92 protein-coding genes and 2 pseudogenes (2 of these 94 cut by a window edge) are annotated in these 115,343 nt (G+C 61.0%); 63 read left to right on the forward strand and 31 right to left on the reverse strand.

The window, feature by feature from the left end; all coding sequences use genetic code 11:
* Positions 1-2,254: the beginning of a BapA/Bap/LapF family large adhesin gene (locus ABEH28_RS14030; RefSeq protein WP_346630266.1), read on the reverse strand. It extends 11,156 nt beyond the left edge of the window; the window shows 2,254 of its 13,410 coding nt (coding positions 1-2,254); it begins with the start codon at positions 2,252-2,254; its stop codon lies beyond the left edge, outside the window.
* A gap of 774 nt (positions 2,255-3,028) precedes the next feature.
* Here ABEH28_RS14030 and ABEH28_RS14035 point away from each other — a divergent pair.
* Positions 3,029-3,220 (forward strand): annotated as a pseudogene (locus ABEH28_RS14035) (helix-turn-helix transcriptional regulator); the annotation flags it as partial.
* Between the two features lie 365 nt (positions 3,221-3,585).
* Here the strand turns inward: ABEH28_RS14035 and ABEH28_RS14040 are convergent.
* Positions 3,586-5,541 carry an EAL domain-containing protein gene (locus ABEH28_RS14040; protein WP_346630267.1) on the reverse strand — a complete coding sequence of 652 codons (1,956 nt, stop codon included), beginning with the start codon at positions 5,539-5,541 and terminating at the stop codon, positions 3,586-3,588.
* 287 nt (positions 5,542-5,828) lie between these two features.
* Here ABEH28_RS14040 and ABEH28_RS14045 point away from each other — a divergent pair, with 287 nt between their 5' ends.
* The 9 genes from ABEH28_RS14045 (at position 5,829) to ABEH28_RS14085 (ending at position 18,604) form a co-directional block, all read left to right on the forward strand.
* Positions 5,829-6,356 (forward strand): hypothetical protein, encoded by a 528-nt coding sequence (locus ABEH28_RS14045; RefSeq protein ID WP_346630268.1) that lies wholly within the window; start codon positions 5,829-5,831, stop codon positions 6,354-6,356.
* A gap of 249 nt (positions 6,357-6,605) precedes the next feature.
* Positions 6,606-6,917 (forward strand): hypothetical protein, encoded by a 312-nt coding sequence (locus ABEH28_RS14050; RefSeq protein ID WP_346630269.1) that lies wholly within the window; start codon positions 6,606-6,608, stop codon positions 6,915-6,917.
* Between the two features lie 475 nt (positions 6,918-7,392).
* Positions 7,393-8,235, forward strand: coding sequence for an OBAP family protein (locus ABEH28_RS14055; protein WP_346630270.1), 843 nt, complete (start codon positions 7,393-7,395; stop codon positions 8,233-8,235).
* A gap of 89 nt (positions 8,236-8,324) precedes the next feature.
* Positions 8,325-8,549, forward strand: a complete 225-nt coding sequence (locus tag ABEH28_RS14060) for a DUF6555 family protein (protein ID WP_282373075.1) — start codon at positions 8,325-8,327, stop codon at positions 8,547-8,549.
* A 190-nt stretch (positions 8,550-8,739) separates the two neighbouring features.
* On the forward strand, positions 8,740-10,089 hold the full coding sequence (locus tag ABEH28_RS14065) for an amino acid permease (RefSeq protein ID WP_346630271.1): 1,350 nt from the start codon (positions 8,740-8,742) through the stop codon (positions 10,087-10,089).
* A gap of 492 nt (positions 10,090-10,581) precedes the next feature.
* A complete protein-coding gene (locus ABEH28_RS14070) occupies positions 10,582-13,422 on the forward strand; it encodes a type VI secretion system tip protein VgrG (RefSeq protein ID WP_346630272.1) in 2,841 nt (946 codons plus the stop codon).
* The gene (locus ABEH28_RS14075; protein WP_346630274.1) at positions 13,419-17,543 is read left to right on the forward strand and encodes an RHS domain-containing protein; all 4,125 of its coding nucleotides are present in this window, start codon (positions 13,419-13,421) and stop codon (positions 17,541-17,543) included. The genes ABEH28_RS14070 and ABEH28_RS14075 overlap by 4 nt, the downstream gene beginning before the upstream one ends.
* A gap of 27 nt (positions 17,544-17,570) precedes the next feature.
* Positions 17,571-18,131, forward strand: coding sequence for an RHS repeat-associated core domain-containing protein (locus ABEH28_RS14080; protein ID WP_346630495.1), 561 nt, complete (start codon positions 17,571-17,573; stop codon positions 18,129-18,131).
* Positions 18,128-18,604: a hypothetical protein gene (locus ABEH28_RS14085; protein ID WP_346630275.1), complete on the forward strand. Its 477-nt coding sequence runs from the start codon at positions 18,128-18,130 to the stop codon at positions 18,602-18,604. The genes ABEH28_RS14080 and ABEH28_RS14085 overlap by 4 nt, the downstream gene beginning before the upstream one ends.
* A gap of 798 nt (positions 18,605-19,402) precedes the next feature.
* Here ABEH28_RS14085 and ABEH28_RS14090 read toward each other — a convergent pair.
* From ABEH28_RS14090 to ABEH28_RS14105, 4 genes are all read right to left on the reverse strand, one after another.
* Positions 19,403-20,533 (reverse strand): SMP-30/gluconolactonase/LRE family protein, encoded by a 1,131-nt coding sequence (locus ABEH28_RS14090; protein WP_346630276.1) that lies wholly within the window; start codon positions 20,531-20,533, stop codon positions 19,403-19,405.
* A gap of 527 nt (positions 20,534-21,060) precedes the next feature.
* Positions 21,061-22,287 carry a cytochrome c gene (locus ABEH28_RS14095; RefSeq protein ID WP_346630277.1) on the reverse strand — a complete coding sequence of 409 codons (1,227 nt, stop codon included), beginning with the start codon at positions 22,285-22,287 and terminating at the stop codon, positions 21,061-21,063.
* Positions 22,284-24,047 carry a GMC family oxidoreductase gene (locus ABEH28_RS14100; RefSeq protein ID WP_346630278.1) on the reverse strand — a complete coding sequence of 588 codons (1,764 nt, stop codon included), beginning with the start codon at positions 24,045-24,047 and terminating at the stop codon, positions 22,284-22,286. Before ABEH28_RS14100 ends, ABEH28_RS14095 begins: the two co-directional genes overlap by 4 nt.
* 6 nt (positions 24,048-24,053) lie before the next feature.
* Entirely contained in the window at positions 24,054-24,800 is a 747-nt protein-coding gene (locus tag ABEH28_RS14105; protein ID WP_282373519.1) for a gluconate 2-dehydrogenase subunit 3 family protein, read from the reverse strand.
* A 522-nt stretch (positions 24,801-25,322) separates the two neighbouring features.
* Here ABEH28_RS14105 and mrdA point away from each other — a divergent pair.
* The 13 genes and pseudogenes from mrdA (at position 25,323) to ABEH28_RS14170 (ending at position 43,642) form a co-directional block, all read left to right on the forward strand.
* Complete coding sequence (mrdA, locus tag ABEH28_RS14110) at positions 25,323-27,257, forward strand: penicillin-binding protein 2 (protein ID WP_346630279.1); 1,935 nt, start codon at positions 25,323-25,325, stop codon at positions 27,255-27,257.
* Positions 27,258-27,391: 134 nt separating this feature from the next.
* Complete coding sequence (poxB, locus tag ABEH28_RS14115) at positions 27,392-29,113, forward strand: ubiquinone-dependent pyruvate dehydrogenase (RefSeq protein ID WP_346630280.1); 1,722 nt, start codon at positions 27,392-27,394, stop codon at positions 29,111-29,113.
* A gap of 313 nt (positions 29,114-29,426) precedes the next feature.
* Complete coding sequence (locus ABEH28_RS14120; protein ID WP_346630281.1) at positions 29,427-30,707, forward strand: hypothetical protein; 1,281 nt, start codon at positions 29,427-29,429, stop codon at positions 30,705-30,707.
* Between the two features lie 685 nt (positions 30,708-31,392).
* Positions 31,393-34,056 (forward strand): hypothetical protein, encoded by a 2,664-nt coding sequence (locus tag ABEH28_RS14125; protein ID WP_346630282.1) that lies wholly within the window; start codon positions 31,393-31,395, stop codon positions 34,054-34,056.
* 317 nt (positions 34,057-34,373) lie between these two features.
* Positions 34,374-34,472: pseudogene (locus tag ABEH28_RS14130) on the forward strand (MurR/RpiR family transcriptional regulator); the annotation flags it as partial.
* A gap of 254 nt (positions 34,473-34,726) precedes the next feature.
* Complete coding sequence (locus ABEH28_RS14135) at positions 34,727-36,037, forward strand: hypothetical protein (protein ID WP_346630283.1); 1,311 nt, start codon at positions 34,727-34,729, stop codon at positions 36,035-36,037.
* A gap of 284 nt (positions 36,038-36,321) precedes the next feature.
* Entirely contained in the window at positions 36,322-37,173 is an 852-nt protein-coding gene (locus ABEH28_RS14140; protein WP_346630284.1) for a MurR/RpiR family transcriptional regulator, read from the forward strand.
* Positions 37,174-37,263: 90 nt separating this feature from the next.
* On the forward strand, positions 37,264-37,818 hold the full coding sequence (gene ddpX / locus ABEH28_RS14145; RefSeq protein WP_282370621.1) for a D-alanyl-D-alanine dipeptidase: 555 nt from the start codon (positions 37,264-37,266) through the stop codon (positions 37,816-37,818).
* Positions 37,819-38,027: 209 nt separating this feature from the next.
* The gene (locus ABEH28_RS14150; RefSeq protein WP_346630285.1) at positions 38,028-39,584 is read left to right on the forward strand and encodes an ABC transporter substrate-binding protein; all 1,557 of its coding nucleotides are present in this window, start codon (positions 38,028-38,030) and stop codon (positions 39,582-39,584) included.
* A 123-nt stretch (positions 39,585-39,707) separates the two neighbouring features.
* Complete coding sequence (locus tag ABEH28_RS14155) at positions 39,708-40,724, forward strand: ABC transporter permease (RefSeq protein WP_346628248.1); 1,017 nt, start codon at positions 39,708-39,710, stop codon at positions 40,722-40,724.
* A 1-nt stretch (position 40,725) separates the two neighbouring features.
* Positions 40,726-41,625 carry a D,D-dipeptide ABC transporter permease gene (ddpC, locus tag ABEH28_RS14160; protein ID WP_192172213.1) on the forward strand — a complete coding sequence of 300 codons (900 nt, stop codon included), beginning with the start codon at positions 40,726-40,728 and terminating at the stop codon, positions 41,623-41,625.
* A gap of 2 nt (positions 41,626-41,627) precedes the next feature.
* On the forward strand, positions 41,628-42,662 hold the full coding sequence (locus ABEH28_RS14165; protein WP_346630286.1) for an ABC transporter ATP-binding protein: 1,035 nt from the start codon (positions 41,628-41,630) through the stop codon (positions 42,660-42,662).
* Positions 42,659-43,642 carry an oligopeptide/dipeptide ABC transporter ATP-binding protein gene (locus ABEH28_RS14170; RefSeq protein ID WP_346630287.1) on the forward strand — a complete coding sequence of 328 codons (984 nt, stop codon included), beginning with the start codon at positions 42,659-42,661 and terminating at the stop codon, positions 43,640-43,642. The genes ABEH28_RS14165 and ABEH28_RS14170 overlap by 4 nt, the downstream gene beginning before the upstream one ends.
* A gap of 70 nt (positions 43,643-43,712) precedes the next feature.
* Here ABEH28_RS14170 and ABEH28_RS14175 read toward each other — a convergent pair whose 3' ends face one another.
* The 7 genes from ABEH28_RS14175 to urtA all read right to left on the reverse strand — a co-directional run bounded on the left by ABEH28_RS14175 (position 43,713) and on the right by urtA (position 50,423).
* Positions 43,713-44,060: a zinc ribbon domain-containing protein gene (locus tag ABEH28_RS14175; RefSeq protein ID WP_346630288.1), complete on the reverse strand. Its 348-nt coding sequence runs from the start codon at positions 44,058-44,060 to the stop codon at positions 43,713-43,715.
* 77 nt (positions 44,061-44,137) lie between these two features.
* Positions 44,138-45,367, reverse strand: a complete 1,230-nt coding sequence (gene fmdA, locus ABEH28_RS14180; RefSeq protein WP_346630289.1) for a formamidase — start codon at positions 45,365-45,367, stop codon at positions 44,138-44,140.
* Positions 45,368-45,425: 58 nt separating this feature from the next.
* Entirely contained in the window at positions 45,426-46,115 is a 690-nt protein-coding gene (urtE, locus tag ABEH28_RS14185; protein WP_346630290.1) for an urea ABC transporter ATP-binding subunit UrtE, read from the reverse strand.
* 10 nt (positions 46,116-46,125) lie between these two features.
* Complete coding sequence (gene urtD, locus ABEH28_RS14190; RefSeq protein ID WP_192172207.1) at positions 46,126-46,887, reverse strand: urea ABC transporter ATP-binding protein UrtD; 762 nt, start codon at positions 46,885-46,887, stop codon at positions 46,126-46,128.
* On the reverse strand, positions 46,884-48,065 hold the full coding sequence (gene urtC, locus ABEH28_RS14195) for an urea ABC transporter permease subunit UrtC (RefSeq protein ID WP_346630291.1): 1,182 nt from the start codon (positions 48,063-48,065) through the stop codon (positions 46,884-46,886). Before urtC ends, urtD begins: the two co-directional genes overlap by 4 nt.
* 23 nt (positions 48,066-48,088) lie before the next feature.
* Positions 48,089-49,006, reverse strand: a complete 918-nt coding sequence (gene urtB / locus ABEH28_RS14200) for an urea ABC transporter permease subunit UrtB (RefSeq protein WP_346630496.1) — start codon at positions 49,004-49,006, stop codon at positions 48,089-48,091.
* A 172-nt stretch (positions 49,007-49,178) separates the two neighbouring features.
* Positions 49,179-50,423 (reverse strand): urea ABC transporter substrate-binding protein, encoded by a 1,245-nt coding sequence (urtA, locus tag ABEH28_RS14205; protein ID WP_192172205.1) that lies wholly within the window; start codon positions 50,421-50,423, stop codon positions 49,179-49,181.
* Between the two features lie 261 nt (positions 50,424-50,684).
* On the opposite strand from urtA, the gene ABEH28_RS14210 reads away from it, so the two are divergent.
* The 18 genes from ABEH28_RS14210 (at position 50,685) to ABEH28_RS14295 (ending at position 72,435) form a co-directional block, all read left to right on the forward strand.
* Positions 50,685-54,086 (forward strand): ATP-binding protein, encoded by a 3,402-nt coding sequence (locus tag ABEH28_RS14210; RefSeq protein WP_346630292.1) that lies wholly within the window; start codon positions 50,685-50,687, stop codon positions 54,084-54,086.
* A complete protein-coding gene (locus ABEH28_RS14215; RefSeq protein ID WP_192172203.1) occupies positions 54,061-54,732 on the forward strand; it encodes a response regulator in 672 nt (223 codons plus the stop codon). Before ABEH28_RS14210 ends, ABEH28_RS14215 begins: the two co-directional genes overlap by 26 nt.
* A gap of 365 nt (positions 54,733-55,097) precedes the next feature.
* Positions 55,098-56,990 carry a methyl-accepting chemotaxis protein gene (locus ABEH28_RS14220; protein WP_346628257.1) on the forward strand — a complete coding sequence of 631 codons (1,893 nt, stop codon included), beginning with the start codon at positions 55,098-55,100 and terminating at the stop codon, positions 56,988-56,990.
* Between the two features lie 1,021 nt (positions 56,991-58,011).
* On the forward strand, positions 58,012-58,845 hold the full coding sequence (phnC, locus tag ABEH28_RS14225) for a phosphonate ABC transporter ATP-binding protein (RefSeq protein ID WP_346626126.1): 834 nt from the start codon (positions 58,012-58,014) through the stop codon (positions 58,843-58,845).
* 66 nt (positions 58,846-58,911) lie between these two features.
* The gene (phnD, locus tag ABEH28_RS14230) at positions 58,912-59,916 is read left to right on the forward strand and encodes a phosphonate ABC transporter substrate-binding protein (protein WP_346626125.1); all 1,005 of its coding nucleotides are present in this window, start codon (positions 58,912-58,914) and stop codon (positions 59,914-59,916) included.
* Between the two features lie 90 nt (positions 59,917-60,006).
* Entirely contained in the window at positions 60,007-60,795 is a 789-nt protein-coding gene (gene phnE / locus ABEH28_RS14235; protein WP_122535792.1) for a phosphonate ABC transporter, permease protein PhnE, read from the forward strand.
* A 39-nt stretch (positions 60,796-60,834) separates the two neighbouring features.
* Positions 60,835-61,554 (forward strand): phosphonate metabolism transcriptional regulator PhnF, encoded by a 720-nt coding sequence (phnF, locus tag ABEH28_RS14240; protein ID WP_346626124.1) that lies wholly within the window; start codon positions 60,835-60,837, stop codon positions 61,552-61,554.
* Positions 61,555-61,568: 14 nt separating this feature from the next.
* Entirely contained in the window at positions 61,569-62,051 is a 483-nt protein-coding gene (gene phnG / locus ABEH28_RS14245) for a phosphonate C-P lyase system protein PhnG (RefSeq protein WP_346626123.1), read from the forward strand.
* A gap of 26 nt (positions 62,052-62,077) precedes the next feature.
* Positions 62,078-62,695: a phosphonate C-P lyase system protein PhnH gene (gene phnH / locus ABEH28_RS14250; RefSeq protein WP_346630497.1), complete on the forward strand. Its 618-nt coding sequence runs from the start codon at positions 62,078-62,080 to the stop codon at positions 62,693-62,695.
* Positions 62,695-63,768, forward strand: coding sequence for a carbon-phosphorus lyase complex subunit PhnI (locus ABEH28_RS14255; RefSeq protein WP_346626122.1), 1,074 nt, complete (start codon positions 62,695-62,697; stop codon positions 63,766-63,768). Before phnH ends, ABEH28_RS14255 begins: the two co-directional genes overlap by 1 nt.
* On the forward strand, positions 63,765-64,658 hold the full coding sequence (locus tag ABEH28_RS14260) for an alpha-D-ribose 1-methylphosphonate 5-phosphate C-P-lyase PhnJ (RefSeq protein ID WP_346626121.1): 894 nt from the start codon (positions 63,765-63,767) through the stop codon (positions 64,656-64,658). Before ABEH28_RS14255 ends, ABEH28_RS14260 begins: the two co-directional genes overlap by 4 nt.
* Positions 64,655-65,485 carry a phosphonate C-P lyase system protein PhnK gene (phnK, locus tag ABEH28_RS14265; protein WP_133775369.1) on the forward strand — a complete coding sequence of 277 codons (831 nt, stop codon included), beginning with the start codon at positions 64,655-64,657 and terminating at the stop codon, positions 65,483-65,485. The genes ABEH28_RS14260 and phnK overlap by 4 nt, the downstream gene beginning before the upstream one ends.
* 22 nt (positions 65,486-65,507) lie before the next feature.
* On the forward strand, positions 65,508-66,257 hold the full coding sequence (gene phnL / locus ABEH28_RS14270; RefSeq protein ID WP_346630293.1) for a phosphonate C-P lyase system protein PhnL: 750 nt from the start codon (positions 65,508-65,510) through the stop codon (positions 66,255-66,257).
* The gene (locus ABEH28_RS14275; protein ID WP_346630294.1) at positions 66,251-67,414 is read left to right on the forward strand and encodes an alpha-D-ribose 1-methylphosphonate 5-triphosphate diphosphatase; all 1,164 of its coding nucleotides are present in this window, start codon (positions 66,251-66,253) and stop codon (positions 67,412-67,414) included. Before phnL ends, ABEH28_RS14275 begins: the two co-directional genes overlap by 7 nt.
* The gene (phnN, locus tag ABEH28_RS14280; RefSeq protein ID WP_346630295.1) at positions 67,414-67,980 is read left to right on the forward strand and encodes a phosphonate metabolism protein/1,5-bisphosphokinase (PRPP-forming) PhnN; all 567 of its coding nucleotides are present in this window, start codon (positions 67,414-67,416) and stop codon (positions 67,978-67,980) included. The genes ABEH28_RS14275 and phnN overlap by 1 nt, the downstream gene beginning before the upstream one ends.
* Entirely contained in the window at positions 67,971-68,720 is a 750-nt protein-coding gene (gene phnP / locus ABEH28_RS14285) for a phosphonate metabolism protein PhnP (protein WP_346630296.1), read from the forward strand. Before phnN ends, phnP begins: the two co-directional genes overlap by 10 nt.
* Positions 68,721-68,842: 122 nt before the next feature.
* Positions 68,843-70,849, forward strand: a complete 2,007-nt coding sequence (locus ABEH28_RS14290) for a methyl-accepting chemotaxis protein (RefSeq protein WP_282370671.1) — start codon at positions 68,843-68,845, stop codon at positions 70,847-70,849.
* 764 nt (positions 70,850-71,613) lie between these two features.
* Positions 71,614-72,435, forward strand: coding sequence for an alpha/beta hydrolase (locus ABEH28_RS14295; protein ID WP_346630297.1), 822 nt, complete (start codon positions 71,614-71,616; stop codon positions 72,433-72,435).
* A gap of 88 nt (positions 72,436-72,523) precedes the next feature.
* Here ABEH28_RS14295 and moaA read toward each other — a convergent pair whose 3' ends face one another.
* The 3 genes from moaA to ABEH28_RS14310 form a co-directional block, all read right to left on the reverse strand.
* Positions 72,524-73,522: a GTP 3',8-cyclase MoaA gene (moaA, locus tag ABEH28_RS14300; protein WP_192174649.1), complete on the reverse strand. Its 999-nt coding sequence runs from the start codon at positions 73,520-73,522 to the stop codon at positions 72,524-72,526.
* A 74-nt stretch (positions 73,523-73,596) separates the two neighbouring features.
* The gene (locus ABEH28_RS14305) at positions 73,597-74,424 is read right to left on the reverse strand and encodes a formate/nitrite transporter family protein (RefSeq protein WP_192174650.1); all 828 of its coding nucleotides are present in this window, start codon (positions 74,422-74,424) and stop codon (positions 73,597-73,599) included.
* Positions 74,425-74,743: 319 nt separating this feature from the next.
* Positions 74,744-76,093 (reverse strand): sodium:proton antiporter, encoded by a 1,350-nt coding sequence (locus ABEH28_RS14310; protein ID WP_346630298.1) that lies wholly within the window; start codon positions 76,091-76,093, stop codon positions 74,744-74,746.
* A 195-nt stretch (positions 76,094-76,288) separates the two neighbouring features.
* Between ABEH28_RS14310 and ABEH28_RS14315 the strand changes: the two genes are divergently transcribed.
* Both ABEH28_RS14315 and ABEH28_RS14320 read left to right on the forward strand, forming a co-directional pair.
* A complete protein-coding gene (locus tag ABEH28_RS14315; RefSeq protein WP_346630299.1) occupies positions 76,289-76,504 on the forward strand; it encodes a DUF6434 domain-containing protein in 216 nt (71 codons plus the stop codon).
* Between the two features lie 17 nt (positions 76,505-76,521).
* Positions 76,522-77,148 (forward strand): glutathione S-transferase, encoded by a 627-nt coding sequence (locus ABEH28_RS14320; protein ID WP_346630300.1) that lies wholly within the window; start codon positions 76,522-76,524, stop codon positions 77,146-77,148.
* A 22-nt stretch (positions 77,149-77,170) separates the two neighbouring features.
* Here the strand turns inward: ABEH28_RS14320 and ABEH28_RS14325 are convergent, their stop codons facing one another.
* Positions 77,171-77,989 carry an AraC family transcriptional regulator gene (locus tag ABEH28_RS14325; RefSeq protein ID WP_346630301.1) on the reverse strand — a complete coding sequence of 273 codons (819 nt, stop codon included), beginning with the start codon at positions 77,987-77,989 and terminating at the stop codon, positions 77,171-77,173.
* 97 nt (positions 77,990-78,086) lie between these two features.
* Between ABEH28_RS14325 and ABEH28_RS14330 the strand changes: the two genes are divergently transcribed.
* Positions 78,087-79,043 (forward strand): threonine dehydratase, encoded by a 957-nt coding sequence (locus ABEH28_RS14330; RefSeq protein WP_346630302.1) that lies wholly within the window; start codon positions 78,087-78,089, stop codon positions 79,041-79,043.
* A 34-nt stretch (positions 79,044-79,077) separates the two neighbouring features.
* On the opposite strand, the gene ABEH28_RS14335 is transcribed toward ABEH28_RS14330, so the two are convergent.
* The 3 genes from ABEH28_RS14335 to ABEH28_RS14345 form a co-directional block, all read right to left on the reverse strand.
* Positions 79,078-79,860 (reverse strand): YkgJ family cysteine cluster protein, encoded by a 783-nt coding sequence (locus ABEH28_RS14335; RefSeq protein ID WP_346630303.1) that lies wholly within the window; start codon positions 79,858-79,860, stop codon positions 79,078-79,080.
* Positions 79,861-80,031: 171 nt separating this feature from the next.
* Positions 80,032-80,805, reverse strand: a complete 774-nt coding sequence (locus ABEH28_RS14340; RefSeq protein ID WP_346626109.1) for an L-iditol 2-dehydrogenase — start codon at positions 80,803-80,805, stop codon at positions 80,032-80,034.
* A 55-nt stretch (positions 80,806-80,860) separates the two neighbouring features.
* Positions 80,861-82,174 carry a sugar ABC transporter substrate-binding protein gene (locus tag ABEH28_RS14345; RefSeq protein ID WP_346626108.1) on the reverse strand — a complete coding sequence of 438 codons (1,314 nt, stop codon included), beginning with the start codon at positions 82,172-82,174 and terminating at the stop codon, positions 80,861-80,863.
* Between the two features lie 291 nt (positions 82,175-82,465).
* Between ABEH28_RS14345 and ABEH28_RS14350 the strand changes: the two genes are divergently transcribed.
* The 3 genes from ABEH28_RS14350 (at position 82,466) to ABEH28_RS14360 (ending at position 85,643) form a co-directional block, all read left to right on the forward strand.
* Entirely contained in the window at positions 82,466-83,395 is a 930-nt protein-coding gene (locus ABEH28_RS14350; RefSeq protein ID WP_346626107.1) for an AraC family transcriptional regulator, read from the forward strand.
* 55 nt (positions 83,396-83,450) lie between these two features.
* Positions 83,451-84,362, forward strand: coding sequence for a LysR family transcriptional regulator (locus tag ABEH28_RS14355; protein WP_346630304.1), 912 nt, complete (start codon positions 83,451-83,453; stop codon positions 84,360-84,362).
* Between the two features lie 195 nt (positions 84,363-84,557).
* Complete coding sequence (locus ABEH28_RS14360; protein WP_346626105.1) at positions 84,558-85,643, forward strand: Gfo/Idh/MocA family oxidoreductase; 1,086 nt, start codon at positions 84,558-84,560, stop codon at positions 85,641-85,643.
* Positions 85,644-85,787: 144 nt separating this feature from the next.
* On the opposite strand, the gene ABEH28_RS14365 is transcribed toward ABEH28_RS14360, so the two are convergent.
* The 3 genes from ABEH28_RS14365 to ABEH28_RS14375 form a co-directional block, all read right to left on the reverse strand.
* Positions 85,788-86,009: a phosphate-starvation-inducible PsiE family protein gene (locus tag ABEH28_RS14365; protein ID WP_346626156.1), complete on the reverse strand. Its 222-nt coding sequence runs from the start codon at positions 86,007-86,009 to the stop codon at positions 85,788-85,790.
* Between the two features lie 340 nt (positions 86,010-86,349).
* A complete protein-coding gene (locus ABEH28_RS14370) occupies positions 86,350-86,511 on the reverse strand; it encodes a hypothetical protein (protein ID WP_346626104.1) in 162 nt (53 codons plus the stop codon).
* A 197-nt stretch (positions 86,512-86,708) separates the two neighbouring features.
* Positions 86,709-88,292 carry an EAL domain-containing protein gene (locus tag ABEH28_RS14375; RefSeq protein ID WP_346630305.1) on the reverse strand — a complete coding sequence of 528 codons (1,584 nt, stop codon included), beginning with the start codon at positions 88,290-88,292 and terminating at the stop codon, positions 86,709-86,711.
* Between the two features lie 276 nt (positions 88,293-88,568).
* Between ABEH28_RS14375 and ABEH28_RS14380 the strand changes: the two genes are divergently transcribed.
* Positions 88,569-89,114 (forward strand): glutathione peroxidase, encoded by a 546-nt coding sequence (locus tag ABEH28_RS14380; RefSeq protein ID WP_346630306.1) that lies wholly within the window; start codon positions 88,569-88,571, stop codon positions 89,112-89,114.
* A 3-nt stretch (positions 89,115-89,117) separates the two neighbouring features.
* On the forward strand, positions 89,118-89,762 hold the full coding sequence (locus ABEH28_RS14385) for a dTMP kinase (RefSeq protein ID WP_346630307.1): 645 nt from the start codon (positions 89,118-89,120) through the stop codon (positions 89,760-89,762).
* Positions 89,763-89,864: 102 nt separating this feature from the next.
* Here the strand turns inward: ABEH28_RS14385 and ABEH28_RS14390 are convergent, their stop codons facing one another.
* Entirely contained in the window at positions 89,865-91,151 is a 1,287-nt protein-coding gene (locus ABEH28_RS14390; RefSeq protein ID WP_346630498.1) for an OprD family porin, read from the reverse strand.
* Between the two features lie 492 nt (positions 91,152-91,643).
* On the opposite strand from ABEH28_RS14390, the gene accB reads away from it, so the two are divergent.
* The 11 genes from accB (at position 91,644) to ABEH28_RS14445 (ending at position 100,536) form a co-directional block, all read left to right on the forward strand.
* A complete protein-coding gene (gene accB, locus ABEH28_RS14395; protein WP_192174666.1) occupies positions 91,644-92,108 on the forward strand; it encodes an acetyl-CoA carboxylase biotin carboxyl carrier protein in 465 nt (154 codons plus the stop codon).
* 17 nt (positions 92,109-92,125) lie between these two features.
* On the forward strand, positions 92,126-93,481 hold the full coding sequence (gene accC / locus ABEH28_RS14400; RefSeq protein ID WP_346630308.1) for an acetyl-CoA carboxylase biotin carboxylase subunit: 1,356 nt from the start codon (positions 92,126-92,128) through the stop codon (positions 93,479-93,481).
* A gap of 5 nt (positions 93,482-93,486) precedes the next feature.
* A complete protein-coding gene (locus tag ABEH28_RS14405) occupies positions 93,487-93,897 on the forward strand; it encodes a hypothetical protein (RefSeq protein WP_346630309.1) in 411 nt (136 codons plus the stop codon).
* Between the two features lie 24 nt (positions 93,898-93,921).
* Complete coding sequence (locus tag ABEH28_RS14410) at positions 93,922-94,689, forward strand: 5-oxoprolinase subunit PxpA (protein WP_346626097.1); 768 nt, start codon at positions 93,922-93,924, stop codon at positions 94,687-94,689.
* A gap of 162 nt (positions 94,690-94,851) precedes the next feature.
* On the forward strand, positions 94,852-95,598 hold the full coding sequence (locus ABEH28_RS14415) for an SDR family oxidoreductase (protein ID WP_346630310.1): 747 nt from the start codon (positions 94,852-94,854) through the stop codon (positions 95,596-95,598).
* A 96-nt stretch (positions 95,599-95,694) separates the two neighbouring features.
* On the forward strand, positions 95,695-96,396 hold the full coding sequence (locus ABEH28_RS14420; RefSeq protein WP_346630311.1) for an amino acid ABC transporter permease: 702 nt from the start codon (positions 95,695-95,697) through the stop codon (positions 96,394-96,396).
* A gap of 6 nt (positions 96,397-96,402) precedes the next feature.
* Entirely contained in the window at positions 96,403-97,161 is a 759-nt protein-coding gene (locus ABEH28_RS14425) for an amino acid ABC transporter permease (RefSeq protein ID WP_346630312.1), read from the forward strand.
* Between the two features lie 14 nt (positions 97,162-97,175).
* A complete protein-coding gene (locus ABEH28_RS14430) occupies positions 97,176-97,904 on the forward strand; it encodes an amino acid ABC transporter ATP-binding protein (protein ID WP_192174729.1) in 729 nt (242 codons plus the stop codon).
* 90 nt (positions 97,905-97,994) lie between these two features.
* The gene (locus tag ABEH28_RS14435; protein WP_192174673.1) at positions 97,995-98,828 is read left to right on the forward strand and encodes an ABC transporter substrate-binding protein; all 834 of its coding nucleotides are present in this window, start codon (positions 97,995-97,997) and stop codon (positions 98,826-98,828) included.
* Positions 98,829-98,876: 48 nt separating this feature from the next.
* Positions 98,877-99,146, forward strand: a complete 270-nt coding sequence (locus ABEH28_RS14440) for a hypothetical protein (protein WP_192174674.1) — start codon at positions 98,877-98,879, stop codon at positions 99,144-99,146.
* A gap of 181 nt (positions 99,147-99,327) precedes the next feature.
* Positions 99,328-100,536 carry a pyridoxal phosphate-dependent aminotransferase gene (locus tag ABEH28_RS14445; RefSeq protein ID WP_346630313.1) on the forward strand — a complete coding sequence of 403 codons (1,209 nt, stop codon included), beginning with the start codon at positions 99,328-99,330 and terminating at the stop codon, positions 100,534-100,536.
* A gap of 72 nt (positions 100,537-100,608) precedes the next feature.
* On the opposite strand, the gene ABEH28_RS14450 is transcribed toward ABEH28_RS14445, so the two are convergent.
* From ABEH28_RS14450 to ABEH28_RS14460, 3 genes are read right to left on the reverse strand one after another with little or no spacing between them, the layout of a single operon-like run.
* On the reverse strand, positions 100,609-101,586 hold the full coding sequence (locus ABEH28_RS14450) for a biotin-dependent carboxyltransferase family protein (RefSeq protein WP_346630314.1): 978 nt from the start codon (positions 101,584-101,586) through the stop codon (positions 100,609-100,611).
* Positions 101,583-102,293, reverse strand: a complete 711-nt coding sequence (pxpB, locus tag ABEH28_RS14455; RefSeq protein ID WP_346630315.1) for a 5-oxoprolinase subunit PxpB — start codon at positions 102,291-102,293, stop codon at positions 101,583-101,585. The genes ABEH28_RS14450 and pxpB overlap by 4 nt, the downstream gene beginning before the upstream one ends.
* A gap of 43 nt (positions 102,294-102,336) precedes the next feature.
* The gene (locus tag ABEH28_RS14460) at positions 102,337-103,890 is read right to left on the reverse strand and encodes an MFS transporter (protein ID WP_346630316.1); all 1,554 of its coding nucleotides are present in this window, start codon (positions 103,888-103,890) and stop codon (positions 102,337-102,339) included.
* Positions 103,891-104,206: 316 nt separating this feature from the next.
* Between ABEH28_RS14460 and nac the strand changes: the two genes are divergently transcribed.
* Entirely contained in the window at positions 104,207-105,121 is a 915-nt protein-coding gene (gene nac / locus ABEH28_RS14465; RefSeq protein ID WP_192174731.1) for a nitrogen assimilation transcriptional regulator NAC, read from the forward strand.
* A 93-nt stretch (positions 105,122-105,214) separates the two neighbouring features.
* On the opposite strand, the gene ABEH28_RS14470 is transcribed toward nac, so the two are convergent.
* Positions 105,215-106,777 (reverse strand): sensor domain-containing diguanylate cyclase, encoded by a 1,563-nt coding sequence (locus tag ABEH28_RS14470; protein WP_346630317.1) that lies wholly within the window; start codon positions 106,775-106,777, stop codon positions 105,215-105,217.
* A 157-nt stretch (positions 106,778-106,934) separates the two neighbouring features.
* Complete coding sequence (locus tag ABEH28_RS14475; protein WP_192174678.1) at positions 106,935-108,074, reverse strand: glutathione-independent formaldehyde dehydrogenase; 1,140 nt, start codon at positions 108,072-108,074, stop codon at positions 106,935-106,937.
* Positions 108,075-108,321: 247 nt separating this feature from the next.
* Here ABEH28_RS14475 and ABEH28_RS14480 point away from each other — a divergent pair, with 247 nt between their 5' ends.
* Positions 108,322-109,116, forward strand: coding sequence for an SDR family oxidoreductase (locus ABEH28_RS14480; RefSeq protein WP_346630318.1), 795 nt, complete (start codon positions 108,322-108,324; stop codon positions 109,114-109,116).
* Between the two features lie 68 nt (positions 109,117-109,184).
* Here the strand turns inward: ABEH28_RS14480 and ABEH28_RS14485 are convergent, their stop codons facing one another.
* Together ABEH28_RS14485 and ABEH28_RS14490 are read right to left on the reverse strand one after the other, a co-directional pair.
* On the reverse strand, positions 109,185-111,659 hold the full coding sequence (locus ABEH28_RS14485; protein ID WP_346630319.1) for an EAL domain-containing protein: 2,475 nt from the start codon (positions 111,657-111,659) through the stop codon (positions 109,185-109,187).
* Between the two features lie 56 nt (positions 111,660-111,715).
* Entirely contained in the window at positions 111,716-113,203 is a 1,488-nt protein-coding gene (locus ABEH28_RS14490) for a SulP family inorganic anion transporter (protein WP_346630499.1), read from the reverse strand.
* A 552-nt stretch (positions 113,204-113,755) separates the two neighbouring features.
* On the opposite strand from ABEH28_RS14490, the gene ABEH28_RS14495 reads away from it, so the two are divergent.
* Positions 113,756-115,343, forward strand: the 5' portion of a protein-coding gene (locus tag ABEH28_RS14495) for a PAS domain-containing methyl-accepting chemotaxis protein (protein WP_346630320.1). The gene runs 179 nt beyond the window's last position; the window shows 1,588 of its 1,767 coding nt (coding positions 1-1,588); its start codon is at positions 113,756-113,758; the stop codon falls past the right edge of the window.

The following is a 115,343-nucleotide window of genomic DNA, read 5'->3' on the forward strand; positions in this document are numbered from 1 at the left end:
GGCCGGCGCGAGTGGCACCGATGACCGCACCCGACGCATTGCGCACAAGGACGCGAGAGCCCGCTTCGGCACGACCGGTGAGGATCAGGCCGTCAGCCGACAGGACGAAATCCGAGGGTGCCGCTGGCGGCGTGGTGTCCGGTGCTTGCAGTGGCACGTTAGGCGAGGTATTGCCGGCGGCGTCGGTGAGGGTGACCTGCAGCGACTGACCGGCAGTTTGCGGCGCGTTCAGGGTGATATTGAACAGCCCGTCGGTGCCCACAACGGCCGTCCCGAGGACGTTGCCGTTGGCATCGATGACGCTCGCGGTGCTGCCGGCTTCGCCACGGCCGCTGACGATCGCGCCGTTGCCACTGATGGCAATGCCGGTAGGTGCATCGGGCGGCGTGACATCCCCGCCGGGCGGAGTGACGTCGATGTCCGGCGCCTGGGCCTGAGCAGGTTGGGAGACATTGCCCGCGGCATCGATCGCATTGACGGTCAGCGACTGACCGTCGGTTTGAGGCGGAGTGAGGCCGAGGCTGAACGTGCCGTCTGCGCCGACCGTGCCGCTGCCCAGCAGGGTGCCATCGGCGGCACGCACCTGAATGGTCGCGCCCGCTTCGCCGGAGCCGTTGATGCGCGTGCCGTCCGCGCTGACCACGAGATTGCCCGGGGCGTTGGGCGCGGTGGTGTCGACCGGTGGAACGTCGATGTCCGGTGCGGTCGCTTGAGCCGGCGCCGAGACGTTACCGGCGGCGTCGGTCGCCGTCACAGTCAACGCCTGGCCGTCGGTTTGCGCCGGACTGAGGGTGAGGCTGAAGGTGCCGTCTGAGCCGACCGTGCCGCTGCCCAGCAGGGTGCCGTCGGCGGCGCGAACCTGAACGGTCGCGCCCGCTTCGCCGGAGCCGTTGATGCGCGTGCCGTCTGCGCTGACCACGAGATTGCCCGGCGCATTGGGCGCGGTGGTGTCGACCGGTGGAACGTCGATGTCCGGTGCGGTCGCTTGAGACGCCGCCGAGACGTTACCGGCGGCGTCGGTCGCCGTCACGGTCAACGCCTGGCCGTCGGTTTGCGCCGGACTGAGGGTGAGGCTGAAGGTGCCGTCTGCCGCTACAACGCCGCTGCCCAGCAGGGTGCCGTCGGCGGCACGCACCTGAACGGTCGCGCCCGCTTCGCCGGAACCGGTCAGCCGGGTGCCGTTGGCACTGACGGCGAGGTTGGCCGGCGCATCGGGCGGCGTGGTGTCGCCTGGCGGAGTGACATCGATGTCCGGTGCCAGCGCTTGAGCCGGCACGGAGATATTGCCGGCGGCGTCGGTGGCTGTCACGGTCAGCGACTGGCCGTCGGTTTGCGCCGGGCTCAGGGTGAGGCTGAAGGTGCCGTCAGCTGCGACGATGCCGCTGCCCAGCAGGGTGCCGTCGGCGGCGCGAACCTGAATGGTCGCACCCGCTTCGCCGGTGCCGGTCAGCACGCTGCCGGTGGGGTTGACCGCCAGATTGGCCGGAGCGCCGGGAGCCGTGGTATCTGGCCCAGGCTGATCACCGCCGGTGTCGGGCGTTGGCGCCTGGGTGGTCGGTGAAACGTTGCCTGCGGGGTCGGTGGCGCTGACCTCCAGTGGCTGGCCGCTGGTTTGCGGCGGGTTCAGGGTCACACTGAACGTCCCGTCCGGCGCCACGACACCGCTGCCGAGCAGGGCACCCGCGTTGTTGCGCACCTGAATGGTCGCGCCGGCTTCACTGGTGCCGGTCAGCAGAGTGCCGTCTGCACTGACGAGCAAGTTTCCCGGCGCCAGGGGCGCGGAGGTGTCAGCGGGAGCACCACCGCCGCCACCCCCACCACCGCCGCCGCCAACGCCAGCGGCGGCCGCACCGCCGGCGCCCAACAGGCCGAGCCCGGCAATCGCAAACGTAGGGGTCGAACCGCTTACTACGCCGGCGTCGGCGATGAGCTGGTCGAGGGAATCGACTTCGTCGAATGTGAAACCGTTGAAGGACTGGGTGTCGTACTGCGCCTGCCAAAGCGTGCCGTCTTCGCCCTGGAACACCATGTCGCTGTTGGGACCGTCGGGCGCGGTATTGAAAAAGTTGGCGACTTTGATGTGTTCGCCATTTTTCAAGTTCACCACTAGGTCTTGCCCATTGCGGGAGACCGAAGCAACTTGACTGGGAGGAACGGGCATTTGAACAACGGACGGTGAGTTGAGTGAAAGATCTCCCCAGGTGTTGGCAGTGAGTTCAGACGTTGCTTTGTTGGCTACAACAATATTATCCATGTGACAGTCCCTTTCTTCGCTTTTAGCACTACAACAACGCGGTTAATGGCGTGTCATACCAGCCGCCCCACTCATAGAGCCAGGCGCAACTTCTTTTCTTGTTTGGGTGAAAGCCGTTTTGCACAAATTTAGAGTGGATCCATCCGATTTCAATAGGAAATTGTTTGACGATCATCTTAGGATTACAAAAATATGGCCGCAAGCTGCTGTTTTAAAAGATCTTCTTACGTAAGTCTGACAGCGCTACCGATCGTCGGCCGATTTCGGGAAATGTTCTCAATTGGAGGTAAATGCTGGAGGCAGTGGCCTGTCGTTGACCTTGCGTAAAACATGTTTAAATCCAAGACCCATTCTTAAACAGTGCGCGAAGGCAGGTTTACCTCGTTTGAATGTTTATCGTATTCAAACGAATTAGTTATCTTTGGCGCACCTGCGCTAATGCACCCACATCGCGTGGGTCGCCAATAAACCCGTCGTCCGGTGCCATTTAAACCCTCTCAAGCGTTAAATGCGGCTGTTGGCGGGATAAACATCTACCCCATCTGCAACGTCCCCAGCGCTATTCATATGGACATAATCAAACTGGCTAAGTACCTCTTTGGCTCGTTGTAAAGGCTGTAAAACTGAAATACTTGTTCGCGAATGTTGCAAACACTGTAAAGTGGTGGGTCCCCACCGTACGAGGCTATTTCGCTAACCCAGGAAGCTCGCACTCCAGCCCCCCATTGCACCCACCGCTCCATCGTGTGGCGTGAATTCAGCAGGAGTTTGCTCATGGAAAAGCTTGGAACGCGTTTGAGAAAAGAACGCAAACGGCTTGGTCTGACGCAAATTGCGTTCGCCAGAATTGGCGGCGTCGAACCTAACGCCCAGGGTCACTACGAAAGTGGCCATCGATCACCCAAGGCCGATTATCTTCAGCGCGTCTGTGACGCTGGCGTTGACATGCATTACCTGTTTTCCGGCAACGCCCTGGCGGGCACTGCGGACAGACTGGATGCGGACGAGCAGCCGTCTGCGGGCAGGACGCTCCCCGGCAATCACCGAGAAGTAACCATTTCAAATCGCAATGCAGTCGGTATTCTGGGCACGCTTCACCAGACCCTCAACGACACGACGCAGGTCATCGCCGACGTTGCCACCTGTTTCAGCACGCGCCACCAGGACGCCCGCGAAGAGCAGTTCGCCGCCCAGGTCCGCGATTTTCAGGAAGACTCGCGACGCTTCATTGGCCTGGCCATGATGAAAGTCCAGCACAGCGTCTGATCGGCAACGTTCGTTGCCATCCTCTCAGCGGCGATAAGCGCCGCTGTTCTCTCCCCGGAACACCTTCACAGAACGACCGCCGCCGCAGGCGCGCTCGACGTTGAGCCGACCCACTCCAGGGTCTGCTCAAGGGGCATCGGCCGTGAGAACAGGTAACCCTGCACCAGCGTGCAGCCCAGGGTCCGCAACGCTTCCAGCTCTGCATCGGTTTCAACACCTTCGCTGACGCATTGCAACTCCATGTCCTGGCTCAGGGCCAGCAGTGATTTGACGATCTTGAAACTCGCAGCGTTCTGATGAATGTCGGTGATGAACGAGCGGTCGATCTTCAGCTTGGTCAGCGGCAGGGCGTGGAGCTGGCTCAGGCTTGAATATCCCGTGCCGAAGTCGTCCAGGGAAATACCGCAGCCCAGTTCACGAAACGCGTTGATCGCCCGTTGTGCCTGAACGAGGTCTTTGATGACGGCGGTTTCGGTGATTTCCAGGTCCAGCCGCGAGGCGTCGAAACCGCTCTGACGGATCACCTCAATCAACTGTTCAACTGCCTCCATCGACGAGCAATCGTGGGCCGACAGGTTGAAGGCGAGCCTGACATCCTCCGGCCACAACTGCGCCGCGTGCAGGGCTTTTTCAAGCAGCGGTGGTGTCAGGCGGTGGATCAGCCCAATCCGCTCGGCCACACCGATGAAGTGGCCCGGCGCGACGTTGCCCAGCTTCGGGCTCATCCACCGGGCCAGCGCTTCGAACGCCACCGTGCGCGAGGTTCGGATGTCGACGATCGGCTGGAACACCAGGGTGAATTCTTCAGCGACATTGGCCTGGCGCAGTCCCTGCTCGGTAAGCATGTCGCGCTTGAGGCGTTGATGCTGGCCGGGCGAGAACATGCACAGCTCGCCGGGTGTTTCGCGCTTGCTGGTGTAGAGCGCGTAGTCAGCGAACTCATAGGCCTCGGTCGAGGTGCTCGCCAGGTCCGGAAACACCACAAGGCCCATGGAGGCGCTGATGCTGACCTGAATGTCACCGATCACGAACGGCTGGCGCATGGTGCGACACAGCGACTGGCCTTGTTTGATCAGGTCGCTTTCATCACCGGCCCTGACGATGATCAGCCCGAACTCATCGCCGCCCAGGCGAGCCACATGCAGCTGCTCACTGGCAAACGCCCGCAGCCGCTGGCCGACCTGGCGCAACAGCTTGTCGCCCACGCCGTGGCCATAGGAGTCGTTGATCGGCTTGAAACCGTCCAGATCGATCATCCCCACCGCCAGTCGCGTGTCCTCGTGCCGGGCGTGGTTCAGTTCACGGTCGAGCAGGTTGAAAAACCTTCGCCTGTTGGGCAGGCCGGTGAGGCTGTCTTCGTTGGCCAGCCGTTCATTGTCATCACTGAGCTTTTCCGTGCGTATCTGCATGTTCACCAGCCGGGTGAACTCGCCGTAATGGTTCTGCAGCACCACGATCATCGCCAGCGAGACGAGAAAGACATTGGCCGCCATCGCGGTGTACGTGGCATTGCCGGCGCTGGCGAAAAACGCCACGAAGGCGATGTTGACCACCGCCGTTGTCATCATCGCTGCAGAAGGCAGGTGCATCAGACAGAAGATGCAGACGATCACCGTGATCGCCATGTAGAAGGCCACGTGGGACTTGGTGTACGTATCGCCGTAGGGAAACAGCAGCAGCGCCCAGATCGTGAAGCCGAACGCAATGACCACCGTCACCTGATTGGTGCGGGTCAGTTTCTTGAAGATCTGCTCGGTGGTCAGGGTCTGACTGCGGCTCTGCCACCAGAGGAACGCGCGTACGGTGCCTACCAGGGTCAGCAACAGCGGGATGTAGACGGTCAGCCACAGCGGAGCGATGCCGTAATGGGTGGCCGCGAGGGCGAGGGTGTTGATCAGCAGGATGACGTACATCATGGGCAACTGTCTGGACAGCGCAATGTATTGCGCTTCCATCAGTCGCGTGTTGTCTCGCTGGACGCAGATCAGCGTTTTCAGTCGATCAAAAGACGGGAATTTCATGACTAGGAACCCAACGCGCGCAAAAGAAAAAAACGGCGAACCCCACAACTTGCAGCGCTGCAGAACGTTATGACTGTTAGAGGATATCGGCGGCAGGGTTGGTTTCTATAGCCATTGCAGCGCTTGAGACGCCGAGCGCTCTGGCTCGCTGGCGTTGTGCAAAAAAATGACTTTTTTCAGCGTTGCCGTGCCCAACGGAAGATGCGCAACACACGGGCGCGTGGCGAAGCTGAAAGAACACCCGCCGTCGAGAAACTTCATGTACACCCTGGAAGGATGCAAAAGCGATGGTAATAGCCTGTTTGGGTTGGGGCTCATTGATATGGAAGCCGGACGCACTGCCGCTCGCCAGTGAGTGGTTTATGGACGGGCCGGCGTTACCGGTCGAATTTTCGCGGATAGGTGATGGCGGTGAGCTGGCCACGGCCATCTGCCTGAACGCGCCGCCATGCCGGGTGCTCTGGTCGGTCCTGGCGACCGATTCATTGGAGCAGGCGTGCAGTGCGCTGCGTGAACGTGAGCAGATCCCTGCAGAACGGGAGGACGGCATCGGCGTGTATCGGGTGGAAGCGTCTTCAACCGGGCCGCTGGCGCAGTGGGCCAGCGAGCGCCAGATCGATGCGCTGATCTGGACAGCGCTGCCGCCGCGCTTTCGTAGCGAGGGGCGCCTGCCAACGAGCGAGGACGCCCTGGCGTACCTGCGAAGCCTGACCGGCGAGAAGCTCGAACATGCCCGGGATTACATTCGCCAGGTACCGGCCCAGATCGACACCCCTTATCGTCGTGACATCCAGAAGCAGTTGGGCTGGAAGTGACAGGCCGGCCCATGCCATGCCGGTGCATACCCTGCAACGGTTGTAAGGACCAGCTTGTTTGGGTGGTTGCTACTGGACGTTCGCTATCAGATGAATGTTCAAGCGTACTGGCCCCCGTGAAACACGGTGAACTAACGAAGCGAGCGATGAACCCATCCCGTTGTTTTCGCGGGTGACCCGCGTCAATCGGGGGGCGTTTTGCCAGTGCAACTAGCGACGGCTATTTATCAATCCAATCAGGAGTTTTTAATGTTCAATCGTGGTGATGTCTATCAGGGCTGGGTGCAACTAACACTCACCGACGAGTCCTACAGCGAGGCGGCGGAAAATGGTTGTCAGCTGGAAGTTCGCGCCCGGGCCAATGGCGACTTCGTCGAAGTATTGGTCTGTGTTTATGCAGCGGACGGGGAAAGGGTGGTGGAGCATCTGTTCAGGCGGCCGGCGTCGGAATCGACCGTCGAGCAAGGGCTTGAGCGGGGTCGTGATCAGGCCGAGCGCATTGCCGTTGGAGAGCCTGTGGACTGGGCGGGCACTGAAGCGGTGAGGCGGGCGAGCGACTGACGTGCTCATGATCGCTGGCGAAGTTGCCCGGGTTTTTCGTTGACGGAAGTCATGATGGCTCCCCGATATCAACTAACGGATTGTGTCGACTGTCACTGACGGACAACTAATCCAGTGAGCCGCGCTGTTCGATGGTTAAGAGGCTTGGATAAGTGTCGGGTTAGCGGTGCGGGCTGTTATTTGACCTGAAGCGGCACCTATCCGAATGAATGATTCGAAGCCGCTGCCGGACTTAATACATCTCTTTGATTGATATAACGCGTCAACTAACAGTCTTAATTCGCCTCTGAGCCGCTCGTCCCGAAAGTTGACATTAGGGATGAACATACGGCTTCGGCACAGGGTCAACTTTTTACCGGCGCATTGTCTGCCCCGGTCTATTTGCATTTGATTGGATCAATGGGTTCCCCGCCCAGTTATAACGCGGCACGAAGCCGCCCTTGAAAGCCTGAGGCCTCAACTATGGAGACTTTCAATGCGGTTATCCCCTGAGAAGACGTTAGCCTGTTTCAGCCCGAGCCTGGCCTTATCGGTCACCTTGGCCTGTGGTGCATTGAGTGGGTGCGCGGGTGATGACACTCGATCCAGTGTGCCGACTCCCGGCAAGCCGACCAGCGCAACCCTCGGCGTGCTCGACGCGGGTGCCGCGACACTGCAGTCGCGTCCGCCCATCGAAGCGCTCAACGCGTATCTGGATGGCTTTCATTTTTATAACGGTCATCCTGACGTGCAGATGGAAGCTCATCACTATTGCTCGGTGCTGAGTGAAGAGTTCATTCAGTGCGTGATTTACGACGGCAATGTTCGGGATGCCAAGTTGATGGGCGTTGAATACATCATCAGCGCTCAACTCTTCGAGAAGCTGCCCGATGGCGAGAAGCGCTTCTGGCACAGCCATGCCCATGAGGTGAAGTCGGGGCAACTGGTGGCTCCTGGTATTCCTGCCACCGCCGAACACGCTTTGATGGCCAAACTTGCCAATACCTATGGCAAGACCTGGCACACCTGGCACACCGACCAGGACAAACAACTGCCATTGGGCGTGCCCCAACTGATGATGGGCTTCACGGCGGACGGCCAGGCGGACCCGGCCATGGTCGAGCAGCGCAACCGCCGCATGGGTATTGATACCCGGGAGAAACGCTCGGAACGCGCGGACATTCAGGCCCAGCCGGTGCTCAAGGGCGCCGACGCCTGGCAGCACGGCGATACGGTGCAGTTGGCAGACCCCGCCGGTCGCGGCCACATCATGCAACCCACCCAACCCTCGCTGCCGGGTACCAACAGTCGATCCGCCGGGCCACAAGCGGATCCCTAGTCTGTCGCTCAACCCGCCTGCGGTGAGTCAGTCGTCCACCCAAGATGGAAATCAAACAACGAAATCGACCCCTGCACGAGATCAAGACCATGCAACATACCCAACACTACCGCATCGAATACCTTTTCCATGGCAAGCCACGCTGGTTCTACGTGTGCGCCACGCAAATGGACAACGCTGAGGCGTGGCACTGGGCTGCGGTGGACGCCGGTGTGGCCGACATCCCCAAATACCGGAGCGACAGAGCCATCAAACTCTCCAAGCCCAAGGCCGAGCGATTGGGGATAGATGCGGTGACCTGGAAGCCGGCGTGAAGCAGTGAGAGGGGGGCGTTCATCAGTGCGCATTCCCGGCTAACGCCGGTCCTGCAACGGCACCGAATTCCCGTAGGACCGGCTTCAGCCGGGAAGCTTTTGGTCGGCTATGCCTCGGTTGGACCCGTTACCCTTAGATTCACACGTTTCAACCAAGCCCTGTTAGAGCCACCTGATTCGGAGCCAACCCATGACGACACCACTTGCTCAGCCAGGCCGAGCACTCAAACGCGCGGTCACAGGCCCGATGCTCCTGCTTTTTATCCTTGGAGACGTGCTCGGCGCCGGTGTCTACGCCCTGGCCGGGACCATTGCCGGTGAAGTGGGCGGGGCGATCTGGGTACCGCTGCTCATCGCCCTGTGCTTCGCGATGCTCACTGCGGGCTCCTACGCCGAACTGGTCACCAAATATCCCCACGCCGGCGCTTCTGCCGTGTTTGCCGGCAAGGCGTTCAAGTCGCCATTGATCTCGTTTCTGGTGGGCTTCTGCATGCTGGCAGCGGGGGTGACCAGCGCGGCGGGGCTGTCGTTGGCGTTCGCCGGCGACTACATGGCGCCCTTCATCGACCTGCCGCCTCACGTCGTGGCGCTGATCTTCCTGGTGGTCATCGCCTTGCTCAACGCGCGGGGCATCAAGGAATCGCTGTCCGCCAACCTGGTGATGACGGTCATTGAAGTCTCGGGCCTGCTGCTGGTGATTGTCGCCGCCGTGTGGTTTTTCCGCTCCGGCGATGGGGACCTGTCACGCGCCGTGCAATTCAAGGCGGGCGTCAACCCCGCGTTCGCCGTGCTCGGCGCTGCGTTGCTGGCGTTTTATTCGTTCGTGGGCTTCGAGACTTCCGCCAATCTGGCGGAGGAGGTGCGCAACGTGCGCACGGTCTATCCCCGCGCGTTGTTCGGTGCGCTGCTGATCGCCGGGGCCATCTACATGGGCGTCGGCATCGCCGCTGCCACCGTCATGCCTATCGAGCAACTGGTGCATTCCTCGGCACCGCTGCTGGAAGTGGTCAAGGCGTCGCATCTGGGCATTCCGCCACAGTTATTCGCTTTCATTGCGCTGGTGGCCGTGGCCAATGGCGCGCTGCTGACCATGATCATGTCCAGCCGTCTGGCGTATGGTATGTCGCGCCAAGGCCTGCTGCCCAACGCGCTGTCTAACGTACTGCCTGAGCGGCGGACGCCGTGGGTGGCCATTGTCGCAACGACAGTGGTCGCGATCATCTTGACCCTGACCGGCTCACTGGCAACATTGGCGGAGACGGTGGTCTTGCTGCTGTTGTTCGTGTTTCTCAGCACCAATCTCGCCGTGCTGGTCCTGCGCAAGGACACCGTCGAGGCTGACCACTTCCGCGTCCCGACGTGGGTGCCGGTGCTGGCGATTGTGTCGTGCCTGATCCTGCTGACTCAGCAAAGTGCCGAAACCTGGCTGCGTGCCGGGGCGCTGATGCTGGTGGGGGTGGCGCTGTATTTCCTTGCGCGAATGGGCGGGACGCGGCCTGCATTCAACACCCATCTGGCGGACGCCGACGCCGAGTACTGATCCGGCGCCATGGGGATCGGTGGCGCAACGCCGCCGATTCCTGCCGGACCTCTGAACACCCTGTCACACCCCTCACTTCCCCGTGACTCCCCATCGCCATCATGCGCAAAAAGTTGCGCAGTGACCGTCGCCAATTGCTGGCTTACCGACCTGCAGGGCACGTCGCTCGTGGGCTGCTGGGGAGTGCGCAAGAACTTGCCCAGGGGTGCGCAACTTCTTGCGCATATTTCCCGTGAATCCTGACCAGGCATCTCGCACAGCCCGCAAGAATCTCCTGCAAACCCTTGTGGCACAAGGGCTCCGCGCCCGCTGGCACGGCCCTTGATATCTCCGTCGTCCTCTGAATGCGCGATCAACCCCGATCAGTCGTGATTTTCAGACCGCGGAGAGCACTGCCGACGCCTGGCGGTTCGCTGTCCTTCCACGCACTTGCAGTCGTTGATCACCCCCTTTGCATCGACGTCTGCCGCAACAGCGCATAAGGAACAAGGGATGTTCGCACCGGCCAACCAAGCCCAATTCAGCCTGACCCTCGACGGGCAGGACACGTTGTTTCAAGTGCTGTCTTTCACCGGTCGGGAGCGCCTCAACCAACCCTACGAATTCGAGCTGGAGCTGGTCAGCGAAAAGCCCGCGCTCGATCAGGAAAATCTGCTGCACGCGCAGACGTTTCTGCAGCTGGCCGAGGACGGCACCGGGGTTCACGGGCTGGTTTACAGCATCGCCCAGGGTGATGCCGGCAAGCGCCTGACCCGCTATCGGATTTCCCTGCGACCGCAGCTGGCTTACCTGGCGCACCGGATCAATCAGCGGATTTTCCAGCAGATGACGGTGCAGCAGATCATCAGCCAGATCCTGGAAGAGCACGGCATTCTTTCCATCGATTACCGGTTCCAGCTTGGCGCGACCTACCCCGAGCGCGTCTACTGCGTGCAGTACGACGAGTCTGACCTGCACTTCATCCAGCGGCTGTGCGAAGAGGAGGGCATTCACTTTCATTTTCAGCACAGCGCCAAGGGTCATCTGCTGGTGTTCGGCGACGATCAGACGGTGTTCCCGAAGCTGGCGCCGGTGCTCTACCAGCAGGACACCGGACTGGTGGCCGACGCCCAGGTGATCAAGCGCTTCGGCCTGCGCATGAACACCCGCACCAGCCGCACCACGCGCCGCGATTACGACTTCACCAAACCGAAGTTCCAGCTGGAGAGCACAGCCAAAAGTGCGGCCGTTCCCGACCTCGAAGACTATGACTACCCCGGCCGCTTCGCCGATCGCGAACGTGGCCGCCATCTGGCCAATCGCGCCCTTGAGCGCCACCGCAGCGACTATCGGCTGGCCGAAGGCAGCAGCGATCAACCGCGGCTGGTCAGTGGCCATTTTCTCGCCCTGACCGGGCACGCCAACCCGCTGTGGAACGACCTGTGGCTGCTGACCGAGGTTTTCCACGAAGGCAAGCAGCCCCAGGTACTGGAAGAGGTCATCACCAGCGACGTCACTGACTTGAAAAGCGATTTCCATAAGGGCTATCGCAATCGTTTCAGCGCGACGCCGTGGGATGTCCACTACCGGCCACCGCTGGAACATCCGAAACCGAAGGTGCTGGGCACACAAAGTGCCGTGGTCACCGGGCCCGAAGGGGAGGAGATTTACTGCGATCAGCATGGCCGGGTGAAGGTGCAGTTCTTCTGGGACCGCGACGGCCAGCACAACGACAAGACCAGTTGCTGGATGCGCGTGGCCTCGAACTGGGCCAGCCAGAACTTCGGTGCGATCAACCTGCCGCGGGTTGGCATGGAAGTCCTGATCACCTTCCTCGAAGGCGATCCCGACCAACCCCTCATCACCGGTTGCCTGTACCACGGCGCCCATTTGCCGCCGTACAAACTGCCCGATTTCAAGACCGTGGCCACGGTCAAGAGCAAGGAATACAAGGGCGGCCGCGCCAACGAACTGCGCATCTACGACACCACCAGCGAGATCAGCATTGCCTTGCGCAGCGATCATGGCGCCAGTGCCATCAACCTCGGTTACCTGACCCATCCGCGCCCCGCCGGCGGCCAGCCCCGGGGCGAGGGTTTCGAGCTGCGCACCGACCGTCATGGCGCCGTGCGCGCCGCTGCAGGTTTGTTGATCACCACCGAGCCGCGTCCCAACGAGTCGAAGCACCATAAGGACTTGCCGGAAACCGCCGAACGCCTGGCCACTGCCGCCGATCAGCAGGACGGCTTCGCGCTGCAGGCCAAGGAATTGCAGGCTCAGGAGCCCGGCGATCAGGATGACGTCGCCAAAGCCCTGCACGCCCAGCATCAGGGCGTACTCGGCAGCGGCCCCGCGAACAAAAGCGCCAACGAGTTTCCCGAATTCACCGAACCGCATCTGGTCCTCGCCAGCCCGGCCGGCATCGCCCTGACCACCCCACGCTCCAGTCACATCGCCACCGGCGAGCACCTGGCGTTGAGCAGCACAGGGCACACCAGCTTTTCCGTGGGTAAACGCCTCTTGGCCAGCGCCAGCCAGGGCATGCGCCTGTTCGTGCAAAGCCTCGGCTGGCGTCTGGTCGCGGCGTCCGGCGACATCGACGTGCGCGCCCTGAAGGACAGCATCAACCTGCTGGCCAAACTCAACATCACCGCCAACGCCGAGCGCATCACCCTCACCGCCAAAACCGAACTGGTGATTCAGGGCGGCGGCAGCGCCACCACCTACAACGCCGCCGGCATCACCCACGTCACCACCGGTCCGTACACCGCCCACGCCGCCAATTTCGCCTATACCTCGGCGAAAAACCTCGCGGGCGTGTTCCCGGAGCGCCCAAAACAGGGGCAGGGCGATCTTGAGCTGTTTAACCATTACGCGGGGCAGCAAGGGATTCAGGGCGGCGGTTTCGAGGTGATCGATGCCCTGGGCCAGCGGCTTAAAGGGTCCCTTGATGCCAAGGGATTCGCGACCGTTCCCGGCGCTGCGCCCGGGCCTGGACGGGTGGCCTTCGGCAAGGACCCGGCGGACACCTGGACGGAGAGCAGCTTCATCGGCAAGCCCGAATGGCCGGTCCTGCCGCCGAGTGCGGGGGAGGTTCCGGCGCTGTTAGAGACGGAGGTTAGCGAGGGGCTGCCGAGCAAGAACTGGGATGTTGCGCACGTCATGACGGCCGCGGTTGACGCTGGGGCGGCGGGATTGGGCTTGCCGCCGCTGGCGACTGCGGCTCTGCCGATCGCTTCAGGTCTTCTGAGCGGGATGATCAAAAGCGAGAAGCTTCCGAGCCTGCCAGTGCCCACGGTGGATGAGGGCTTGCTTGAAGTATCGGGCCTGCTGGCCGGCGAGAAGTTGTCATGAGCGCGGGCATTGCAGAGCGCGAAGCTCAGGTGGCGATTGTTCCGCTTGATCTGATTCAGCTTGAGGACGTTGGCGCCGGTGCGGCGAACGTCGATGCCTGGCTGCAGGACATCAGCGGCGGGGTCGTTTCGCTTGAGCGGATCAAGAACGCTGCGGGATTTTTGCCTGTGGTGGGCAACATCATGGCATTGGTCGATGCGCTGAATGACATCGTTCGGCTGGCCACGAGCGAGAAACGCGACCCGCTGGATTGGGTTAGCTTGGGCATCAATCTGATTGGTGTGCTGCCAACGCCGCCGATCATGGCGGCAGCGCGAATGAGCCTGCGGCCGACGCTGTTTCTGGTGCGCCAGGAGATGCGTCAGGCGGGCAAGATGGTGCTGGGCGATTCGCTGATCGAGGTGCTGATCGGGCACCTCAATGCCGACATCGTCGGGACGCTTGATGATTTTGTGACGCAGGCGCAGGGGAAGCTTCCGGGGATTCTTGAGGATGCCGGGAAACTTGGGGAAGGCGTGCTCTTTGAGATCGCTGCCGGTCTTGAACAGCTGGTTGACCCGAAGCTGAACGCCAAGGCTGATTTGCTTGAGGCCGAGCAGTTGGTTCAGGCCGCTGGGGATCAGTGGGCCTATGACCCCAAGGCTGCCATTGGCAACATTTTTGCGGCGGCTGCGGATGTTTGCGTTGCTGCGGGTAAAGGCGCTGTTAACGGCGCCGTCGAAAATTTTGTGCCGGAGTCGGTTAAGAAAAAGATAGGTAGACAGGCCAAATTGTTGCGCGCCATGGGGCCGGAGCTTCGCACCAGGATTACTGGTCTGGCGGATCCTGGGGTTCAGAATTCCATTGGTTCGCTGCTGCTCACGCTGGGTGACGCCGTGGTCAGTTGGCGTTCGCGCAATGGGCATGGGCAAGCCTTCAACATCAAGCCGGGGGTTGTTAATCAGGCCAGGCGCCAGGGCGGCGAAGGAAAGCTGGAGGCGGTTGGTTTCGAGAAGCCTGCGAAAGCCCGGCCTAACAAGCGGAAGAACTGTACGTGTCCGTGCCCTTGTGAATGCGCCTGTGGGTCGACGGCGAGGAGCATCAGTTTTGCGATGGGTTCGGAGTCGGTTACCCATACCGATTTCAGCCTGCCAGGGCCTTTTCCGATTGAGTGGGCGCGGACCTATTGTTCGAGTCTGGATGCGTTTGATGATGATGTTATCGGTGCGCGGTGGATTACGCCGTTTACTACACGCTTCGATCTCGTCGGCGACGGTTTGGTGTTTCATGACTTCGACGGACGCAGCCATGAGTTCCCCCTTCCCAAGGTAAAACTCTTTCACTTCAACGCCATTGAAAACCTGACCGTTGTTCGCCTCAGCAAGGATCGGTTGTTGCTGATGCGGGGCTTGGAGCACAGGGAGACCTATGTTCGCCGGGGTAACCGTTTTGTTCTGATTAACAAGGTTTTGCCCAACGGCGCCGGTGTTATGTTGCATTACGAGCATCGGCACGGTGGGGGGGCGGTGCTCTCCGAGCTGGTGACTTACTCGGAGAAAGATGTCAACAAAGTGCATCTTCGACTGGGCACGTTGATCGATGATCAGGGGCGTCTGGCCGGTCTTTGGGAGGTTCGTGATGGCGACGTCAAACGCCAACTGTGTGCCTATCAGTACGACGATTTCGGTGACCTTGTTCTGGCCCAGGATGAGAACGGCGCTGCCTGGCGTTATCAGTATCAAGACCACCTGATCACGCGCTACACCGACCGCACCAATCGCGGTCTGAACCTGCAATGGCAGGGAACAGGTCCCGACGCAAAGGCTATTCGCGAATGGGCCGATGACGGCAGTTTCGAAACCCGACTGGCGTGGGACGAAAACATCCGCCTGACCTACGTCACTGACGCTTTGGGTCACGAAACCCGGCATTACTACGACAGCTTGGGTTACACCTACCGCATTTGTCATGCCGATGGCCGTTCCGAATGGTTCTTCCGTGACGCCGCGAAGAACATCATCCGCCACGTCCATACCGATGGCAGCACCGACCGTTACCGCTACGACAAACTCAGCAACCTGACCGAGCACACTCGCGCTGATCACAGCGTGATGAATTACGCCTACGACGATAAAAGCCATCTGATCAAGATCAGCGATGGCGAGGGTGGGTTGTGGAAACGGGACTACGACTTTCGCGGCAATCTCGTTGAGGCGATTGATCCGCTAGAGAACGTCACCGAGTACGCCTACAACACGTTCGGTCTTCCTACGGCGATCAAGGACGCCGACGGCAATACCAAGTCGTTGGCCTACAACGACGCCGGACAACTCGTTAAGTACACCGACTGCTCGGGCAAGGTGAGTAGCTGGGAGTACGACGATCGCGGCCAGATGATCCGCTTCACCGACCCGGCCAGGCATAGCACCGCTTACGAATACAAATCAGGCCATTTGGTGTTGATCAAACACCCGGACAAAACCGAAGAACGCTTTAGCCGCGACGCCGAAGGCAGGCTGCTCGCACACTCCGATGGCTTGGAACGCTGCACCACCTGGCGCTACACCGCTGCGGGATTTATCGCCGAACGCGTCGACGCTGCCGAGCAAACCTTGCGTTACCGCTGGGACAAGCTTGGCCGCCTCGTCGCGCTGGAAAACGAAAACGAACGCCGCGCCCACTTTCACTACGATCCGGTCGGCAGGCTGCTGGAAGACAGCGGCTTCGACGGGCGCTCGACTCACTATCAGTACGACCCGGAAACCGGGCGCCTTGCCGAGACTATCAACGGCCAGCGCTCCATTGCTTTGACATTCGACCCGATGGGCCGCCTCACCGAACGCCGGGCCACGCTAGGAAAGCAATCCCAAAGCGAGACGTTTGCTTATGACGGCAACGGCCATCTGGTCATGGCGACCAACGCCATCAGCAAACTGCAATGGTTCCACGATCCCGCCGGTAACCTCCTGCGCGAGCATCAGCATTACTCGAACCTGGATAAACCACTGGTCGCCGTCTGGCAGCATGAGTATGACGCCCTTAATAATCGCGTCGCGACCATCCGCCCGGACGGCCATCGCGTCTGCTGGCTGACCTACGGCAGCGGTCATCTGCTTGGGTTGAAGCTGGATGAGCAAGAACTGCTCAGTTACGAACGCGATGATCTCCATCGCGAAATCGCCCGCCATCAGGGCAACCAACTCCTGCAAACCCAAAGCTGGGATCCGGCAGGACGGCTTCAAAAACAGCTACTGGGCCGAGCAGACGACAAATCCACACTGCTCAAACGCACTTACCAGTACGACGCTGCCGGCCAACTCACCGACATCAATGACAGCCGTCGAGGCCCGCTCTCATACCGCTACGACCCGGTCAGTCGCCTGCTCAGCGCTACCAGCCGCTTGGGCGTGGAAACCTTCGCCTTCGACCCGGCCAGCAACCTGCTCGACGACAGCGCCGCACCAACACGACGTCCCCTCGAACCCGAGCCAATCCGCCACAAACTGATCGACAACCTGTTGCGCGACTATGCAGGCAACCACTACGAATACGACGAACGCGGCAACCAGACCGAGCGCTGGACCAACGGCCTGCGCAGCGAACTGCACTGGGACCTCTTCGATCGTCTGGTGCACTTCCGCGATCCGCGCCTCACCGTTGACTTCGGCTACGACCCCCTCGGACGTCGCCTCTACAAGCTCTCCAAAGCGCACTACCGACCGCGCCCAGAAGCCGGCACCGGCTGGAACGAAAATGAACACGCCCGCAAGGAGCGCGAGCTCGGCTGCGGCTTCACCCTCTACGGCTGGGACGGAGACAACCTCGCCTGGGAAAGCAGTCCGCCGCCCCACGCCGGAGCCCTCGGCCGCACCGTCCACTACATCCACGAGCCCGGCACTTTCGTGCCAGCGGCCCAGGCCATCCGCCACGAAACAATTCGCCTCGTCAGCCAGCCAACTTACACCGGCCGCTACAACTTCAAGGAAGATCCGCTCTGGACCTACAAACCGGTCGCGCTACCGATTGATGCGTTGGCGTGGTACCAGTGCGACCACCTCGGCACGCCGCAGGAAGTTACTGACCAAAACGGCAACACCGCCTGGAGCGCCCAATACAAAGCGTGGGGTGAAGCAACCAAATAGCGCTCCGAGTTCGCCCAACAAGTCGGCCTGACCAACCCGATCCGGTTCCAGGGCCAATACCACGACCACGAAACCGGCCTGCACTACAACCGCCATCGGTACTATGATCCGAGGGTCGGGCGGTTTATCAGCAAAGATCCGATTGGCTACAGTGGCGGGCTGAATCTCTACCACTACGTTCCGAATCCGACGGGTTGGATCGACCCGCTGGGACTTGCCCGGTTAAAGGGGATAACGCCAAACAATGAAGGCGCGCGTACAGCTATTGAGGCAAAGAACCTGCCAGAAACTCAGTTCGGTTATAGCGTAGGCGCCTTGGGCAACGGCGCTGCGCACCCAGTGGTAAGACAGCTATACGACGACGTTCCGCCAGATGATCGATCCAAATTTCACGGGGGGTGCGGTGAAGCAGATGCACTTAGTCAGATTGCGACCCAGCACGATGTCCGGTGTGCGAATGATTTACGAGCCCTTGTGCAAGGAGGAACCTCAACGACACTTCGAAACGACGGAAAGCCGCTTGTTTTTTGCGAGTCGTGTTTTCCTGTAATGAAAAATCTCGGTGTACAGGATGGAGCTTTGAAATGACCGATGATCAAGTACTAAAAGCAATAAGGGGCATTAACGAGCGTTTGGACGAGCAAAAAATATCCTATGACGAAATTAGGCGCTGCTATGCAAGTTTTCTGATTAAGCTGATTAGCGCTCAAATGGTCCAAGCCCTCCCATCCGACGGGCTAGAGACCATAGCTCGGAATTTACAGCACTTCGCAGATACCGAGTTAATTGATCATAATGATGGGCATGCCCAAGAAATGGTTCATAAACTCTGGACGATCGAGAAAGATTATAGGGAGTTATGCGTGACAACATCAGGCCTCGCTCGCTTCGCTATTCACTGTGCAGCAAGTGAAGCAGAGTGGCTCGAGATGGACCTAGGGGCGCCAACACCTATCTGGAAGTACTTCATTACCTTGAAAAAAGTTGTCCCTGATATAGGTGAAGAGTTTGTTGCGTTCTTTGATAACTTATTGCTTACCCAAGATGACAGAAGGCGATAGGGTAAAGGGGACGCCCCCCTGAAATCCTATTTCTTTTTTCAGCATGCTGATTACGGTGGCGGGAACAGGCTCGATTTGATTTGAAGTGCCATTTGCCTATGTGGGTTAAACGGTAAGGACCTCTTACGTGCTGGGTTGGCGTATTTGAAGGGGGGTGGACTCCTATGGCCTCTCAACTGCACCGACGTCTTAGCAAACTTTGAAGCTAAAATATCAACCGCGAACATTTTAAAAAATACAGCATCAATTCGATCAGGAAACGCTCTAGATGATCACTGGACCCTCACGACGGATCAGAACAAGAGTTGTATCGGCATTCGCAGTCCTATTGATTTACCCACAGTTCGAGGGCGGCCGCACGGCCCATGAGTCATGAATATAGACTGGTGTTTTCCAACGATCTTACAGCTCAGCGCATTATGGATTCTTTAAAGGCGAGTGAGTCTTGCGTTCGGGTAGATCAAGAATTTTTGTACTTGAAAGATCAAAATTCTAAGACTACAGCGGATTATGACGCACGCTTGAGCCATGATGATGACAGTACACTATGGCTTGAGGTCAATTTTAAATCGTCGGCGCTACATGACCTGGTGCGCGCAGCGCTAGAGAATAGGCCATGCAAGTGTTTGAGTGAGGGGGACGTTAATGAGGAAGTTGAGCTGAGCGAGGCATTCCAACTTGGAAATCTTCATATTTTCGGACTGTGACACATAAATCCTAAAGGGGACGGTCCTCTTTAGTCCAAGAGCAGTGCGCAGGTAGACGGTCGTTTGACCGTCTTGTGATCCAGCCAGCCCCTTACACCACAAACCCAGTCCCACGCGTATTCACAAACAACGAATAAATCGAGTGACTGCTCGCCATAAACAGCCGATTCCCTTCGCGTCCGCCGAAGCACAGGTTCGGGCAGCGTTCTGGCAGCGAGATGTGCCCGATGGCCTTGCCCTGGGGGTTGAAGACTCGCACGCCGTCGAGTTTTTCGAGGTCGGCCTTGGGGTCGCCGTTGCCTCCCCAGCCACACCACAGGTTGCCCGCTTCGTCGCACTTCATGCCGTCGATGGCGGCGTAGTCCAGGCCTTCGATGTGTTTGCGGCGTTCGCCCAGGGTGCCGTCGTCCTTGACCGCGATGGCCCAGGTCAGGCGGTTGGGTTTGGCGCGACCTTCGACGACGTACAGGGTCTTTTCGTCAGGGGAGAAGCACAGGCCGTTGGGGCCGGCGAGGTCGTCGATCACCCGGGTGACTTTCCTGCTCTCGCCGTCGATGCGGTAGACAGCGTGGGGTTGGGTCGGGGTGATTTTGTGGCCTTCGTAGTTGTTGCTGGTCTGGAAGGGCGGGTCGCTGAACCAGATCGAGCCGTCGCTTTTGCAGACGATGTCGTTGGGGGAGTTGAAGGGTTTGCCGTCGAAGCTGTCGGCCAGCACGGTGATGGTGCCGTTGTATTCCGTGCGGGTGATGCGCCGGCCTTCGCTGGTGGTGGTCGAACCCTCGCAGACGATGAGGCGGCCCTGGCGATCGCGGCACATGCCGTTTGAGAAGTTGGAATGCTCGCGGTACACCGTGAAAGTGTCAGTGATTTCGTCCCAACGCATGATGCGGTTGTTGGGGATGTCGCTGACCAGCAAGTAACGCCCGTCGCCGACCCACACCGGCCCTTCGGCCCAACGCATGCCGGTGGCGAGTTTTTCCACGCTGGCGTTGAAGACACGCAGTTCAAGAAAGCTGTCGTCGAGAATGTGAATGAGCGGATCCGGGTAGCGCTGGCTCAGGGGTTCTGCGGCAGACGCGAGGCGGGGCAGAGCGGCGCTGCCGACGGTGGCCAGCGTGGCGGAAACAGCGAGGGATTTTTTCAGGAAGCTGCGGCGCGTGTTGCCGCTTGAATGACCAGCGGTTTCAGCGTGCGGGGGCAAGGGGGACAGGGATGAGTCCATGTAGCGATCTCCGTTCTATTATTTTTTTACGGGCCACTAGTAATACCTCCTGATAAGACATCGTACAAGTGAATGATGGGTGGGTATCCAGCTCACCCTCCGACGATATCGGTGCGCAAACAGGCCTCTTCCCGGCTAAAGCCGGTCCCACTAAAAGCAACGCGTGAAGCCAGTGGGACCGGCTTTAGCCGGGAAGCTTTTGATTTGCTTTTGATCTGCTTTTGATCTTCAAACACAAAAAGTTCAGACACCACAAATCGCGACTTGGGTGCAGGTTGAACGCAGGTCTCGCGCAGTGGGCCGAGCCGCATGGATGCGGCGAGAGCGCCGTCAGGACATAGATGTCCGTTCGGCGCGGGCCCACGGAGCGAGACCGGAGTGAAGGAACCCTGACGAAGGAAGGGCCAAACCAGGAGCACAAGCCCTTGGTTACTTGGGGCTTTATCAAGTAACTCGCCGAAGGCGAAACGCCTGCCCCTAGGCAGACGCCCTTGATCTTGATCTCCAACGTCAGGCAGGCGGAAAAACTACTTCGCCCTCAACCCCTCACGCACATCCTTCACATCCGAACCGGACACCGCCGGCGCCGCATTGCCCCACGTATTACGCACATACGTCAGCACATCCGCGACATTCTCATCCGACAGATTCCAGCCAAACGCCGGCATCGCCGGAGCTGTCGGCGCAGCATCCGTCGCACCCGCACGACTGCCCGCCAGCACCACACGAATCAGCGACGACGGATCGTTGCTGTTCACCAACGGTGCCAACGCCAGTTTCGGGAACAGATTGGCCGCGCCTTCACCGGTCGGTGTATGACATGCCGAGCAGCGATCCGCATAAATCGCCTTGCCCGCCACCATCGCCGCATCATCCGCAGCGACTGGCTTGGCCGCCTCAACCGGCTTGGCACCGTCCTTCAAGTACACCGCCACCGCCAGCAAATCCTCATCCTTCCAGTGCTGCGAAGAATGCTCGACTTCCTCGGCCATTGGCCCGGAGGCGATGTCGAAACGGTTTGCGCCGGTCTTCAGGTACTTGACGATGTCCGCCTCGCTCCACGCACCAATGCCATCGTGGCCAGTGGAGGTGATGTTCGGTGCGACCCAGCTCTGCAGATTGGCGCCGGTGAGGAACTGATCGTTCTTGTCACCGCCAATCAGGTTCTTCGGCGTATGGCACGTGCCGCAGTGGCCCAGACCTTCCACCAGGTACGCGCCGCGATTCCACTGCTCGGACTTCTGCGGATCGGCTTTGAATTCGCCTTCCTTGAAGTTGATCAGGTTCCAGCCGATCAAGCTGGTGCGCACGTTGAAGGGGAAGGGCAGCTGGTTGGTTTCAACCTTGTTTTCCACCGGGTCGACCGTTTTCAGGTACGCGAAGATCGCTAGATTGTCCTCACGCAGCACCTTGGTGTACGCGGTGAACGGCATGGCGCCGTACAAACGCTTGCCGTCCAGGCCGTGGCCCTTGGACATGGCGTTCTGGAAATCCTCGAAGCTCCAGCGGCCGATGCCGGTCGCCGGGTCCGGGGTGATGTTGGCGCCGGCCAGCTTGCCAAACGGCGTGTCGAGGATGACGCCACCGGAGAACAGCGGCTTGCCCGGGATCGTGTGGCACGCGGTGCAGTCGCCCAGAGTGGTCAGATAGCGGCCTTTTTCCACGATGTTGTAGGAATCGGCGCCGGTTGCGGCATGAGCCAGGGAAACAGACAGGCCGATAACGCCTGCCCAGACCGTCAGGAGAGTCTTCATACGCTGATCATCTCCCCTGGACGCTTGAGGTAGCGGGTGCGGATGGCATCCGCCGCTTTGAAGGCCAGCGCCGCGACGGTGCCGGTCGGGTTGTAGCCCGGGTTCTGCGGGAAGGCGGAAGAGCCGACCACAAACAGGTTCGGCACGCCCCACACTTGCAGGTGTTTGTTCACCGAGCTGTTTTTCGGGTCGGCGCCCATGATGAAGCCGCCGACGATGTGCGACGACTGATACGGCGCGCTGTTCCAATGCCCTTGCTGGGAGCTGGGCACCATCTGCCGCGGGTTCATGCTCTTGGCGATTTCGCCGACCTTGCCGGTGACGTAAGCGGCCATCTTGCGGTCGTTCTCCGGGAAGTCGAAGGTGATGCGCAGCAACGGACGACCCAGCGGATCTTTATAGGTCGGGTCCAGCGACAGGTAGTTGGTGCGGGTCGCGTAGCTGCTTGCCTCGCAGCCGATGGACATGGTGCTGGCGTAGTTCTTCACCGTGGCTTTCTTCCACTCCGAACCCCAGGCCGGGGTGCCGGGCGGGAGAGGGCGGGAGTCGATGGGCGCAGCGCCGATCGGCGTCACACGGGTGCTGCCGCCGCCGACGAAACCCAGACCCGAGTGGTCGAAGTTGTCGTTGTTGAACTCGTCGATGCCCATGCCGATGGCGCCGCCGCCGATAAACGGGTTGAAGTTCTTGTCATCGAAGAACATGCGCACGCTGTTGGCGGTCTGGTAGGCGTAGTTGCGGCCCGTGGTGCCGGTGTTGGTCACCGGGTCGTACGGCTGGCCGACGCCGGAGAGCAGCATCAGGCGCACGTTTTCGAAGATGAAGGCGCTGATCACCACCAGTTCGGCGGGTTGTTCCCACTCTTCGCCGTTCGAATCCATGTAGACGATGCCGGTGGCGCGCTTGCCACTGCTGTCCATGGTCACGCGCAGGACTTCGCAGTTGGTCATCGCGGTGAAGTTCGGCTTGCGCACCAGCACCGGCAACACCGTGGTGATGGCGCTGGCTTTGGAGTAGTTGGCGCAGCCGTAGTTGGTGCAGAAACCGCAGAAGGTGCAGGCACCCATGGCTACGCCAAGGGAGTTCACGTACGGACGCGAAACCAAGGCCGAGGGCACCGGGAACGGCTTGTAGCCCAGATTCTTCGCGGCTTCGGCGAACAGCGTCGGCGCGTAAGTCTGTGCTGTCGGCGGGTTCGGGTATTCCTCCGAGCGAGCGCCTTCGAAGGTGTTGCCGCCCTCCAGGATCACGCCCTTGATGTTGCCGGCCTTGCCGGAGATGCCCGCCAGTCGATCGAACTTGGCGTAGAACGGCTCCATTTCGTCCCAGTCAGTGCCCCAATCCTGCAAGGTCAGTTCAGGCGACAACTCCTTGCCGTAGCGCTCGGTCAGGTGGCTGTGCAGCCGGAATTCGTGGGGCTGGAAACGGAAGGTGATGCCGGCCCAGTGGTTGCCCGCGCCGCCGGTGCCGTTGCCCGGATGAAACGAGCCCCAGCTGCGCATGGGTAGCGCTGTCTCGGTCACGCTGTTACGAATGGTCGTGGTGTTTTGCCGGGTCCTCAGCATCAGGTCCTGACGGCGGTTGTAGCGCAGTTCGTCCGCCGCTGACGCGACGTTGAAATCAGCGGCGGTGTCACGCCACGGGCCGCGTTCGAAGCCGATGATCTTCAGGTTTTCGTCAGCCAGTTCATTGGCGATGATGGATCCGGCCCAGCCGAGCCCGACAACCACGACGTCCGTGGAAGGTAGTTTTTTGGCCATGTCGAATTAACCCTTCTTGGTCCAGGCGGAGCTGCCGATGATGGAGAGCGGCACCAGATTCAGCTTCTGGTTGTGCAGCCCGATGTACTCGCGGTAGTCGTAGCGGGCACCGGGGAAGCCGATCATTTTCCACGACACCATGTCGCGGTTGCCGCCGTAGACCGGGTCGGCAAAGAAGCCTTCCATGGTGTTGCCGAGCACTTGCTGGAAGAACAGCTTGGCGTCGATGCCGTCCAGCGTGATTTCCGCCTTGTCCAGACCGGTCAGGACTTTGTCCTGTTGTTCTGCGGTCAGGCCGCTGAAGCTTTTCTGAAACTGCTTCTGGCAATAGCCTTCGAGGCCGGCGAGGCCGAGACGGTAGCGCTGGCGCGGCACCAGTTCCGACTGGTCACCCTGCATCGGCGTGCCCTGAACGAACGGGCCCTGCATGTACAGACGGCTGAAGGTGCCGTACTCGCCGGCCAGCTGACGGTCGATGAACACCGCGCACCCGGCGTCCTTGCCGCTGACGCTGAGGTCATCGGCGGGAATCAGTCGGGCGACAATGGCTTCCACCGCAGTGGCCTCGGCGTCGGTGAAGAACTGCCAGCCGGGGGTGTCGTAGTGCATCGGACCGTTGTGGTCGAAGGGCACCCACTGCGGAACGCCAACGACGGTGGCGGCCTGGGCCGTAGCGGCGGCGCCCACGGCCAGCGTCGTGGCTGAACCTTTCAGCAACTGGCGGCGGGTGAGGCCTTTGGATTTCTCTGTCATTCAGGGCTCCTGCAAAACCACGCCCCCACAGGCCATTGGGGAATGGTCCGTGCCGGGGCTGTGCTCTGCGTTCTTTATCACGGGTATTGCCGCGCATACGATGTGCACGGCAAGTGGCTCTTGGCGGGGTGTGACATTGGGTCTCTGGCAGCCCGGCGGCCGAATAGCGCACGCTGAGCGGGGAGTTGCCGTAACTGATCCCTGTTTTTTCACGCCAACTGGCATGATAGATGTGTTACGACGTGTTGCGGCGAGTGAATTCTGTAAATGACTCTTACCGATCCTGTAACAGTCACGGTCCGTTCGAGTAACAATGAGCCGACGACGGCGCGTGTCGTTTCGCCCAACCTGGCCTTACGGATTGAATGTCAGCGCGGGCGGCGGCTCGAACCTGACAGAATCTTCATAAACACCAGGCCGTCGTCAGGACCACTTATTGGTATCGTGCACGCCATTTGCGTCCCGCCTATTCACGCGGGGTGCTGACTGTGCTGTCCATCTGTTCACCGAGTAGCTGCAGAAATGCCCGATCCAATACCTTTAAAAGACCACGAGAAGGAAACCCGGCTGGTCAACAAACGCTTGATCGCCTGCGCCGTGTTCGTGGCCATGCTCAGCGTCGCGCTGGTGTGCCGCATGTACTTCCTGCAAGTCACCGAATTCGCCTACCACTCGACCATCTCCGAAAACAACCGCGTCCATGTCCTGCCGATTCCGCCCGAGCGCGGGCTGATCTTCGATCGCAACGGCGTGATCCTCGCTGACAACCGGCCCAGCTTCAACTTGACCATGACCCGCGAGCGCGCAGGCGACTGGCATGCGGTCATCGACGAACTGATGCAGATCCTCAACCTGCCCGACGAGGACCGCATTATTTTTGACAAGGCGATGAAAAACTCGCCGCACCGCTTCGTGCCGGTGACGCTGTTGTATGAGCTGACGGAAGAGCAGATCGCCCTGTTGGCGGTCAATCAGTTCCGCCTGCCGGGCCTGGACGTCGAGGCGCAGTTCGTTCGCCACTACCCGCTGGCGGAGCACTTCGCCCACTCCATCGGCTACGTCGGGCGGATCAACGAGAAGGAAGCGACTCAGCTCGATCAGGTGGAATACCGCGGCACACAGTCCATCGGCAAGACCGGCGTCGAGCGCTTCTACGAAAGCGAGCTGCATGGCCATGTCGGCTACGAAGAAGTGGAAACCAACGCGCAGGGGCGGGTGTTGCGCGTGCTAAAACACACCGATCCGGTGGCTGGAAAAAACATCACGCTGAGCCTGGACATCAAGCTGCAAGAGGCGGCTGAACATGCCCTGGGCGATCGTCGCGGCTCAGTGGTGGCGATCGATCCGGCCACCGGCGAAGTGCTGGCGATGGTCAGCAAACCGAGCTTTGACCCGAACCTGTTCGTCACCGGCATCAGCTTCAAGGAATATTCGGCGCTGCGTGATTCGGTCGACCGGCCGCTGTTCAACCGTGTGCTGCGCGGGTTGTATGCGCCGGGTTCGACCATCAAGCCGGAAGTGGCGATTGCCGGGCTGGACAGCGGGGTCGTCACGCCGTCTACGCGGGTGTTCGACCCGGGCTATTTCCAGCTGCCTGATTTCGATCACAAGTACCGCAACTGGAACCACAGCGGCGATGGCTGGGTGGACCTGTACGCGGCAATCATGCGCTCCAACGACACCTATTTTTATGACCTGGCCCACAAGCTGGGCATCGACCGCCTGCACGATTACCTGACCATGTTCGGTATCGGCCAGAAGGTCTCGCTGGACATGTTCGAAGAATCGGCGGGGCTGATGCCGTCGAAAGAATGGAAGCGCATCACCCGGCGTCAGGCCTGGTTCCCGGGGGAAACCGTGATCCTCGGCATCGGCCAGGGCTACATGCAGGTGACGCCGCTGCAACTGGCCCAGGCGACGACCCTGATCGCCAGCAAGGGCATCTGGCACCGTCCGCATCTGGCCAAGGAAATCGGCGGCGTGGCGCCGGTGGACGAGCATCCGATGCCGAACATCGTGCTGCGCGATTCCCACGAGTGGGATCAGGTCAACAACGGCATGCAAGCGGTGATGCACGACCCGCGCGGCATCGCCCGTGCGGCCGCGCAAGGTGCGCAGTACCGCATCGCCGGCAAGAGCGGCACCGCGCAGGTGGTGGCGATCAAGCAGGGCGAACGCTACAACCGCGACAAGACGCTGGAACGGCACCGCGACAACGCCTTGTTCGTTGGCTTTGCCCCCGCGGCCAATCCTAAGATTGTCGTCGCGGTGATGATCGAGAACGGCGAGGCGGGCGGACGCGTGGCGGGTCCCGTGGTGCGGGAGATCCTCGATGCCTGGCTGCTGGATCAGGACGGTCACCTGAAACAGCAGTACGCCACCCCAAGTGTCACGCCGATCAACCCGAAAGTGCAGATCGCCGCGCCGAGCACGGCGCCGGGCCAGCCGCCTGTGTGATAGCAGGCAGGTGTGGGTGGGCACGTTTGCCCACACGCACTGAACTGTGCCCGGCGTGACGGGTCGATTTGAGACCACGCGTGATGTCTGTTCCGGCCTCGCGCGCTCATTCGACTCGACAAGGAACTTGCCCCATGTCCAGCAGAACCATCGCCGATTACCTCGCCCAAACCCTCGCCGCAGCCGGCGTCTCGAAGATCTGGGGCGTCAGCGGCGACAGCCTGAACGGTCTGACCGACAGCCTCCAGCGTCTGGGCAAGATCAAGTGGATGCACACCCGTCACGAAGAAGTCGCGGCGTTCGCGGCCGGGGCGGAAGCGGCGTCCACCGGCAAGCTGGCGGTCTGTGCGGGCAGTTGCGGCCCGGGCAACCTGCACTTGATCAATGGCCTGTATGACTGCCACCGCAGCGGTGTGCCGGTCCTCGCTATCGCGGCGCAGATTCCGTCGTCCGAGATCGGCCTGAATTACTTCCAGGAAACTCACCCCACCGACCTTTTCAAAGAGTGCAGCCACTTCGTCGAAACCGTCAGCACCCCCGAGCAGTTCCCTCGGGTGCTGGAGCGAGCGATGCGCGCGGCCATAAGCCAGCGCGGCGTGGCGGTGATCGTGATTTCCGGCGATGTCGCCCTGAGTGCCGCGCCTGAAATCAAGCCCCAGTGGGTCGATCACGCGCCTGCGCGGGTCATCCCGGCCGAAGCCGATCTACAACGCCTGGTGGACCTGCTGGATAAGTCGAAAGCAGTGACGATTCTGGCCGGCGCTGGCTGTGCCGAGGCCCACGATCAGGTGGTTGCGCTGGCGGAGAAATTGTCTGCGCCGGTGGTTCACGCTCTGCGCGGCAAGCAGTACATCGAATACGCCAACCCCTTCGACGTCGGCATGACCGGGCTGATCGGTTTCAGCTCCGGCTACCACGCGATGATGGCCTGCGACACGCTGGTGATCCTCGGCAGCAGCTTCCCATACCGCAATTTCTACCCGGAAAAAGCCACCGTCATCCAGATTGACATCGATCCGACGGCCCTCGGCCGTCGCGTGCCGGTGGCCCTCGGTCTGGCCGGCGGCGTCGCTGAAACCCTCGACGCCGTGCTGCCTCGCCTCAAGGCACACACCGATCGCAAGTTCCTCGACAAGGCGCTGGATCATTACGCCAAATCCCGCGACGAGCTGGATGAACTGGCCACGCCGTCAGGCCATGGCGAGCCGATTCACCCGCAATACCTGACGCGACTGGTCGATGCCTACGCCGACCCGGACGCGATCTTCACCGTCGATGTAGGCACGCCGACCCTGTGGGCCGCGCGTTACCTGACCATGAACGGCAAGCGCTCGCTGCTGGGTTCATTCAACCACGGCTCCATGGCTAACGCGATGCCACAGGCGCTGGGCGCGAAAGCGGCGTTCCCGCAACGGCAAGTGGTCGCGCTGTGCGGTGACGGCGGGTTGTCGATGTTGATGGGCGACTTGCTGTCGATCCGTCAGTTGAACTTGCCGGTCAAGCTGGTTGTGTTCAACAACAGCTCGCTGGGTTTTGTGGCGATGGAAATGCAGGCCGGCGGTTATGTGCCCCATGACACTGACTTCAACAGCACCAATTTTGCCAACATCGCCATCGGCGCTGGGATTCTGGGGATTCGCGTGGAAGACTCGGCGGACCTGCCGAATGCCCTGAAGAAAGCCTTTGAACACCCGGGGCCTGTGGTGGTGGATGTCGTGACCGCGAAACAGGAACTGGGCATGCCGCCGAAGATCAAACTCGCCCAGGCGAAAGGCTTCAGCCTGTTCATGCTCAAGGCCGTGATGAATGGAAAAGCGGATATGGTGCTGGAGTTGGCGAAGACTAATTTGCGTTAAGCGTCTGCGGGTCGACGGGGCGCTGTGTGCAATGCACAGCGCCCTTGGAATTTTTTGGGAGGTTGAGTGCTTACCGCTACACCCTTCTTTTAGAATAAATGGAAATTGCCGGGCGGCATTCAACGCTGTATCTGTCTATATGCTTATACCGTTTGGAAGTTATCCAAATCGCCAGTCGCGATAAGATGTTGCAACTGACTGTTTTCATTAGCATAAATTTCTGACCGGATTTTTATTGGCTACGTCATTCCTTTGAAACTTCAACGACGAATGTTTAAGCTCAAAGCTCGGATTGAATTCAGGATGAAGGATCATGAGCAAAAAACCAGTTGGCGATAACAAAACATCACACGCTCCAGGGAGCAGGGACCTTAGATTCGGCACTGATGGGTATCTCATCGCTGACCATAAGACTCTGATCACCGACATGGCCGTAGATGTCAATCAGAAATTCTACCTTATTGGGTACGAGCAACTGACTGGGCATTTGAATAGTTGGATTTCCCGCCGTGAAGCCGACGGTTCGGCCGATAAAACATTTAATGAAGGAAAGCGTTTGGTGATTCCTTCGCTAATCACCGGCCCCGACAATGAAGCGCACATTCATATCCGTGGTTTCATCTTTCATGACGACGGAGCAATTACCGGGGTAGGTGATGCCACGGCAAAGATGGATCATCATTACTATCATTCACCTGCGGCAATACGGTTCAACCCAGCGGGAGAGATGGACGCTTCTTTTGGGCATAAAGGTGTAGCGATCTACAAAGTCGGTACGCCAACTAATATATCTCCAATCTACGTGTACCCGCCCTTTAATTCGACCCGACGGAGCCGTCAGGCTGAGGGAGACGTTCTGTTTTTATCATATGTCATCGACTACGCCACGCGCACTGAGACTTTTTACCTCGTAAAGATTAAATCCGATGGCGCGCTGGATACCGCATTCCAGACAGGGGGGGTGAAGTTGATTGATCCCTTGACCTTGGGCACGGCTTGGGGTGACTACGTCGCCGACAGGAATGGTGGTTTGATACTCGCAGGCATGAGTGCTCCAAGCGATCAGAATTTCAAGCACCCCGTGCTCGTGAAATTCAAAGCCGATGGCGAGCTTGATCCGGATTTTGGCTCCAAAGGGGTACAAACTTTCGATGTCGCGGACGGCGTGGTGCGGGTAATACAGCTCCATATTCTACCTGATGAAAATATCGCACTACTCGTTGAGGTAGTTCTACAGAACGGTATTGAAATTGCCCTGATGAGACGGCTGAAAAATGGTGCTGCAGATCCCTCCTTTTGTAACGGAGCTCCCTGTGTCGTAAGCGCTAGTCGTCGAGATACTATTTGGCCTGAACTGTGCGTGGATGGCTTGCAGCGATTCATTTTGCTTCAGAACTCTACGGGGGATCGAGAGGGCAGTATAAAACGGTATACGCCGAAGGGAGAGATGGACAGGGCATTTGGCGTGGACGGGACCGTCACATTCCCGGGGTACCCTCGGCTGAAAGATCTCACTGTTCACAACCGTGCTGATCTGCTGGTGGGAATTCGTGACCTCAACTCGTTAGCGCTACTTAACCGGTATTTCGGTTGACATTCGTGATGCGCACTGACTGAGCCGTTCGTACTGAAAGGGCATCAATCGCCCTTTCCGCCTGAATATTTCCCCCGGCCCGTTGGATCTAGAAAACCCAGTGAACCATTCACTGGCTGCAAAAAACACATCTCTACAGCGGGCATATCAGGTTTGCCCGCGTCTCTTTCAGAATGCCGGCAAACGTTTTGAGTAGGCATTCGATCACCTAGGGCCATCGCTGTTAGATGCAGTCACTATAAAGCCAGAGCTGGTCATGCCACCAAAGATCAAGCTCGCCCAGGCGAAAGGCTTCAGCCTGTTCATGCTCCAGGCCATGATGAACGGAAAGCGGACATGGTGCTGGAATCGGCGAGGACGCACTTTGCGTTAACTACCTGCGGGTCGAGTGGGCGCTGTGTGCAATGCACGGCGCCTGTAGGTCAGCCGGCGTGGTTATTGCGAGCAGCGGTACGTTGCAAGAATAAAGGGAATAGTAAGGTAATCCTTATTTCGGTCATTTATACGCATTTAGATTGTTTGGAAGTAAGGTCAATTGCGAATCGCACTATCAATTATCCAAGATAATGTATTTAAAGGGGTTTTCTAATTCGCAGTAAATCAAGTGGATTTTATCCTGTTTGAAAGTGATCGGACGAGCCGCTAGGCTCTGGGAACCGCAAAAACCTTCAAAGGATGGAACGTCATGAGTAACGACAATCGAAATGGAAGCACCCTTCCTGCCAACGCCGCGCATGTTGCTGGGGATCAGGATCTACAATTCGGCGGTAGTGGTTATGTCAGATATATTCGTGATCCGTTTATCACTGATCCAACGACGGATACTGATCAAAGGATTTATGTCATTACCTACGGGACGAGTGCCAGTAACCCAAGTGTGATAGTTGGCCGGTTGCCGACGGGTGCTGTTGATCCTGCTTTTGGGAACTTAATCCTTCCATCTGTCGATGGCAGTTTGAGCGCCGTCATGGATGTTCAGGGGCTGATTTTTAATAACAACGGCAAAATCACCTGTGTTGGCATTACGGAACTTAATACCGGATCCGCTAGATATTTCCAACCTGCGGCGCTCCGTATTACCACCTCAGGCACCTCTGCTGCAATAGATGAGAGTTTCGGGGATAAGGGGCGGAAGATATACGAGGTCGACTTGTCTAAAGAAGCGGCCGGCTACGGCGTTGATTTATCTCACCCTGACGACCCGCGTGCTCCACACACTCAAGCTGTTTCTCATGGATTCGGTTCTATCCGGCGCACTGTACAGTCAGGTGGAAATATACTTTTCTGTTGCAGTCTCTACAAATACAACACCCAGGTTACTTCTTACCATCTGGTAAAAATTGAAGAGAACGGCGCTCCGGTGACTGGGTTTGGGACAAACGGCGTCTTGACGATACCTGCGGCAAGTCCAGAACGCAGGCTGCAATGGTTAGACTACGGGATTGATAGCAATGGGAGCATCACGCTTGCTGGCAGGGGGAAAGGTGTCAATGCTACAGAGGGGGTCCTGGCTCGATATGTCTCGGACGGTAAACTCGATTCCGGCTTCGGCAATAGCGGTGAGCAGATCATCAAGATCGAAGGGGCCAATGTTTCTGTTAAAGAAGCCAAGGTCCTGGATGGCGGCGAAGTCATCGTCTTGCTTGCCGTGGATTACCTACAGTCGCAGGGAGGCGTAGAATTTGGTGTCATGAAGCTGGACAAGAACGGGAAGGAGGATGCAAGTTTCAATGATGGTAAAGCGCTTTTATTGAGTGAAATGGGCGGCATGAACGATGCGTTTGTGTCCATGGAGTTGGATAAACAAGAACGAATCATCGTGGCTGGACAGGATGCCGTATCGAAGCAGTATGCACGCATGACGCGGATAATGCCTGATGGGACTCTGGACAGCGAGTTTGGCATTAACGGCTCCAGAACTTATGACAATCTTAATGGGTTCCGCAGGCTGGGGATTCAAAAAGGTACGGATATACTCGCGGTTGCTCAGGATCGGAAAACGCTTCCATCCGAAGTTTTGCTCTTCAGGTTTTTCGGGGAAGCAGGCAGTGAAAACCCTCCCGCCTCTCGGGCGGGTGGAGAGCTGGACCCCTACTTCTTTTTTAGCGGTCCAGTCCCTGTGGCAGTATTCATCGATCCAAATCCGGATGCCGGTCAACGATTCTACGTGGTCGGCGAAGGGCGTCTACCTAGAAAGAATAGCGACCAAGGGGAACAAACTCTAGAGAGGAAAAGCTGGATCTCTCGCTACAACGCCGACGGTTCTCTGGATACATCCTTCAATGGCGGGAGGCTGGAGTTACCGTCGTTGCTGGTTGGAATCGCCGAATCCGCATACATTGTCATTGACGGCATGATCTTTGATTCGGATGGTTCGATTACCTGTGTCGGGGACGCCATAGCCATCTCCAACGATCCCGGTTATTACACTTCCTCTGCGGCGCTGCGGCTCACTTCAACAGGGGAACTGGACCAAAACTTCGGCAGTACCGGTAATGGCACAGCCATCTTTGAAAACCGCCAGCCATTTCCATTTAGCGACCCCTCAAATGAGTTAAATCTTCGCTTCGCTACCTTTCGACGGAGTGAAAGAAAAGGGGCAGGCGGTAGCTTTTTCCTGTCGAGCATCCCAAGCAATGCCGACCGTCCTGAATATTATTCGGCGAACTATCTTGTCAAAATAACGTCGGACGGATTACCGGATACGGGGTTTCACGGCAGCGGCTTTCTCAAACTGGATTCGAAAACCATAGGTAACAACTGGACTGACTATGGTGTAGATGACCAGGGAAGACTCATTGCGATTGGGGAGACCACTTCGGACGGTACAGTTCAGGGTGTGGTGGTCAGGTTCACGCCCAATGGCACACTTGATTCGACCTTTGGTTCCGGCGGAAGAGTCATCATTACCGGCCAGGGCGGTCGGCATAGATTGCTGCAGCTTGATGTCTCAGCTGACGGCAAAAGTACGGTGCTCCTTACCTTTACTGAACAAGGCGACGACAAGATTGCGCTGATGAGACTGGCCGACAATGGCGCTGCCGACGGCACATTCAATAATGGGAACCCGCTTGTAATAGATTCTGTGGCCACCTATACGACCATGCAAGTTGACGGTGAAGGGCGTTATCTCATTGCTAAATCCGGCAATGGAGAAATTCAGCCTCGTCTATTCAGGGTAACCGCCAATGGCTCGATAGATACTGGTTTTGAAGCAAATGGCTCAGTCGAGTTTCCGGAACTGACGGTGTTGAAGCTGTACGCGGTTCAAAACGGAACGGATCTGCTGGCTGCAGCTTTCAAGTTCAACACAGCAAGAGAATCATTTGCCCGGATTCTCGGGTCATGAGTGCAGCGATTCTGTTGCAGGGCCTTCAGTGTTCACACTGACCCAACAGGGGAATCGCCGCGAAGTCTGGCTGATAGCCAGATATTTAAGGATGAATAGTCGTCCAGAGGAAGAAGGTAAAAACATGCTGTTGCTTACGACGGTCTCGGTGGATCGGCGAGATATTCGCCCTGCGCGGATTCCGTCGAAGCCAGTGGTCAAGTTTGGGGCTCAAACCTGCAGATGTCTGGCCTGAAGTGGTCTTTCCGCAGACCGGTCCGCTCCTGCACGGTCATCCTGTATCATGAATATCCCCCGCCTGCCCCCCCCCCCCCCAGGGCGATGCGCTGGAACGCTCGATGAACTGTGAGGTGGAAGCGATCCTGCGGGTCTACGCCCTGGCCCGTGGCGAAACCTTTGCTCGTATCGTCGAGCGCGGCTGCACAGCCCCGACGCGTTGACTGCTAGAACAGATACTCGTGAGTGGCTTGCCATTTATTGCGATGTTTATTTGCTGCCTAGATTGAATCGAAGTTGCCATAATCGCGATTCGCTATAACCGATGCTAACACTTTGTTTGTATTCGATATTTTCAGTTCTGTATTGAAAATATGAACGATCTCGCTAAGTGGACGGAGATGTTGATTGGGGATAGTCTTTGGTTTCAATAAATCCTCAAGGAAGAACGATCATGAGTAATAAGAAAGCGAATCCTGCCAATGCTGCTCATCAAGCGGGCGATCGAGATGTTGAATTCAACGGTAGTGGTTATATTCTAAACCCCTATCAACTGTATGTGTCTGATCCGCGAAGTGAGAGTGACCAAGGTTTTTACGAAATTCAAAATGGTCAAAGGGGATCCCAGAACGGTAATATCGGCCGTCATAAGTCTGATGGAACATTGGATCATGATTTTGGCAATGGGGGGCGCTTCACGTATCCATTTATGGACGACCTTTACCCCACCGTTCTGGACAGCGAAGGTTTTATTTTCAGCACTGATCAAAAGGAGACAACTATCACCTGCGTCGGGGTTTCGGAGTTCCTGAAGCCAGAAGGTACCGGTTCTCTGGTGAACGTTCCGGCCGCCATTCGGATATTCGCAACTGGCAAGCCAGATATCAAGTTCGGTAAAGACGGCAAGCAGTTGTTTAAGTTAAAGGTAGACGGTGAAGCCGACACCTCCACAAAGGAATACTTCTCCCCTTGGAATTCCGTCCGCGCGTCCGTGCGGCAACAGGATGGCAGCGTCCTATTTCCGTGCAGACTCATCAATAGCCAAGTGGCTACCTTTCACCTTGTAAAATTCGACGTTGACGGCCTTCCGGTTAAGGGTTTTGGCGATAACGGGGTTAAAGCGATTACGCCCACGTCTGATCTTTGGGCAGACTATGCAGCGGGCAGCGACGGCAGTGTCACACTGGCGGGTCATTTCAACAATGGCAGGGTCTTGGGCGTTGTCTCCCGATATACCTCGGCCGGCGAGCTCGACACGCAGTTTGCGGGGGGGCGCAAAATTATCGATCTTCCCCAGTTGCCCGGCGTCACCAGCATCCTGCTAAAAAAGGTCTTTTACGGGGATGATGGCGGCGTAACGCTTCAGGCGAATATTCAAGACAGTGACGGCAAGAATAAGTTGGTGATTATCAAGCTGACTCAATACGGCGAGTATGATCCAGCGTTCCAGGGTGGGCAGCCATTGGTCGTCAGTGAAGTTGATACGTCGCTCCAGGCCTTTGCCTTGATGGCGGTCGACGATCAACAGCGCATGGTCATCTCATATGGTCAAACATCGTCTGATGTCCGATTAATCCGGTTGCTGAAAGACGGGAATCGTGACTTGGCGTTTGGTTCAGGCGGTTCAGTGGTTCACGCAAACATCGGACCGGCCACTGAGCTTATCATCCAGAACGGAGTGGATATCCTGTTGAAGGCCTTCTTCCGGGAGACTGTTAATGATCGCGCTGTGCTTTTCCGATTCTTCGGCGAGAGCGCGGCATAAATAGATACTCTCTCAAAATGGGTTCATTTGTGATTGCAGTGCGCTTTTGCAGATGAACCTTTGTTTTTTGAAAGATACAGGTGGCCTTTTTTTGCCCCCAAAAAGCGCATCGTCCGCAACCTCGCACCACCCTGAAACACGCCGCTTACCCCCTCGCCAATCTCTTAAAATAATCATTGTGCCATCTCGAAACACGATGTTATGTTGCTAACATCCTGTTGCAAAATGACCGCCGGATAACATTATCCTGGTCCACGCAACCCGGCTCCATCAGCGGAATTCCCATGGAAAAGCGTCCCTTCCTCGATGCACTGGAACAGCGGTTCAGCGATCTGACGCCGACGGGGAAGCGCATCGCCGGCTACCTGCTGGCCAATCCGCAAAAGCTGCCGTTCGAAACCGCTGACAGCATCGCCCAGCAGACCGGCACCACCGGCATTTCAGTCGGGCGCTTCCTGCGTTCGCTGGGCTATCGCAATATCGACGACGTCAAACAGAGCCTGCGCGGCGACAGCGCCAGCCCTTGGGTGATCACTGATCGGCTCGGCGCCTTTCGTGAAGAAAACACTCAGGGCGATGCGCTGGAACGCTCGATGAACCGTGAGCTGGAAGCGATCCAGCGGGTCTACGCCCTGGCCCGTGGCGAAACCTTCGCCCGCATCGTTGAGCGGCTGCACAGCGCCGACGCGGTGTTCATCGTCGGCATCCAGACCACCCGCGGCATCCTCAACGCGTTTTTCAGTCACCTGGAGTACATCCGGCCCAAGGTGTACTACGTCGATGGTTTGTCCGGCACCTACGCCGAATCACTGAATTCCCAGTTCGAAAATCCCTACGCCGTGATCGCCGACTTCCGAACCTATTCCGCCGTGACGCGGACCTTCTGCGAAGTCGCCCATCAACAGAACGTAGGCCTGGCGTTTATCACCGACTTTCACTGCCCATGGGCCAGGGATTACCCGAGCGATCTGCTGCAGCTCAATTCCGATGTGGGGCAGTTCTGGGATTCCCTGGCGCCGCTGACCTGCCTGTTCAATCTGATGGTGTCGGCGGTGGCCGATAAATACGGCGAGCGCCTCGACCAGAGGCTGGCGAAAAACCGTGAGCTGCAACAACTGTTTGGCCAGTTTGAATAGATAAGGCTTCCCGGCTAAAGCCGGTCCTACGGGGGGAAGCATCACCCCCAATACATGATGAATGAACACGCTGATCTGGAGTGCCGTTACGTGAATAGCCCCCTCGTCGAAGTCGATGCCCACGCGCTGCAGGTCGAGGTCGACCTGATCTACGCCGGCGTCGACAACCTCGCCGGCAAGCAGATTTACCAGGACCCGCGCTGCCTGCTGCATCGCGACGCCGAGCGCTGTCTGCGCAAGGCCAGCACCCTGGCGCGCCAGTCCGGGTTGCGCCTGCGCATCTTCGACGCCTATCGCCCGGCGTACGCGCAATACCTGCTGTGGCAGGCGCTGCCCAACCCCGAATACGTGCGCGACCCCAGCCTGGGTTCCCACCACACCCGGGGCGTGGCCGTGGACCTGACCCTGATCGACGCCAGCGGCAACGCCCTGGACATGGGCACCGGCTTCGACGACATGCGCGAGCAGTCCCATCAGTTCTTCGCTGATCTGCCCGCCGACATACAGCGCAACCGCCTGCTGTTGCTGGGGATCATGCTGGCGGCAGGCTTCACCTACATCGACAGCGAGTGGTGGCACTACGAACTGCCGAACGCCGAGGACTACCCCTTAATCGACGACGGCTCGATCCAGCCCGCTCACTAAAAACGCATCACGCATCACGTATCACGCAACACCGCACACGACCGGGACAACCATGAATCCCGGCTGAATCTGGCGTCACCCGACCTCGCAAGAGCAGGGCGCGTCATTTCGCAGGCCTGAGGCCTGAGGCCTGTGAGCTTGAACTGCCCGGTATAGCTTCAATAACAAACCTGACGAACTTTCAGACCCCGAACGATCAAGGAACCGGCATGAAATCAATCCTTACCCCACGCACGCTGGCGATGGCAGTCCTCTGCACCGCCATGGGCCTCGGCGCCTGGCAATCGGCCAGCGCAGCCGTGCCCCAGGACACCCTGATGATCGGCAAACCGTCCGACCCGCAAACCCTCGACCCGGCCGTGACCATCGACAACAACGACTGGACCGTGACCTACCCGGCGTACCAGCGGCTGGTGACCTACAAGGTCGAAAACGGCAAGGGCAGCACCGAAGTGGCAGGGGAGCTGGCCAGCAGCTGGGCCACCTCGGCGGACAACCTGACTTGGGAATTCAAGCTCAAGCCCGGCAACAAATTCGATGACGGCGCCGAGGTCAACGCCGAGGCGGTGAAGTTCTCCTTCGACCGGGTGATGAAACTCAAACAAGGCCCGTCCGGCGCCTTCCCCGAGGACATGGCCGTGTCGGTGGTCGATCCGCTGACCGTGCGCTTCACCCTGAAAGCGCCTTACGCGCCGTTCCTCTCCACGCTGGCCCACAACGGCGCGGCGATCATCAACCCGGACGTTGCGAAGAAAACCGAAGGCGCGGACGCCTACCTGTCCAACCACACCGCAGGTTCGGGGGCGTTCAAGCTGGTCAACTGGCAGAAAGGCCAGACCCTGACCATGGAGCAGAACAGCTACTACGCCGGTCCCAAGCCGACCCTGAAAAAAGTCGTGGTGAAGATCATCGGCGAGGCTTCCGTGCGTCGTCTGCAGCTGGAGCACGGTGACCTGGACATCATCGAAGACATGCCCGAAGACCAGCTCGAAGCGCTGGCGAAAAAGTCCGGCATCGTCGTCGGCGATTACCCGTCGCTGCGGGTGACGCTGCTGTACCTCAACACCCAGAAAGCGCCGATGAACAACCCCGATGCGCGGCGCGCGATTGTCGAATCCCTGGATTACGACGGCATCATCAATGGCATCCTGAAAGGCAAAGCCAAGCCGCTGAACGGGCCGATCCCCCAGGGCATGTGGGCCTACGACGAGAAGCTGCCGGCGTTCAAGCAGGACATGGAAAAAGCCAAAGCCGATCTTGGCAAAGTGTCGCCGAAGGTCAGCAACCTGACGTTCATGTACTCCGACAAGGACCCGAACTGGGAGCCCATCGGCCTGACCCTGCAAGCCGGCCTTCAACCGCTGGGCGTGAACCTCAAGCTGGAAAAACTCGCCAACGCCAGCATGCGTGAGCGCCTGGGCACCGGTGATTTCGACATCGCCATCGGCTCGTGGAGCCCGGACTTCGCCGACCCCTACATGTTCATGAACTTCTTCTTCGACTCGAAGCTGAAAGGTCTGGCCGGCAACCGTTCGTTCTACGACAACCCGGCGGTGGACAAGCTGATCCGTGAATCGGCGACCACCAACGACATGGCCAAGCGCACCGAGCTGTATCAGCAGGCGCAGAAGATCGTGCTCAACGACAGCGTCTACGCCTACCTCTATCAGAAGGCCTACACCTTGCCGATGAGCGAGAAGGTCAAGGGCTACGTGTTCAACCCGATGCTGGAACAGGTGTTCAACGTCGGCACGATCACCAAGTAAGCGCTGCATCCCGTAAATCGCTGTGACTCACAGGGCCCTGCAAGGGAGGCGGGGCCCGGTGAAGCAGCGCTGTGTCCGCGAGCTGTTTCGCGTTATTGATCGACTGCGTGACCGAGGTGCCCCATGGCCTTCCTGAATATGCTGCGCAAACGCCTGGGCGGCCTGCTGCTGGTGGTGTTCGGCGTTTCTCTGATTACCTTTTCCATCTCGCACCTGATTCCGGGCGACCCCGCGCGACTGATCGCCGGGGACCGCGCCACCGACGCCATCGTCGACAACATCCGCCATCAGTTGGGGCTGGATCTGCCGCTGTATCAACAATACGGCCGCTACATGCTCGACCTGCTGCACGGCGACCTGGGCACGTCGATTCGCACCCATCGCCCGGTCCTCGAAGATTTGCAGGCGTTCTTCCCGGCGACGCTGGAACTGGCGCTGGCGGCCCTAACCCTGTCGATTCTGGTGGGTGTGCCGTTGGGCGTGCTTTCGGCGGTGTACCACAACCGCTTCATCGACCAGGTCGCGCGAACCCTGGCGGTGACCGGGATTTCGACCCCGGCGTTCTGGCTGGGGCTGGGCTTGATCGTGCTGTTCTACGGCCATCTGAACTGGCTGCCCGGCAGCGGTCGTCTTGACGAAGGGCTGGACCCGCCCCGAACCGTTACCGGGTTCTACCTGATCGACACGCTGCTGGCCGGCGACACCGGGCTGTTTTTCAACGCCGTGCAACACCTGATTCTGCCGGCCATCACCCTGGGCTTCGTCAACCTCGGCGTCGTCGCGCGGCAGATCCGTTCGGCCATGCTCGACCAGCTCGGCGAAGACTACATCCGTACCGCGCGCGCCTACGGCCTGTCGAAATGGGCGGTGATTCTGCGCCATGCCTTGCCCAACGCGCTGATTCCCTCGGTGACCGTACTGGGCCTGACCCTGGGCGACTTGCTCTATGGCGCGGTGCTCACGGAAACCGTGTTCGCCTGGCCGGGCATGGGCGCCTACGTGGTCAAGTCGATCCAGTCGCTGGATTTCCCGGCGGTCATGGGCTTCGCGATCATGGTCTCTTTCATTTACGTGCTGCTGAACATGGCGATCGATCTGCTGTACCGCCTGATCGATCCGCGCATTGGCGAGGTCAACTGACATGACGACTCCGATCACCGCGCCCGCCGTGGCGCCACTGCCGGCCGCCTCGCGCTGGCAGGACAAATGGGCCTACCTGGCCCATCAGATTCGCCGCAGCCCGCTGACCATGGCCGGGCTGCTGATCACCGTGATGGTGCTGCTGGTGATGGCCTTTGCGCCGTGGCTCGCGTCCCACGATCCGAATGCGCTGAACCTGACCCAGCGTCTCGCCGCGCCGTCGGCCGCCCATTGGTTCGGCACCGACGAAGTGGGCCGCGACCTGTTCAGCCGCGTGCTGTACGGCAGCCGCCAATCCGTCGGCGTCGGTCTGTTCGTGGCCTTTGCATCGTGCTTTGCCGGCGGCTTGCTGGGCTGCATGTCCGGCATCATCGGCGGGCGTTTCGACGGCCTGATCATGCGCCTGATGGACATCATGCTGTCGGTGCCGTCGCTGGTGCTGATCATGGCCCTGGCCGCGGCGCTGGGCCCGAGCCTGTTCAACGCCATGCTGGCGATCACGCTGGTGCGGATTCCGTTCTACGTGCGGCTGGCTCGGGGGCAAGCCCTGAGCATCCGCCAGATGGGTTACGTCAAGGCCGCCGAGACCTTCGGCGCCGGGCGCTGGCACATGGTCATCTGGCACGTGGCGCGCAACGCCATGCCGCCGTTGCTGGTGCAACTGAGCCTGGACATCGGCAGCGCCATCCTCATGGCCTCGGCCCTGGGCTTCATTGGCCTGGGCGCGCAACAGCCGACGGCGGAGTGGGGCGCGATGGTCGCGACCGGGCGCAACTACATCCTCGATCAATGGTGGTACTCGACCTTTCCCGGCGTGGCGATTCTGATCACCGCCACCGGTTTCAACCTTTTGGGCGACGGCGTGCGTGACTTGCTCGACCCACGGCAGCAGGGGAAATGACCATGCAGGCTTCCGTTCAACAACCCCTTGCCGCGCAAGCGCCGGTCTTGGTTATCGACGACCTGCGCATCGAGTTCCCGGCGTACAAAAGCACGGTCAAGGCCCTCAACGGCGTGTCGCTGCACGTCAATCCCGGGGAGATCGTCGGCGTGATTGGCGAGTCAGGCTCCGGCAAGTCGGTCACCGCGATGCTCAGCCTGCGCCTGCTGCCGGAGCGTGCCTATGACGTGAAAAGTGGCAGCCTGAGCATTCTGGGCCGCGACATGCTCACCGCCAAAGAGAAAGACCTGCTGAGTGTGCGTGGCCGTGACGCCGCGATGATCTTTCAGGAACCCATGACCGCGCTCAATCCGACCCGCCGCATCGGTCGGCAGATGCTTGACGTGATCATTCATCACCAGCGACTGAGCAAGGCCGACGCCAAGGCCAAAGCCATCGCGTTGCTGCGGGACATGCACATCGCCGACCCCGAGCAGGTGATGAACAGCTACCCCTTCGAGCTTTCCGGCGGCATGCGTCAGCGGGTGATGATTGCGCTGGCATTCTCCTGCGATCCGCAATTGCTGATCGCCGACGAGCCGACCACCGCGCTGGACGTCACGGTGCAGCGGCAAGTGCTGTTGCTGCTGCGAGAAAAGGCCCGGGCGCGGGGCACGGCGATTCTGCTGATCACCCATGACATGGCGCTGGTGTCGCAGTTCTGCGACCGGGTGTACGTGATGTACACCGGCGCAGTGGTGGAGCAGGGCGTCACCGCGCAAGTGATGGCGGACCCCCGGCATCCGTACACCCAGGGCCTGCTCAGCGGATTGCCGGAGCAAGTCGAACCGGGCCAGGACCTCAAGACCATTCCCGGACAGGTGCCCAATCTGTCGGCGTTGCCGCTAGGCTGCACGTTCCTGGATCGCTGCGCCCATGCCACGGCCCAATGCCTGCAACGCCCGCCGATGCAGACCATCGACGCCGCCGCCGACCGCAAAAGCGCCTGCTGGTTGAGCGCGCCCTTACACGCCACCCCACAGGAGTCGCGGCCATGATCCATTCAGCCCTGCAGACATCGCCTGGCGAGAGCCCGACCATCCTCGGTCTGCAAGATGTGCGCGTGCATTACCCGATGGGCAAGGACTGGCTCGGTCGGCCCAAGGCTTTGGCCCATGCCCTGAACGGCATCGATCTCCAGGTTCGTGCCGGCGAAACCCTCGGCGTGGTCGGCGAATCCGGCTGCGGCAAAAGCACCCTGGCGCAGTTGCTGATGGGCTTGATCAAGCCAACATCCGGGCGACTCGACTGGATCTACAACAGCGACAAGGAACGAAGCAGCAACGTGCAGATTGTGTTTCAGGACCCGCAGTCGTCCCTCGACCCCAGGCTGCCGGTGTGGAAAGTCATCACCGAGCCGTTGTTCGTCCAGCGTTCGGCGCCGCGTCAGGAAATGCGTGGCATTGCGGAGAAGGTGGCGGCCCAGGTGGGCATTCGCACGGAATACCTTGATCGCTTTCCTCACCAGTTTTCCGGGGGCCAGCGTCAGCGGATTGCGATTGCCCGGGCCTTGTCGTGCAACCCGGACATCATCGTACTGGACGAGCCGACCTCGGCACTGGACATCTCAGTGCAGGCGCAGATCCTCAATTTGCTGGCCGAGCTGCAGCGCAGTCGCGACCTGACCTACATCCTGATCTCTCACAACGTCTCGGTGGTGCGGCACATGGCTGACCGGGTGGCGGTGATGTACCTGGGGCAGATTGTGGAGTTGGGTACGGCGGCGGAAGTACTGGAGCGGCCGCGTCACCCTTACACGCAATTGCTGCTGGAGGCGGTGCCGCGTCTCGGGGTGACGGTGGACGACGCCCAGGTGTCGGCGCCGACGGAACTGCCGGGCAATCGGACGCTGCCGACGGGGTGTTTTTTTCGGGATCGTTGTCCGAAAGCCACCCAAGGCTGTGAAAAGCCGCAAGCATTACTACCGGCAAAAGGCGCTGGGGAATCGGTGCGCTGTCATCTGGTGTCGCAGCACTGATGCGCGGCCGCTCGCCCCTTTACTGCCCCCTTTACCTGACGTGAAGGGGCCAATTGGCCCCATGAGTCGATCAATGGCTGATCATCCACGGTCGGCCCGCCGGCTTGCCTTTCAGGGCGTGGGGATTGGCTTTGGTGGGTTGGAGTCCTTTCGTCGGCCCGCAGCAACTGCAGCCGCTGGGGTGCCCCCGGCTCTCTTTGTATTGGTCCATGGTTTTTGGCGCGTGGGTGCTTTGCTCGTTGCGGGCGATGGCGGTGCGGGTGTTGCCGGGCATGGTGCTCAGCCCTGGCGCGGACAGAATCACCCGCAGGCTCGATGCGCCGCATGCCGGGCACTCGCACGGCAGCGCGCTCTCGGCCATGGGCCGCAGCGAGGTGAAATCCCCACAGTCAGGGCAGTCGTATTCGTACAGGGGCATGGCTTAAATCCTCTCGTCAGAGTGCATGCTGCAGGCGCGGATTCATTCGCGCCTGCAGGTCGGGAGTCAGCCCGGCGTTATTTATCCTGCGCGATCGGCAAGTCCACGGTGCCGTCGATGAATTTCGTCGGGCCATTGGCGTTGGGGTTGATGTCGAATTTGAAGATCTCGGTCGGCAGCCACAAGGTGGCGCACGCGTTGGGGATGTCGACCACGCCGCTGATGTGACCCTGCACCGGTGCCGAGCCCAACAGCGAATAACCCTGGGCCGGGGAGTAACCGAACTTGGTCATGTAGTTGATCGCGTTCAGGCACGCCTGGCGGTAGGCGACGTTGACGTCCAGGTAGTGCTGCTGGCCGGCTTCGTCGACCGATATGCCCTCGAAGATCAGGTAGTTGTTGTAGTTCGGCACGATGGGGCTGGGCTTGAAGACCGGGTTTTTGATCCCGTATTTGGCCATGCCGTCCTTGATCAGCTCGACGCGCATGTGCACCCAGCCGGCCATTTCGATGGCGCCGCAGAAGGTGATTTCGCCGTCGCCCTGGCTGAAGTGCAGGTCGCCCACGGACAGACCCGCGCCGTCGACGTAGACCGGGAAGAACACTTTCGAGCCCCGGGACAAGTCCTTGATGTCGCAGTTGCCGCCGTGCTCACGGGGCGGCACGGTGCGTGCGCCCGTGGCGGCGGCCAGGTCGCGGGCCGGGCCTTTGAGTTTGCCCAGGTGCGCCGTCCCGGCGCAGGGCGGACAGGCCAGGGCCGGGACGCGGTCCGGGTCGGTGTCGATCAGTTCCTGTTCGCGGCGGTTCCACTCGGCGAGCATCTTGTGGTCCGGCAGACAGCCGATCAGGCCGGGGTGAATCAAGCCTGCGAACTCGACGCCGGGGATGTGCCGGGAGCTGGTCATCATGCCTTTGAAATCCCAGATGGATTTCTGCGCCAGGGGGAAATGCTCGGTGAGGAAGCCGCCGCCGTTCTGTTTGGAAAAGAAGCCGTTGAAGCCCCATTGCGAATCGGCTCGTGCGCCGATGTCCAGCAGCTCCACTACCAGCAGGTCGCCGGGCTGGGCGCCATGCACACCGACCGGGCCAGACAGGTAATGCACGGTGGTCAGGTCGACGTCGCGCACGTCGCTGGCATCGTCGTTGTTCTTGATCGCGCCAGCGGTCCAGTCGTAGGTTTCGAGGATGAAATCATCCCCCGGCTTGACCCAGCAGGCCATCGGGATGTCCGGGTGCCAGCGGTTGTGGATCTGCTCGTTTTCGGTGACAGGCTGGTTGAGGTCGACTTTGATCAAGGTATCGGTCATGGGGGTTCTCCTTGGGTTCTCGGTAGGTGCTAATGACGCTGCATGTCTCCGGGCCTTGCTACACCGACAAATACCGACTGATCGTCGCTTCATCGACATTGGCGCGGGTTTCTTCGATGACGAAGCGGCCTTTCTCGATCACCAGCAAGCGGTCGGCGATTTCCAGGGTGAAGGACAGCACCTGCTCCGAGACGATGATCGTCAGGTTGCGCAGGGCGCGGATCTCTTTGAGGCTGCGGGCGATGTCCTTGATGATCGACGGCTGGATGCCTTCGGTAGGCTCGTCGAGCAACAACACCTTGGGATTGGTCGCCAGGGCCCGGGCGATGGCCAGCTGCTGTTGCTGGCCGCCGGACAGGTTGCCGCCGCGTCGGCCGCGCATGTCGAACAGCACCGGGAACAGCGCGTACAGGTCTTCCGGGACCTTGCCGCCGGCCGAGGCGGGGAGGCCGGTCTGGATGTTCTCCAGCACGCTCATCGACGGAAAAATCATCCGCCCCTGGGGCACGTAGGCCATGCCCTCGGCGACACGGTTGTGGGTTTCCATGGCGGACACGTCCACGCCGTCCAGCTGAACCTGGCCGCCCCATTGCGGCAGGATGCCCATCAGGCTTTTGAACAGCGTGGTCTTGCCCATGCCGTTGCGGCCCATCACCGCGACGATTTCCTGTTTCTGCACCGAGAGGCTCAGGTCGTGGAGGACCTGACTCTGGCCGTAACCACACGCCAGCTGCTGAATGTTGAACATGCTGCGCTCCTCAATGGCCCAGATAGACTTCGATGACTTTCGGGTTGTTCTGCACCGACTCCATGCTGCCTTCGGCCAGCACCTTGCCCTGATGCAGCACCGTGACCTTGTGCGCGATGCTCTTGACGAACTCCATGTCGTGCTCGATCACCAGCACCGAGCGGCCCTGGCTGATGCGATTCAACAGGTCGGCGGTTTGCGCCCGCTCGCTGACGCTCATGCCCGCCACCGGCTCGTCGAGCATCAGCAGTTCCGGGTCCTGCATCAGCAACATGCCGATCTCCAGCCACTGCTTCTGGCCGTGGGATAACAGGCCCGCCTGCTGCTGCAGCCGGTCACCGAGGAAGATGTCGGCGGCCACTTGATTGACCCGGTCCAGCACCTCTTGGGTGCGCTTGAAGAACAGCGCGCCGAACACCGAGCGCCCCGCCGGAAACGACATCTCCAGGTTCTCGAACACGCTCAGGTTGTCGTAGATCGACGGCGTCTGGAACTTGCGCCCGACCCCGGCACGGACGATGTCGTACTCGTTCATGGTGGTCAGCTCGCGGTCCTTGAACTGGATGCTGCCGCCCGTGGCCCGGGTCTTGCCGCAGATCAGGTCGAGCACCGTGGTCTTCCCTGCGCCGTTGGGGCCGATGACCACCCGCACTTCGTTGCGGTCGATGTACAGGTTGAGGTCATCCACCGCCTTGAAACCGTCGAAGGACACGGTCAGGCCCTCAATGGCCAGGACCGGTTTGTTCATCTGAAAGCCTGTCGGGCGGGTCATGGCTGAATCTCCAACGGGCTGGCGGCTTTCTTGTCGGCGGGGGTGGGGGTTGGCGTGATGACCGGGGCCGGGGAAGCAATCACCGGTGCCGGCTTGCGCGTGAAACCCGACAACCAATTGCGCCCGTGGCTCTCCCAGAGACCGGCCAAACCGTTGGGAAAATACATGACCACGGCGATGAACAGCCCGCCCATGAGGTACAGCCACAATTCGGGGAACGACTCGGAGAAATAGGTCTTGCCGTAGTTCACCAGCAGCGAGCCGTACACCGCGCCCAGCAGCGACATGCGCCCACCGACGGCGGCGAAGATCACCATCTCGATGGACGGCACGATGCCCACGAACGACGGCGACATGAACCCCACCTGCAAGGCGAACATGGCCCCGCCGATGGCCGAGAAACACGCCGCGACGCAGTACACGAAGACCTTGAACGCCGCCACGTCGTAACCGGAAAACCGCACCCGCTCTTCCTTGTCGCGCATGGCCATCAGCAGCCGGCCGAGTTTGGAATGGAGGATGAATTTGCCGAACAGGATGCAGGCGAACAGCAGGCCTGCGTTGATGAAGTACAACAGCAGTTTGGCGCTGTCGCTGCGGATGTCCCACCCCAGCAGGGTCTTGAGATCGGTGATGCCGTTGATCCCGCCGGTCAGGCCTTGCTGGCCGATGATCAGCACCGTGAGGATCAACGCGATGGCCTGGGTGACGATGGAAAAATACACATCGCCCACCCGGCGTCTGAACAGCGCGACGCCAATGATCAACGCCAGCAGCACCGGCACCACGATGACCGCCATCACCGTGAACGTGAAGCTGTGAAACGGCACCCACAGCCAGGGCAGTTCGGTGATCTGGTTCCAGTCCATGAAGTCCGGAATGCCCGGGGTCGACTGGATTTTGGTGCTCTCCGGATCGGACGCTTCCAGCTTGAGAAACATCGCCATGCAGTAGCCGCCCAGGCCGAAGAACACCCCTTGCCCCAGGCTGAGAATGCCGCCGTACCCCCAGCACAACACCAGGCCCACGGCGACGAACGCGTAGGTCAGGTATTTGCCGACCATGTTCAGGCGAAAGGCGTCCAGAGTCAGGGGGAAGACCACCAGGATCAGGGCCGCGAGGATCAGCAGTCCGACCACGCCCTGGCGTCCGCCGAGCATCTTGTTTAGCGCGTTCATGGGGCTACCTCTCTGGCGCACACTTATTTACGAACCTTGCTGGCAAACAACCCTTGAGGGCGCATCAACAGGATCAGGATCACAATGGACAGGGTCAGGACCTTGGCCATCGAGCCACTCATGAAAAATTCCGACAGGGACTGGGTCTGGGCAATGGCGAACGCCGAGGCAATGGTGCCGAACAGGCTGGCCGCGCCGCCGAAAACCACCACCAGAAAGGTGTCGACGATGTACAGGGAGCCGGCGGTGGGGCCGGTGGAACCGATGGTGGTGAACGCCGCCCCCGCGACCCCGGCAACGCCGCAGCCCAGGGCGAAGGTCATGCGGTCGACCTTGCGGGTATTGATGCCCACCGCTCGGCTCATGATGCGGTTCTGCACCGTGGCGCGGACGTGCAACCCCCAGCGGCTGCGGTACAGCATGAGAAAAATCCCGCCGGTCATCAGCGCGGTCAGGCCCATGACGAACAGGCCGTTGCGCGGGATTTCGATGGATTCAGTGAGGTTGACCGCGCCCATCAGCCATTCGGGCGGGTTGGCGCTGACTTCACGGGCGCCGAAGATGGAACGGAACGCTTGCTGCATCACCAGGGACAGGCCGCATGTTGCCAGCAGGGTGTCGAGCGGTCGGTGGTAGAGGCGACTGATCATCACCCACTCCACCACCCAACCCACGGCACCGGCCACCACGAACGACAACGCGATGGCAAAGAAGAAATAGTACGGCTGCATCCACGGCCAATAGGTCTGTACCAGGGTCGACAGCAGGTAAGTGGTGTAGGCGCCGATGGTGAGGAATTCACCGTGGGCCATGTTGATCACGCCCATCTGACCAAAGATGATCGCCAGCCCCAGGGCCATCAACAACAGCACGCAGAACACGGAAAGCCCGTTGAACCCCTGCATGGCCGCGATGGCACCAAATTCCGATAGCCATTCCATGATGATGGTCTCCGAGGTGAAAAATTGATTGGCCATCCACGTGTGCTTGATCGTTCCCACGCTCAGCGTGGTAACGCAGCCGGACGCTCCGCGTCCTGCATGGCCGCAGAGCGGCCGGACCGGCATTCCCACGCAGAGCGTGGGAACGATCAGCGCGCCATGTCAGCAGGTGTTATTGGTAGCCCTTCGGAAACGGATTCGGCTCAATCAAGTCCGACTCGTAAACCACCTTGAACTGGCCATCGGCCTGGACTTCACCGATGCGGGTCTTGCTCCACAGGTGGTGGTTTTCGTGAATCTTCACGTAGCCTTCGGGCGCGGTTTTCAGCTCGATGCCCGGGGACGCCGCCACCACTTTGTCGACGTCGAAGCTGCCGGCTTTCTCGACCGCGGCTTTCCACAACCACGGACCGAGGTAGGCGGCCTGGGTCACGTCGCCCATCACCGAATCCTTGCCGTACTTGGCCTTGAACGCCTCAACGAACGCTTTGTTGTTGGGGTTATCCAGGCTCTGGAAGTACTTCATGGAGGCGTAGAAGCCCTTCATGTTCTCGCCGCCAATGCCCAGCAGTTCGTCTTCGGTGACCGAGAGGGTCAACAGCGTCTGCTTGGTGGAATCAACGCCCGCGGCTTTTAACTGCTTGTAGAACGCCACGTTGGAGCCGCCCACGACCGCCGCGAACACCACGTCAGGTTTCTTCAATTTGACTTTGTTGATCAGCGAGCCGAACTGGGTATTGCCCAGCGGGTAGTAGTCTTCGCCGACGACCGTGCCGTGGAGCACGTTCTCGATGTGCTTGCGGGCGATCTTCATCGAGGTGCGCGGCCAGATGTAATCCGAACCGATCAGGTAAAAGGTCTTGGCGCCCTTGGTCTTGGCGATCCAGTCCAGGCTGGCAAGGATCTGCTGGGTGGCTTCCTGCCCGGTGTAGATCACGTTTTTCGACTGTTCCAGCCCTTCGTAGAAGGTCGGGTAGTACAACAGGCCGTTTTCTTTCTCGAACACCGGCAACACCGCTTTACGCGACGCCGATGTCCAGCAGCCGAACACCGTGGCCACCTTGTCGTTGACCAGCAGCTTGCGGGCTTTCTCGGCGAAGGTCGGCCAGTCGGACGCGCCGTCCTCCTGCACGATTTTGATCTGGCGACCGAGGATGCCGCCCGATGCGTTGATCTGGTCGATGGCCAGGCGTTCGGCCTGGATCGAACCGGTTTCGGAGATCGCCATGGTGCCGGTGGCCGAGTGCAGCTGGCCGACGGTCACTTCGGTCGGCGTGACGGCCAGGCCGGTGGTGTTGACGTCGTCGGCCAGGGTCATCTGGCTGAACACGCTGGCGGCGATCAGCGAAAGGGCTGCCGCCCCCAATGCCAGGCGTCGGGGGAAAAAGCGCGTGGGGCCTGTCAGTCGTGAATCCATGTTCCCGCTCCTGTGCTGGTGATTCGCGGCGGCCGGGTGAGGGTCCGTCGCGAGCTGCGAGCAAGGATGAGGCGGGCGCGGGAATCGAGGTATACGCAGCGTGACGTATGCGCGTACGTCATTTGACGTAGGGCCGGGAACGCCGGGACGAGGCATGATTGCGCCCGCGGCACAGAAGTTGCTGTTTGAACACAGTTCTCAGTTTCGCGCCAGCAAGGACGGTGAGTGGCGAATTCGCTCTCTCTCATCAGGAACCCCTCAGTGCGACCCTCCGGCTCTCAACGCATCATCAAGGTGCGCCGCGATTACAATCGTCTGGTCGCCGACGAGACCATGGAAGACTACGCGTTGCGTTTCACGCCCAAGTCTTTCCGCAAATGGTCGGAATTCCGCATCGCCAACACGGCTGTCGGGGCTGTGTCGTTCCTGGCACTGGAAGCCATTGGCGGCGCGCTGGTGATGAGCTACGGCTTCACCAACACCTTATGGGCCATCATCGCCATGACGGTGGTGATCTTTTTCACCGGGCTGCCCATCAGCTACTACGCCGCGCGCTATGGCGTGGACATGGACCTGCTGACCCGTGGCGCCGGCTTCGGCTACATCGGCTCAACCATCACCTCGTTGATCTACGCCAGTTTCACCTTCCTGTTCTTCGCCCTGGAAGCGGCCATCATGGCGCTGGCGCTGGAGCTGTACACCCACATTCCGCTGGCGCTGGCGTACGTGATTTGCTCGATCATCGTCATCCCGCTGGTGGCCTACGGCATCACCCTGATCAGTCGCCTGCAAATGTGGTCGCAACCGTTGTGGCTGACGTTACTGATCGTGCCCTACGTGTTCGTGATCTGGAAAAACCCCGACGCGCTGTCCGACCTCACCACCTTTGCCGGCCGGGAGGGCGAGGGCGGCACGTTCAATCTGCTGCTGTTCGGTGCCGCGTTCAGCGTGGCGTTGTCCCTGGTGACGCAGATCGGCGAGCAGGTGGATTACCTGCGGTTTATGCCGGAGAAAACCCGCCGCAACCGCAAGCGCTGGTGGGCCGCGGTGCTGATGGCCGGGCCTGGCTGGGTCATCCCCGGCGGCCTGAAAATCATGGCCGGCGCCTTTCTCGCCTTCCTCGCCCTGCAACATCAAGTGCCCATCGAGCGCGCGGCTGAGCCGACGCAGATGTACCTGGTGGCGTTCAACGACGTGTTTGCCTCGCCGGAATGGGCGCTGGCGGCCATGGTGCTGTTCGTGATCATTTCCCAGATCAAGATCAACATGACCAACGCCTACGCCGGGTCCCTGGCCTGGTCGAACTTCTTTGCCCGTGTCACCCACAGCCATCCGGGCCGGGTGGTCTGGCTGGTGTTCAACGTCGCTATCGCGCTGATCCTCATGGAACTGGGCGTGTTCGATGCCATCGAGGAAGTGCTCGGCCTGTACGCCAACGTCGCCATCGCCTGGATCGGCGCGCTGGTGGCCGATCTGGTGATCAACAAGCCTCTCGGCCTGTCGCCCAAGTACATTGAATTCAAACGCGCGCACCTCTACGACATCAACCCGGTGGGCGTCGGCGCGATGTTCATTGCCTCATTGCTGTCGATGTGTGCCCATTTCGGTGCGCTGGGGGAGGTGGCGCGGGCTGCGCCGCCGCTGATTTCCCTGACCAGCGCCCTGATCGCGGCGCCGTTGATCGCCTGGCTGACCAAAGGCCGTTACTACATCGCCCGGGAGAGCGACCCCGGTCTGCTGTTCCCCCTCGGCCGCCAGACCAGCCTGCGCTGCGGCGTGTGCAGCAACCGTTTCGAAACCCCGGACATGGCCTGGTGCCCGGCGTACGGTTCGCCCATCTGCTCGTTGTGCTGTTCGCTGGACGCCCGCTGCGGCGATCAATGCAAAACCCGCTCGCGGCTGTCGATGCAATTCGAGGACCTGATCGGCCGCCTGCTGCCCCGCTTGCCGCGCCAGTACCTGCACACCCGGCTGGCGCACTACCTGGGCCTGCTCACCGTGTTGGTGCTGACCCTGACCGGGGCGCTGACGATGATTTACAGCCAGGTCTCACATGGGCTGATCGATCAATCACCGCAGGTGCATCACACCCTGATGCTGGCGTTTCTCAAGGCGTTCCTGACCTTTTGCGTGTTCGCCGGCGTACTGGCCTGGTGGGTGGTGCTGACCCGGGAGAGCCGGCGCGTGGCCCTGGAAGAATCCGAGCGGCAGACAGCGTTGCTGATGCAGGAAATCGAGGCGCACCACAAAACCGATCAGGCGCTGCAGGAGGCCAAGGAAGCCTCGGAGGCCGCCAACGCCGCCAAGAGTCGCTACGTCACCGGGCTTTCCCACGAGCTGCGCACGCCGCTCAACAGCATTCTCGGTTTCACCCAGATCCTGCAGCGGGACGTCGCCACCCCGAGTAAACACCTGGATTCCCTGGCGACCATCATGCGCAGCAGTTCGCATTTGCTGTCGCTGATCGACGGCCTGCTGGACGTGGCCAAGATCGAAGCCGGCAAGCTGCGGCTGGAGCCGACGGAAATCCTGTTCCAGGAGTTTCTCGACGATCTGGAGAAAATGTTCGCCAGCACGGCCCGGGAGAAAGGCCTGCACTTTCGCCTGGAGCTGATCGGGCGCATGCCGGAAGTGGTGCGCGGCGACGAGAAGCGGGTGCGGCAGATTCTGATCAACCTGCTGGGCAACGCGATCAACTTTACGGACAGCGGAGAAGTCTGCCTGCGCGTCAGTTACCGGCGTGAAACAGCGACCTTCGACATCATCGACACCGGGATCGGCATCGCGCCGGAACAGATCGAACGGATTTTCCAGCCGTTCGAACGGGGCGGGCTGGTACGGCAAGACAACGGCGTGGGGCTGGGGCTGACCATCACGCGGATGCTCACGGCGTTGATGGGCGGCGCCCTGTCCGTCAGCAGCCAGCCCGAGGAAGGGACGCGGTTTCAGGTGCGGCTGTTCCTGTCCGAAGTGCGGGTGCCCAAGGCGATCATCGACGTCAACCACGACGTCATCGGTTACGACGGTCCGCGGCGGCTGATTCTGGTGGTGGACGATCACATCGAGCACCGCAAGGTCATCAGCGGCATGCTCATGCCGCTGGGTTTTGACGTGGCGCAGGCGGCCAACGGGCAAGAGGCGGTCAGGCAGGTGTCGCTGCTGCACCCGGACCTGATCCTGATGGACCTGTCCATGCCGGACATGGACGGTTGGGCGACCAGTCGGATGATCCGCCGCAACGCGCTGTCCCTGGCGCCGATCATCGTGCTGTCGGCCAACGCCAATGCCTTCGCCGATGACAAGGAACGCAGCCTGCAGGTGTGCAATGACTACCTGGCCAAACCCCTGCATTTGCCGCAACTGCTGGACCGCATTCAGCATCATCTGCAACTGACCTGGCAGCGGCGTTTGCGCAGCGCCCCGTTGCTCGTGCAGACGCCGGGGGTGTTGCCGTCGCGGGAGGATCTGGAAGAGCTGTATGAACTGTGCGGCCTGGGCTACATCCGTGGCATTCAACAAAAACTCGACGCCATCGAGCGCGAGAACACCTACAGCGCCGGTTTCGTCACCCGCCTGCGAACCCTGGCGTCCGGTTTTCGCCTGGATGAACTCAGTCTTCAACTGAAGGAGGCCCTTAATGGACGCCATGACCCGAGCCGCTGAAAACGGCGTCATCCTGATCGTCGATGACGTACCCGATAACCTGGCGCTGCTGTCCGATGCGCTGGACGAGGCGGGGTACATGGTGCTGGTGGCGCTGGACGGGCACAGTGCGTTGACCCGCATCCAGCGTCGGCGTCCGGACCTGATTCTGCTGGACGCGATGATGCCCGGCCTGAACGGCTTCGACACCTGCCGCCAGATCAAGGCGCAACCGGACACCGCCAACATCCCCGTGCTGTTCATGACCGCGCTGACCGACAGCGAGCACGTGGTGCAGGGTTTCGAGGCCGGCGCCATCGACTATGTCACCAAGCCGATCGAGTGCGCCGAAGTGCTGGCCCGGGTCGCTTCACATTTGCGCACCGCGCGCATCCTGCAAACCGCCCGCACGGCGTCGCAGCCGGTGACGTTCGAAGACAAATCCGCCTACGGCAAATTGTCCCGCCGCTTCCAGCTCACCGACCGGGAAATCGAAGTGCTGCGCTGGGTGTCCTGCGGCAAAACCAACAAAGACATCGCCGACATCCTGCAACTGAGCCCGCGAACGGTGAACAAACACCTGGAACACATCTACATCAAACTCGGCGTCGAAACCCGCACCGCTGCCACCTCCGTGGCCATGGCAGCGATGACCGATCGGGTGTGATCCCTCAAAAACTTCTCGGCTGAAGCTGGTCCTACCGTCGGAGTCGGTCGCAATTGGCTGCGCAAACAGATTGGCTATTAAACCTGCCAGTATTTAGCTCGGCTATATAAGCCCTATATAACTAACGGTCTTTATTGGATCCACTATTTGAACTAATGCCCCGCAATTGAATTGAAGTTGAACTATTTCTCCCCTCATAGAACAGCACTCAACTTTCATCGACAACCGGCCCTAAATTCCCCGCGTTCGCTGCCGAAACATCTTTCAGGCCGTGCCTTCTCTTTCCTGCAGCACCCGTGCAAAGCGCAGCGCACCTATCGGCATCGCACTCTTGTCGCTGTCATCTCTGTTATGGACACACGCATATGATCAAACGTCTGGGTTTCAGCAAAAAGATCTTGCTGGCCGCTGCACTCATCGTGGTAGTTGCTTTCTCGTGTTTTATTCTGGTGAACGATTATCGCCAGCGCGAAACCCTGAAGAATAGCGTCGCCTCCGAACTTCAACAGATGGGCAGTCTGACCACGCAAAACATTCAAACCTGGCTCGACAGCCGCACGCAGTTGCTCAACTCCATGGCCCAGCAGATCGCGGTCGACGGTCCGGCCCAGGGCAGCTTGCAGCGGGCGATCGGTTTGCCGGTGTATCCGGGCAATTTCCAGCTCAGTTATTTCGGCAGCAAGGACGGCGTGATGTTCTCCGTGCCGACGGGCAATCGCCCGGCCGACTATGACCCGCGGGCCCGTGGCTGGTACAAGGCGGCCGATGCGGCGCAGGGCATTATCGTCACCGAGCCGTACATCGCGGCGTCGTCGGGCAAGCTGGTGGTGACACTGGCCACGCCGGTCCGCCAGCAAGGGCAGATGATCGGCGTCGCGGGTGCGGACATTTCCCTGGACGCCATCAGCAAGACCATCAACTCGCTGAACTTCGGCGGCCACGGTTATGCGTACATCGTCAGCGCCGACGGCAAGATTCTGATTCACCCGGACAGCAAGCTGATCCTCAAGAACGTCAGCGAAGCCTATCCGAGCGGTGCGCCAACCATCGCGCCGGGCGTGGCGGAAATCGAGTCCGGCGGCAAGGCGCAGATCATCTCGTTTACCAAGGTGGAGGGGCTGTCGTCGGCGAACTGGTACGTGGCGCTGGTGCTTGACCGCGACGCGGCCTACTCGATGCTGAGCGAATTCCGCTCTTCGGCAATTTTCGCGATGGTCATCGCTGTGGCGATCATCATGGTGCTGCTGGGCCTGTTGATCCGCGTGCTGATGCAGCCGTTGCACCAGATGGGCCGTGCCATGCAGGACATCGCCGACGGAGAAGGTGACCTGACCATGCGTCTGGCCATCGTGTCCCAGGATGAGTTTGGCGCGCTGGCGCAGTCGTTCAACCGTTTTGTGGAGCGTATTCACGGCTCGATCCGCGAAGTGGCCTCCACCGCCGGGCAGCTGGGTGAAGTCGCGGCCCGCGTGGTCGGTGCCTCGAACTCGTCGATGGGCAATTCCGATCAGCAGACCAGCCGCACCAGCAGTGTGGCCGCTGCGATCAACCAGCTCGGCGCCGCCGCTCAGGAGATCGCCCAGAACGCCGCGCTGGCGTCGCAGCATTCCAGCGAGGCCACGCAACTGGCCAGCGAAGGGCAGGGCGTTGTCAGCCAGACCATCACGGCGATGAATCAGCTGTCGGAGAAGATCAGCGAGTCGTGCGCCAACATTGAAACGCTGAACAACAAGACCGCCAACATCGGGCAGATTCTGGAAGTGATTACCGGTATTTCTCAGCAGACCAACTTGCTGGCGCTCAACGCTGCCATCGAAGCGGCGCGGGCAGGGGAAGCGGGGCGTGGTTTTGCGGTGGTGGCGGACGAGGTGAGAAACCTGGCCCACCGCACCCAGGATTCGGCGCAGCAGGTGCAGGGCATGATCGAGGAGTTGCAGGTCGGCGCGCGCGATGCGGTGATCAACATGACCGAGAGCCAGCGCCAGAGCGAGAACAGTGTGACTATCGCCAATCAGGCGGGCGAACGGCTCAATAGCGTGACCCGCCGGATCAGTGAGATCGATGGCATGAACCAGTCGGTGGCGACCGCGACCGAGGAGCAGACGGCGGTGGTGGAGTCGATCAATGTCGACATTACGGAGATCAATACGCTGAATCAGGAGGGCGTCGATAACCTGAAATCTACTCTGGATGCTTGTGCGCATCTGGAGCATCAGACGGCACGGCTGCAGCATCTGGTCGGCACTTTCCGGATCTAAACGCCTTATCAAGATCAAGAGCGTCGGCCTAACGGCCTCTGTTTCGCCTTCGGCGAGTTACTTGGAAAAGCACCCCAAGTAACCAAGGGTGCTTGCTCCTGGCTTGGCCCCTCGTGCCTCGGGGTTCCTTCACTCCGGTCTCGCTCCGTGGGCCCGCTGCCATCCGCCATCCATGGCGGGGGGCAGCTCTCGCCGCATCCATGCGGCTCGGCCCACTCCGCGAGACCTCCGTTCAGCCTGCACCAAAGTCGCGATTGGCGGTGACTGAGCCTTTTGCGTATGAAGATCAAAAGCAAATCAAGATCAAAAGCTTCCCGGCTGAATCCGGTCCCACTAGGTACGAGGTGATCGTTCCCTACGCTCCGCGTGGAAATGCATCCCCTGACGCTCCGCGTCACAGGTCTCACTGACGGGATACGGTGCTCTTGTAGGACCGGCTTCAGCCGGGAACACGCCAGCCTTCACACCCCTAATCCCGCAGCGCGACCCCCGACGCCTTCCCGGCTAAAGCCAGTCCCACTAAGTGCATCGCGTTCCGCCAGCCCCATCCTGCAATGTTCCGGCTGATGTCATTTCCATTGAATGTACGCGTTGCTTTTAGTGGGACCGGCTTCAGCCGGGAAGAGGCCAGTCTGAACACCCTAAATTCCGCAACGTGACATCCGACGCTTTCCCGGCTAAAGCCGGTCCCACTAGCGGCATCGCATTCTGCCAATGGACCAACGGCACGAATTATTTGTTTCAGCCCTCCCGCAATCCCCTCCACTGAATCCTCAACAACCCTCCAACTTGTCTAGCCCGCACAGCCGCCAGACCGCCCTTTAACCTCGTGATGTCCACAAACCCCCCGAAAAATCCCGCATCAAACCGTCTCCGAAGTGAAACGCCGCCGTCATCGTCGATTCATGGAACTGCCACAGGCTGCCCCTAATGTCACTCGCACCGAACGCGGCCAAGGACGGTCGTGCGGCTGATCATTCATCCCCGGCAGGACGCTGGAATCACAACACCAGAGAAGCCCATGACCGCAGCCATCCACGTCGACCGCTTGAACAAGACATTCGCCCGAAAGACCGCTTTGGTTGACCTTGCATTGTCTATACAACACGGGGAAATGGTTGCGCTGATCGGCGCTTCCGGTTCCGGCAAATCCACGCTGTTGCGCCATCTGGCCGGTCTGGCCTGTTGTGATCGCACCAATGGCGGCAGCGTCCAGGTGCTGGGCCGGGAAGTGCAGGCTTCGGGCCGGCTGAACGGCAAAGTGCGCCGCCTGCGGGCTGACATCGGCTACATCTTTCAGCAGTTCAATCTGGTCAATCGCCTGAGCGTGCTCGACAACGTGCTCCTCGGCTGTCTGGGCCGTATGCCTCGCTGGCGTGGCAGCCTGGGGCTGTTCAACGCCGAGGAAAAGGCCCGGGCCATGGCCAACCTTGACCGCGTCGGCCTCGCCGATCTGGCGCCGCAGCGGGCTTCGACCCTGTCCGGCGGCCAGCAGCAGCGGGTGGCCATCGCCCGCGCGCTGACCCAGCAGGCCGAAGTCATTCTCGCCGACGAGCCCATTGCCTCCCTCGACCCCGAGTCTGCGCGCAAGGTCATGGAAATCCTCGCCGACATCAATCGCCGGGACGGCAAGACCGTCGTCGTCACGTTGCATCAAGTGGATTACGCCGTGCGCTATTGCCCGCGTGCCGTGGCGCTCAAGGGCGGGCGCATTCACTTCGACGGCAACGGCGCCGAGCTCAACAGCCAGTTCCTCAACGACCTGTATGGCGCCGACGCCGATACCAGCCTGATGTTCGACGGCAGCGCGCGAGACACCGAACGACCGTCGCGACTGATGATGGCTCGCGCCTGACTCAGTGGCGGCACCGGTAACAGGCAACACCCAACCCACACCCAAAACCAGCTCCGGGAGTTCCCCATGTTGAACCGTATCGGGCGCGTCTTCGCGTCTGCCGCTGTCGTTGCCGGTTGCCTGCTGGGCAACGCGCAGGCCGACGACAACGTCATCAACTTCGGCATCATGTCCACCGAGTCGTCGCAGAACCTGAAAAGCGTGTGGCAGCCGTTTCTCGACGACATGTCGAAAAAGACCGGGCTCAAAGTCAACGCCACGTTCGCCTCCGACTATGCCGGCCTGATTCAGGGCATGCGTTTCAACAAGGTCGACGTGGCCTGGCTGGGCAACAAGGCGGCCATGGAGGCGGTGGACCGTTCCGGCGGCGAAATCTTCGCCCAGACCGGCGCCGCCAACGGTGCGCCCGGCTACTGGAGTGTGATCATTGCGCGCAAGGACAGCCCGATCAATTCGGTCGAGGACATGCTCAAGCACGCCAAGGAACTGACCTTCGGCAACGGCGACCCGAACTCCACCTCGGGCTACTTGGTGCCGGGCTACTACGTGTTCGCGCAGAATCACATCGACGCCGCCACCGCCTTCAAACGCACGCTGAATTCCAGCCACGAAGTCAACGCCCTCAGCGTGGCCAAAGGGCAACTGGACGTCGCCACTTTCAACACCGAAAGCTGGGACCGTCTGGAAGTCACCCAGCCGGACAAGGCCGCCATGCTCAAGGTGATCTGGAAGTCGCCGCTGATCCCGGCCGACCCGATGGTCTGGCGCAAGGGCATGTCCGACGCGGAGAAGATCAAGATCCGTGACTTCTTCGCCAACTACGGCGACACCGACGAAGAAAAGGCCGTGCTGAAGAACATGCAGATGGGCAAGTTCCTCAAGTCCTCGGATGACCAGTTGCTGACCATCCGCCAGCTCGAGCTGTTCAAGCAGAAGACCGAAACCACCGCCAGCACCACCCTCAGCGCCGAAGAAAAGGCCACCCGCCTGAAGGACATCGACGCGGGTTTGGCGAAGCTGCAGGACCGTATTTCCGAGCTGGAAAAACAAGGCACCGCCAAGGCGGGTTGATGCACGGGGCGCGCCTGCCTGTGGGGGTAAGCCCCGTGCAGGCACGGCGCGCCAGTCATGACGCCTCACCCGATCGCAACCGGACTTTTTATGACCACTCACGCTGCTTACATCCAGGCCGCTGGCAAGCGCAGCTGGCCGCAATACCTGGGCTGGGGCCTGTTCCTGGCAATGATGGCATGGGCCTGGCACGGCGCGGAAATGAACCCGCTCGCCCTGTACCGCGACTCCGGCAACATGGCGACTTTCGCCGCCGACTTCTTCCCGCCCGACTTCCACGAATGGCGCGCGTACCTCAAGGAAATGATCGTCACCGTGCAGATCGCCCTGTGGGGCACGTTGCTGGCGATCGTCTGCTCGGTGCCGCTGGGCATCCTTTGCGCCGACAACATCACGCCGTGGTGGATTCATCAACCGCTGCGCCGGGTCATGGATTCGTTCCGATCGATCAACGAAATGGTCTTCGCCATGCTCTTCGTTGTGGCGGTCGGCCTCGGCCCATTCGCAGGCGTGCTGGCGTTGTGGATCAGCACCACCGGCGTGCTCGCCAAGCTGTTTGCCGAAGCAGTGGAGGCGATTGATCCAGGCCCGGTCGAAGGCGTTCGAGCCACCGGCGCCAGTGCCTTGCAGGAAGTGATCTTCGGGGTCATCCCGCAGGTGATGCCGCTGTGGATTTCCTACGCGCTGTACCGCTTCGAATCCAACGTGCGTTCGGCGACGGTGGTGGGGATGGTCGGTGCCGGCGGGATCGGCGTGATCCTCTGGGAAAACATCCGCGCCTTCCAGTTCACCCAGACCTGCTCGGTGCTGCTGGTGATCATCGTGGTGGTGAGCGTCATCGACATCTTCTCCCAGCGCCTGCGCAAGCAGTTCATCTAATGACCACGACAGGAGAGGGTGCGAACCCTTTTTTTAGCCATGCAGTTGTCTAGACAATCCGAAGCCCTACACCGAGAACCGATGTACCTCGAACTGGCGCAGACCCTGCGCCGTGAACTCGACCGCTACACCGCCGGTGAATACCTGCCCGCCGAAATCCAGCTGGCGGCGCGCTTTGAGGTCAACCGGCACACCGTGCGCCGGGCCATCGACGAGTTGGTGCGCGAAGGCAGCCTGCTGCGCCGCCAGGGCAAAGGCACCCAGGTGCTGGGCCGTCCGCTGGTGTACCCGGTCGCGGCCGGCAGCGCCTACAGCGAATCCCTCGCGGCGCTGGGCCATGGCGTCGAAGCGGTGCTGCTGCAACGCCGCCATTGCACGGCGACGGCGGAGGAGGCCGGGCATCTGGGCCTCGAACCCCATGCGCCGCTGATCGAACTGCAAACCCTGCGCCGCCTCGACGGCCAGCCGGTCTGCCTGATTCGCCACCGCTACTGCGCCACCCGCGCGTCGTTGATCGCCGACTACGTCAGCGGTTCGGTGCGCCAGTTTCTCACCGAACGTCAGTTGCCATTGACCCGCACCTTCAGCCTGATCGGCGCGCGCCTGCCCAGTCGCGAAGAAGCCAGCGTGCTGCTGATGCCGCGCCACTTGCCGGCGCTGACGGTGCTGACCCTTTCCCACGATGCGCACGGAAACCCGGTGGAGATAGCCCATTCCACCAGCCGCTCCGACCGCTTCCAGTATCAGATCGTCACCTGACGGAGATGCCCTTGATGACTGCCACACCCGTTTCTTCCAGCGCGCCCGACGCCCAAACACCCGGCCACGCTGTCCGCCAGCACTGGATTGGCGTGCTCGCGCGCAGCCGCCGCGCCGAACTGCTGGCCCATGAAGCCGCGTTGCGTGACGCCGACTACCAACTGATCCGTGCGCCGGAAATTGGCATGACCCTGGTGCGGGGCCGCATGGGCGGCAGCGGTGCGCCGTTCAACGTCGGCGAAATGACCGTGACCCGCTGCGTGGTGCGCCTGGCCGACGGCCGCACCGGCTTCAGCTACCTGGCCGGGCGCGACAAGGCCCACGCCGAACTCGCCGCCCTCGCCGACGCGCATTTGCAGGGCGCCCAACAGGCGCACTGGATGACTGACCTGATCGACCCGCTGGCCCGCGCGCAGGATCTGCGTCGGGCTCAACAACAAGCCGAAACCGCCGCGACCAAAGTGGACTTCTTCACCTTGGTCAGAGGAGAAAACTGATGAGCACCTCTCTCGCCACTCAATCCTTGCCCGCTTCGCTGTTGCAGCCGGCATTTGCCGATCCGGTGCTGGATGCCCAGCGCAGTTTTCGCGCCGCCCTCAAGGCGCTGGCCGGTCCCGGTGTCGCGCAAAGCCTGCTCGCCACGCAAACCCCGCCGCACCTCGAAGGCCTTGCTGCGGCCAGCCACGCCCTGTGCCTGGCCTTGCTGGACATCGACACGCCGCTGTGGCTCGCGCCGGCGTTCGACACCCAGGCCATTCGCGCCAACCTGACCTTCCATTGTGGCTGCCCGATCGTCAGCGACCGGCAGAACGCCCGCTTCGCGCTGCTCGACGACAGCCAGTTGCACGACCTCAGCGGTTTCGACCTGGGCAACGACCGTTATCCCGATCAGTCCTGCACGCTGCTGGTCCAGTTGCCGAGCCTGCAGGGCGGCACGCAACTGGCCTGGCGTGGCCCGGGCATCGAAAGCAAAAACCACGTCAGCCTGCCGTTGCAGGAAGCGTTCTGGCAGGAGCGGGAATCGCGCAATGACTTCCCCCGGGGCATCGACGTGTTCTTCGTCGCCGGCAATGAATTGCTCGGCCTGCCGCGCAGCACCCAGGTGCTGTTCAAGCCTCAGCCGTCAAGAGGGGTGGCCTGATGTACGTCGCCGTCAAGGGTGGCGAACAGGCCATCGACAATGCCCACAAACTGCTGGCGAAACAGCGCCGGGGCGACACCTCGGTTGCCGAGCTGGGCGTGGAACAGATCCGTCAGCAACTGCCGCTCGCTGTCGCCCGAGTGATGACCGAAGGCTCGCTGTACGACGCCGAACTGGCGGCGCTGGCGATCAAGCAATCGGCCGGCGATCTGGTTGAAGCTATTTTCCTGCTGCGCGCCTACCGCACGACGCTGACCCGCTTCAGCGCCAGCCTGCCCATCGACACCTCGGCCATGCAGCTCAACCGACGTCTGTCGGCCACGTTCAAGGACGTCCCCGGCGGGCAACTGCTGGGCCCGACCTTCGACTACACCCACCGTTTGCTGGATTTCACCTTGCTGGCAGAAGGCGAATTTCCCGGCCCTGAAGCCCTGGCGGACGCCGCTGTTCAAGACTGTCCGCGGGTGCTGGGGCTGCTCGCAAAAGAAGGCCTGATCAAGGAAGAACAGGACACCGGCGCGCCGGTCGCCGACATCACCCGCGAGCCGCTGGAGTACCCGGCCAGCCGCGCCGAACGTCTGCAGGCGCTGGCCCGGGGCGATGAAGGCTTTCTCCTGGCGCTGGGTTATTCGACCCAGCGCGGTTACGGCCGCAATCACCCGTTTGCCGGGGAGATTCGGGTGGGAGAAGTGGAGGTGTGGATCGAGCCGGAAGAGCTGGGCTTTCCGATCTCCATCGGCGCCATCGAAGTGACCGAGTGCGAGATGGTCAACCAGTTCGTCGGTTCCTCCACCGAGCTGCCGCAGTTCACTCGCGGCTATGGCCTGGCTTTCGGGCACGCCGAACGCAAAGCCATGGGCATGGCGCTGGTGGACCGCTCGCTGCGCGCCGGGGAATACAGCGAGGAAATCGTCTCGCCGGCCCAGCAGGAAGAATTCGTCCTGGCCCACTGCGACAACGTCGAAGCCGCCGGTTTCGTCTCGCACTTGAAATTGCCCCACTACGTGGACTTCCAGGCCGAACTGGAACTGATCCGCAAACTGCGCACGCCCTCCAGGGAGCAGGCCCAATGAATGCTGCCACGCCGCCACGCCCACAGCCTTTACCATCGACGCCGAGAGATGAGGCGTACAACTTCGCCTATCTGGATGAACAGACCAAACGCATGATCCGTCGCGGGCTGCTCAAGGCCGTGGCGATTCCCGGTTATCAAGTGCCCTTTGGTGGCCGTGAAATGCCGCTGCCCTATGGCTGGGGCACCGGCGGCATGCAACTGACCGCTGCGATCCTCGGCGCCGAGGACGTGCTCAAAGTCATCGATCAGGGCGCCGACGACACGACCAATGCCGTGTCGATTCGCCGTTTCTTTGCCCGCACCGCCGGCGTCGCCACTACCGAGCGCACCCCCGAAGCGACGATCATCCAGACCCGCCACCGCATTCCGGAAACGCCGCTGCACGCCGATCAGATCATGGTCTATCAGGTGCCGATTCCCGAGCCGCTGCGCTTCATCGAACCGTCGGAAACCGAGACCCGCACCATGCACGCGCTGAATGATTACGGCGTCATGCACGTCAAGCTCTACGAAGACATCGCCACCTTTGGCCACATCGCCACGGCCTACGCCTACCCGGTGACCGTCGACGAGCGCTACGTCATGGACCCGTCGCCGATCCCCAAATTCGACAACCCCAAGCTGGACATGAGCCCGGCATTGATGCTGTTCGGCGCCGGTCGCGAGAAGCGTCTTTACGCCGTGCCGCCCTTTACCCGCGTCACCAGCCTCGATTTTGAAGATCACCCTTTTGAAGTGCAGAAGTGGGAACACAACTGCGTCATCTGCGGCAGCCAGGACTCGTTCCTCGACGAGCTGATCCTCGACGACCAGGGCACCCAAAGCTTCGTCTGCTCGGACACCGACTACTGCGCGCAACGGGTCAGTCAGGGGAGGGGCACGCAATGAACGCTGCTCAACAGATCGACCGCGATGCCGTCAGCGATCGCACCCAGCCGCTGCTGAAAGTGCGTGGCCTGACCAAGTTGTACGGCCCTGAAAAAGGCTGCCAGGACGTCAGTTTCGAGCTGTACCCCGGCGAGGTGCTGGGCATTGTCGGCGAGTCCGGCTCGGGCAAGTCGACGCTGCTTTCACTGCTCAGCGGCCGTTGCCCGCCCGACAGCGGCGTCATCGATTACCGCCTCGCCGACACCCACAAAAGCGCCGGCCAGTGGCTGGACCTGTACAGCGCCAGCGAGGCCGAACGGCGCACCTTGCTGCGCACCGAATGGGGCTTCGTCGAGCAGAACCCCCGCGACGGCCTGCGCATGGCGGTGTCGGCCGGGGCCAATATCGGCGAGCGGCTGATGGCCCAGGGCGTGCGCAATTATCAGGCGCTGCGGGCGGCGGGGCTTGACTGGCTCAATCAGGTGGAGATCGACCCGGCGCGCATCGACGACCTGCCGCGGACCTTTTCCGGCGGCATGCAGCAGCGCCTGCAAATCGCCCGAAATCTGGTGTCCGGCCCACGGCTGGTGTTCATGGACGAGCCCACCGGCGGCCTCGACGTGTCGGTGCAGGCGCGTTTGCTCGACCTGATGCGCGGTCTGGTGCGCGAGCTGGACCTGGCGGTGGTGATCGTCACCCACGACCTGGCCGTGGCCCGCTTGCTCGCCGATCGGCTGATGGTCATGCGCCGTTCCCACGTCGTCGAAACCGGCCTCACCGACCAGATCCTCGACGACCCGCAACATCCGTATTCGCAGCTGCTGGTGTCTTCGGTGCTGCAGCCATGATCCGCCTCTCGGGATGCCTACAATGAACACGCTGATCGAGGTCCGTGACCTCTCGAAAACCTTCACCCTGCACCAGCAGAACGGCGTCGTGCTCAACGTGCTGCGCGGCTTGAATTTCTCCGTCGGCGGCGGCGAATGCCTGGTGCTTCACGGCCATTCCGGCGCGGGCAAAAGCACGCTGCTGCGCACCCTGTACGGCAACTACTTGCCGGCCGGCGGCAGCATTCGCGTGCAGAATCAGGGCGAATGGCTGGAACTGGTCGGCGCTGCGCCCCGGGAGGTGCTGCAAGTGCGCCAGCACACCCTCGGTTACGTCAGCCAGTTTCTGCGGGTGATTCCTCGCGTCGCCACCGTCGACGTGGTCATGGAACCGGCGCTGGCCCGTGGCTGGAAGCGCGAAGACGCCCAGGCCCGCGCCGAGCATCTGCTCGCCCGGCTGAACATCCCGCAGCGCCTGTGGCAACTGGCGCCGGGGACGTTTTCCGGTGGCGAACAGCAGCGCGTCAACATCGCCCGCGGCTTCATGGTGCCGTGGCCGGTGATGCTGCTGGACGAGCCGACCGCCTCGCTGGACGACGGCAATCGCCAGGTGGTCCTCGAATTGATCAATGAAGCGAAGAGCGCCGGCGCTGCGGTGATCGGCATCTTCCACGACCGACTGGCCCGGGAAGCGGTGTCCGACCGTCATCTGGACATGACCCCGCCCGACCTTGATCCGCAGGCCTCACTGGCATCCATGGCATCGAGCCCGAAGGAGACCGAACAATGCTGAACGAACAGATCCTGACCCACGCCAAGATCGTCACTGCCGAGCAGGTCTTCACCGGCACCGTGGTGCTGCGCGACGGTGTGATCAGTGAAGTCGACGACAGCATCAGCCAGCTGTCCCAGGCGCAAAACCTCAACGGCGATTACCTGCTGCCGGGGCTGGTCGAGCTGCACACCGACAACCTGGAAAAACACCTGAGCCCGCGCCCCGGTGTGGACTGGCCGTCGGCCTCGGCGGTGATGAGCCACGACGCGCAAATCATCGCGGCGGGCATCACCACGGTGTTCGACGCGCTGTCCATCGGCGACGTCAATCCCAAGGGCAAGCGCATGCAGCAACTGCCGGGCATGGTCGACGCGATCGCCAAGGCCAACGCCGCCGACATGACCCGCGCCGAGCACCGCCTGCACCTGCGCTGCGAGGTTTGCCACCCCGACACCCTCAGCGTGTTCCGCGACCTGGTCGAGCAGCCGCTGGTGCAGTTGGTGTCGGTGATGGACCATTCGCCGGGCCAGCGCCAGTTCGCCCTCGAATCCAAGTACCGTGAGTACTACATGGGCAAGTACCACCTGAGCAGCGAGCAAATGGACGCCTTCATTGTCGAGCAGGTCGCCAACTCCAAGACCTACAGCGACCGTTATCGCCGGGCCATCGTCGACATCTGCCTGGCGCGCGGGCTGTCGGTGGCAAGCCATGACGACGCGACACTGGCCCACGTCGAGGAATCGGCGGCCTATGGCATGAGCATCGCCGAGTTCCCGACCACCCTCGAGGCCGCGCAGGGCTGCCGGCGTCTGGGCATGAGCGTGTTGATGGGCGCGCCGAACATCGTTCGCGGCGGCTCGCACTCGGGCAACATCGCGGCGGCGACACTGGCCGAAGAAGGGCTACTGGATATTCTCTCCAGCGATTACTATCCGGCCAGCCTGTTGCAGGCGGCGTTCACCCTGGGCGCCCAGTTGGATGCAGCGGATGACTCGACAGGCGCCGGACTGGCGCGTGCCGTGACCACGGTGAGCCTGGCACCGGCCCGTTCGGCGGGCTTGCATGATCGCGGCGAGATTCGCGTCGGCCTGCGCGCCGACCTGATCCACGCCCGGGCTATCGGCACACTGCCAATCATTCAACAAGTCTGGCGACAAGCGAAGAGGGTGTTCTGATGGCAGGCAGGTTGATCTATATCATCGGGCCGTCGGGTTCGGGCAAGGACAGCCTGCTGGACGCGGCCCGCGAGGCGTTGGCTGCGCGGGACTGCCGCATCGTGCGTCGGGTCATCACCCGTTCGGCGGAAGCCAAGGGCGAAGCGGCCCAGGCCGTTAGCATCGAGCGCTTCGAGGCGCTGCAGGCCGAGGGGGCGTTTGCACTCGACTGGTTCGCCAACGGCCTGCATTACGGCATCCCGAAAGAGATCGATCAATGGCTGGCCGACGGGCACGACGTGCTGGTCAACGGCTCGCGCGGCCATCTGCCCCAAGCGCGGTCGCGGTATCCGTCGCTGTGGGTGGTGCTGCTGACGGTGGATCAATCGGTGCTGCGGGATCGATTACTCAGCCGGGCAAGGGAATCGGCCGAAGACATCGAAACCCGACTGGCGCGCAATGCCCAGTTTGCTGACGATTTGCAGGTTAATGACCCCGCGCTGATCGTGCTGGACAACTCCGGTGCGCTGGAACAAACCGTCGCCCGACTGTTGCAGCGACTGGAGCGAAACCCCGCATGCGCCTGACCCTGCTGGGCACGGGGGATGCGCGGCAAGTCCCGGTTTACGGCTGCGAATGCGCGGCCTGTCGCGCCGCCTACGCCGACCAACGCTTGCGCCGCCGCCCGTGTTGCGCGCTGGTGGAACTAGGGGAGCAACGCTGGCTGATCGACAGCGGCTTGCCCGACCTGACTGAACGCTTCCCGCCGCGCAGCCTCAGCGGCATCCTGCAAACCCACTACCACGCCGACCATGCCCAGGGCCTGTTGCACCTGCGCTGGGGCCAGGGTCTGGTCATCCCGGTCCACGGCCCGGTGGACCCGGAAGGGCTGTCGGACCTGTACAAACACCCCGGCATTCTCGATTTCAGTCAGCCCTTCATGCCGTTCGAAAGCCGCGCCCTGGGCGAACTGCAAGTCACCGCGCTGCCGCTGCTGCACTCCAAGCCGACGCTGGGTTACCTGCTGGAAGGCGGTGGCCGCCGCATCGCCTATCTCACCGACACCGTCGGTTTGCCCCACGACACCCAAACCTTCTTGCAGCGCCAGGCGCTGGATGTGCTGGTCCTCGACTGCTCCATGCCGCCGCAACCGCAGACGCCGCGCAACCACAATGATGTGAATGTGGCGCTGCAGATCATTGCAGCGGTGAAGCCCGATCAGGCCGTGTTGACCCATGTCGGGCATACGCTGGATGCGTGGCTGATGGAGCATGCCGCAGAGCTGCCCGACCACATTCGGGTGGCGCGGGACGCAATGGAGGTCTGAACGTTTGGCCAGTCGTCCTATAACCACCTGTCGCCCATGTCGGTTAAACCTCGGTCCGGCTTCAACTTTTCCCTGTCACGGCCGTTGCAAATGTAGCCCTACATTTCCTTCGGAGCTTGACCATGTCGTTGATTCCCCGCCGTATTGCTGGACGAATGACCTTGGGGATCCTGACATTGCTGATTCTCACGGCCGTCGCGATTTTCGCGGTCATGACCCTGGGGGGCAAACCCCAACTGGTGGCCGCCGGCACCGAGTCGGCGGAGCAGTCAGCCAGCGCCATTACCCGTCAGCTGGCGTTGCCATTGAGCCGCATCGAGGGGACCGCTGCCGCCATGGCGCTGCTGGCCGAGACACTGCCCCACGAAGAAACCCTGTACATGAGCAATTTCCCCGGCTTGATCGACAGCCAGGGGGATTCTGCCATCGCCGGTGGCGGCGTGTGGCCGGAGCCCAATGCCTTTTCCCCAGGCACCGAACGTCGCAGTTTTTTCTGGGCACGGGACGCCAGCAACCGACTGGGCTTCTCGGACGAATACAATCAGGCCAAAACGCCGCCTTATCAGGCTGAATCCTGGTACACCGGGGCCAAGTCCGCACCGGCGGGACGTTGCGTCTGGTCCGATGCCTATCAGGACCCGGTCAGCGGCGTGGCAATGACCACCTGCAGCGTCCCTTATCGGGCGCAGGGCGCGTTCGCCGGTGTCGCGACCATCGATTTGAAACTTGATGGTCTGGCAGCTTTCCTCAAAGAGAAAGGCGGCGTTACGGACGGCTACGCATTTGCGGTCGATCCTTCAGGGAATTTGCTGTATTTCCCCGATGCGAAGGGCACCAAGGGCCTGCTGACCATTACCGGTTTGAGCCAGGAACAACCCTGGTTGAAGCCGGTGGCTGATCAGCTCGCGAGCAACACTTCGGCCCTCTCGACCCTGAGGATTGAGCACGACGGTCGGCTCAACGGCCCGGCCTACGTCACCCTGGCGACCATGGCCGGCACGGGCTGGCGCATTGGGCTGGTGACCCCGGAAGCCCGCGTCGTCGGCCTGGCCAACCGCCTCACCGGACAGATTCTGTTGTTTCTGCTGCCGCTGCTTGGCGTGCTGCTGGGTCTGGCCTGGCTGGCCGGCAAGCGCCTGTTGGCTCAACTGGAGGAAACCACCGCGCAGATATCGAGTCTGGGGCAGGGCGGTCAGATCGATACTCAGCTGGCCATCGTGCGGGCCGACGAGATCGGTGCGTTGCGTGAGTCGGTCAACCGCTACGCCGGTTCCCTGCGCGACATGCTGCACCGCATCGCCGAAGAGTCGGTGTCCCTGGAACGCCAGGCCAACGAGCTGGCGCAGCTGTCCCAAGGCGTCGCCGAGCGGGCCGAATCCCAGCGTCAGGACAACACCTTACTGGCGACCGCAATCACCGAGATGTCGGCCAGTGCCAACGAAGTCGCCCAGAACACCACCGACTGCTCCGACACCGCCCGCCGTTCCCTGGGCGATGCGCAGAAAAGCCAGGATCAGGTCAACAGCAACAGCCAGTCCATCGAAGTGCTGGCAACGGACATTGCCGGCGCGGCGGGCGCGATCACCCAATTGGGCGATGACATCGAACGCGTGGGCAGCGTGCTGGAGGTGATTAAATCGATCTCCCAGCAGACCAACCTGCTGGCCCTGAACGCCGCCATTGAAGCGGCGCGCGCTGGCGAGCAGGGCCGTGGCTTTGCGGTGGTGGCGGATGAGGTGCGCACGCTGGCCGGGAGAACCCAGGCCTCGGCGAACGAAATTCAGGAGATGATCTCGCAACTGCGTCAGGCCTCCAGTGCGGCGGTCTCGACGATGCAGAACGGTGCCCATCGCACCCGTGAGTCGGTGCAGCAGGCGGTCAATGTTGCCGCCACACTGGGCACCACCGTCTTCAGCTTCGACGACATCGTCCAGCGCGCCCATCAAATCGCCGTGGCCGCCCAGGAGCAGAGCCACGTCACCCACGAAATCAACGAGCTGGCGGTGCGCATCCACGCCTCCAGCGAACAAGGCGCCCGGGATGCCGGCACCCTGCGCGAACTGGGCAAAGGCATGCAGTCGATCTCCGGTCGTCTGGGTGCGTTGAGCCGCGGAGGCAGCCAGGGCTGAGGCATCTTGCGCGCTGGTTAGGCCGGGCGTGAGCACGATCAAATCTTCAGCGTCCGACACGCCGTCTTCGTGAGCAAGCTCACTCCCACAGGGATGGTGGTTGCCAAGAGATTGATGGCGTCCACACCGGCCTCTTCCCGGCTAAAGCCGGTCCCACTAACAGCAGCGCGTACAGTCCGTGAGACCGGTTTTAACCGGGTCTGAACGCAGAGCGTAGGCACGATCAGAGATGCGGCCTGTAGGACCGGCTTTAGCCGGGAAGAGGCCAGTTTGAACACCACAAGATTTGCTGCGTGACGCCTTGCGCTTTCCCGGCTAAAGCGTGTCCTACCAACAGCGCCATCTATCTGCTTTTGATCTTCGTACGCAAAAGGCTCAGTCACCGCCAATCGCGACTTGGGTGCAGGCTGAACGCAGGTCTCGTGGAGTGGGCCGAGCCGCATGGATGCGGCGAGAGCGCCGTCAGGACATGGATGTCCGTTCGGCGCGGGCCCACGGAGCGAGACCGGAGTGAGGGTATTCCGACGAAGGAGGAACCCAACTAGGAGCAGGCACCCTTGGTTACTTGGGGTGCTTTTCCAAGTAACTCGCCGAAGGCGAAATAGTCTGCCCCCAGGCAGACGCCCTTGATCTTGATCTGGCTCTAGATCTCGATTTGGCTTCAAGTCTGGCCGCGGCAATTAAGCACATATCTCCAATCCAGCCCCGCCACGAGCGACTACGCTCAACCTTCCCCCCGCACCCTATCCCGAGGACCGCATCCCATGACCACCCTGACCCTGAAAGACGGCACCGAATTCTTCTACAAAGACTGGGGCACCGGCCAGCCGATCGTCTTCTCCCATGGCTGGCCCCTCGACGGCGACGCATGGGATGCACAAATGCTCTTCCTCGGCCAGCACGGCTACCGCGTCATCGCCCACGACCGCCGTGGCCACGGCCGCTCCGGCCAGACCTGGGACGGCAACGACATGGACACCTACGCCGACGACCTCGCCCAACTGTTCGAAGCCCTCGACCTCAAAGACGCCATCATGATCGGCCACTCCACCGGCGGCGGTGAAGTCGCCCGCTACATCGGCCGTCACGGCACCGCCCGCGTTGCCAAAGCCGTCCTCATCGGCGCCGTGCCACCCCTCATGCTCAAAACCGACGCAAACCCCGAAGGCCTGCCGATCGACGTGTTTGATGGCATCCGCGCCGGCTTCACCGCCGACCGCTCGCAATTCTTCAAGGATCTGGCCGTGCCGTTCTTCGGCTTCAACCGCGACGGCGTGAAAACCTCCCAGGGCGCCATCGACTCGTTCTGGTCCATCGGCATGCTCGGCAGCGTCAAGGGCGAATTCGATTGCATCAAGGCGTTCTCGGAAACCGACTTCACCGAAGACCTGAAAAAGATCGACGTGCCAACCCTGATCCTCCACGGCGATGACGACCAGATCGTGCCGATCGTCGCGTCCGGCTACAAGAGTCACGAGTTGGTAGAAGGCTCGACATTGCACGTGGTCGAGGGTGGTTCCCACGGCATGTGCACGGTTCAGGCGGAAGAGATCAACGGGATTCTGCTGGGCTTCATCAAGGGCTGATCAGCCTGTCCGGCAAGGACTGGCGGTCTCGGGGCTGGAGGCTGCCAGGCGTTTCATGAGGCGCTGACAGCTCAGCCCCAGGGCGTATTCAGCCGCCGGTCATGTTCATGAAGCGCACCACCTGCACGTCATCGTTGAGCTCGAAGTTGTGCTTCCACGGCTTCAATTGCATGGCGTTGACGATGGCTTTCTCGAGCTTGTCCGGCTGCCCCGGATTGGCCCGCAGCACGGCTTTCAGATCGGCCGAATGCTCGTTGCCCAGGCACAACAGCAAACGACCTTCCACCGTGACCCGAACACGGTTACAGGTTGCGCAGAAGTTGTGGCTGTGGGGCGAGATGAAGCCGATGCGGATGTGCGGCGCTTCAGCCACTCGCCAGTAGCGCGAAGGCCCGGACGTGGTTTCAGTCGAGTGGACCAGGGTGTAGCGCTCGGCGATGCGCTCACGCACCTGCTCGCTGGAGTAGAACGACTCGGCGCGGCTGTGCTCGCTGATCGTGCCCAGCGGCATCTCTTCGATGAAGGTGATATCGACGCCGCGATCGATGGCGAAGGCGACCAGATCATTAATCTCGTGGTCGTTGCGGCCTTGCATCACCACGCAATTGAGTTTGGTGCGCTCGAAACCCGCCGCATTGGCAGCGTCGATCCCGGCGATGACCTTGCTCAGATCACCGGTGCGGGTCAATTCCTTGAAGCGCGCCGGGTCCAGGCTGTCGAGGCTGATGTTGAGGCGCTTGAGGCCGGCTTCGAACAGCGGCACGGCGAGCTTGTCCAGCTGCGAGCCGTTGGTGGTCATGCACAGTTCGCGCAGGCCGGGCAGGGCGGCGATGCTGCGAACCAGCCCGACGATGCCGGAGCGCACCAGTGGCTCACCGCCGGTCAGACGAATCTTCTTGGTGCCGAGCGCTACGAAACGCTCGGCCAGTTGATGGATTTCTTCGAGGGAGAGAATCTGCTGACGCGGCAGGAACGTCATGTCCTCGGCCATGCAATACACGCAGCGAAAATCGCAGCGATCCGTGACCGACATGCGGACGTAATCGACCTTGCGTGAATAGCTGTCCATCAGGACTCGATCTGACATTGATTAGTCTCACAACGTGACGCGTGGCAGAAACAGGGTGCGCGCCTGCAGCAACGAAGCGCGCGGCTGCAGCGTTAAATCTGGCGACCGGTCTGCTGCTCGATACTCGCTGCAGCGACGCCGGTGGCCGAAGCCTGAATGGCTTTCGAATAGGACACGTAATACGCGAGCCCGACGAAAATTGCACCCCCCACGGCGTTGCCCAGGAACACCGCGACGAAGTTTTCAACGAAATCGGTCCAGCTCAGTGCGTCGGCAAAGATCGCCGCCGGGATCACGAACATATTGGCGACGACGTGCTGGAAGCCGATGGCGACGAAGGCCATGATCGGGAACCACATGGCAACGACCTTTCCGGTCACGTCTTTGCTGGCGTATGACAACCAGACCGCCAGACACACCAGCCAGTTGCACCCAATGCCGGAAATAAACGCCTGGCTGAAATCAGCGCTGGCCTTGGCCTTGGCGATGGCCAGGGTCTTGGCCAGGTACGCACCTTCCGTCAGGCCCAGCACATGGCCGAAGAAGTAGGCGACGAACAGCGCGCCCAGCAGGTTGGCGAAGGTGACCAGCGCCCAGTTCCGAGCCACCGCCGACAGCGGCACCCGACCGGCAAACATCGCCGTCGGCAGGCTCATCATGTTGCCCGTGAGCAGCTCGCCGCCGGCGAGGATCACCAGAATTAGACCCAGCGGAAACACCGCCGCGCCCAGCAGGTTGCCCAATGAGGCCCACTGCGGCGGGATCATCGTGCTGACATGGATGTCCAGCAAAAAGCCCAGGGCGATGAACGCCCCGGCGAGAAAGCCCAGCACCAGGATCGCCGGGGTCGGCAGATGGGTCTTCTTGACGCCGGCCTCGATGGTGATCTCGGCGATCTGCTGCGGTGTATTGATGGACATAGGCTTTCAGGCTCACAAGCAATGAACCGCGCCACGACGGAATGAGCCATGACGCGAAAACGAAGAAGGGGTTCAAGCATCCAGTCTTGGTGCGCGGGAGTGTCAGCCGACACGGCGCCGATCTCTGATGGGCGCGCCGCTGCGACGTTAAACCGCATGGCAGAGGGCGCCCAAAAGGCCTGATCAATTAGTGAGCACGCTACCGATCGGGCTCTTGAGCGTCCAATCGCTTGTTCCGATAGGGTCATCGACGCTGTCTATCACGAGGGTTTTAGTCACAAGGCCAGCTCTGCAAATCAATGCGGTCGCGATCCCTGCGCTAGTCTTTGCTGTCTTTGGTGATGCTGCGCTCGTAGCGCTCCAGCAGCGGCTGAATGCTGATCCCGTGCAAAAGAATGCTCAGCGCAACCACCGACAGCGTCAGGCTGATGGTGGTGTGGACCGCCTCGGTCGGCAGGCCATGGGTCAGCGCATAGCACAGGTAATACAGCGTGCCGATGCCGCGAATGCCGAACCAACCCACCAGCGCTTTCTGCGGCCGAGTCAGTAATTTGCCACTGATCAGCAGCCACACGCTCAAGGGCCGGATCACGCAGAACAACGCCAGGCCCAGACCGACGGCGCGCCAGTCCCAGTAACTGGCGAGGGCCGCGCCGAGAAGGGTGATCAGCAGCACCTCCATGGCGCGCTCCACCAGGCTGCCGAACACCATCATGTCGCCCATCATCACGCCGGCGGCGAGTTGACTGTCGGACAGCGAATCACGGTCACCCATGATCGCCGACTCCGGATCGCTGTGGGTGTGTCCCACCACCGGAATGGCCACGTGTTCCGACGGCACTTCCGACTGGGTGGTGTTGGACTCGGCGTGACGCACGCCAATGCCCGCCGCGAACACCGCCAGGAATCCGTAGGCGCCCAGGCCTTCGGCAGTGACGTAGGCAATGGCAATCAGCGCCAGGGCGAGGAAGTCATTCGGCGACAGGGTGCTGTCGGCGTTCTTGATGCGCAGGTAGATCATCAAATGGCCGACGCCACGGCCCAGGCCGTAACCCAGCATCAGCCCGACGGGCACGCCCCAGATGATGTTTTTCAGCAGCCAGCCCTGGGTCCAGTCGAAATCCGAAAAACCGTGGGTGATGAACATCAGGGCGAAAATCACGAAGGGGAACGCTGTGCCGTCGTTGAGCCCGGCCTCACCGGACAGGCCGAAGCGCACCCGGTCCAGGTCCTGGGCGCTGTTGACCTGGACCAGCCCCGCCAGCACCGGGTCGGTGGGCGAGAGCATGGCGCCGAGCAACAGCGCGATCGGCCATGACAGGCCGAACACGTAATGGGCGGTCAGGCTGACGCCGGCAATGGTCGCCAGCATCACCGGCCCGGCCAGCAAATACGCCGAATGCCAGGCGCCACGGTGCAGGGGCAGGCGCAGCTTCATGCCGGTGTTGAACAGGGAAAACAGCACAGCGATTTCAGTCAGGCGTTCAAGCCAGTGGCGTGCATCGCGAACGTCGAGCTGCGCGATGTCCAGGCCCCAGGGCCCGATCGCGGCGCCAAACGCCAGACACACCGCCGACGTCGTGACCGGCAGCCAGCGCAGGTAAGAAGAAGTCAGTGCCAGCAGCATCAGGAGGACACCGAAGACGGTCATGCAAAGAATGAAACTCATGCGGATACATCATCAGTCAATGGGCGGGAATGACTGTGTGACTGTGAGAGGGGGGGATAGTTGAAATAAATGTGGAATGGATCCCGCGACCGGCGCACTGCCTTGCCTGTCGCCTGTCGCCTGTCGCTCGGTCTGACCCATACGTATTTCCCGACTAGACTGTGCGGCGCCCCCCCTTACTTGGACCAAGTCCCCATGGCCTTCGATTGGCACAGCGAATCGCTTTCCCGAGACACCCCTGTCACCCCGGATTACCGCAATACCCAGAACGTGCGCCGGTTCATGACCGCGCAGTGCGGGCCGGCCTTCAAGTTCGACCGCGACTTCATGGCCTGGATACGCAACGACAGCGCCAAGACCCTGGGCGATGTTGCGGATGAATGGCAGCGGCGCCACGGCAATACAGCCTGATGAGAGCGGGAGACAGCATGTTCAGATTATTTGGGGCCGACAGATCCGGCTCGGCCGCTATTGAGATCGCGCTCACGCTGTGCGGCGCCGATTACCGCTTGATGGGCGCAAGTTCATGGGAAGCCGGTGCAGGGCAGGACGAGCTGAAGCGCCTGAACCCGTTGATGCAGGTGCCGACGCTGGTCATCCCCGACGGCGGAGTGATGACGGAGAGCGCAGCCATTCTCACGCACCTGGGCCTGGCCTTTCCGCTGTCCGGCTTGCTGTCTTCAGAGGCCCTTGAGCGTGCCCAGCAACTGCGGGCCCTGGCGTACCTCACCACCAATTGTTATGCGTCCATCGGCCTGATCGATTATCCGGAGCGGTGGCTGCCTGACGCCGAGCCTGGCCAATTAGACCGATTGGTCGCAGGCGCACGGAGCAAGCTGCACAGTCAGTGGGAGGTGTTCGCCGATGTGTTTTACAACCCGGTGGCTTGGCATCCCCATGCCCCAGGCGCCGTCGAAATTCTCGCCTGCGTGGTCAGCCAGTGGAGTGGGGCGCGGGAACACCTCCGGGCATCCCGCCCCGAGTTTTATGGGTCCCTGGAAGTCGTCGATCATCACCCCGTTATCAAGGCGGTGCTGCAGCGGCACGGCTGGTGAGGTGAGATCAGCGGTTGATGAATCACAACGACGACTGGTTGCGCAGCTTCGCCGGGCTGATGCCCATGCGCAGCCGAAACGCCGTTGCCATATGCGCCTGGGAGCTGAAGCCGCAGGCGTGGGCGATCTCTGCCAGTCGCGCGTTTGAATCGCGCATCAGGGCCCGGGCCTTCGCCATACGCCGGTCGATCAGGTAACTGTGCGGGCTCCTGCCCGTGGTGTGCTTGAACGCCCGAATGAAATAACCCTCGGACAACCCCAGCATCTGCGCCATGGCCTGCACCCCCAGCGGGCCGTCGATGCCGGCGTCGATGAACTCATCGAGTCTGCGCATCCGGCTGCCGTTGATCGAGCCTTGCAGCGGCGCGTCGAAAGCGCTCTTGTTATCGGCTCGTTCAGCAAGGGCCAGCGCCCAGCCCTCCCAGTCATCCGCCGCCGAGCGCTGCAACAATGCCGCGCGCATCCTCATGGCCAGGGTGATCGACTGAGCATCGATGCGGTTGTTGAAAGCGTGATCCCCCTTCAGAGCAAGCCCGTCGGTGCGCAGCAGCCGCAGGTATTCACCGCCCGCGGGCGACTCCGATAACACGTCGCACCCGGCGGGCACGAACGCCAGGCCGTTGGGCACTGCGTCGAAGGGCTGCACCCGGTCGCTGCCGATGGCGTGCAGACCACGCTGGCTTTCGAAGGCAAAGCCGATCGCCGCCTGGGTCGCCACGTAGCGCGTGGCATAACCGGCGGCAGGCAGCAATTCGATCATCCACGGGCCTGCTTCGACACGGCGAACCGGTTCAGACGGGAGCGGGTGGGGCGGGCGTTTTGTCGGTGTCATGGCCCTCATAGTAATCAAGTGATCCAGCAAAAGTCAGGTCAGTTTTTTGAAAGCCGGCGGGGTGAGCGTCTGCCTAGACTGGGCCACATTTTCGAGGAGACAGCCCATGCACGGACTGACACGGGACGATATCGAACAGGCCGCTCGCCAGGTGTACGAGGTCATGCCGGCCACCGCCCAATACCCGTGGCCGTTACTGGCCGAGCGGCTTAACAGCACGGTGTGGGTCAAGCACGAAAACCACACGCCCACCGGAGCGTTCAAGGTGCGCGGCGGAATTACGTTCATGCACTGGCTCAAGCGCACGTACCCGACCGTCAGAGGCATCGTCACGGCGACGCGGGGCAACCACGGTCAGAGCCTGGCGCTGGCCGCCACCGCGCTGGGCTTGAGTGCGTCGATCGTGGTGCCCGAAGGCAACTCGCCGGAGAAGAACAACGCCATGCGTGCACTTGGCGGCACCGTCATCGAATGCGGCCGGGATTTCGACGAAGCCCGGGAAGAGGCCGCGCGGCTGGCGGATCTGCATGGGCACTACCTGGTCCCGCCATTCCACATCGAGTTGCTCAAGGGCGTGGCCACCTATGGGCTGGAGTTGTTCAGGGCCGCGCCCGATCTGGACACTGTTTACGTGCCGATCGGCTGTGGGTCGGGCATTTGCGGCGTCATTGCCGCCCGTGACGCGCTGGGCCTGCAGACCCGGGTGGTCGGTGTGGTCTCCACCGAGGCAGCGGCCGCCAAATGGTCGTTCGAGGAAGGCACTATTTTGCAGACCCCGTCGGCGAACACCTTCGCCGACGGCCTCGCCGTACGCCGGCCCATTCCTGCGGCCTTCGCGATCTATCGAACCGGGGCGGAGCGCATTGTCGCCGTCAGCGAGGAAGAAATCGCCGAGGCCATGCGCGTCTATTACACCGACACCCATAACCTCGCGGAGGGCGCAGGGGCCGCTGCACTGGCGGCGCTCATCCAGGAACGCCGGGCCATGGCAGGGAAGAAGGTCGGTGTCATTCTGTCCGGGGGGAATGTGGACCGGGGGGTGTATGCGCGGGTAATAGGCTGAGGCGGCAAGCTGCAAGCGGTTCAGCGGCGGCCGTTCAGCGGGGCAGTGGGTGGAAGATGTAATCGTCGCTGGGTGAGTCAGCCAGGGGCACGGACTGAGCGTGGAGATAAGCCCTCAACCCCGGGTCTTCTGCCTTGATCTGCCAGGCTTGAGCAGCGGGGCCGGCATTGACCTCAGCGCTTTCGCAGGCGGCGAGCAGTGTTTCGACCGAGGGCTGGTGAATCACCAGACCGTTGCCTTTCCAGCCGGCGACGGTCAGGCCCAGGCTTTCGCACACTGCCACTTTGCGCCGGGCATCCTCGCGGTCGGTCTGGCGGGATTGCTGGACCAGCATCGCCAACCCCTGATCCGAGGCCAGCAGGCTGCCCTGTTGCCAGCTTTCCGGCGGGCAGTCCTTGGCTTCAGGTTTCAGCTCAATGAAAGGACTGATCTCCATCGGGTAGATCCGGCACACCAGCGGCCGCTCAAGATACACCGAGCAGAGCCCGTCTTTTTGAAGGTTCGGGCATTCAGGAATCGCGTTGGCCGCCAGAATCACCGTCACCCGCAGCGTACCCGAACCGCCGGTGACCGGCGCGGATCGCCCGGCGTTGTAGGCATATTCGGGTGAGTCGACCGGCCAGAGTGAATCGTCGAATGCCTCAAGCAATACCCCGACAGGATCGCCGCGTTTCAGCCAGGTCACGGCTTCGCTCAGGGTCAAAGGCACGAAGCGGCCACGGCAGCACCCCCCACAGCCGACGCATTCGAAACGGACGTCGGCGTCTATCGCGAGGCCTTTGGCTGTGGCGATGACGCCTGATCCTCTGATGTCCATGTGACCTGCGTCCCTTTTCATTGAGCGGTCAATCATAACGGGATGTGCGCGATCAGTCAGTGGAGTCGGCTTCAGCCGGGAAGAGGCCGGTCTCGGTATATTCAATTCCACCGGGTCGCGTAAGGCCCGATGCAAAGCAATGCCCGATATCCTGGAGGTCACTCCTTGGGCTCAACTCATCCAGTTACCGCCATCAACGTTGTAGGTCTGGGCGACGACATAATCGCTCTCGGCCGACGCCAGAAAGATCGCCATGCCGGTCAGGTCCTGGGCAGTGCCCATGCGGCCGTAGGGCACTTCGGCACCGACGAGCCGCTTCTTCTCGCCCAGCGGCCGGCCCTCGTGTTTGGCAAACAGCGCGTCCACACCATCCCAGTGCTCGCCGTCGACGACGCCCGGGGCGATCGCATTGACGTTGATCCGGTGCTTGATGAGGTTCAGTCCCGCTGACTGGGTCAGGCTGATGACCGCGGCCTTGGTCGCGCAGTAAACGCCCACCAGTGCCTCGCCACGCCGGCCGGCCTGGCTCGCCATATTGATAATTTTGCCGCCATGACCCTGGGCGATCATCTGCCTGGCCGCCGCCTGAAGGGTGAACAACGTGCCGGCCACATTGATGGAGAACAGCCGCTCGTAACTCTCGCGGGTGATGTCCGTGATGGGCGCCAAATCAAACAATGCAGCGTTGTTGATCAGGATATCCAGCTTGCCGGTGGTGGCGACGACGGCCGCAATGGCCGCGTCGATGGACGATTGATCGGTGACATCCATCCTCACCGGGTAGGCACTGGCGCCCAGTTCGGTGGCGGTCTGGGTCGCGCGCTCCAGATTGATGTCGGCGATGGCCACTGTCGCGCCTTCGCGAATGTAGGCTTCGGCGTAGGCACGCCCGATACCCCGGGCTGAACCTGTGATCAGTGCGCTTTTACCTTCGAGTCGTTTCATTGAAAGAGTCATCCGTTATGCAGAAAGAGGCGGCAGCGGGCTGCCGACAGGGCATTTATTTTTTCGGGTAACCGGCGCGTTTCAGTTCCCGCTCCGTCGTCGACTGCGCGGCCGCCAGGGCTTGCTCGACAGTGGTCTGGCCGGTGAGCGCGGCCGAAAAGAGTTTGCCCACGGACGTGCCGATCGCCTGGAATTCCGCGATGGTCACGTACTGGATGCCGACGTAGGGCACAGGCTGGGCCGACGGGTGTGTCGGGTCGGCGTGCTTCATCATTTCCAGTGTCACTTTGGCGAACGGCGCGGCCTTGAGGTACGCGTCGCTGTAGGTGGAGGTGCGGGTGCCTGGCGGCACGTTGGTGATGCCATCCTTCTGCGCGACCAGCTGGATGTATTCCTTGGAGGTGGCCCAGGTGGTGAACGTCTTGGCGGCATCTTTGTGTTTGGAGGTCGCGGGGATCGCCAGGGACCAGGCGTACAGCCAGGACGAACCCTTGTCGGTCACTTCAACGGGCGCCGGGGCAAAACCCACGCTGTCCACGACCCGGCTCTGTTCTTTGTCGGTGGTGAACGAGCCTGCCACGCTGGCATCGACCCAGATTGCGCATTTGCCGCTGTTGAACAGCGCCAGGGTTTCATTGAAGCCGTTGCTGGAGACGCCGGGCGGGCCGTAGTTTTTCAGCGTATTGACGTAGAAGTTGGCAGCGGCCGTCCACTCGGGGCTGGTCAACTGGGGTTGCCATTGTTCGTCGAACCAGCGGGCGCCAAATGCGTTGGCCACGGTGGTCAGCAAGGCCATGTTCTCGCCCCAACCGGCCTTGCCCCTCAGGCACATGCCGTACTGACCTTGATCCGGGTGATGCAGTTTGGCGGCGAACTCGCCGAGCTGGGTCCAGGTCGGGCGCTCGGGCATGCTCAGCCCGGCCTGTTTGAACAGGTCGGTGCGGTAGTAGGTCACCGTGCTCTCGCCATAGAAGGGCAATGCATACAGGGTGGCGTTGACCGACAGGCCCTGGCGCACGGACGGGATGATGTCGTCCAGGTCGTAGCTGGCCGGCAAATCCTTCATCGGTTCCAGCCAGCCTTTTGCGCCCCACAACGGCGTCTCATAGGTGCCGATGGTCAACACATCGAACTGGCCGCCCTGGGTGGCGATGTCGGTGGTCAGTCGTTGGCGCAGGACGTTTTCTTCAAGCACCACCCAATTGAGCTTGATGTCCGGGTGCTGCTCTTCGAATACCCTGGAGAGCCGCTGCATGCGGATCATGTCGTTGTTGTTGACGGTGGCGATGGTGATCGTCTCGGCAGCCTGACTGATGCCCGCCAGGGACAGACCGGCAGACAGCAGCAGCGCGTGATGGGTGATCTTCATGGTGATCTCCATTCCACGCCGGTGGCGCGGAATCGTTATTGTTGTTTTTGAGCACTACCGGTCCCTCTGACGTCTCACTTCGGGGCAGTGGCGTGCCGATTACAGCAGCTCGCACGCGCTGCAACAAACACGCTGAGGATGTCCCACTGATGCTTTTTTAACCGTGCAGCCCAGCCGTGCGCCCGGCTAAAAAAGTATCAGCGCGCAGTGACAGGCGAGGTGGAGCAGGGGGAAGCAAGAGGGGTATGGTGTGTGGACGCTCGCGCCAACAACGACAAAAAAGGGGCAGACATGCCTGAAAGCCGAACCGCCTTATTCGAGCAGCTGCCTGCCGAGCTGGAAATCATCCTGCCGGCGCCCCAGCAGAGTTTTCGCTGGTACGAGCACGACTATCCCTATCCGCTCGCGCGGTGGAATCATCATCCCGAGTACGAAATCCATCTGATCCGCAAAGGCAGCGGCAAACTGGTGGCGGGCGATTACATCGGCGCTTTCGGCCCCGGCCATGTCGCGCTGATCGGCCCTGATCTGCCCCATGACTGGATGGGCGATCTGGCGCCGGGGGAGCACCTGCAAGGCCGGGACGTCGTGCTGCAATTCGACGGCGCTACGTTGCTGGCGCTGCGCGAGACGCTGCCTGAACTGGGCGAATTGCAGGGGTTGTTTGACCGCGCCCGCCGCGGGCTGGAATTTACCGGCGGTACAGCAATTCAGGCGGCGGAGCTGCTTGAACGCATCGGCATGGCGCAGGGGTTGCCGCGCCTGCTGCTGTTTCTCGATCTGCTCAACATCCTGAGCACAGCGCCTGCCCGTGAAGCTCGCACGCTGGCGAGTTCGTGCTACGCGCCTGCTCTGGATGCCAAAAGCGCCGAGCGGGTTCATCGGGCGTTCGACTACCTGCAACGGGAGCTGACGGGGGATATTAGGCTGTCTGTGATCGCCGAGCGACTGCACATGAGCGAGCCGGGGTTCTCGCGGTTCTTCAAGCGCGCGACGGGCCACGGGTTTATCGACCTGATGCGCAAGCTGCGCATTCAGAAAGCCTGCCGGTTGTTGCTGCAGACACAGATGTCCATCGCCGATGTCTGTTTTGAAGTGGGTTACATCAACCTGTCGAACTTCAACCGACACTTCCGCTACGAGATGAACCAGACGCCGACCGACTATCGAAGAGGCACGGCAGCGACATTGTTCAACTTGAACACGTCGAAGGCGTCTTAGTTATTCTTCATCACACCTTCTATCGAATGTCGCAAGCGAGGCACGGTTGGACAGATTGAACGCACTGGGCGGGCTGGAAATTTTTGTCCAGACAGCACAAACCCAGAGCTTTGTTGCCACCGGACGCAGTTTGGGCATTTCTGCTTCTGCGGTGAGTAAAAGCATCTCCCGGTTGGAGGCGCGGATGGGGGTGCGGCTGTTTCAGCGGAGCACTCGCACCGTTCGCCTCACCTCGGAAGGCGAGGAGTTTCTGCAGCGGTGCCGGCGCATCCTCGACGAAGTCCAGGCCGCCGAAGACCACATGTCCGCGATGACCGGGCGCCCGCGAGGTCGGTTGCGCGTCGGGCTGGCCCTGGCGGGAGGGCTGCCGCTGCCGGTTATCGCCGATTTCATGCAGGCCTACCCTGAGATCGAGCTGGACCTGGACTTTACTGACCGGCTGGTGGATGTGATCGAGGAGGGGTTCGACGTCGTCATCCGGGGCACCGATCTAAGCGACTCCCGGCTCAAGTCCCGGCCTTTGGGCCCATACCGCGCCTGCATCGTCGCCGCGCCTGGGTACCTCAACGCTCACGGTGTGCCGTCCAGCCCCGCAGACCTGCTGGACCATGCGTGCCTTCACTACCGCTGGCAGAATTCGGGAAAGCTGTATCAATGGCCTTTCAAACAGACCGCCGCCCGGTCAACCGTGGGTCAACTGCCCGTCGCCATGATCTGCAGCGATGTCGCTGCCTTGCTGTACATGGCCAAAGCGGGTCGCGGGATTGCGTGTCTGCCCGATTTCGCGGTCCGGGATGCGGTGGCAAACGGGCAGCTTCAGACGTTGCTCCCGACGCACCTGACAGGCGCGAGCACCTTTCATATTGTCTGGCCGAGCAGCCGGCAAATGGCGCCCAGGGTCAGGGTTTTCGTGGACTTCGTCGTCGCTCATTTTGCCCGCGGCCTGGTGATTGAAAAGGCTGGCTAAGCCCGGCCGTTTCTTTACCCATTGCGGACACATTCGTCACCTATGCATGGACGCTTGACCCTCTTAATCGTCTACCTGAGAACGCCTACTCTGTTTCACCAGCGCGTTGTGCCTCTGCGCGATCTCCCGCTCGCTCCGGCAATGCAGGACTCGCAGGTGCCTCGCTCGTCACTTTCATGAACAGAGGAACGCTCAATGACTCATAAAATCCGCGTCGGCATCATCGGCACCGGCGGGTGGGCGCGCTACGGACACATTCCTGCCCTGCAATCCCTTGACGCATTCGAGGTGGTGGCGCTTTCCGGTCGTGACCTGCAAAAGGTGCGCGGCTATGCCGATGATTTCAAGATCCGCCACGCGTTCGACAACGCCGATGAACTGGTCAGCCATCCCGACGTTGACCTTGTGGTGGTGCTGGCGCCCACGCCCGAACACGGTCGGCTTACCCAAAAGGTGATCGAGGCGGGCAAAGACGTGTACTGCGAATGGCCGCTGTCCACTACCACCGCGCAATCGGAGCAGATCCTGGAAATGGCCAACGCCAGAGGCATCAGCCATATCATCGGCCTGCAGCGCCGCTTCTCGCCGAGTTCGCGGTATTGGCACGACCTGATCCGGCAGGGTCACATCGGCAGCATCAGGGCGGTGCGAATGTCGGTGGGCGTGGACGCATTCGGTGCGGTCATGCCGGCATTTGCCAAGTGGGCGGTCAACACCGAAAACTTCACCCACCTGTTGTCGATCTACGGCGGGCACTTTCACGACATGCTGTTTCATGGCGTTGGCTTCCCACAAATGCTCGCGGCGGTTGCGCAGACTCAATTCCCGGTCACCACAATTGAGGAAACCGGCGAGCAGATTCCCTATGACGCCCCGAACGAAGTCATGATCATCGGCACGCTGCCTGGGGGCGGCTTGTTCTCGGTTCAGCTCGAGGGAGGCCAGGACCACAAAACCGGCCTGCAGATCGACATCACCGGCACGGAGGGCGCGCTGCGGATCACCAATCCGCGCGGTTTCCAGAACACTCACGACAATGCTATTGCGTCGATGACCGGCGGCAGCGACAGGTTCGTGGAATTGCCGATCCCTGCGCAATACCAGCCCCTTGACGTGTCACACCTCGATGCCAGTGCGCAGGACGTGGCCTACCTCTACGCCGCCTATGCCGAGGACAAAGCCACGGGCTCCAGCAACGCGACCCGCTTTGAAGACGCCCTCCGCCAGCATCGCCTGATCGACCGGATCACCGAAGCGTCCCGGACGTTCTTCAACGGGTGAGCCCAAGGCCGCTACTCATCGGCGCCTTCCGGCCATTCGGTTGTGTCAGTCAGCTTTGAACCACCTGGGGTGCAACGCGGGGAAGTGTTCACGCAACCGATCGGCAAAGGCATGGGAGGGCAGTCCTGCCCGGATGCCAGGCCGCTAATCCTGCGCCGACAGGTCTCGCTTGCCCAGCAACCAGCAGACCACGCCAAGCACCAGGGTCGCGAAGCCCAGCGCGGCAATGGTCGACGTCGGCGTGGTCAGGGTGTCGAGGATGACGAACTTCCGGCTCAGCGCCAGTAGCGCGATGAGAATCACCACGGCGATGATCAAACTGAGGGCGATGACCACCAGTTGCTCGAAGCGCTCGTAGGCACTCATCAACCGCCACTGGGCGCCCGGGTGCTTGACGGAAGATGGGTCGGATTTTGGGTGGTTGACGGCATTGCCGCGCATGATCTGGCCTCCTTCTCTCTCTCGCAGGCAGCAGGAGACTGGCTCCTGTCCGGTTCAAACCGAATACAGAAGCCCAAGATAGGGACCGCGCCGATGCTTTCAAGAGGAGGTGGTGCCCTGTCATGCTTTCAGGCAGATGATGGCCAAGTGCAGGGGCTGTGCGGGGGAACTTACGAATAATGACAAGGGGAAGAGGAAATACAGCGGCAACTGACGTCAGTCAGCGCCGCCAAACGCTGATATCAGGCTCGGTTCAGCGCCTGATTCACGCCTGTTCTTCTTGCTCTGCAGCATCATCATCGTGCTTGAGCGCGGGCTTCATGCCTGGCTGCGGTGCGTGCACGGCATCCGGTGCGACTTCTTCGCCGTGGTTCTTCTTTTCTTGCTGGACTTTTTTGTCGTGGGCGACATTGCGTGGATCGGTCATGGGAATTCCTTGATCTGGCAGATGATTCGAATGCTCGCCGACGCGACACGTTGGCCGTGAGCGTCGGGGCAAGATTTGGAGTCAAGGCCGGCGCCAGCGTTCAGTGCATTTCAAACCGCACTGACTGAGCCGCGCCGACTGGCCCGCGAAGACCCGGAAGCGCAGACGCTATGACCCGCGCACATGCCGACGATGCCTCAGCCTGCCAGCTGGGCAAACGATGGGTGGTTGTAGCAGAACAGACTCGAAGCAGGCTTCGGGCGGCCGTAGAGGTAGCCCTGGGCATAATCACATCCGCTGTTGGCCAGCCAGGACGGCAGATGGGGCAGGTGGAACTCCTCGACGCCTTCGGCCGTGACCTGCATTTTCAGGCTGCGCGCCATGCCCAGGATCGCTTCGACCATGGGCAGGTGATCGGTTTGCCCGGGTTCAAAGAACGACCGGTCTATTTTGATCTTGTCGATGGACAGGCGGGTCAGGTGATACAGGCTGGAATACCCGATACCGAAGTCATCCAGCGCCACCGTAATGCCGTGCTCGTGCAATTTGCTCAGGTTCTGCCGCGCCACGTCCAGATTGCCGACCAGGGCTTCCTCGGTGATTTCGACTTCGAAGCGGTGAAACGCAAACTGCTCTTGCCGCAGTTGCTCCAGCAACTGATCGGGAAACAGCGCGTCGGTCACCATGGCGGCGCTGACGTTCATGGACAAGCGCAGGTGATCGTCCCAACGATTCGCGGCGCGACAGGCTTGGCTGATCAGCGAGCGGGTCATGGCCGGGATCAATCCCAGGCGCTCCAGCACCGGAATGAAGTCGGCCGGTGTGGCGGTGCTGCCGTCGGGCTTGAGCCAGCGTGCGAGGACTTCAAACCCCACAACCTCCTGAGAAGGGAGCGCCACGATGGGCTGGAAGTAGGGCACGATTTCGTCTGCTTCAACCGCCCGTCTCAGTGCCAGTTCAAGGTCGGCCTGAGCCCGGCGCTGCTTTTCGTATTCGCTGTCGTAGAAGTTGTAGGTCGACCGTCCGTCCTTCTTGCCTCGGTACATCGCCGTGTCGGCGCAGTGCAGCAACGCCGAAGCCTCCTGTGCGTCGGTCCACGACCGTGCAATGCCAATGGTGGCGCCCAACGCCGAAGGCTCGACGGCGCCGGACAATGGCGCGCCAAGCCCGGACACAGCCGCCTCGGCGATCTGGCAGAGCTCGGCCTGGTGTTTGAACGTGAGAAACAGCAGGCAGAACTCATCACCGCCCAGGCGCACCGCCACGCCGCCGTTATCGTCGGCGATGGCTTCGAGCCTGCGCGCTATTTCCACGAGCACCGTATCGCCGGCGGCGTGGCCGTGCTGATCATTGACCGCCTTGAAGTGGTCCAGATCGATGAGCATGACTGCCGCAGGCCGCTTCAAACCGAGCTGATTGCGAACCATGTCCATGAAGATGCGCCGGTTGATCAGCCCACTGAGCGAGTCATAGGTGGCCAGGGTTTCAGTCTGCGCCTGTGCCTGTTTCAGTCCGCGGAAGCTGGACTGGGCGTTGGCGATCAGGCGTTTGAGCAGGATCGTCGGGATGATCAACGAGATCAGGGAAAACCCTGTGACAGTGAGGACGAATCGCCATCTTTCGGCGTCTTCAAAGTCAGTGTCATAGGGCAAGGCGAGCCAGCGCATCACCCAGGCTTCGAGCTCGAATTCCCACACGATGGAAAGTGCGATCACCGTGGACAGCGTGATCAACAGCAGTACAGGCAGGCGACACGGGTTGCGGCGGTGCAGGTCATTCATGTCAGGCCTCGCAGGGCCGAGAAAATAATATGTGATGTCAGACTGCCATACTGTCACATAGGTTCTGACCGTTGATCGAAGAATTACGCCCGGGACGCTGAACGGTATCTCCGCTCGAACGAGGAAAGGGCCGAACCATGTTCTGCCTCTCTGACAAAGCCTTGGGAGGAGGGCGAAAAACATCAACGAATCATCGGCAGCATGCTTTAAGGTGTCCCTAAAGGCTGACCGATGAGGTTGGTCCAGACATCCCGACCCAGCAAGCAGGAGCCACCCATGACGGATTCTCTGTACGACATTCCCCTCAAGCAAATCGATGGCACGCCGGCCACTCTGGGCCAGTACAAGGGCAAAGTGCTGCTGGTGGTGAACGTGGCTTCCAAATGCGGACTGACGCCACAATACGAAGGGCTTGAAAGCCTTTACCAAGGCAAGAAAGACGCCGGTCTTGAAGTGCTGGGCTTTCCGGCCAACAACTTCAAAGAGCAGGAGCCTGGCAGCGACAGCGACATCCAGTCGTTTTGCTCGACCACCTATGACGTGCACTTCCCGCTGTTTTCGAAGATATCGGTTGCCGGCGATGATACGCACCCGCTCTACCGCGAACTCACCGCCGCCCAGCCCGCTGCCACCGGCGACGGGCCGTTCCGTGAACGCCTCAGGGGCTACGGCATTGAAAGCGGCGCAGGCACCGACGTGCTGTGGAATTTCGAGAAATTCCTGATCGGGCGAGACGGCAAGGTGATTGGCCGCTTTGCGCCGGATGTGACGGCGGATGATCCACGGCTGACTGCCGCCATTGATGAAGCCCTCGCTGTTTAAAGCATGAACCATCCGCTGTTTGTTTCTCTGGATGGGCCAAAGGGGGTGGGTAAAACCACCCTCCTGGAAGCCGTGACGAAATCTGTGAGGGCTGACCACAAGAAAGTGATTCGGCTGTGCGAGAGCAAAAGTGACCCCCACCGGGGTGAAACAATGGCGCTCGTCAATCAACTCGTCAGACACCCCGACCGGGATCTGGAGTGGGAGGTGTGTAAGCGTCTTGCTGACAGCCGTGGCTGGATTTCCCGAAACGTCCTGACGAAGCAGACCGCCGACAGCATCATCCTTATGGATCGCTGGTACCCGTCCGATGCCGCCTTTCGCCGGCTGGTCCCGTTCGCAGAGATTTTGCAGTTGAACATTGATCGGGATGTGCGCGTGCCGGACTTGCACGTCGGGGTGGTCACTGCGGCGGAGATTTCATGGGGGAGGGCCGCCGCTCGACGCCGTGGGTTGAGCAGTACGGTGATTCACTCACTGGACGAACACGCTGCGTGCACCCAGGCGTTCGAGCGGGCGGTTTCAGAGAACGGCTGGGTGTTGTGTCGCAATGAAGGGCTGATCGAGGAGGCAACGAAGCAGGTGGTCTCGGAGATTGACAACGTGCTTCGAGGGTTTGCGCCGTGGAGCGTGCCCGTTTCAGCGTAATCCGGAATGCTTGGAGGTGACAGGGCGACAGCTTTGCACTGTCGCCTTGACCCGGATAGCTCGGGGTTAGCAAGGCGCACCCCTGAAGTGCGCGGCGTCGTCTCAAAACAACGAGATCGGGTAGTCGATAATGACCCGGTATTCGTCGGTGTCGCGCTGCATGTCGGTGCGGAACACGCCCTGGCGAACGGCGGTGCTCAGGCCTTTGGCGGGGCCGGATTGCACCACGTAGGCCAGCGTCGTGTCGCGGGTCCATTCCTTGCCGTCGGCGGCAGCGGTCTTGATGTGATCGCCATTGGTATAGACCGTCTTCAGCGACCAGCCCGGGAAGCCCATTCCGGCGAAGTCATAGGCGTAGCGCAACTGCCAGGCGCGCTCGCCGGCTCGCTGGAATTTACCGGACATGGTTTCCGTCATGAAGTAGCTGGTGGTGCCTGCGCCTTCGTTGAGCCAGACGGCATCGCTGCTGCCGTTGACTTGTTGGTAACCCGCAGAAACAGCGTGCGCGCCCAAGGTGTAAGTAAACAGCCCACTGGTCAAACGGCTGTCGACTTTGCCGCGGGTCACACCGTTGCCGTAATAGCCCGTACTGAAGTAATCAGGGTCATTACCGTTACGGCCATCGGAGCTGTTGTCCCAATGACGAATATCCGACGTTAAACGTCCCGGCCCCAACTGAAGACCATATAAGGCACCCAGAAAGTGCTGTTTGTAAAAGTTGGTCAAGTTGGCGTAATAGTACTGTAGGGTCAAATCAGGGGTGGCTTTGTATGAACCGCCGCCATACCAGAATTCATGGGAATAGGTGCTGCGCGTGGTATTGATGCCTGGATTGACCGGGTCAAACTTGGCATTCGACCCCGCGATCGAAAGACCTTCTTCATCGGTTGAACCGCGCTCTTTGACCTTGTCGATACGGCCGGCGGTGAGGGTCAGGTTATCGATCTCCCGCGACTCTACCTGGGCACCCTGAAAGGTTTGCCAGACCAGACGATCACTGGCGATCAGGATCGGCAGCTTCGGTTGCAGGGTGCCGTAACGGAACTCGGTTTTCGAGACCAGGGCCTTGAGGGTCATGCCGACGCTGCTGAAGTCGTCGACCGCACGGCCATCGCCGTCGGTAGGGAAGATGTTGCCCTGACGAGCGCTGCCGGTGGGGTTGTAGTGCACGCCCTTGCCTGAGTCCAGCTTGATCCCCAGCATGCCCACGGCGTCGACACCAAAACCGACGGGACCCTGGGTGAAGCCGGAGGCGAAGTTCAGAATAAAGCCCTGGCCCCACTCTTGAGTGTAATTAGGCGCTGCGGCGCCATCGCGGTTATCGGCGTTACTGTAGAAGTTACGAGCCAATAACGTCGTGTGGCTGTCATCGATTAAACCTGCTGCCATCGCATTGTGAGCGGCCAGCAAGCCGAGAATCCCCGTGGAGTATTTAATCAAGGTCATGATGCTACCTAATGCCGTTGCATGAAGTGTGGAATACCGTGCGATTGGCAGTGTTGAGCGTGCGCGGTAGTGCGCAGGAATAACCGATTACGGCGCTGAGTCAGCCCCTGTTATTAATTGCCCGCCGTTGCAGGCAGCGTTTCCTTTGCGTGATCTGTGTCACGTCTTGCTGTTCTCGGCACAGCGCAAAACTACGCAAAGTTTTAATCGGCGGGTTAAGACAACTTCGCTCTGGCTGGATAACAAACACTTATGGATGTGCGTTGTGCATTTAATAAGTGCAGCGCCGTGATGGCCGGTGCAAAAGCGGTCATAAGTCGGGCTTATTGCTCCAGTTATAAAGGCTCTTGGCGTGCCACCCGGCAGCCTCGGTACATTGGCGGCAGACCCGAGTCATGACCGCTCGGCCGAGCGAGCAAGAGGCAGAAAAAAGAGATGGATCAACAGCGCATCAAACAACTGATCGACCTGCTTGCCGAGTCCGATCTGAGCGCACTGACGCTTAGCGAAGGCGGCACGACGGTCACGCTGAGCCGCCATGCCGGAGCGCCTGTCGCAACGCCCGTCGTCGAAACCACCGCTGTTCAACCAACCGTCGAGCCTGCTGCGGCGCCCGCAAATGCACCGGCAAACGCCCCGGCAGATGTGAGTCATTCGGAGCCGGTCCGCCAACCGGTGTGTTCGCCGCTGTACGGCGTCCTGCACCTGACCCCTTCGCCGGATGAGCCGCCGTTCGTGGCAATCGGTGATGCCGTGACCGCGGGGCAGACACTGTGCATCGTCGAGGCGATGAAGATGTTTCATCAGGTCACGGCCATCCGCGCCGGGCAGGTCAACGCGATCCTCGCAGCGGGCGGCACCGAAGTGGAATCCGGTCAGCCGCTGTTCGACCTCATTTAGCCCCAGGCAGGTTTCCCATGTTCGACACAGTACTGATCGCCAACCGCGGTGAAATTGCCCTGCGCATTCAGCGCGCGTGCCACGGCCTCGGCTTGAAAACCGTCATGGTCTATTCCCAGGCCGATGCCCAGGCGTCTTACCTGCAGTATGCCGACGAAGCCTTGTGCATCGGCCCGGCCGCGCCCGGACAGAGCTACCTGAATCAGCAAGCGATCATCTATGCGGCACAGGCCTCCGGCGCCCAGGCCATCCACCCCGGCTATGGCTTCCTGTCCGAGAACGCAGACTTCAGTGAGCGTGTCGAAGCCGCCGGCATGACCTTTATCGGGCCGACCGCCACATGCATTCGGCAAATGGGCGACAAGGTGGCGGCCAAGCGTGCCATGCGCAAGGCTGGCGTGCCCTGCGTGCCGGGACCCGAAGGCGCGTTGCCGGACGATCCGTTGCTGATCCAGCGCATCGGCGACGAAATCGGTTATCCGGTGATCGTCAAGGCCGCAGGCGGGGGCGGCGGGCGCGGCATGCGCAAAGTCGAGCGCAGTGAGGATCTGCTGCCGGCCGTCAGCGTCACCCGTGAGGAAGCCCGACGGGCCTTCGGCAATCCCGAGCTGTATATCGAGAAATTCCTCGGCCATCCGCGCCATGTCGAGATCCAGGTGCTGTGCGATAACCATGGCCGGGGCGTGTGGCTGGGCAGCCGTGATTGTTCGCAACAGCGCCGTCATCAGAAAGTGCTCGAGGAGGCGCCGGCGCCGGGTATCGATGCAGCGCTGCTGGCGGCCGTCGGCGAGCGTTGCGTGCGGGCCTGCCAACAGATCGGCTACCGCGGGGTGGGCACCTTCGAATTCCTGTTCGAAGACGACGAGTTCTATTTCATCGAGATGAATACCCGCTTGCAGGTCGAGCACCCGGTGACCGAATTGACCACGGGTATCGACATCGTTCAACAGCAACTGCGCATGGCGATGGGGGAACCGCTGACTTTCGAACAGCGCGACATCCACACGCTGGGTCATGCGCTGGAGTGCCGCATCAACGCCGAGGATCCGCAGACCTTCATTCCCACCCCAGGGCGCATAACGCGTTGGGAAGTCCCCGGCGGCATGGGCGTGCGCGTCGATTCCCATGTAACCGCCGGCTACCAGGTGCCCCCGTACTACGACTCCATGATTGCCAAGGTCATCACCCACGGCGCGACCCGCCACGAAGCGCTGGCGCGTATGCGCACGGCGCTCTCGCAGCTGCGCATCGAAGGCATCAGCAGTAACGTCGCGCTCCATCGCGACATCCTTCAAGACCCGGATTTCTGCGCGGGCTCGGTGGACATCCATCATCTGGAACGTTGGCTCAAGGCCCGACGGCAAGCGGAGTAAGCGCGATGCACATCAGCAAGATTCGACAGATCGTGGAATGGATCAGCAGCGCCAACCTGGCGCAGTTCGAGTTGCACAGCGGCGACTTCAGCCTGCGCCTGACCCGTCCGCTCAATCGCGTCGCGTCCGGGGCTGCGGTGACGGCCCAGGCAGCGGAACCCGCTGCGCCCGCGACCCGAATAGGTGCCATGGCCACGGTCTGCGGACGCTTCCTGTCCCGCCATCCCGGCCGCGACACGCCTGAAGTGCAGCCCGGCGATGTGATCGCCGTGGGTACATTGATCGGCTTGATTCAGGTCGGCGACGTTTTGCTGCCGGTCACCGCCACCGCAGCGGGCACCGTGAAAGCGTTCATGGTCGACGAACAGCAACGGGTCGAGTACGGCACGGCGCTGCTGTCGCTGGTCCACGCATGACAAGCAGGGCATAAGGAGCAGGGCATGAAAATCGATTTGAACGCCGACCTCGGCGAGGGCTTCGCGGCCTACCGGATGGGCGAGGACGAGGCGTTGATGCAGATCATTTCGTCGGCCAACGTCGCCTGCGGCTTCCATGCCGGGGATCCGCTGATCATGGACACCACGGTGCGTCTGGCGCTTGCCGGAGGCATCGATCTGGGTGCTCACGTGGGCTTTCCCGATCTGCTCGGTTTCGGTCGCCGGCCGATGCAGATCGAGCCGCGGGAACTGGCTACGTACGTGATCTACCAGCTCGGCGCACTGGCCGGCTTTGCCGCCGTCGCGGGGCATCGGCTGACCCACATGAGTTTTCACGGGGCGTTGGGCAACATGGCCGCAGCCGACGCCGAACTGGCGGCGCCGCTGATCGCCGCCGTGGCGGCCTTCGATCCGAACATCATTGTCAGTTCGTCCACCAGCCGCGCCATCGAGGGCGCCGCCGAACGTCACGGCTTGCGCGTGGCGACTACTTTTCTGGCCGACCGCGCCTACGACAAGAACGGCCTGCTGGTGCCCCGCAAACTGCCCGATTCGGTGATCAAGGAGCCGGGCAAGGTCCGCGAGCGGGTCCGGCAGTTTCTCGACGACGGCACTGTGACCTGCTACAGCGGCGAGCGCATCAACATCGACGCCTGTTCGATTCTGCTCCATGGCGATACCGCAGGGGCAGTGCAACTGGCGCGGGACATCCGTGAAGAAATCCAGCAGGGCGGCGGTGAAATTGTCCCGATCTCGCGGCTGATCCCCTGAGTTCATTGGGCTGCGGCGGGCCATAAGCAGCGCTTATCGCCACACAGTGATTACGTCTTGGCGCCCGCAATCGTGGCCCAGTAGAGTCGTGACACAGGCCCGGCCCCTATTTTCCGACACCGGCAACACGGGGTCGCCGAACGAATTGATGAGGAATGAGAGATGCCATTTTCAGACTACAAGACCGCACTGGTGACCGGCGCTTCTTCGGGCATCGGTGCTGCCACGGTCGAGCGCCTGTGTCGCGAAGGCATCACCGTGCACGCGGTGGCCCGCAACGCCGATAACCTCGCCGCCCTCGCTGCCCGTACAGGCTGCATTCCCCACGCCGTGGACGTGGCTGACCTGGCGGGCATTACAGCGCTGACCGAAGGACTGGACATCGACATTCTGGTCAACAACGCCGGCGTCGATCGCCCTGGCTCGATTCTCAATGCCGACGCCGAGGGCATCGACGCACTGATCGACGTCAACCTGCGCGCGGTGCTGCACCTGACCCGCTTGCTGGTGCCCGGCATGGTCAGCCGCGACCGCGGCCATGTGATCAACATCAGCTCGATCGCGGCCGCCTACAACTTCGGCGGCAACTCGACCTACCACGCCACCAAAGCTGCGGTCAGCATGCTCTCGCGCAACCTGCGCATCGACGTGTTCGGCAAGCGCGTGCGGGTGACTGAAATCTGCCCCGGCCGCGTGGCCACGGACATCTTTGCCCACGTCCACGGCAACCCGGAAGAAAGCCACAAGAAGTACATCGAAGGCTTCGAGCTGCCGGTCGCGGCCGACATTGCCGACGCCATCGCCTTTGCCATCGCGGCGCCGGTGTCGATGAACGTCGGCCATATGGAAATCACCCCGACGCTGCAGGTCCCCGGAGGTCTGCAAACCACGCGCCCCCAGGGGAGTTGAGGCGGCTGCCGGACAAGAACGGATGCATCCGTCATGCCCCTCCGGGCTCCGGCTTTCGATTGACGCTGCCGCTACAGACTTCCATAGGTGACTCCCATGATTAAAGGTTTCGATCTGGGGCCGATTCTGACCGGCGAATACGCCGCACTGATGCTTCAGGGTGCGCTGTTGACCCTCAAGTTGATGCTCTTCGCCTGGCTGCTGGCCATGAGTCTGGCGTTTTTGCTGGTGGTGGTGCGCCTGACCCACAACAAACTGGCCGAACACCTGGTCGCCGCGTATGTGGCGTACCACCGTAATGTCCCGACCCTGGTGCAGTTGATGCTCTGGTACTTCGGTGTGCCGACGCTCCTGCCGGAAAGCGTGCAGCTGTGGCTGGCCGATTTCAGCTCTGAATTCATCTTTGCGGTGATCGCCCTGGGGCTGTGCCAGGCGGCGTATTTCGCCGAGGACCTGCGCGCCGGCTTGCGGGCGATTCCCGAGGGCCAGACCGAAGCCTCGCGGGCGCTGGGCCTGGGTTATGTGCGTTCGATGCGTTACGTGATCCTGCCCCAGGGCGTACGCAACTCGCTGCCCTCGTTGATCAACCACACCGTCTTGCTGTTCAAGAACACGAGCCTGGCCATGGCCATCGGCGTGGTCGAATTGACCTACGCCACCCGTGAAGTCGAGAACTACACCTTTCGCACCTTCGAGTCATACCTGGTTGCCACAGTCGGCTACCTGGCGGTCTCGCTGGTGCTGATGGGTATCGGGGCGTTGATCGCTCGTCGTTTCGATCTGGCGCGGGCGAGGTAATCCCACATGTTCGATGTTTTTACTATCCTGCGCGGCAACTGGGAATTGCTGTTGATCGGCCAGTACCCGAGCGGGCCGATGGGCGGCCTGGTCAACACCCTGGTGCTGTCGGCACTGGCGCTGGTGATCGCCTTTCCGCTGAGCATGCTGCTGGCCATGGCGCGCATCTCGCCGTTCCGCGTGCTGCGCTACCCGGCATTCGTCTGGGTGTATGTGCTGCGCGGCATCCCGCTGTTGCTGGTGATCTTCTGGACCTACTTTCTGGTGCCGGTGCTGATCGGCCATAACATCAGCGCCTTCACCACCATGCTGTGCACGCTGGTGATTTACCAGAGCGCTTACCTCAGCGAGATCGTGCGGGGCGGGATCCAGGCGCTGCCCACGGGTCAGTACGAGGCCTCCCGAGCGCTGGGAATGGGCTACTGGCGGGCGATGAGTTACGTGATCCTGCCGCAGGCGCTCTACAACGCTTTGCCGAGCCTGATCAGCCAGTTCGTCTCGATCATCAAGGAAACCACGCTGGGCTACATCATCAACCTGCAGGAGCTGACCTTCTCGGCCAATCAGGTCAACAACCAGCTGCTGACCAAACCGTTCCAGGTCTATTTCATTCTGGCGATCAGCTACTTCTGCATCTGCTACAGCCTGACCCGGCTGGCCGGTGCCGTGGAATATCGCATCGAGCGCAAGCGCCAAGGCGACAACGGCAGAGCATCTGCCGCCAAGGCCATTCCCGAACTCGCCTCCACCGATCTGCCCAGGTAATCGCCATGAAACCCATGATCACGTTTTCCAACATCGACAAGTGGTACGGCGAGTACCGTGCCCTGACCACCATCAACGCGGAAATCTCCAAGGGTGAAGTGGTGGTGGTCTGCGGCCCCTCGGGCTCGGGCAAATCGACGCTGATCCGAACCGTCAATCGCCTCGAGGCCATCCAGGGCGGACAGATTCTGTTCGAAGGCCACGACATCCACGGCACCGATGCCAACGTCAATCGCCTGCGCAGCCGCATCGGCTTCGTGTTCCAGAGCTTCAACCTGTTCCCGCATCTGTCGGTGCTCGACAACGTCGTGCTGTCGCCGACCAAGGTCAGAGGCATCAAGGGCTCGGCCGCGAAGAAGCAGGCGATGGAGCTACTGGATCGTGTCGGCATGGCCCACAAGGCGGGTGCCTATCCCGGGCAGTTGTCGGGCGGGCAGCAGCAGCGCGTGGCCATCGCCCGGGCGCTGGCCATGGAGCCGCCGGTGATGCTGTTCGACGAACCCACCAGTGCCCTCGATCCGGAAATGGTCGGGGAAGTGCTGAGCGTGATGCGCGGCCTGGCGAAGGAGGGCATGACCATGATGTGCGTGACCCACGAGATGCACTTCGCTCGCGAAGTGGCCGACACCATCTGGTTCATGGACGCCGGGCAGATTCTCGAGAAAGCCACGCCCGAGGTGTTTTTCAGCGAGCCCGCGCACCCTCGCGCGCAACGTTTCATCAGCGATCTACGTTCTCATTGAGGCGCCGTCAGAGCCGCCCACGACCCTCGCGCGGCATACCCGCGCGCTCAGGCTGCCGCCCACACAACACCATTTTTTGAGGATGGATGCATGCGTATCAAATCGGCCTGTCTGGCCCTGATCGTCACCCCGGTAATCGCCATGGCGGCTCACGCCGATCAATGGGCGGATATCCAGGCGAAACAAACCCTGAGCTGCGGCGTTTACTCCGATGTGCCGCCGTTCTCTTCGCCCAACCCACAAACCCGCGTGCTCGAAGGCATGGACGTGGACTTGTGCAGCACGCTGGCCAAGCACTTGGGCGTGAAGGTTGAACTCAAGCCACTGTCGGGCGAAGCACGGGTGCCGGAAGTGAAGATGGGCCGCGTCGATGTGGTCATCGCCAACCTGGCGTACACCAAAACCCGCGCCCAGCAGATCCAGTTCAGCGACCCTTACTACGTGGCAAAGGAAATGCTCGTGGTAAAGAAGCCGCTGGCGGACCAACCGCGTTCGTACTTCGAAGGCAAGCGCATCAGCGCCACCAAGGGCTCGACCTCCGAGCAGTCGATTCGCATGGCCAAGGCCACCCCGGTGACCTTCCAGGACACCGGTTCGGCGTACCTGGCGGTGCAGCAGAACAAGGTGCTGGGCGTGGTGACCAATGCCATGTCGGCGGCCAAGCTGGTCGCTCAGGCCGGGGCCGGCGGTGTCGAGCTGGGCATCGTCAAAGAGCCGATGGCGCTTGAACCGGTGAGCGTCGGCATGCGCCTGGAAGAGCCCGCCCTGTTGGCGAAGGTCAACGACGCGCTGATGGCCATGGAGACCGCTGGCGAGATCGACCAGATCTGGGCCAAGTGGATCGGGCCAAACACCGAATACAAGATGGTGCGCGAAGAGAAGGTGCAGAAGCTCAGCGCACTGAAGTTCGAACCGCTTGAATGACCACCCGATGGCGGGCCGGGTTTATCCATGAATCAGGGAGACTGCGCAATGAAACGATTAATGGTTGTTGCGGCGATGATGGTCGCCGGCAGTGCGATGGCCGCTGAGGACCTGTGCTCGCTGCAGTTGCAGAAGCTCGCCGATCAAGCGGCGATCACCAAGCCTTCGTCTGTCACCGGCCCTTCGTCCGAGGTCAATCAGCTGATTGCCGAGGCCAAGGCTTACGAGGCCAAGGGTGATCTGGACAACTGCGCGCGCAGCGGCCAGAAGGCCCTGACGCTGATCAAGCAGACCTCGGGCGGCTCGGCCACGCAATAAGCGCCCAGGCTGACTCGCGCCACCAAGGCCCGGCAATCATGCCGGGCCTTGGTGTATCTGCGGCACGGTGAAGGGGGCCATCCATTTAGGTTATGTCACCACAGTAAAGCGCTATTGGAGCCCGTCGGACGTTTGCTTTTATGCTTGTTTTGCCCCCCCGATCCCGCAACCACGAAGACTGATGACAATGCCTGCTATCGCTGATCGCTTGAAAAACGTTTCCGTTTCCGCGTCCGTGGCCATGACCCAGAAAGCCCGTGACCTGGCCGCCCAAGGCATCAAGGTCATTGGCTTGTCGACCGGCGAGCCCGACTTCCCCACGCCCGAGCACGCCATCGAGGCCGCCTATGCGGCGGCCCGTGCCGGTGACACCAAATACCCGCCCACCGACGGCACGCCGGCCTTGCGCGCGGCGATTCAGCGCAAGTTCAAGCGCGATAACAATCTCGACTACGACGTTACCCAGATCCTCACTGCGGGCGGCGGCAAGCAGATCATCTTCAATGCCATGCTGGCGACCATCAACCCGGGCGATGAGGTGTTGATTCCCACCCCGGCGTGGATCAGCTACGCCGACATCGTCAAGTTCGCCGGGGGTGTGCCGGTGCCGGTCAATTGCACCCAGGCCAATGCCTTCAAACTGCGCCCCGAAGACCTCGAAGCGGCCGTCACGCCGAAGACCAAGTGGCTGCTGCTCAACTACCCGAGCAACCCGACGGGTTCGGCGTGCTCGCGGGCCGAGATGGCCGCCATTGCGTCGGTGATGCTGCGTCATGAGCACGTGTGGATCATGACCGACGACATGTACGAGCACCTGATCTACGACGATTTCGAGTTCTGCACCATCGGGGACGTCGAACCGCGTCTGCTCGACCGCGTGCTGACCGTCAACGGTGTGTCCAAGGCGTATGCCATGACCGGTTGGCGCATGGGCTTCTGCGGTGGCCCGGCGGATCTGGTCAAGGCGATGAGCAACGTCAACACCCAGAACAGCGGCGGGATCTGCACCCTGACCCAGGCGGCGGCGATTGCCGTGCTCGATGGTCCTCAGGGCTTGCTCAAGGAGCGCGCGGCGATCTACCAGCAGCGCCGCGATTTCGTCCTCGGGCGGCTGGCGGATATTCCCGGGCTGCAGTGCCACAAGCCGGAAGGTGCGTTCTATCTGTTCCCGAACATCTCGGCGCTGATCGGCCGGACCTCCCGCGGTGGCCGCCGAATCGGCAACGACACGGATTTCGTCATGGCCTTGATGGAGGAGCACCACGTGACCACGGTGCAAGGCGCTGCCTATGGCATGAGTCCGTACTTCCGGCTGTCCTATGCCACCAGCCTCGACGTGCTCGGCGAAGGCTGTGACCGCATTGCCGAGTTCTGTGCGGGGCTGAAGTGATTTGAGTTGATTTGATCTGGCTTGTCGGCGACGGGCCCGCCAATGCCCTGTTGCCGGCAAGCCCGCCTTCTATCAGCGCAGGGCCAGCGCCTGCAGCATCCGGCCCACCCCCTGCACATACCCTTCAAGCGCCTGTTCGGCAGCGATTGCATCCTGGGTGTCTGCCTTGACCAGACGAATCTTGCTGCCGATCGCTGCCTGCCCCAACCGCCACAGGTCCACCTCGATAATCCCGGCGATCTTCGGGTAACCGCCAGCGGTGTTGGCGTCGCTCATCTGAATGATCGGCTCGCCAGCAGGCGGCACCTGGACGATACCGGGGACCAGCCCATAGGAACGCATTTCGACCACGGTTTCCGGCTGGATCGCCAGCCCTGACAGGCGATAGCCGGTGCGGTTGCTTTGCGCCGAGATCTTCCAGCTCTGCGCCCAGAAGCGCTCGGCATCGGCCTGGAACAACGCGTACTCACCCGCCGGAATCGCCCGTAGCAGCAGCGCCCCATCGTCGTCCACCGGGAAGTGCTCGCGCAAGGCCTGGCCTGGCGGTGTCACCCCAAACCCTCCGGCTGGCAACGCTGGCAGAGGTCCGTCGAGCACCGCCAGCGTGTCACCGGCAGTCAGAGTCCGGCCTTCGTGACCGCCGAAGTTGCCCCGCAGCGACGTGCTGCGCGAGCCCATCAGCACCGGCACGTCGATACCGCCGCTGACACACAAGTAGCCACGGGCGCCACCCTTGGGGAAACTGAGCTCCAGTTCCTGACCGGCCTGCACGGTACAAGCCCACCAGGGCAGCATGGGTTGGCCATCAAGACGCGCCTTGCAGTCAGCACCGGTCAGCGCGATTGCCAAGGTGCGGGTAAAGCGCACCTTGAAGGGAAAGGTCTGGATTTCGATGGCGGCACAGTTGTCGGCGTTGCCGAGCATCAGGTTGCCGACCCGCAGGGCGACCGGGTCCATGGCACCGGCGGTTGCGACGCCGATGTTGCGATAACCGCGGCGCCCGAGGTCCTGCACCGTGTTGAGGGGGCCGCTGGCGATAATCTCGATCACAGTTCAATCCTTTCAGGCAAAAAACGTACGGTGTCACCCGGTGCAAGGGTGGCGGGAACGCTGGCATAGGGGTCGAACATCGCCAGATCGGCGCTGCCCAGGGCGTTCCAGCCATTGGGGCCGTCGAGTACCGAAAGCCCTGATTGCATGCCGCCGATGGTGACCATGCCTTTGCGCATGTTCAGCGAAGGGACCTTCTTGCGTGGCATGTAGATGGCCGGATCGAGGCCTGCGAGATAGCCGAAGCCCGGCGCGCTGGCGACCGCAAACACGGTGTAGGTCGCCTGATGATGACGCCGTATCACCTCGGTGGCGGGCAGCCCGGAAAAGTCGCAGATGGCTGGCAGGTCGATGGCGTGTTCGCCCCCGTAGCAGGTCGGAATCTCGATCAGCCGGCCCGGTAGGTCGAGCTCTCGCGCCAGGCTCCAGGCTTCGCGCAGTCGTTCGATGATCAGGTCCGGCGCGGGAGGCGTTTGCTTGAGCACCACCAGCAGATTGGTCATGCCCGGCACCAGCTCCTCGATATCGTCTTCGCGCTGCAGCGCGTTGCTCAAGGCCCAGATGCGCCGTTGCGCGGCCAGATCGAAATCGCCCGGAGCATCGATGAGAAACGCACGACTGCCGATCATCGAGACCTTGGCGGGCCCGTCGGTCAAAAGCAGCGCGGGGGCAGGGGAGGCACCGAGCGGCTGCGGACTGCTGTTCATGGGGAAATTCCTGTAGCGCAGGGGGATAAGAAAAGGGTCGGGTTCATGACGTGGCGCCTGCCGCCTGACCTGGAGCGGGCATCAGTTGCACCGTGGGCAGCCGCCGCAATATCCACAGCGCGATGACGGTCAGCACGGCGCAGGTCGCCAGCCCCATGGACATGGCCTCGACCAATGCCGTGCGTCCGAGCGTCAGCAGTGCAGGACTGAGCAGTGCAGGACCTGGCGCGTTCGCACCCTGGGACAGCACTTGCGGATCACTCAGCAACGACAGTGCCTGAGTCTGACCGGCCTGGGTCAGCAAGCGGCCGAGGTGCCAGGCATACAGCACGTTCACCAGCGCACCCATGCACGCCGTGCCCAGCAGGCCGCCGACCAGTCGCAGCGATTGCTGCAGCGCGGTCGCGATGCCCAGATACTGTCGCTGCACCAGGGTCTGGGTGAACACCGACAGGTTGAGAAAGATGAACCCCAGGCCCAGGCCCGCCAGCAGGATCAACACCAGCAAAGTGTTGAATCCCGCGCTCGGGCCGACCAGCGCCAGGCCGAGGCAGGCGCCTCCCAGGGTGGCAAAACCGGCCTGGGGCAGGCGATTGGGGTTGCGCAGTCGCGTCATGATCCGGCTGTTGACGATCGCCCCCAGCGTGATGCTCAACGCCAGTGGCGTAATCAGCACCCCGGCCTGTTGCGGTGAATAGCCATAGCCCCCTTGCAGCAACAGCGGCAGGTAAAACAAGAGGGTGAACATCACCGCGCCGGCCAGCAGCGCGAGGATGAACAGCACCCGCATGCTCTGATCGGCAAACAGCGGACCGGGCAGCAGGGGCGCCGCACTGCGTCGTTCCTGAAACCACAGCGCCGTGAACGCCGCCAGGCTGATAGCGCCCAGCGCCGTGCACACCGCCGCGCTGGAATGCCCCAGCCATTCGACGAACAGTTGCAGAGCGCCCAGGCCCAGCGCGATCAGTGCCGCCCCGGTCCAGTCCATGCGAATCGTCCCGGTGGCGGCCGGCCGGTACCAAGGCAGATGGCGCCAGGCGAAATACAACGCCAGCGCCCCCAGCGGCAGGTTCAGCCAGAACACCGAGCGCCAGCCAAAATGCGCGGTCATGAAACCACCCAGCCCCGGCCCGATGGCGTTGACCACGCTGAACAGCGCGCTGAGCATGATCTGCCAGCGCAGGCGCTGGCGGGTGTCGGGAAACAGTTCAGGGACGCACGCGAATGCCGTACCGACCAGCATGCCGCCGCCGATGCCCTGCAGCGCGCGTCCGGCCACCAGCGCAACCATCCCGTTGGCCAGCGCGCACAGCACGGAGGCGAAGATAAAGATCAGCGTGGCGGCGATGACGAAAGGCTTGCGCCCGTAGTAATCACCGAGGCGGCCGAAGATCGGAATGGTCACGATCGAGGTCAGCAGGTAGCCGGTTGCCACCCAGGCGTACAGATCAAAACCGTTCAGCTCGCTGACGATAGTGGGCAGCGCGTTGCCGATGACGGTCTGGTCGAGGGCCGACAACATCAGCACCAGCGAGACCCCAAGCATGGCCAGCAGCGCCTGGCGAAACGTCAACGGTCGGGTTTCGGCACGGGTCATGGGTGAGTGCTGCGATACGGATGACAGGCAGGCATGCGGCCGCTCCTCGGGTGTCGGTAGGCTAATTTAAGAGCTGAGGCGCGCAGGCAGAAAGACGTCTTTGTTCTGGACGGATAAGGCCTCCTTATGACGCATCACGGGGGCCGGGCTGCACCAATTTGGTGGGAGGGAGGAGGGTGCCGCGTCCGGGTTCGATGCTGGAGCGCCCGGCGCGGGCCATAGGTAAAGGCGATGACCTGCGCGTGGGCCTGGATTTCACCGGCTGGCGCGGCTCTTGCTCTGGCAAGGCCATGATCTTAAACAAAGGTGTGACCGCGTGAATTTTCGCCGTTTGAAGTACTTCGTCAAGATTGTCGACATCGGCAGCATGACCCAGGCGGCCAACGTCCTGCACATCGCACAACCGGCACTCAGCCAGCAGTTGGTGACGCTCGAGACCGAAGTGCAGCAGCAGTTGCTGATCCGCACCAAGCGCGGCGTGACCCCGACCGAAGCCGGCAAGGTCCTGTACGGGCATGCGCAGTTGATCCTGCGTCAATGCGAACAGGCGCAAAGCGATGTCAACGCCACCGGCCATGCCTTGTCAGGTCAGGTGTCGGTGGGGCTGGCCCCCGGCACGGCGGCCTCGGCGCTGTCGGTGCCACTGCTGCGCCGCGTGCGAGAGCAGCATCCGGGGATCCTTCTCTACCTCAACGAAAACTTCGGCACCACGCTCAGTGAGCTGATCATGAACGGGCGCATGGACATGGCGGTGCTGTACGGCGGTCGCGAAATCCACGGCCTGAGCTTCACGCCCCTGCTGCGCGAGCAGTTGTACCTGGTCAGCGCCGATCCGCAGTTTGCTGCCCAGCCGAGCATACCGCTGACCGAACTGGCCGCGCTCGACCTGCTGCTGCCGCGCACCTACAACATCATGCGGCGGCTGGTGGACGATGCACTGATGAAACTCAACCTCAGCGCGAAGGTGATCGCGGAAGTCGAATCGGCCTCGACCCTTGCAACCGCCGTTGCCGAACGCTTCGGATCGACCGTGCTGCCCGAGTCCGCCGCGCGGGCGATGCAGCAGCACCAGGACGTGCACCTGACCCGCATCGTCGAACCCGAGATCGAGGCGCCTCTGGCGCTGTGCCTGTCCGGGCATCTGCCGCTGTCGGTGCCGGCCCAGGCGGTCAAAATCATCTTGCTGGACATGATCGCCGAAATGCGCGGAAGCCTGGGGGCCTCCCGTTGACAGGGGCATGACCGGTTGATGCGCGGATGACCGTCGCCTTTGACATAGCCCTGAGCGCCTGGGGATTCAGCCGCGCATCAACCCTGAGCGCGATCATCCACCATTCGATTCACAGCAAACCACCGATGGGACGCGCTGGTATGAAGCGGCTTCTATACAATTGCGCCCGTTAATCTTTGCGCAGTACAGCAGACGGTCAGCCTCGGCCATGCTGTCTCTGTGGCTATTTTTGTCAGTCGGGCATACCGCGACGACGCCAGCGCTGATCGTAATGATGCCCAGGGCGCTTGTTGAATGTTGAATCTGCGCCTGTTCTATCGAGCGTCTCACTTTTTCAGCCACCACAATGGCACCCGCCAGCTCCGTTTCAGGAAGCAAAATCACAAATTCTTCGCCGCCGTAACGAGCGGCTATATCGAAAGGCCGGCTGGCACTTTGCGCAATGAGTGCAGCCACTTCAACGAGGCAGTCATCGCCCGGCAGGTGGCCGTAGTGATCGTTGTATTGTTTGAACCAGTCTATGTCCAACAGGATCACGGCAAGACTTGACTGGTTTCTGAGCGCGCGGCCCCATTCTTTCTTAAGGGCAACATCGAAACTTCGCCTGTTGGCCAATGACGTCAAACTGTCCGTCATTGCAATGATTTCCAGTTTGTCCTGCGCCGCATTAAGTTCGCTTTCTGCAACCAGCAGCTGCTGGATCTGGCGGTACAGCAACCCGCCCAGCAACGCCAGCGCTAAAATGATCACCGCCATAACGGTCATGGAGTGGAAAACATAAGACCACCACGGCGCGAACACTTGCTGATATGAGATGCCTGCCGCTGCGACGATGGGCAGTCCCGATAGACGACGATAGGCATATATCCTCTCTACACCATCCACCACCGACTTGATAATCGCAGTGCCGCTATCACTATGGGGAAGATAGCGACTGAAAATATCTCCCTTTGAAATATTGGTTGTCATCAGCGCATCCACCGTTGGACGCCGTGCAAGCAATTCGCCTTTGTCGAGAGCGAGGAAGATGACCCCGTCGTTATCGATGTCAACCCGTTTGAAAAAGCTTTGAAAATAGGCAACAGGAATCGTGGCGAGCGCGACGCCCGCAAATGTTCCGTCAGAGGATTCAATGCGGCGGCTGATGGGGATGATCAGTTCTCCGGTGGTTCTGCTCTCAACGATAGAACCAATATGGATTGCCTGGCTGGTGTTGTCCCGATGGTAAATGAAGTAAGCGCGATCACTGTTGTTTTTGGTCTGTATGCCCTGAGAAAAAGAGTTTGCAACCCAATTCCCCTTTGCATCGAAGATGAACAGCCCTTGAATTCCATCAATACGTTCGACCTGTCGAGCCAACAAGGTCGTCAGGCGAGTTTGCTGATCAGCAATGATCCCGTCATGGGCTACGCGCTCTGCGATGTCCTGTAAGGTGTTATCGGCCTGCAGCATCGTGTCACGCGCCAACTGTTCGGCGGCGAGGACTATGTTCGAGACAGACACTTTCGCCGCGTCCACTCGCTCATTGGCCGATTGCTGCATCTGCCAGGCGGTGGCGAGCACTAAAAGTACACAGACTAATGCGATGAAACCTATTAGCGAGTTGGACAGCGCTTTGGGTGTCAATCTTGTGGAAAAAAATCGAACCAGCGTCATGTCAGGCGTCATCTAATTGGCGATTGGATGAGCAAATGCAGTTTTCGTACCGCGCAGGGATGTGCCTTTGCGCCTCTGGATCAAGGAGAACTGGATCGCCAGGGAAGGGTCGTCGAGGCGCCAGTGTCACAGCGCCTCAACGGAGGGTGCAGAAGGGTTATGCCGAAGGCTTGAGCACCACTTTGGTCCAGCCGTCGTCCCGCTGATCAAAGTGCTTGTAGGCGTCCGGACCTTCGGACAACTTCAGGCTGTGGGAAATGATCTGCGACGGCTTGGCGCGGTCATGGTGGATCAGCTCGGCGAGGCGACGGTTATACGCCTTGACGTTGGCCTGGCCAGTACGGATCTGCTGACCCTTGAACCAGAAGGAACCGAAGTCGAAGGCCATCTTGCCTTCTTTCGCCAGATCACTTGCAGCGTTGGGATCCTGGGGCACGAAGACACCCACGACGCCGATACCGCCGGTGGGCTTGGTGGAGGCGACCAGGTTGTTCATGGTTTCGTGATTGGCTTCATGGCCATGCTTGTCGCAGCACTGATAGCCCACGCATTCGCAGCCACGGTCAGTGCCCTTGCCATTGGTGAGATTCATGATCTGCTCCACGGCCTGGGTCTGTGCCGTGTTGATCGGCGTGGCGCCCAGCTTGGCCGCGAGTGCCAGACGGTCTGGATGGTTGTCGACCACAAAGACTTGCGAGGCACCTTTGATCATCGCGGCATGGGCGGCCATCAGTCCGACCGGGCCTGCGCCGTAGATCGCGATGCTTTCACCTGGCAGCAAGCCGGACAACTCAGTCGCGTGCCAGCCGGTTGGGAGGATGTCAGACAGCATGACGTAGTCGTCTTCTTTCTCCTTGGCATCTTCAGGCAGCACCAGGCAATTGAAGTCGCCATACGGCACGCGCAGCAGTTCAGCCTGACCACCCTCATAAGGGCCCATTTCCGCAAAACCGTAGGCACCACCGGCACTGCCAGGGTTGACGGTCAGGCAGTAGCCGGTCAGGCCGCGCTCGCAGTTTTCGCAGAAGCCGCAACCGATATTGAACGGCAGGCAGACCATATCGCCCACTTTCACGCGATCAACTGCGGCGCCCACTTCGATGACTTCGCCCAGGTTCTCGTGACCCAGAATCCGGCCCGTTTCGAAGCTGGTGCGGCCTTCATACATGTGCAAATCGGAGCCGCAGATGTTGGTCGTGGTAATGCGGACCAGCACGTCGGTCGCCTTTTCAATTTTGGCATCGGGAACGTTCTGAACGCTGACGTCGTAAGGACCGTTGTAAATAATGGCTTTCATGGGTTCTCCAGAAAAATGAGGTGCAGATAGGGACATATATGCGCCAGATTTAGTACGACCGTACCGGCCTGTCGTTCAAAGAGATTGGCCGGGAGTGACGAACGGTAAATACTGGCAAAAGGCTCTGAGACGCGGCTTGTGGCCACTCGATGGCGAAAGACGCGGTTGCGTCGATGCAAGCCGTGGCAGCTCAAATAGGGTGAGTTCTGTACTGCCTGCCCCCCAACCCAAATGTGACGGAGTGGAAATGAACATTCAGCTGAATAGCAAACGTGCGCTGGTCACCGCGTCAACCGGCGGCATCGGTTTCGCGATTGCCAAAGGTCTGGCCGAGGCGGGTGCCGAGGTGGTGATCAATGGCCGCAGTGAAAGCTCGGTCAAGCAAGCAATTGCCCGACTGGTGAGCGCTGTGCCCGGTGCCACGATTACCGGCGTCGCCGCAGATCTAAGTGATGCAGGCGGTGTTGAAACGCTGCTGCAGGGGGCCGGGCCTATCGACGTCTTGGTCAACAACGCCGGGATCTATGGCCCCCAGGATTTTTTTGAAACCGAAGATGAGGTGTGGGACAGCTACTGGCAGACCAACGTGATGTCAGGGGTACGCCTGAGTCGCGCACTGCTCCCGGCAATGGTGGCCAGGAAATGGGGCAGGGTGGTGTTCGTGTCGTCCGAGTCCGCACGCAACATCCCCGCTGACATGATTCACTACGGCGTCTCCAAGACCGCGCAGTTGGCCTTGGCCCGGGGCCTTGCGAAACGGGTTGCGGGCACCGGGGTAACGGTAAACAGCGTGCTGCCGGGGCCGACTTTGTCCGATGGCGTTGCCGCCATGATGCAAAGTGAAGTGGCGCGCACGGGCAAATCCCTGGAGGAAGTGACCAAGGCCTTCGTAACCGAGCACCGTCCAAGCTCGATTATTCAGCGTGCCGCCACCGTCGAAGAGGTCGCCAATATGATCGTCTACGTGTGCTCGCCCCAGGCATCGGCCACTACCGGCGCAGCGCTGCGGGTTGATGGCGGTGTGGTTGACGACATCGTTTGAGCCGCGTAAGCGCTCCCAACTCATACAGCACGTGGCCCTGGCAACGGCAGCTTCAAGTGGCTAACGCATCAAGGGAGGGGCTGGCGTTTGCTCGTCATCAGCATCGCCAGCACATCTTCAGCCAGCACCGGCGGACTGAGCAGGAAACCCTGGGCGTAAGGGCAGCCTAATTCCCTGAGCTGATCCAGCTGGCCAAGGGTCTCGACGCCCTCGGCGACAATCGCCAGGTCCAGTGCCTGCCCCAGCGACAAAATACTGTTGACGATGGCGACGCTGCGTTCATGTTTCATCATGCGCGTGACAAAAGAACGGTCGATCTTGATCGCGTCAATGGGGTAGCGGTCGATGTAACCAAGGGAGCTGTACCCGGTGCCGAAATCGTCCAGCGCAATGCGGATGCCTTGAGCGCGAAGGTCTTCAAGGGTTTTGGCCACAATCTCCGGCTCATGGAGGAACACTGACTCGGTGATCTCGATCTGCAGGGCGTGGGCATCGAATCCGGTCTCGGCGATAATCTCGGCGACCTGCGTGACGAAGTCGCTGCGGTTCAGTTCAACGCCGGACACGTTGACGTTCAGCTTGAGGGTGACTGCTCCGGCGGCGTCACTCCATTTCTTGACTTCGCGACACGCGCTGCGCATGACCCACTGCCCAAGGTCGCAGATGACGCCAATGTCCTCTGCGACGCTGATGAACACATCCGGCGCGATGATGCCGAGAGTCGAGTGGCGCCACCTGACCAGGGCTTCAACGCCTACGATCGTCTCAGTCGCAATGGAATAGATCGGCTGGTACACCAGATAGAACTCATTGCGGGTGATCGCGTGCTTGAGCGCGTTCTGCATCAGCAGCATGTCGATCGACGCCTGACGCATCGAGAGGTCGAAAACGGCCCAGCTGCCACGGCCTTTCTTCTTGGCGGCGTACATGGCCACGTCCGCGTCACGGATCAGGTCTTCGGCGGTGGTGTGCTGAACGTCCAGCGTCGCAATGCCAATGCTGCAGGAGATAAAGAGTTGTTGCCCGTCGATGGCGGTCGGCAGGCTTAAGGCGTGGGTCACGCGCTCGGCCGTCTCGATGGCCTGTTCCTGATGGCCTTCGTCAGTCAAGAGGATCGCGAACTCGTCGCCTCCGATGCGGGCAATCACTGCAGTGGGATCGATGCATTCGCTCAGGCGGAGGGCAACGCTTTTCAGCAGGCTGTCCCCGGCGTGGTGGCCCATGCCGTCGTTGACGTATTTGAATCGATCCAGATCCAGGTACAACACCGTCGCCGCGCCGGGCTTCTGCGTGGTCCCTTTGCTTAGGGCCGAATGGATGCGGGCCATGAAATAGCCCCGGTTTTTGAGCCGCGTCAACTCGTCATGAAACGCCGCGTAGGACAACTCGTCCTGAATACGCTCTCTCTCGATCAACCTCGACTCGAGCGCCACGCGTTCCTCACGATCAAGCTGAGCCTGCCGAAAATGCTGCTCTGCGTCTTTGCGCTCGGTGATGTCGCGCTGAACGGAAACCCAATGGGTGAACCAGCCTTTCTCGTTTGCAACCGGCACGATGCTGAGCTGCACCCAGAACTGAGTGCCGTCACGCCGAGTGTTGATGAGCTCGACTTCAACGGGGTCCCACCGTTGCAGCGCATCCCTGATTTTTTGCAGCGTCTGGCGATCGGTCTCCGGGCATTGCAGAATCCGCGGCGTCTTTCCCATGACCTCGTCGAGGCTGAAACCGGTGGTGGTCAGGAACGCTGGATTGCAATAAACAATGCGTGGGCCCGGCAAATCGATGGGTTCCGCCTCGGTGATCAGGATGGCGTCCTTGGCGTTGACCACCACCGACTCCAGCAAGCGCAGACGTTCGATCACCGCAGACGCGCCGGCCCCGTTGGCCGGGTCCATCTTCAGCGCGTCGTAAAGATCGGCGGCATGGGTTTGCAGGCCGTAGATGTGTGCGGCGCTGAGTCGTGTATGAGGCAGCGGGATTGTCATCAGTACCGCTCCGGCCAGCACCGCGTTGCAATCCCTGATCGCAACGCACACCAGCGATGCGTTGACAATCTGATCGAGCCCGGCAGGCAGTACGGTGTCAGCGGGCATCGCTGCGCCTACGTCGACGACGTCACCGTAGGACAACATCATCTTCAGCCAACCGCCGGTGATTTCGTCCGGACGCACCAGCGGTGCGGCGCCGTGGGTCGCTACCGTGTGCCATTGGTCTTCGTCTTGCAGGATCAGTATGGCGCCCGCCGCCCCGGTCAGGTGCGAAGCTGCGTCTAGAAAATGCCCCAGAACTTCATGATTTTTTAAACCGAGGTGAGCCTTTGCTGCCATGTGCATTACCTGAAAAGGGGGCGAGGTGTCAGGCCATCGTTCGACCCGCATCGGGTCGAGCAAGGGCGTGTACGGCTGTGCGGGAGAGCGGCCGCCCACGGGCAGATCGTTCAGCATCTTCGGTATCGGCGCGGCGATGAAGTTCAACAGGTCCTTCGAACGGACGAACGCGCGTACCGCCGCATCGCCCCGGGGGCTTTCCGGACAACGGAGCATGGACGGGCGCTTGACGGGCGCTCCGCAGCCACAGCCACAGCTCGCATCGCGGGCCGTCAATGCCCCATCAGTGTATGAACGCTGCCCGTTTTGTCATGGATGCCGAAGCGGTCCACCAGGGTGGCAGTCGCCCGGTTCATCCCGATCACGTCCACCTGCACGCCTTCACGGCGAAGCTTCAATACCACTTTGTCCAGAGCCGCGACTGCCGTAATGTCCCACAAGTGGGCCTCGCGCAGGTCAATGGCCAGCGTTTCCAATGGCTCCTTGAGATCAAAGGCTTTGGAGAACCGGTCCGATGAGGCGAAGAACACCTGGCCTGATACATAGTAGGTGCGGTGACGATGTTCAGGGTCGCGGCTGGACGTGACCTCCAGGTCATGCCCGATCTTGTTGGCGAAGAACATCGCCGCGAGCAAGGTGCCGGCGATGACGCCGAACGCCAGGTTGTCTGTGGCAACGACGACCACCACCGTGACGATCATTACGATGTTGGTTGGAAGGGGGTGCGCCTTGAGGTTGCGGATGGAATTCCAGCTAAAGGTGCTGATGGACACCATGATCATGACCGCGACCAATGCTGCCATGGGAATGCGGGCCAGCCAGTCACCCAGAAAAACCATCATGATCAGCAGGGACACCCCTGCGCTGAGGGTCGACAAGCGGGTTCGGCCACCCGATTTCACGTTAATCATCGATTGCCCGATCATGGCGCAACCCGCCATGCCACCGATGAGACTGGCCGCGATGTTGGCGACACCCTGGCCTTTGCACTCACGGTTTTTATCGCTCCCCGTGTCGGTGAGGTCGTCGACGATGGTCGCTGTCATCATCGATTCGAGCAGCCCCACCACGGCCAGCGCGGCAGAGTAGGGCAGCACGATCAACAGTGTTTCCAGCGTCAGCGGGACATCCGGCCACATGAAAACCGGCAAGCTGTCGGGCAACGATCCCATGTCTCCCACTGTGTGGATGCTCAGGCCCATGTTGATTGAAATAGCTGTGAGTACAACGATGCACACCAGCGGTGAAGGAAGCAGTTTCCCGAGCACGGGCAGGCGGGGGAAGAGGTAGATAATCGCCAGGCCTCCCGCGGTCATGGCATAAACCGGCCAGGTAACCCCGGTGAGCTCGGGGAGCTGCGCGATGAAGATCAGGATTGCCAGGGCATTCACAAAGCCGGTGACGACCGAGCGAGACACGAATCGCATCAGTTCGCCCAGCCGCAGGTAGCCAGCCATTATCTGCAGAACGCCACACACCAGGGACGCCACCAGCAGGTACTGAAGGCCATGGTCCTTGACCAGGTTCACCATCAACAACGCCATGGCGCCCGTGGCGGCGGAAATCATCGCGGGACGACCGCCAACGAAGGCGATGACCGTACAAATACAGAATGAGGCGTAAAGACCGACCTTGGGGTCGACGCCGGCAATAATGGAAAACGCAATGGCCTCGGGGATGAGGGCCAGCGCCACCACCAGGCCGGCAAGGACATCCGCCCTGATGTTTGATAACCAGGCGGTTTTGATAGGTTCGCGCATGTATTTACCCATAGCAGGCACGGCATGAGGCCCAGCGCCAAACGCTGAGGCATGCAGGTGCGTCTGTAGTCAATAGAGTTTTTGGGGTCGCCGCGACGATCAATCAGGCACGGCAGAATTAAACCGCAATCAGGGGGCGGTAAGCGTGTTGCGAGGGGGGCGTAGCGCTAAGGCGGCGTAGGCAACCAGAGGGACAAAGACACGGTGTCTCCTTCAATGTGCTTCAAAAAGCCAGTAAATGTTAAAGGCCTGCCGAGGCACCCTACAACCCCCGCCGGTCGACTTGCCGAGGTACAACGTTGTACATGCATAAATAAATGTACAACCCGGGCTCAAGTTCATCCCATTTGCTGCCGATGCGAATAGGCCAGCACGCACGTTTTGTACTGGCCAGGCCCGCCGATTGTTGCCTGGTCAGCGAACAACGCAAGCCGAGTTTCCCCGAGCTTCATCTCAGGCGACGCGCTCGAACGCTGGAAAGTGAATAGCTGCTGCTTGTTACTTTCAGGGAAGGAACCCCGCCCATCCAACTCCAATTAGCGGACCTGCCCCATGAACAACCGATCAAACCCTGCTGCCGAACTTGCCCAGGCCGGCGCTGACTTGAACTCCCTCCTGAGCGCCATCGACCGCTCCCAGGCCGTCATCGAATTCGACCTGCAGGGCAACGTGCTGTACGCCAACCAGAACTTCCTCGATTGCATGGGTTACGAAATCGAGGAAATTCGTGGGCGCCATCACCGGCTGTTTTGCATGCCCGACTATGCGACCAGCAAGGAATACCTGATGTTCTGGGAGAAGCTGGGCACCGGTAAGTTTGACGCCGGTCAGTACCAGCGTCAGGCCAAGGACGGGCGCCAGATCTGGCTGCAGGCTACCTACAACCCGGTAATGGACAACAACGGCAAGCCTTTCAAAATCGTCAAATTTGCCAGCGACGTCACGGAAGTGCGCAATCGCAATGCCGAATGGGAAAGCAAAATCGCTGCAATCGAGCGCTCCCAGGCGTTGATCGAGTTCACGCCTGAAGGTTATGTGTTGAACGCCAACAGCAAGTTTCTCGCGGCCATGGGTTACAGCCTGGAAGAAGTCGTGGGCCAACATCACCGCATGTTCTGTGAACCCGAATACGCGACTTCTCTGGCTTACCGCGAGTTCTGGGAGAAACTCGGCAAGGGGGAATACGACTCCAACGAGTACAAGCGCCTGAGCAAGGACGGTCGGGATGTCTGGATTCAAGCGTCCTACAACCCGATTCTTGATGCCCAGGGGCAGACCTACAAGATCGTCAAGTTCGCCACCGACGTCACCGAGACCAAACTGCGGACGATGGAGCACGAAGGCAAGGTCAACGCCATCAACCGCGCCCAGGGCGTGATCGAATTCGACCTGAGCGGCAATATTCTCTCGGCCAACGCTAACTTTCTGGATCTGGTGGGTTACCGGATGGAGGAATTGAAGGACCGCCATCACTCGCTGTTCTGTGAACCCGAGTACGTCAAGACCACGCCTTATCGTGAGTTCTGGGGCGCGCTGAGCAGCGGCAAGTTCTTCACAGGTCGCTTCATGCGCATCAGCAAATACGGGCAGAAAATATGGATTCAGGCCACCTACAATCCTGTGTTCAACGCGGTGGGGCAACCCTACAAGGTGGTCAAGTTCGCCACCGACATTACCGCCCAGGTCGAGCTGGAAGAAGCCATTGAAGCCAAGACCCAGGCCATGGATGAGTCAGTCACCCGCCTGATGCAGGCCATTGCCGAAGTGGTCAAAACCACTGGCGACGCCAACGATCAGGCACGCATTACCCAGGATGAAGCCCAGCGCGGTTCCCAGACCCTCAACGAGGCGTCGGCGGCGATGGACACCATTGGCAAATCCGCCGAAGACATCCAGGAAATCATTGAGGTGATCAGTACGATCGCCGGCCAGACCAACATGCTCGCGTTCAACGCAGCGATCGAAGCGGCACGGGCCGGTGAACATGGACTGGGCTTTTCAGTGGTGGCGGATGAAGTGCGCAAGCTGGCTGAAAAATCCTCCCAGGCCACTACCAAAATCAACAAACTGATTCAGGAGACGGTCCGCCGCATCAATTCCGGCAGCGAGATCTCCCGCAGCGCGGGCAGTGCGTTCGAGC

This window comes from Pseudomonas sp. Ps21-P2 (assembly GCF_039672565.1).
Lineage (GTDB): Bacteria > Pseudomonadota > Gammaproteobacteria > Pseudomonadales > Pseudomonadaceae > Aquipseudomonas.

Bases quoted from the DNA above. Each gene is read 5' to 3' on its own strand.
- urtE (WP_346630290.1), bottom strand. From the start codon at position 46,115: ATGTTCAACATTCAGCAGCTGGCGTGTGGTTACGGCCAGAGTCAGGTC.
- ABEH28_RS14490 (WP_346630499.1), bottom strand. From the start codon at position 113,203: ATGCGCGAACCTATCAAAACCGCCTGGTTATCAAACATCAGGGCGGAT.
- urtA (WP_192172205.1), bottom strand. From the start codon at position 50,423: ATGGATTCACGACTGACAGGCCCCACGCGCTTTTTCCCCCGACGCCTG.
- ABEH28_RS14480 (WP_346630318.1), top strand. From the start codon at position 108,322: ATGAACATTCAGCTGAATAGCAAACGTGCGCTGGTCACCGCGTCAACC.
- ABEH28_RS14485 (WP_346630319.1), bottom strand. From the start codon at position 111,659: ATGCTCCGTTGTCCGGAAAGCCCCCGGGGCGATGCGGCGGTACGCGCG.
- ABEH28_RS14070 (WP_346630272.1), top strand. From the start codon at position 10,582: ATGTTCGCACCGGCCAACCAAGCCCAATTCAGCCTGACCCTCGACGGG.
- ABEH28_RS14370 (WP_346626104.1), bottom strand. From the start codon at position 86,511: ATGACCGATCCACGCAATGTCGCCCACGACAAAAAAGTCCAGCAAGAA.
- ABEH28_RS14260 (WP_346626121.1), top strand. From the start codon at position 63,765: ATGAATGCTGCCACGCCGCCACGCCCACAGCCTTTACCATCGACGCCG.
- ABEH28_RS14050 (WP_346630269.1), top strand. From the start codon at position 6,606: ATGTTCAATCGTGGTGATGTCTATCAGGGCTGGGTGCAACTAACACTC.
- ABEH28_RS14330 (WP_346630302.1), top strand. From the start codon at position 78,087: ATGCACGGACTGACACGGGACGATATCGAACAGGCCGCTCGCCAGGTG.
- ABEH28_RS14220 (WP_346628257.1), top strand. From the start codon at position 55,098: ATGATCAAACGTCTGGGTTTCAGCAAAAAGATCTTGCTGGCCGCTGCA.
- ABEH28_RS14310 (WP_346630298.1), bottom strand. From the start codon at position 76,093: ATGAGTTTCATTCTTTGCATGACCGTCTTCGGTGTCCTCCTGATGCTG.
- phnP (WP_346630296.1), top strand. From the start codon at position 67,971: ATGCGCCTGACCCTGCTGGGCACGGGGGATGCGCGGCAAGTCCCGGTT.
- ABEH28_RS14105 (WP_282373519.1), bottom strand. From the start codon at position 24,800: ATGACAGAGAAATCCAAAGGCCTCACCCGCCGCCAGTTGCTGAAAGGT.
- ABEH28_RS14420 (WP_346630311.1), top strand. From the start codon at position 95,695: ATGATTAAAGGTTTCGATCTGGGGCCGATTCTGACCGGCGAATACGCC.
- ABEH28_RS14430 (WP_192174729.1), top strand. From the start codon at position 97,176: ATGATCACGTTTTCCAACATCGACAAGTGGTACGGCGAGTACCGTGCC.
- ABEH28_RS14045 (WP_346630268.1), top strand. From the start codon at position 5,829: ATGGTAATAGCCTGTTTGGGTTGGGGCTCATTGATATGGAAGCCGGAC.
- ABEH28_RS14155 (WP_346628248.1), top strand. From the start codon at position 39,708: ATGGCCTTCCTGAATATGCTGCGCAAACGCCTGGGCGGCCTGCTGCTG.
- ABEH28_RS14375 (WP_346630305.1), bottom strand. From the start codon at position 88,292: ATGAATGACCTGCACCGCCGCAACCCGTGTCGCCTGCCTGTACTGCTG.
- ABEH28_RS14065 (WP_346630271.1), top strand. From the start codon at position 8,740: ATGACGACACCACTTGCTCAGCCAGGCCGAGCACTCAAACGCGCGGTC.
- ABEH28_RS14095 (WP_346630277.1), bottom strand. From the start codon at position 22,287: ATGAAGACTCTCCTGACGGTCTGGGCAGGCGTTATCGGCCTGTCTGTT.
- ABEH28_RS14340 (WP_346626109.1), bottom strand. From the start codon at position 80,805: ATGAAACGACTCGAAGGTAAAAGCGCACTGATCACAGGTTCAGCCCGG.
- ABEH28_RS14305 (WP_192174650.1), bottom strand. From the start codon at position 74,424: ATGTCCATCAATACACCGCAGCAGATCGCCGAGATCACCATCGAGGCC.
- ABEH28_RS14100 (WP_346630278.1), bottom strand. From the start codon at position 24,047: ATGGCCAAAAAACTACCTTCCACGGACGTCGTGGTTGTCGGGCTCGGC.
- ABEH28_RS14360 (WP_346626105.1), top strand. From the start codon at position 84,558: ATGACTCATAAAATCCGCGTCGGCATCATCGGCACCGGCGGGTGGGCG.
- ABEH28_RS14315 (WP_346630299.1), top strand. From the start codon at position 76,289: ATGGCCTTCGATTGGCACAGCGAATCGCTTTCCCGAGACACCCCTGTC.
- ABEH28_RS14125 (WP_346630282.1), top strand. From the start codon at position 31,393: ATGAGTAACGACAATCGAAATGGAAGCACCCTTCCTGCCAACGCCGCG.
- ABEH28_RS14475 (WP_192174678.1), bottom strand. From the start codon at position 108,074: ATGAAAGCCATTATTTACAACGGTCCTTACGACGTCAGCGTTCAGAAC.
- ABEH28_RS14385 (WP_346630307.1), top strand. From the start codon at position 89,118: ATGAACCATCCGCTGTTTGTTTCTCTGGATGGGCCAAAGGGGGTGGGT.
- phnC (WP_346626126.1), top strand. From the start codon at position 58,012: ATGACCGCAGCCATCCACGTCGACCGCTTGAACAAGACATTCGCCCGA.
- phnN (WP_346630295.1), top strand. From the start codon at position 67,414: ATGGCAGGCAGGTTGATCTATATCATCGGGCCGTCGGGTTCGGGCAAG.
- ABEH28_RS14140 (WP_346630284.1), top strand. From the start codon at position 36,322: ATGGAAAAGCGTCCCTTCCTCGATGCACTGGAACAGCGGTTCAGCGAT.
- ABEH28_RS14365 (WP_346626156.1), bottom strand. From the start codon at position 86,009: ATGAGTGCCTACGAGCGCTTCGAGCAACTGGTGGTCATCGCCCTCAGT.
- ABEH28_RS14380 (WP_346630306.1), top strand. From the start codon at position 88,569: ATGACGGATTCTCTGTACGACATTCCCCTCAAGCAAATCGATGGCACG.
- urtB (WP_346630496.1), bottom strand. From the start codon at position 49,006: ATGGAATGGCTATCGGAATTTGGTGCCATCGCGGCCATGCAGGGGTTC.
- phnD (WP_346626125.1), top strand. From the start codon at position 58,912: ATGTTGAACCGTATCGGGCGCGTCTTCGCGTCTGCCGCTGTCGTTGCC.
- ABEH28_RS14325 (WP_346630301.1), bottom strand. From the start codon at position 77,989: ATGAGGGCCATGACACCGACAAAACGCCCGCCCCACCCGCTCCCGTCT.
- ABEH28_RS14415 (WP_346630310.1), top strand. From the start codon at position 94,852: ATGCCATTTTCAGACTACAAGACCGCACTGGTGACCGGCGCTTCTTCG.
- phnK (WP_133775369.1), top strand. From the start codon at position 64,655: ATGAACGCTGCTCAACAGATCGACCGCGATGCCGTCAGCGATCGCACC.
- ABEH28_RS14120 (WP_346630281.1), top strand. From the start codon at position 29,427: ATGAGCAAAAAACCAGTTGGCGATAACAAAACATCACACGCTCCAGGG.
- ABEH28_RS14075 (WP_346630274.1), top strand. From the start codon at position 13,419: ATGAGCGCGGGCATTGCAGAGCGCGAAGCTCAGGTGGCGATTGTTCCG.
- ABEH28_RS14320 (WP_346630300.1), top strand. From the start codon at position 76,522: ATGTTCAGATTATTTGGGGCCGACAGATCCGGCTCGGCCGCTATTGAG.
- ABEH28_RS14085 (WP_346630275.1), top strand. From the start codon at position 18,128: ATGACCGATGATCAAGTACTAAAAGCAATAAGGGGCATTAACGAGCGT.
- ABEH28_RS14255 (WP_346626122.1), top strand. From the start codon at position 62,695: ATGTACGTCGCCGTCAAGGGTGGCGAACAGGCCATCGACAATGCCCAC.
- ABEH28_RS14150 (WP_346630285.1), top strand. From the start codon at position 38,028: ATGAAATCAATCCTTACCCCACGCACGCTGGCGATGGCAGTCCTCTGC.
- ABEH28_RS14405 (WP_346630309.1), top strand. From the start codon at position 93,487: ATGCACATCAGCAAGATTCGACAGATCGTGGAATGGATCAGCAGCGCC.
- ABEH28_RS14295 (WP_346630297.1), top strand. From the start codon at position 71,614: ATGACCACCCTGACCCTGAAAGACGGCACCGAATTCTTCTACAAAGAC.
- ABEH28_RS14040 (WP_346630267.1), bottom strand. From the start codon at position 5,541: ATGAAATTCCCGTCTTTTGATCGACTGAAAACGCTGATCTGCGTCCAG.
- ABEH28_RS14165 (WP_346630286.1), top strand. From the start codon at position 41,628: ATGCAGGCTTCCGTTCAACAACCCCTTGCCGCGCAAGCGCCGGTCTTG.
- moaA (WP_192174649.1), bottom strand. From the start codon at position 73,522: ATGTCAGATCGAGTCCTGATGGACAGCTATTCACGCAAGGTCGATTAC.
- ABEH28_RS14290 (WP_282370671.1), top strand. From the start codon at position 68,843: ATGTCGTTGATTCCCCGCCGTATTGCTGGACGAATGACCTTGGGGATC.
- ABEH28_RS14460 (WP_346630316.1), bottom strand. From the start codon at position 103,890: ATGACCCGTGCCGAAACCCGACCGTTGACGTTTCGCCAGGCGCTGCTG.
- urtC (WP_346630291.1), bottom strand. From the start codon at position 48,065: ATGAACGCGCTAAACAAGATGCTCGGCGGACGCCAGGGCGTGGTCGGA.
- ABEH28_RS14275 (WP_346630294.1), top strand. From the start codon at position 66,251: ATGCTGAACGAACAGATCCTGACCCACGCCAAGATCGTCACTGCCGAG.
- phnG (WP_346626123.1), top strand. From the start codon at position 61,569: ATGACTGCCACACCCGTTTCTTCCAGCGCGCCCGACGCCCAAACACCC.
- ABEH28_RS14170 (WP_346630287.1), top strand. From the start codon at position 42,659: ATGATCCATTCAGCCCTGCAGACATCGCCTGGCGAGAGCCCGACCATC.
- ABEH28_RS14335 (WP_346630303.1), bottom strand. From the start codon at position 79,860: ATGGACATCAGAGGATCAGGCGTCATCGCCACAGCCAAAGGCCTCGCG.
- ABEH28_RS14090 (WP_346630276.1), bottom strand. From the start codon at position 20,533: ATGGACTCATCCCTGTCCCCCTTGCCCCCGCACGCTGAAACCGCTGGT.
- phnE (WP_122535792.1), top strand. From the start codon at position 60,007: ATGACCACTCACGCTGCTTACATCCAGGCCGCTGGCAAGCGCAGCTGG.
- ABEH28_RS14470 (WP_346630317.1), bottom strand. From the start codon at position 106,777: ATGACGCTGGTTCGATTTTTTTCCACAAGATTGACACCCAAAGCGCTG.
- ABEH28_RS14215 (WP_192172203.1), top strand. From the start codon at position 54,061: ATGGACGCCATGACCCGAGCCGCTGAAAACGGCGTCATCCTGATCGTC.
- poxB (WP_346630280.1), top strand. From the start codon at position 27,392: ATGTCCAGCAGAACCATCGCCGATTACCTCGCCCAAACCCTCGCCGCA.
- ABEH28_RS14135 (WP_346630283.1), top strand. From the start codon at position 34,727: ATGAGTAATAAGAAAGCGAATCCTGCCAATGCTGCTCATCAAGCGGGC.
- fmdA (WP_346630289.1), bottom strand. From the start codon at position 45,367: ATGACCGATACCTTGATCAAAGTCGACCTCAACCAGCCTGTCACCGAA.
- ABEH28_RS14435 (WP_192174673.1), top strand. From the start codon at position 97,995: ATGCGTATCAAATCGGCCTGTCTGGCCCTGATCGTCACCCCGGTAATC.
- ABEH28_RS14055 (WP_346630270.1), top strand. From the start codon at position 7,393: ATGCGGTTATCCCCTGAGAAGACGTTAGCCTGTTTCAGCCCGAGCCTG.
- ddpC (WP_192172213.1), top strand. From the start codon at position 40,726: ATGACGACTCCGATCACCGCGCCCGCCGTGGCGCCACTGCCGGCCGCC.
- ABEH28_RS14390 (WP_346630498.1), bottom strand. From the start codon at position 91,151: ATGGCAGCAGGTTTAATCGATGACAGCCACACGACGTTATTGGCTCGT.
- phnF (WP_346626124.1), top strand. From the start codon at position 60,835: ATGCAGTTGTCTAGACAATCCGAAGCCCTACACCGAGAACCGATGTAC.
- ABEH28_RS14410 (WP_346626097.1), top strand. From the start codon at position 93,922: ATGAAAATCGATTTGAACGCCGACCTCGGCGAGGGCTTCGCGGCCTAC.
- ABEH28_RS14445 (WP_346630313.1), top strand. From the start codon at position 99,328: ATGACAATGCCTGCTATCGCTGATCGCTTGAAAAACGTTTCCGTTTCC.
- ABEH28_RS14175 (WP_346630288.1), bottom strand. From the start codon at position 44,060: ATGCCCCTGTACGAATACGACTGCCCTGACTGTGGGGATTTCACCTCG.
- ABEH28_RS14425 (WP_346630312.1), top strand. From the start codon at position 96,403: ATGTTCGATGTTTTTACTATCCTGCGCGGCAACTGGGAATTGCTGTTG.
- accB (WP_192174666.1), top strand. From the start codon at position 91,644: ATGGATCAACAGCGCATCAAACAACTGATCGACCTGCTTGCCGAGTCC.
- phnL (WP_346630293.1), top strand. From the start codon at position 65,508: ATGAACACGCTGATCGAGGTCCGTGACCTCTCGAAAACCTTCACCCTG.
- ABEH28_RS14345 (WP_346626108.1), bottom strand. From the start codon at position 82,174: ATGAAGATCACCCATCACGCGCTGCTGCTGTCTGCCGGTCTGTCCCTG.
- ABEH28_RS14350 (WP_346626107.1), top strand. From the start codon at position 82,466: ATGCCTGAAAGCCGAACCGCCTTATTCGAGCAGCTGCCTGCCGAGCTG.
- urtD (WP_192172207.1), bottom strand. From the start codon at position 46,887: ATGACCCGCCCGACAGGCTTTCAGATGAACAAACCGGTCCTGGCCATT.
- ABEH28_RS14060 (WP_282373075.1), top strand. From the start codon at position 8,325: ATGCAACATACCCAACACTACCGCATCGAATACCTTTTCCATGGCAAG.
- accC (WP_346630308.1), top strand. From the start codon at position 92,126: ATGTTCGACACAGTACTGATCGCCAACCGCGGTGAAATTGCCCTGCGC.
- mrdA (WP_346630279.1), top strand. From the start codon at position 25,323: ATGCCCGATCCAATACCTTTAAAAGACCACGAGAAGGAAACCCGGCTG.
- pxpB (WP_346630315.1), bottom strand. From the start codon at position 102,293: ATGAACAGCAGTCCGCAGCCGCTCGGTGCCTCCCCTGCCCCCGCGCTG.
- ABEH28_RS14440 (WP_192174674.1), top strand. From the start codon at position 98,877: ATGAAACGATTAATGGTTGTTGCGGCGATGATGGTCGCCGGCAGTGCG.